The 115343-nt window shown below is 44.8% G+C and carries 111 protein-coding genes, 1 pseudogene, 1 riboswitch and 1 other annotated feature (2 of these 114 running past the window's edge); of the genes and pseudogenes, 79 read left to right on the top strand and 33 right to left on the bottom strand.

What is annotated here, in order from left to right:
- Together MHI53_RS18175 and MHI53_RS18170 are read left to right on the top strand one after the other, a co-directional pair.
- Positions 1 to 64: the end of a polysaccharide biosynthesis protein gene (locus MHI53_RS18175; protein WP_061143364.1), read on the top strand. The gene continues 1538 nt to the left of window position 1, outside the view; the window shows 64 of its 1602 coding nt (coding positions 1539–1602); its start codon lies beyond the left edge, outside the window; its stop codon occupies positions 62 to 64.
- Positions 65 to 182: 118 nt separating this feature from the next.
- Positions 183 to 902 (top strand): pseudouridine synthase, encoded by a 720-nt coding sequence (locus tag MHI53_RS18170; protein WP_340371883.1) that lies wholly within the window; start codon positions 183 to 185, stop codon positions 900 to 902.
- Between the two features lie 86 nt (positions 903 to 988).
- Here the strand turns inward: MHI53_RS18170 and MHI53_RS18165 are convergent, their stop codons facing one another.
- Positions 989 to 1210 (bottom strand): DeoR family transcriptional regulator, encoded by a 222-nt coding sequence (locus MHI53_RS18165; protein ID WP_034309346.1) that lies wholly within the window; start codon positions 1208 to 1210, stop codon positions 989 to 991.
- Positions 1211 to 1738: 528 nt separating this feature from the next.
- Here MHI53_RS18165 and MHI53_RS18160 point away from each other — a divergent pair.
- The 5 genes from MHI53_RS18160 (at position 1739) to MHI53_RS18140 (ending at position 5488) form a co-directional block, all read left to right on the top strand.
- Positions 1739 to 2089 carry a hypothetical protein gene (locus tag MHI53_RS18160; RefSeq protein ID WP_061143362.1) on the top strand — a complete coding sequence of 117 codons (351 nt, stop codon included), beginning with the start codon at positions 1739 to 1741 and terminating at the stop codon, positions 2087 to 2089.
- 494 nt (positions 2090 to 2583) lie between these two features.
- The gene (locus MHI53_RS18155; protein WP_340371882.1) at positions 2584 to 3153 is read left to right on the top strand and encodes an Ada metal-binding domain-containing protein; all 570 of its coding nucleotides are present in this window, start codon (positions 2584 to 2586) and stop codon (positions 3151 to 3153) included.
- Positions 3154 to 3206: 53 nt separating this feature from the next.
- Positions 3207 to 3692: a methylated-DNA--[protein]-cysteine S-methyltransferase gene (locus MHI53_RS18150; protein ID WP_340371881.1), complete on the top strand. Its 486-nt coding sequence runs from the start codon at positions 3207 to 3209 to the stop codon at positions 3690 to 3692.
- Between the two features lie 80 nt (positions 3693 to 3772).
- Complete coding sequence (locus tag MHI53_RS18145) at positions 3773 to 4186, top strand: hypothetical protein (protein WP_340371880.1); 414 nt, start codon at positions 3773 to 3775, stop codon at positions 4184 to 4186.
- Positions 4187 to 4423: 237 nt separating this feature from the next.
- Complete coding sequence (locus MHI53_RS18140; RefSeq protein WP_061143354.1) at positions 4424 to 5488, top strand: NAD(P)/FAD-dependent oxidoreductase; 1065 nt, start codon at positions 4424 to 4426, stop codon at positions 5486 to 5488.
- A gap of 566 nt (positions 5489 to 6054) precedes the next feature.
- On the opposite strand, the gene MHI53_RS18135 is transcribed toward MHI53_RS18140, so the two are convergent.
- The 4 genes from MHI53_RS18135 to MHI53_RS18120 all read right to left on the bottom strand — a co-directional run bounded on the left by MHI53_RS18135 (position 6055) and on the right by MHI53_RS18120 (position 10542).
- Positions 6055 to 8001 carry an ABC transporter permease gene (locus tag MHI53_RS18135; RefSeq protein ID WP_340371879.1) on the bottom strand — a complete coding sequence of 649 codons (1947 nt, stop codon included), beginning with the start codon at positions 7999 to 8001 and terminating at the stop codon, positions 6055 to 6057.
- Positions 7991 to 8752 (bottom strand): ABC transporter ATP-binding protein, encoded by a 762-nt coding sequence (locus tag MHI53_RS18130; protein ID WP_061143352.1) that lies wholly within the window; start codon positions 8750 to 8752, stop codon positions 7991 to 7993. Before MHI53_RS18130 ends, MHI53_RS18135 begins: the two co-directional genes overlap by 11 nt.
- A 99-nt stretch (positions 8753 to 8851) precedes the next feature.
- Positions 8852 to 9856, bottom strand: a complete 1005-nt coding sequence (locus MHI53_RS18125) for a sensor histidine kinase (protein WP_061143351.1) — start codon at positions 9854 to 9856, stop codon at positions 8852 to 8854.
- On the bottom strand, positions 9853 to 10542 hold the full coding sequence (locus MHI53_RS18120; RefSeq protein WP_061143376.1) for a response regulator transcription factor: 690 nt from the start codon (positions 10540 to 10542) through the stop codon (positions 9853 to 9855). Before MHI53_RS18120 ends, MHI53_RS18125 begins: the two co-directional genes overlap by 4 nt.
- 197 nt (positions 10543 to 10739) lie before the next feature.
- On the opposite strand from MHI53_RS18120, the pseudogene MHI53_RS18115 reads away from it, so the two are divergent.
- Positions 10740 to 11079: pseudogene (locus tag MHI53_RS18115) on the top strand (zinc ribbon domain-containing protein YjdM).
- A 54-nt stretch (positions 11080 to 11133) separates the two neighbouring features.
- Here MHI53_RS18115 and guaC read toward each other — a convergent pair.
- The gene (guaC, locus tag MHI53_RS18110) at positions 11134 to 12117 is read right to left on the bottom strand and encodes a GMP reductase (protein WP_061142316.1); all 984 of its coding nucleotides are present in this window, start codon (positions 12115 to 12117) and stop codon (positions 11134 to 11136) included.
- 216 nt (positions 12118 to 12333) lie between these two features.
- Complete coding sequence (locus MHI53_RS18105) at positions 12334 to 12837, bottom strand: DinB family protein (RefSeq protein ID WP_340371878.1); 504 nt, start codon at positions 12835 to 12837, stop codon at positions 12334 to 12336.
- Between the two features lie 559 nt (positions 12838 to 13396).
- Here MHI53_RS18105 and MHI53_RS18100 point away from each other — a divergent pair.
- Entirely contained in the window at positions 13397 to 14407 is a 1011-nt protein-coding gene (locus MHI53_RS18100) for a permease (protein ID WP_061142314.1), read from the top strand.
- Positions 14407 to 15171 (top strand): TIGR03943 family protein, encoded by a 765-nt coding sequence (locus MHI53_RS18095; protein WP_061142313.1) that lies wholly within the window; start codon positions 14407 to 14409, stop codon positions 15169 to 15171. The genes MHI53_RS18100 and MHI53_RS18095 overlap by 1 nt, the downstream gene beginning before the upstream one ends.
- Before the next feature lie 52 nt (positions 15172 to 15223).
- Here MHI53_RS18095 and MHI53_RS18090 read toward each other — a convergent pair whose 3' ends face one another.
- The gene (locus MHI53_RS18090; protein WP_340371877.1) at positions 15224 to 16558 is read right to left on the bottom strand and encodes an aldehyde dehydrogenase family protein; all 1335 of its coding nucleotides are present in this window, start codon (positions 16556 to 16558) and stop codon (positions 15224 to 15226) included.
- A 162-nt stretch (positions 16559 to 16720) separates the two neighbouring features.
- Here MHI53_RS18090 and MHI53_RS18085 point away from each other — a divergent pair, with 162 nt between their 5' ends.
- Positions 16721 to 17902, top strand: a complete 1182-nt coding sequence (locus tag MHI53_RS18085; protein WP_260320186.1) for a TetR/AcrR family transcriptional regulator — start codon at positions 16721 to 16723, stop codon at positions 17900 to 17902.
- On the opposite strand, the gene MHI53_RS18080 is transcribed toward MHI53_RS18085, so the two are convergent.
- Positions 17889 to 18797, bottom strand: coding sequence for an EamA family transporter (locus tag MHI53_RS18080; RefSeq protein ID WP_061142310.1), 909 nt, complete (start codon positions 18795 to 18797; stop codon positions 17889 to 17891). The two genes, MHI53_RS18085 and MHI53_RS18080, sit on opposite strands and share 14 nt — an antisense overlap.
- Positions 18798 to 18933: 136 nt before the next feature.
- Between MHI53_RS18080 and MHI53_RS18075 the strand changes: the two genes are divergently transcribed.
- Both MHI53_RS18075 and MHI53_RS18070 read left to right on the top strand, forming a co-directional pair.
- Complete coding sequence (locus MHI53_RS18075) at positions 18934 to 19389, top strand: Rrf2 family transcriptional regulator (protein ID WP_061142309.1); 456 nt, start codon at positions 18934 to 18936, stop codon at positions 19387 to 19389.
- Between the two features lie 73 nt (positions 19390 to 19462).
- Entirely contained in the window at positions 19463 to 20173 is a 711-nt protein-coding gene (locus tag MHI53_RS18070) for a DsbA family oxidoreductase (protein WP_340371876.1), read from the top strand.
- A 103-nt stretch (positions 20174 to 20276) separates the two neighbouring features.
- On the opposite strand, the gene MHI53_RS18065 is transcribed toward MHI53_RS18070, so the two are convergent.
- Positions 20277 to 21848 carry an L-lactate permease gene (locus MHI53_RS18065; RefSeq protein WP_340371875.1) on the bottom strand — a complete coding sequence of 524 codons (1572 nt, stop codon included), beginning with the start codon at positions 21846 to 21848 and terminating at the stop codon, positions 20277 to 20279.
- Between the two features lie 43 nt (positions 21849 to 21891).
- Entirely contained in the window at positions 21892 to 22824 is a 933-nt protein-coding gene (locus MHI53_RS18060) for an L-lactate dehydrogenase (protein ID WP_061142306.1), read from the bottom strand.
- A gap of 456 nt (positions 22825 to 23280) precedes the next feature.
- Here MHI53_RS18060 and MHI53_RS18055 point away from each other — a divergent pair, with 456 nt between their 5' ends.
- From MHI53_RS18055 to MHI53_RS18015, 9 genes are all read left to right on the top strand, one after another.
- The gene (locus tag MHI53_RS18055; protein WP_061142305.1) at positions 23281 to 23565 is read left to right on the top strand and encodes a hypothetical protein; all 285 of its coding nucleotides are present in this window, start codon (positions 23281 to 23283) and stop codon (positions 23563 to 23565) included.
- 58 nt (positions 23566 to 23623) lie between these two features.
- Positions 23624 to 24163: a hypothetical protein gene (locus MHI53_RS18050; RefSeq protein WP_061142304.1), complete on the top strand. Its 540-nt coding sequence runs from the start codon at positions 23624 to 23626 to the stop codon at positions 24161 to 24163.
- A 142-nt stretch (positions 24164 to 24305) separates the two neighbouring features.
- A complete protein-coding gene (locus tag MHI53_RS18045; protein ID WP_340371874.1) occupies positions 24306 to 25121 on the top strand; it encodes a uroporphyrinogen-III synthase in 816 nt (271 codons plus the stop codon).
- 13 nt (positions 25122 to 25134) lie between these two features.
- A complete protein-coding gene (gene cobA / locus MHI53_RS18040) occupies positions 25135 to 26586 on the top strand; it encodes a uroporphyrinogen-III C-methyltransferase (protein ID WP_340371873.1) in 1452 nt (483 codons plus the stop codon).
- A 180-nt stretch (positions 26587 to 26766) separates the two neighbouring features.
- Entirely contained in the window at positions 26767 to 27177 is a 411-nt protein-coding gene (locus tag MHI53_RS18035; protein ID WP_340371872.1) for a DUF4064 domain-containing protein, read from the top strand.
- A 188-nt stretch (positions 27178 to 27365) separates the two neighbouring features.
- The gene (locus MHI53_RS18030) at positions 27366 to 29249 is read left to right on the top strand and encodes an immunoglobulin-like domain-containing protein (protein WP_340371871.1); all 1884 of its coding nucleotides are present in this window, start codon (positions 27366 to 27368) and stop codon (positions 29247 to 29249) included.
- Between the two features lie 131 nt (positions 29250 to 29380).
- Positions 29381 to 29764 carry a DnaJ family domain-containing protein gene (locus tag MHI53_RS18025; protein WP_340371870.1) on the top strand — a complete coding sequence of 128 codons (384 nt, stop codon included), beginning with the start codon at positions 29381 to 29383 and terminating at the stop codon, positions 29762 to 29764.
- Positions 29765 to 29859: 95 nt separating this feature from the next.
- Entirely contained in the window at positions 29860 to 30411 is a 552-nt protein-coding gene (lepB, locus tag MHI53_RS18020) for a signal peptidase I (RefSeq protein WP_232732430.1), read from the top strand.
- A gap of 214 nt (positions 30412 to 30625) precedes the next feature.
- Entirely contained in the window at positions 30626 to 31111 is a 486-nt protein-coding gene (locus MHI53_RS18015) for a DedA family protein (protein WP_061142298.1), read from the top strand.
- Between the two features lie 78 nt (positions 31112 to 31189).
- Here MHI53_RS18015 and MHI53_RS18010 read toward each other — a convergent pair whose 3' ends face one another.
- A complete protein-coding gene (locus tag MHI53_RS18010) occupies positions 31190 to 31924 on the bottom strand; it encodes an SDR family oxidoreductase (RefSeq protein ID WP_340371869.1) in 735 nt (244 codons plus the stop codon).
- A gap of 593 nt (positions 31925 to 32517) precedes the next feature.
- Here MHI53_RS18010 and pepV point away from each other — a divergent pair.
- The 7 genes from pepV to MHI53_RS17975 all read left to right on the top strand — a co-directional run bounded on the left by pepV (position 32518) and on the right by MHI53_RS17975 (position 40110).
- A complete protein-coding gene (gene pepV, locus MHI53_RS18005) occupies positions 32518 to 33930 on the top strand; it encodes a dipeptidase PepV (protein ID WP_340371868.1) in 1413 nt (470 codons plus the stop codon).
- Between the two features lie 21 nt (positions 33931 to 33951).
- Positions 33952 to 34806 (top strand): D-amino-acid transaminase, encoded by an 855-nt coding sequence (gene dat, locus MHI53_RS18000; protein ID WP_340371867.1) that lies wholly within the window; start codon positions 33952 to 33954, stop codon positions 34804 to 34806.
- 211 nt (positions 34807 to 35017) lie between these two features.
- Entirely contained in the window at positions 35018 to 36256 is a 1239-nt protein-coding gene (locus MHI53_RS17995; protein ID WP_061142295.1) for an Nramp family divalent metal transporter, read from the top strand.
- Positions 36257 to 36461: 205 nt separating this feature from the next.
- Entirely contained in the window at positions 36462 to 37067 is a 606-nt protein-coding gene (gene thpR, locus MHI53_RS17990; protein ID WP_340371866.1) for an RNA 2',3'-cyclic phosphodiesterase, read from the top strand.
- Between the two features lie 19 nt (positions 37068 to 37086).
- Positions 37087 to 38094, top strand: a complete 1008-nt coding sequence (locus MHI53_RS17985; RefSeq protein ID WP_100533179.1) for an NERD domain-containing protein — start codon at positions 37087 to 37089, stop codon at positions 38092 to 38094.
- Positions 38081 to 39013, top strand: a complete 933-nt coding sequence (locus tag MHI53_RS17980; protein ID WP_340371865.1) for a diacylglycerol kinase family protein — start codon at positions 38081 to 38083, stop codon at positions 39011 to 39013. Before MHI53_RS17985 ends, MHI53_RS17980 begins: the two co-directional genes overlap by 14 nt.
- Before the next feature lie 314 nt (positions 39014 to 39327).
- The gene (locus tag MHI53_RS17975; protein ID WP_061142330.1) at positions 39328 to 40110 is read left to right on the top strand and encodes a phosphotransferase family protein; all 783 of its coding nucleotides are present in this window, start codon (positions 39328 to 39330) and stop codon (positions 40108 to 40110) included.
- On the opposite strand, the gene MHI53_RS17970 is transcribed toward MHI53_RS17975, so the two are convergent.
- A complete protein-coding gene (locus MHI53_RS17970; RefSeq protein WP_061142291.1) occupies positions 40111 to 40386 on the bottom strand; it encodes a YtzH-like family protein in 276 nt (91 codons plus the stop codon).
- Positions 40387 to 40639: 253 nt separating this feature from the next.
- Here MHI53_RS17970 and trmB point away from each other — a divergent pair, with 253 nt between their 5' ends.
- Together trmB and MHI53_RS17960 are read left to right on the top strand one after the other, a co-directional pair.
- Complete coding sequence (trmB, locus tag MHI53_RS17965; protein WP_061142329.1) at positions 40640 to 41278, top strand: tRNA (guanosine(46)-N7)-methyltransferase TrmB; 639 nt, start codon at positions 40640 to 40642, stop codon at positions 41276 to 41278.
- Between the two features lie 201 nt (positions 41279 to 41479).
- On the top strand, positions 41480 to 42325 hold the full coding sequence (locus MHI53_RS17960; RefSeq protein ID WP_340371864.1) for an MBL fold metallo-hydrolase: 846 nt from the start codon (positions 41480 to 41482) through the stop codon (positions 42323 to 42325).
- Positions 42326 to 42374: 49 nt separating this feature from the next.
- On the opposite strand, the gene MHI53_RS17955 is transcribed toward MHI53_RS17960, so the two are convergent.
- Positions 42375 to 42692 (bottom strand): hypothetical protein, encoded by a 318-nt coding sequence (locus tag MHI53_RS17955; protein ID WP_061142289.1) that lies wholly within the window; start codon positions 42690 to 42692, stop codon positions 42375 to 42377.
- A 175-nt stretch (positions 42693 to 42867) separates the two neighbouring features.
- On the opposite strand from MHI53_RS17955, the gene MHI53_RS17950 reads away from it, so the two are divergent.
- The 3 genes from MHI53_RS17950 to MHI53_RS17940 all read left to right on the top strand — a co-directional run bounded on the left by MHI53_RS17950 (position 42868) and on the right by MHI53_RS17940 (position 45528).
- On the top strand, positions 42868 to 43941 hold the full coding sequence (locus MHI53_RS17950) for a M42 family metallopeptidase (RefSeq protein ID WP_061142288.1): 1074 nt from the start codon (positions 42868 to 42870) through the stop codon (positions 43939 to 43941).
- Between the two features lie 83 nt (positions 43942 to 44024).
- A complete protein-coding gene (locus tag MHI53_RS17945; protein ID WP_340371863.1) occupies positions 44025 to 44531 on the top strand; it encodes a DUF84 family protein in 507 nt (168 codons plus the stop codon).
- Positions 44532 to 44658: 127 nt separating this feature from the next.
- The gene (locus MHI53_RS17940; RefSeq protein WP_340371862.1) at positions 44659 to 45528 is read left to right on the top strand and encodes an AraC family transcriptional regulator; all 870 of its coding nucleotides are present in this window, start codon (positions 44659 to 44661) and stop codon (positions 45526 to 45528) included.
- A 94-nt stretch (positions 45529 to 45622) separates the two neighbouring features.
- On the opposite strand, the gene MHI53_RS17935 is transcribed toward MHI53_RS17940, so the two are convergent.
- Positions 45623 to 46072, bottom strand: a complete 450-nt coding sequence (locus tag MHI53_RS17935; RefSeq protein WP_061142286.1) for a YtoQ family protein — start codon at positions 46070 to 46072, stop codon at positions 45623 to 45625.
- Between the two features lie 121 nt (positions 46073 to 46193).
- Between MHI53_RS17935 and MHI53_RS17930 the strand changes: the two genes are divergently transcribed.
- The 6 genes from MHI53_RS17930 to murC all read left to right on the top strand — a co-directional run bounded on the left by MHI53_RS17930 (position 46194) and on the right by murC (position 54253).
- Positions 46194 to 46700 (top strand): hypothetical protein, encoded by a 507-nt coding sequence (locus tag MHI53_RS17930; protein WP_061142285.1) that lies wholly within the window; start codon positions 46194 to 46196, stop codon positions 46698 to 46700.
- A gap of 101 nt (positions 46701 to 46801) precedes the next feature.
- A complete protein-coding gene (locus MHI53_RS17925) occupies positions 46802 to 47113 on the top strand; it encodes a thioredoxin family protein (RefSeq protein ID WP_100533173.1) in 312 nt (103 codons plus the stop codon).
- Positions 47114 to 47164: 51 nt separating this feature from the next.
- The gene (locus MHI53_RS17920; protein ID WP_081092402.1) at positions 47165 to 47971 is read left to right on the top strand and encodes a DUF1444 domain-containing protein; all 807 of its coding nucleotides are present in this window, start codon (positions 47165 to 47167) and stop codon (positions 47969 to 47971) included.
- A 352-nt stretch (positions 47972 to 48323) separates the two neighbouring features.
- On the top strand, positions 48324 to 49520 hold the full coding sequence (locus MHI53_RS17915) for an amidohydrolase (protein ID WP_061142283.1): 1197 nt from the start codon (positions 48324 to 48326) through the stop codon (positions 49518 to 49520).
- A 472-nt stretch (positions 49521 to 49992) separates the two neighbouring features.
- Positions 49993 to 52686, top strand: a complete 2694-nt coding sequence (locus tag MHI53_RS17910; protein ID WP_340373702.1) for a DNA translocase FtsK — start codon at positions 49993 to 49995, stop codon at positions 52684 to 52686.
- A 262-nt stretch (positions 52687 to 52948) separates the two neighbouring features.
- Positions 52949 to 54253: a UDP-N-acetylmuramate--L-alanine ligase gene (murC, locus tag MHI53_RS17905; protein WP_061142282.1), complete on the top strand. Its 1305-nt coding sequence runs from the start codon at positions 52949 to 52951 to the stop codon at positions 54251 to 54253.
- Positions 54254 to 54314: 61 nt separating this feature from the next.
- On the opposite strand, the gene MHI53_RS17900 is transcribed toward murC, so the two are convergent.
- A complete protein-coding gene (locus tag MHI53_RS17900) occupies positions 54315 to 55427 on the bottom strand; it encodes an aminopeptidase (protein ID WP_061142281.1) in 1113 nt (370 codons plus the stop codon).
- Positions 55428 to 55651: 224 nt separating this feature from the next.
- Between MHI53_RS17900 and MHI53_RS17895 the strand changes: the two genes are divergently transcribed.
- From MHI53_RS17895 to ytxJ, 3 genes are all read left to right on the top strand, one after another.
- A complete protein-coding gene (locus MHI53_RS17895; protein ID WP_061142280.1) occupies positions 55652 to 56161 on the top strand; it encodes a DUF948 domain-containing protein in 510 nt (169 codons plus the stop codon).
- Positions 56162 to 56208: 47 nt separating this feature from the next.
- The gene (locus MHI53_RS17890; protein ID WP_340371861.1) at positions 56209 to 56781 is read left to right on the top strand and encodes a YtxH domain-containing protein; all 573 of its coding nucleotides are present in this window, start codon (positions 56209 to 56211) and stop codon (positions 56779 to 56781) included.
- Positions 56782 to 56908: 127 nt separating this feature from the next.
- A complete protein-coding gene (ytxJ, locus tag MHI53_RS17885) occupies positions 56909 to 57235 on the top strand; it encodes a bacillithiol system redox-active protein YtxJ (RefSeq protein ID WP_340371860.1) in 327 nt (108 codons plus the stop codon).
- Between the two features lie 323 nt (positions 57236 to 57558).
- Here the strand turns inward: ytxJ and MHI53_RS17880 are convergent, their stop codons facing one another.
- Positions 57559 to 59700, bottom strand: coding sequence for a cell division FtsA domain-containing protein (locus tag MHI53_RS17880; RefSeq protein WP_340371859.1), 2142 nt, complete (start codon positions 59698 to 59700; stop codon positions 57559 to 57561).
- Between the two features lie 237 nt (positions 59701 to 59937).
- Between MHI53_RS17880 and MHI53_RS17875 the strand changes: the two genes are divergently transcribed.
- Both MHI53_RS17875 and ccpA read left to right on the top strand, forming a co-directional pair.
- Positions 59938 to 61014: a bifunctional 3-deoxy-7-phosphoheptulonate synthase/chorismate mutase gene (locus tag MHI53_RS17875; RefSeq protein ID WP_061142276.1), complete on the top strand. Its 1077-nt coding sequence runs from the start codon at positions 59938 to 59940 to the stop codon at positions 61012 to 61014.
- 382 nt (positions 61015 to 61396) lie between these two features.
- Positions 61397 to 62401, top strand: a complete 1005-nt coding sequence (gene ccpA / locus MHI53_RS17870; RefSeq protein WP_061142275.1) for a catabolite control protein A — start codon at positions 61397 to 61399, stop codon at positions 62399 to 62401.
- Positions 62402 to 62652: 251 nt separating this feature from the next.
- Here the strand turns inward: ccpA and MHI53_RS17865 are convergent, their stop codons facing one another.
- From MHI53_RS17865 to MHI53_RS17855, 3 genes are read right to left on the bottom strand one after another with little or no spacing between them, the layout of a single operon-like run.
- On the bottom strand, positions 62653 to 63834 hold the full coding sequence (locus MHI53_RS17865; protein ID WP_061142274.1) for an acetoin utilization protein AcuC: 1182 nt from the start codon (positions 63832 to 63834) through the stop codon (positions 62653 to 62655).
- Positions 63827 to 64477 (bottom strand): acetoin utilization AcuB family protein, encoded by a 651-nt coding sequence (locus MHI53_RS17860; protein ID WP_340371858.1) that lies wholly within the window; start codon positions 64475 to 64477, stop codon positions 63827 to 63829. The genes MHI53_RS17865 and MHI53_RS17860 overlap by 8 nt, the downstream gene beginning before the upstream one ends.
- A gap of 26 nt (positions 64478 to 64503) precedes the next feature.
- Positions 64504 to 65136: a GNAT family N-acetyltransferase gene (locus MHI53_RS17855; protein ID WP_061142272.1), complete on the bottom strand. Its 633-nt coding sequence runs from the start codon at positions 65134 to 65136 to the stop codon at positions 64504 to 64506.
- A 336-nt stretch (positions 65137 to 65472) separates the two neighbouring features.
- On the opposite strand from MHI53_RS17855, the gene acsA reads away from it, so the two are divergent.
- A complete protein-coding gene (gene acsA / locus MHI53_RS17850) occupies positions 65473 to 67191 on the top strand; it encodes an acetate--CoA ligase (RefSeq protein WP_340371857.1) in 1719 nt (572 codons plus the stop codon).
- A gap of 115 nt (positions 67192 to 67306) precedes the next feature.
- On the opposite strand, the gene MHI53_RS17845 is transcribed toward acsA, so the two are convergent.
- Entirely contained in the window at positions 67307 to 70309 is a 3003-nt protein-coding gene (locus MHI53_RS17845; RefSeq protein WP_340371856.1) for a transglycosylase domain-containing protein, read from the bottom strand.
- 149 nt (positions 70310 to 70458) lie between these two features.
- Positions 70459 to 70675 (top strand) — a binding site (T-box leader).
- 67 nt (positions 70676 to 70742) lie between these two features.
- Here MHI53_RS17845 and tyrS point away from each other — a divergent pair.
- Complete coding sequence (gene tyrS, locus MHI53_RS17840; protein WP_061142270.1) at positions 70743 to 71999, top strand: tyrosine--tRNA ligase; 1257 nt, start codon at positions 70743 to 70745, stop codon at positions 71997 to 71999.
- 231 nt (positions 72000 to 72230) lie between these two features.
- Here tyrS and rpsD read toward each other — a convergent pair whose 3' ends face one another.
- A complete protein-coding gene (gene rpsD, locus MHI53_RS17835) occupies positions 72231 to 72833 on the bottom strand; it encodes a 30S ribosomal protein S4 (protein WP_061142268.1) in 603 nt (200 codons plus the stop codon).
- 507 nt (positions 72834 to 73340) lie between these two features.
- Here rpsD and MHI53_RS17830 point away from each other — a divergent pair.
- Positions 73341 to 75218 (top strand): diguanylate cyclase, encoded by a 1878-nt coding sequence (locus tag MHI53_RS17830; RefSeq protein WP_340371855.1) that lies wholly within the window; start codon positions 73341 to 73343, stop codon positions 75216 to 75218.
- A gap of 37 nt (positions 75219 to 75255) precedes the next feature.
- Here MHI53_RS17830 and MHI53_RS17825 read toward each other — a convergent pair whose 3' ends face one another.
- Entirely contained in the window at positions 75256 to 75735 is a 480-nt protein-coding gene (locus tag MHI53_RS17825; protein WP_340371854.1) for a GAF domain-containing protein, read from the bottom strand.
- Positions 75736 to 75890: 155 nt separating this feature from the next.
- On the opposite strand from MHI53_RS17825, the gene refZ reads away from it, so the two are divergent.
- A complete protein-coding gene (gene refZ / locus MHI53_RS17820) occupies positions 75891 to 76535 on the top strand; it encodes a forespore capture DNA-binding protein RefZ (RefSeq protein WP_061142265.1) in 645 nt (214 codons plus the stop codon).
- Between the two features lie 2 nt (positions 76536 to 76537).
- Here refZ and hisJ read toward each other — a convergent pair whose 3' ends face one another.
- Positions 76538 to 77341 carry a histidinol-phosphatase HisJ gene (hisJ, locus tag MHI53_RS17815; RefSeq protein WP_340371853.1) on the bottom strand — a complete coding sequence of 268 codons (804 nt, stop codon included), beginning with the start codon at positions 77339 to 77341 and terminating at the stop codon, positions 76538 to 76540.
- A 168-nt stretch (positions 77342 to 77509) separates the two neighbouring features.
- Here hisJ and ezrA point away from each other — a divergent pair, with 168 nt between their 5' ends.
- The 7 genes from ezrA (at position 77510) to rarD (ending at position 86867) form a co-directional block, all read left to right on the top strand.
- Positions 77510 to 79204: a septation ring formation regulator EzrA gene (ezrA, locus tag MHI53_RS17810; protein ID WP_340371852.1), complete on the top strand. Its 1695-nt coding sequence runs from the start codon at positions 77510 to 77512 to the stop codon at positions 79202 to 79204.
- 210 nt (positions 79205 to 79414) lie between these two features.
- A complete protein-coding gene (locus MHI53_RS17805) occupies positions 79415 to 80563 on the top strand; it encodes a cysteine desulfurase family protein (RefSeq protein WP_340371851.1) in 1149 nt (382 codons plus the stop codon).
- A complete protein-coding gene (thiI, locus tag MHI53_RS17800) occupies positions 80560 to 81771 on the top strand; it encodes a tRNA uracil 4-sulfurtransferase ThiI (protein WP_061142261.1) in 1212 nt (403 codons plus the stop codon). Before MHI53_RS17805 ends, thiI begins: the two co-directional genes overlap by 4 nt.
- 82 nt (positions 81772 to 81853) lie before the next feature.
- Positions 81854 to 82060, top strand: a complete 207-nt coding sequence (locus MHI53_RS17795; RefSeq protein WP_057911412.1) for an alpha/beta-type small acid-soluble spore protein — start codon at positions 81854 to 81856, stop codon at positions 82058 to 82060.
- Positions 82061 to 82530: 470 nt separating this feature from the next.
- Positions 82531 to 84114, top strand: coding sequence for an acyl--CoA ligase (locus MHI53_RS17790; protein ID WP_340371850.1), 1584 nt, complete (start codon positions 82531 to 82533; stop codon positions 84112 to 84114).
- A 144-nt stretch (positions 84115 to 84258) separates the two neighbouring features.
- Positions 84259 to 85890, top strand: coding sequence for an amidohydrolase (locus MHI53_RS17785; RefSeq protein WP_340371849.1), 1632 nt, complete (start codon positions 84259 to 84261; stop codon positions 85888 to 85890).
- 47 nt (positions 85891 to 85937) lie between these two features.
- Positions 85938 to 86867 carry an EamA family transporter RarD gene (rarD, locus tag MHI53_RS17780; protein WP_061142258.1) on the top strand — a complete coding sequence of 310 codons (930 nt, stop codon included), beginning with the start codon at positions 85938 to 85940 and terminating at the stop codon, positions 86865 to 86867.
- A 59-nt stretch (positions 86868 to 86926) separates the two neighbouring features.
- Here the strand turns inward: rarD and MHI53_RS17775 are convergent, their stop codons facing one another.
- Positions 86927 to 87757, bottom strand: coding sequence for a protein-glutamine gamma-glutamyltransferase (locus MHI53_RS17775; RefSeq protein WP_340371848.1), 831 nt, complete (start codon positions 87755 to 87757; stop codon positions 86927 to 86929).
- Positions 87758 to 87984: 227 nt separating this feature from the next.
- A riboswitch (TPP riboswitch) is annotated at positions 87985 to 88094 on the top strand.
- 127 nt (positions 88095 to 88221) lie between these two features.
- Between MHI53_RS17775 and MHI53_RS17770 the strand changes: the two genes are divergently transcribed.
- The 5 genes from MHI53_RS17770 to MHI53_RS17750 are packed head-to-tail and all read left to right on the top strand — an operon-like array spanning position 88222 to position 91818.
- Positions 88222 to 89226 carry an ABC transporter substrate-binding protein gene (locus tag MHI53_RS17770; protein WP_340371847.1) on the top strand — a complete coding sequence of 335 codons (1005 nt, stop codon included), beginning with the start codon at positions 88222 to 88224 and terminating at the stop codon, positions 89224 to 89226.
- 11 nt (positions 89227 to 89237) lie between these two features.
- Positions 89238 to 89522, top strand: coding sequence for a thiamine-binding protein (locus MHI53_RS17765; protein WP_061142255.1), 285 nt, complete (start codon positions 89238 to 89240; stop codon positions 89520 to 89522).
- Complete coding sequence (locus tag MHI53_RS17760; RefSeq protein ID WP_061142254.1) at positions 89519 to 90301, top strand: ABC transporter permease; 783 nt, start codon at positions 89519 to 89521, stop codon at positions 90299 to 90301. The genes MHI53_RS17765 and MHI53_RS17760 overlap by 4 nt, the downstream gene beginning before the upstream one ends.
- Complete coding sequence (locus MHI53_RS17755; protein WP_340371846.1) at positions 90276 to 91028, top strand: ABC transporter ATP-binding protein; 753 nt, start codon at positions 90276 to 90278, stop codon at positions 91026 to 91028. Before MHI53_RS17760 ends, MHI53_RS17755 begins: the two co-directional genes overlap by 26 nt.
- A gap of 19 nt (positions 91029 to 91047) precedes the next feature.
- Positions 91048 to 91818, top strand: a complete 771-nt coding sequence (locus tag MHI53_RS17750) for a TatD family hydrolase (protein ID WP_340371845.1) — start codon at positions 91048 to 91050, stop codon at positions 91816 to 91818.
- A gap of 42 nt (positions 91819 to 91860) precedes the next feature.
- On the opposite strand, the gene MHI53_RS17745 is transcribed toward MHI53_RS17750, so the two are convergent.
- On the bottom strand, positions 91861 to 92664 hold the full coding sequence (locus MHI53_RS17745; protein WP_232732428.1) for an NAD kinase: 804 nt from the start codon (positions 92662 to 92664) through the stop codon (positions 91861 to 91863).
- A 468-nt stretch (positions 92665 to 93132) separates the two neighbouring features.
- Here MHI53_RS17745 and sppA point away from each other — a divergent pair, with 468 nt between their 5' ends.
- From sppA to tpx, 5 genes are all read left to right on the top strand, one after another.
- Positions 93133 to 94134, top strand: coding sequence for a signal peptide peptidase SppA (gene sppA, locus MHI53_RS17740; protein ID WP_340371844.1), 1002 nt, complete (start codon positions 93133 to 93135; stop codon positions 94132 to 94134).
- Between the two features lie 12 nt (positions 94135 to 94146).
- Complete coding sequence (locus tag MHI53_RS17735; protein WP_340371843.1) at positions 94147 to 94683, top strand: RDD family protein; 537 nt, start codon at positions 94147 to 94149, stop codon at positions 94681 to 94683.
- A gap of 95 nt (positions 94684 to 94778) precedes the next feature.
- On the top strand, positions 94779 to 95471 hold the full coding sequence (locus MHI53_RS17730) for a DUF2953 domain-containing protein (RefSeq protein ID WP_340371842.1): 693 nt from the start codon (positions 94779 to 94781) through the stop codon (positions 95469 to 95471).
- A gap of 14 nt (positions 95472 to 95485) precedes the next feature.
- The gene (gene ytfJ, locus MHI53_RS17725; protein ID WP_061142248.1) at positions 95486 to 95950 is read left to right on the top strand and encodes a GerW family sporulation protein; all 465 of its coding nucleotides are present in this window, start codon (positions 95486 to 95488) and stop codon (positions 95948 to 95950) included.
- A gap of 172 nt (positions 95951 to 96122) precedes the next feature.
- Positions 96123 to 96623: a thiol peroxidase gene (gene tpx, locus MHI53_RS17720; RefSeq protein WP_061142247.1), complete on the top strand. Its 501-nt coding sequence runs from the start codon at positions 96123 to 96125 to the stop codon at positions 96621 to 96623.
- A 195-nt stretch (positions 96624 to 96818) separates the two neighbouring features.
- Here tpx and MHI53_RS17715 read toward each other — a convergent pair whose 3' ends face one another.
- Positions 96819 to 97124 (bottom strand): hypothetical protein, encoded by a 306-nt coding sequence (locus tag MHI53_RS17715; protein WP_061142246.1) that lies wholly within the window; start codon positions 97122 to 97124, stop codon positions 96819 to 96821.
- Between the two features lie 80 nt (positions 97125 to 97204).
- On the opposite strand from MHI53_RS17715, the gene MHI53_RS17710 reads away from it, so the two are divergent.
- From MHI53_RS17710 to MHI53_RS17690, 5 genes are all read left to right on the top strand, one after another.
- Positions 97205 to 97399: a hypothetical protein gene (locus tag MHI53_RS17710; RefSeq protein WP_340371841.1), complete on the top strand. Its 195-nt coding sequence runs from the start codon at positions 97205 to 97207 to the stop codon at positions 97397 to 97399.
- Between the two features lie 77 nt (positions 97400 to 97476).
- A complete protein-coding gene (locus tag MHI53_RS17705) occupies positions 97477 to 98463 on the top strand; it encodes a class I SAM-dependent methyltransferase (protein ID WP_061142244.1) in 987 nt (328 codons plus the stop codon).
- Between the two features lie 189 nt (positions 98464 to 98652).
- Complete coding sequence (locus MHI53_RS17700) at positions 98653 to 99870, top strand: acetate kinase (RefSeq protein WP_061142243.1); 1218 nt, start codon at positions 98653 to 98655, stop codon at positions 99868 to 99870.
- Positions 99871 to 100088: 218 nt separating this feature from the next.
- Positions 100089 to 100928 carry an EcsC family protein gene (locus tag MHI53_RS17695; RefSeq protein ID WP_340371840.1) on the top strand — a complete coding sequence of 280 codons (840 nt, stop codon included), beginning with the start codon at positions 100089 to 100091 and terminating at the stop codon, positions 100926 to 100928.
- Positions 100928 to 101440 (top strand): MogA/MoaB family molybdenum cofactor biosynthesis protein, encoded by a 513-nt coding sequence (locus MHI53_RS17690; protein ID WP_340373701.1) that lies wholly within the window; start codon positions 100928 to 100930, stop codon positions 101438 to 101440. The genes MHI53_RS17695 and MHI53_RS17690 overlap by 1 nt, the downstream gene beginning before the upstream one ends.
- Before the next feature lie 374 nt (positions 101441 to 101814).
- Here the strand turns inward: MHI53_RS17690 and MHI53_RS17685 are convergent, their stop codons facing one another.
- Complete coding sequence (locus MHI53_RS17685) at positions 101815 to 102129, bottom strand: hypothetical protein (protein WP_340371839.1); 315 nt, start codon at positions 102127 to 102129, stop codon at positions 101815 to 101817.
- 214 nt (positions 102130 to 102343) lie between these two features.
- Between MHI53_RS17685 and MHI53_RS17680 the strand changes: the two genes are divergently transcribed.
- Positions 102344 to 103549: an argininosuccinate synthase gene (locus tag MHI53_RS17680; RefSeq protein WP_100533137.1), complete on the top strand. Its 1206-nt coding sequence runs from the start codon at positions 102344 to 102346 to the stop codon at positions 103547 to 103549.
- Complete coding sequence (gene argH / locus MHI53_RS17675) at positions 103546 to 104925, top strand: argininosuccinate lyase (RefSeq protein WP_340371838.1); 1380 nt, start codon at positions 103546 to 103548, stop codon at positions 104923 to 104925. Before MHI53_RS17680 ends, argH begins: the two co-directional genes overlap by 4 nt.
- A 50-nt stretch (positions 104926 to 104975) precedes the next feature.
- On the opposite strand, the gene MHI53_RS17670 is transcribed toward argH, so the two are convergent.
- The gene (locus MHI53_RS17670; RefSeq protein WP_061142238.1) at positions 104976 to 105428 is read right to left on the bottom strand and encodes a universal stress protein; all 453 of its coding nucleotides are present in this window, start codon (positions 105426 to 105428) and stop codon (positions 104976 to 104978) included.
- A 211-nt stretch (positions 105429 to 105639) separates the two neighbouring features.
- On the opposite strand from MHI53_RS17670, the gene MHI53_RS17665 reads away from it, so the two are divergent.
- Positions 105640 to 106209 (top strand): hypothetical protein, encoded by a 570-nt coding sequence (locus MHI53_RS17665; RefSeq protein ID WP_340371837.1) that lies wholly within the window; start codon positions 105640 to 105642, stop codon positions 106207 to 106209.
- A 78-nt stretch (positions 106210 to 106287) separates the two neighbouring features.
- On the opposite strand, the gene MHI53_RS17660 is transcribed toward MHI53_RS17665, so the two are convergent.
- Positions 106288 to 107385 (bottom strand): Xaa-Pro peptidase family protein, encoded by a 1098-nt coding sequence (locus MHI53_RS17660; RefSeq protein ID WP_061142236.1) that lies wholly within the window; start codon positions 107383 to 107385, stop codon positions 106288 to 106290.
- A gap of 119 nt (positions 107386 to 107504) precedes the next feature.
- On the opposite strand from MHI53_RS17660, the gene MHI53_RS17655 reads away from it, so the two are divergent.
- The 3 genes from MHI53_RS17655 (at position 107505) to MHI53_RS17645 (ending at position 110260) form a co-directional block, all read left to right on the top strand.
- Entirely contained in the window at positions 107505 to 108185 is a 681-nt protein-coding gene (locus tag MHI53_RS17655; protein WP_061142235.1) for a metal-dependent hydrolase, read from the top strand.
- A 459-nt stretch (positions 108186 to 108644) separates the two neighbouring features.
- Positions 108645 to 108869: a hypothetical protein gene (locus MHI53_RS17650; RefSeq protein ID WP_061142234.1), complete on the top strand. Its 225-nt coding sequence runs from the start codon at positions 108645 to 108647 to the stop codon at positions 108867 to 108869.
- A 71-nt stretch (positions 108870 to 108940) separates the two neighbouring features.
- On the top strand, positions 108941 to 110260 hold the full coding sequence (locus MHI53_RS17645; RefSeq protein ID WP_061142323.1) for a DRTGG domain-containing protein: 1320 nt from the start codon (positions 108941 to 108943) through the stop codon (positions 110258 to 110260).
- A 32-nt stretch (positions 110261 to 110292) separates the two neighbouring features.
- Here the strand turns inward: MHI53_RS17645 and MHI53_RS17640 are convergent, their stop codons facing one another.
- Positions 110293 to 110595, bottom strand: a complete 303-nt coding sequence (locus tag MHI53_RS17640) for a YtpI family protein (RefSeq protein WP_061142233.1) — start codon at positions 110593 to 110595, stop codon at positions 110293 to 110295.
- Between the two features lie 163 nt (positions 110596 to 110758).
- On the opposite strand from MHI53_RS17640, the gene MHI53_RS17635 reads away from it, so the two are divergent.
- On the top strand, positions 110759 to 111697 hold the full coding sequence (locus MHI53_RS17635) for a bifunctional oligoribonuclease/PAP phosphatase NrnA (RefSeq protein WP_340371836.1): 939 nt from the start codon (positions 110759 to 110761) through the stop codon (positions 111695 to 111697).
- A 61-nt stretch (positions 111698 to 111758) separates the two neighbouring features.
- Here the strand turns inward: MHI53_RS17635 and ytrI are convergent, their stop codons facing one another.
- Both ytrI and MHI53_RS17625 read right to left on the bottom strand, forming a co-directional pair.
- Positions 111759 to 112265: a sporulation membrane protein YtrI gene (gene ytrI, locus MHI53_RS17630; RefSeq protein WP_061142231.1), complete on the bottom strand. Its 507-nt coding sequence runs from the start codon at positions 112263 to 112265 to the stop codon at positions 111759 to 111761.
- Positions 112262 to 112597 carry a YtrH family sporulation protein gene (locus MHI53_RS17625; protein WP_061142230.1) on the bottom strand — a complete coding sequence of 112 codons (336 nt, stop codon included), beginning with the start codon at positions 112595 to 112597 and terminating at the stop codon, positions 112262 to 112264. Before MHI53_RS17625 ends, ytrI begins: the two co-directional genes overlap by 4 nt.
- 181 nt (positions 112598 to 112778) lie before the next feature.
- Here MHI53_RS17625 and dnaE point away from each other — a divergent pair, with 181 nt between their 5' ends.
- Positions 112779 to 115343, top strand: the 5' portion of a protein-coding gene (dnaE, locus tag MHI53_RS17620; RefSeq protein WP_311316476.1) for a DNA polymerase III subunit alpha. Its footprint extends 795 nt past the window's final position; 2565 of the gene's 3360 nt are visible here — the first part of the coding sequence; the start codon lies at positions 112779 to 112781; the stop codon falls past the right edge of the window.

Genomic DNA, 115343 nt, shown 5'->3' with positions numbered 1-115343 from the left:
CAAACTGGCCCATCGCTTGTTCGGAAGCCGAATCGATCGATTGAAGACTAAGTTAGGCTTATGAACGTTTGATGTGTAAAAAAAAGGGTATTGGTAAGTGAATCCCCAAAATATCATATATTGGCCTTGCCTGTCATGAAAATGGGCAAGGCTTTTTACTGAAAAGGCTTTAGGAGGAAACGATGAGAATTGATAAGATATTATCCAATATTGGTTATGGCAGCAGGAAAGAAGTGAAGAAACTCCTGAAATCAGGTGCCGTGAAGGTCAATGAACGGGTGCTGAAGGACCCGAAGGAACAAGTCGATCCTTATGCAGAAATCGTGACGGTCCATGGTGACCGGGTAGAATACAGGGAATTCATCTATCTAATGATGAATAAACCGCCTGGCGTCTTGTCGGCTACCGAAGACAATCACCAAGAGACGGTCATCGACATCTTGGTGCCTGAGGACTCGGTATTCGAGCCATTTCCTGTGGGCCGTTTGGATAAAGATACAGAAGGGTTATTGCTGATCACGAATGACGGTAAGCTGGCTCATCAACTGCTTTCCCCGAAGAAGCACGTCCCGAAAACGTATTTTGCGGTCATTGAAGGCGAAGTAACGGAACGGGATATTGAGGCATTCCGCAACGGCGTCACCTTGGATGACGGGTACGAAACCAAACCGGGTGAATTGAATATCCTTAAATCAGGTTTGACCTCGGATATCGAGCTGACGATCATGGAAGGGAAGTTCCATCAGGTCAAGCGGATGTTCGAGGCTGTGGGCAAACGTGTCGTTTACCTAAAGCGGCTCTCCATGGGAAGCCTGCAGCTCGATGAGGAGCTTGAGCTTGGTGAATACCGTGAATTGACCGCCGAAGAGCTTGAACAACTGAAAGCCGGTCAGCCTGATTGAAAAATAAGCAAGAAAAAATGAGGCGGACATATATTGTCCGCCTCAAAGTATTTTACATATCGATTTCGTTCGGGTGGTCGTTCTCTTTACGATGACATCTTCACCTTTTTACTTGTTGTCGTCCAAAGGCCTCGGCTTGGGCTTTGAACAAGGTCATTGTATGCTAAGACATTTAAATCGCGCTGCACAGTTCGAGGAGTGATGCCAAATTCTTCTACAAGCTCTTGAGTAGAAACCGTACCGTTATTGCTAATGAACATATAAACGGATTTAATACGGGTTAACATGCGATTTGTTGAAGGTTTCAAAAAATCACTCCTTATTCTTTTCATTGTTAGTGTAAAACAAATGAAAACAACCGATATGTCGGACAGCGTTTCAGCTGTCGCTATGTACTTGCTATACCCACCCTATAACTCCTCGGAAACATTTAGAGAAAAAACAAGATGTCATTAGCTTCATTCTACTCCTTTGCAAATGCAAATTCTAGAACAAAATGATAATTGACTAAATATTACATTTATTATATCAAATTTTAACAAATTTATTCCGTTTACATATATAAAAATTAACAAACATGGAGGTGACTTCTTTTGCTTATTTGCATTTTGCCAATAAATTGTGTGAAATATGCATGGTCCCGAAGATATTGACTAGGACGCCGATACATGTTATTTTACTAAAAACGATTGCTAATCGTAATTATTACGGTTTATGCCTTGCAAATATACTTGATGGCTTGCTGCTGCGATGTCATAATGAAGTGTTGAGCAGTATAGCGTTTTCATAGATGAGCTAAAGGAATGTAACTATAAATAAATCCGAGGTATAACGATATGAATGAAAGATTAATGGAGTTTTTATTGCGTCATGAAGTGACCAGGCTCTCTGGCGTGAAAAAACAAGTGTATGAATTCATCGTGAATGAAGAGGATTTTCTTGCTTCCAAGGCAGACACGGTCGATCAATTCATGCGCTTGCTGGTGAAGCATTCCCCGCCTAGGCTTGCAGCCCGTCATTTCAATATGCCGTATGGGGAAATCATTCGCTTCATGAATGAAATAGAAGCTGAGCTGAATGAGAGGCTGGAGGAAAGGTGCAAGAAAGTGAAGTGGCTGGACTGTACGGAAAAGGATCAGCAGGCATTCGTGGAATATCATAGAAAGTTATTTTTGTTCGTTAACTGAATGGGAAATCATGAAAATGCCCTGGTGTGAACGGGCATTTTTTATTTATTCGGAACCGTTAAATCTTGTTTGAATGGACCATAAGAGCAAGAATGAGGACGATTTGGAGATGGTTTGTTTGTTAAAATGAGGACAAATAAATGATCCTACAGTAATCAGGGTTCACGCGATTGGAACGACAAGCTGGGAAATTGCCAACTCCCTTGGTCATCCGGATGGCGAATGGATTGATTTTGACAGACATTTATGTATCATTAAACTTATTGCGGATACTGTGAAAATGTCCGACACGGTGCCCCCCCTCATGTATTTTCGCTGCCTGGATTAACAAATGGTAAGGAGCTTCGAGATTTTGGGGTGAAACGCCTCAGTTTTGGGAATGCCCTATCAGATAAAGTCATTGCATTGCTGGAAAGAGATACAGCGCGGATCATGGAGTTCAATGATACCTCACAATGATATGGGAACTAAAACCTGAAAGGATGCGGAGTATAATGGATGTTGCTATAAAGCTTTCTTTTGAAGAAATGTGGGAGAAAATCATTGCCTGCGACCCTACATATGACGGCTTATTCTTTACGGCAGTAAAGACAACCAACATATACTGCCGCCCTTCATGCAGGTCAAGGAAGCCGAAAAAAATAAATGTGAAATTCTATCATGACATCGATGAAGTCGAAAGGGCGGGTTTCCGTGCTTGCAAAAGGTGCCAACCGGAAGTCGAGGATTCCCCGCAGATGCGCCTTGTCAGGGATGTCATCGCTTTCTTGATGAATCAGTATAACCAAAAGGTGGAGTTAAAAGATATTGCCAGCCATGTCGGTGTAAGTTCCTATTATCTGGAGCGGCTTTTTAAAAAAGAAACGTTGCAAACTCCCCGTTCCTATCTGGAAAAAATAAGAGTCGATAAAGCGGCATTTCTTCTAACAAGCACCAGTCTAACGAATCTTGAGATTTCCCTTGAAGTGGGGTTCCAAAGCCCTTCGAACTTTTATAAGGTATTTCGCCGTTTGAAGAACTGTTCTCCCCATGAATATCGAAACATGCAGGAAAATGGGAATTGAAAAAAATGAGGGGGGCAGGCCGTCTGCTACCTTATAATCTGGGAGGTTTAGATATGAGTGAATTATATAAATTAGATTATGAATCGCCAATAGGAATGATCGAGATATCAGGAACCAATGAGGCGATCTGTTCGATAATGTTTGCTGAACGGGATATAAAGGTAAATGGTAGGCAAGACCGAACGCCCAAGGTTTTGGTGGAGTGCTATCATCAGCTTGATGAGTATTTCAAAGGTGAACGCATGGAATTTACGTTTCCCTTTTTACTTGAAGGGACGATCTTCCAGAAAAACGTATGGAATGCACTAACGGGAATCGTGTACGCCAATACGGGTACCTATAAAGACATCGCCGTTACAATCGGTAACGAAAAAGCCATTCGGGCAGTAGGGAGTGCTAATGGCAGGAATAAGTTAAGCATCGTGATTCCTTGTCATCGGATCATAGGATCAAATGGGAAATTAACCGGTTATGCAGGTGGCTTATGGAGAAAGGAATGGCTCCTTCAGCATGAAAGGAATGTTAAGCAGGAAACGTGATGGAAGGAATGCGAAAAAAACGTGAACCATACTGCTGTATGATTCACAATTTTTCTAGCTTTTAAGAAAGAAGCAAAGGTGTGCCGGTATCTTTAAACGAAGCGATGAAATCTCCATGCAAAGTAACCCCTGATGCAACCAATTCGGTTGGAAGACCTTATCCATACATGATTTATCGCAACATCGAAGAATTGAGGATATCCGCGTCATGGAAGACATTGAAAGTAGGAGATACCGCTTCGGATATGAAGGAGGGAGTCCATGCTGGGGTCTGGTCCGTCGGAGTCATTGTCGGAAGCTCTGAGATGGGATTGAGTTTGGAGGAGTATACCAGTCTATCAGAATGGGATAAAGAAAATGTAATCTCCGAAACGGCCCATTCCTTTATGCAAAATGGGGCTGATTTTACGATTAAAACGATGAAGGAATTGCCTGAGCTCATAGATCGTATCAATGATCTTATAGCTGATGGGAAGAGACCGAGTTCACGCTAACCATCTTTCAAAAAGTGCAGCCCGCAATCAAGGGGAATGACTGCACTTTTTTTTGCGTTTCATTCACCCTGCGCAGTCGATACACCAGCCTCACGGAATCGGTAAATATGTTGGAGGTTCATTTTTGAAATTTTGCTCACTTATTTCATAAATTCATATTGAAAAAGTGACGAAAAGGGTGTACGATTAAATGAGAATGATAATCAATAACATTTGATTACCGAGGAGTGAACGGAAATGGAACAGCAAGATTTATTTGATGTTACAGTTATTGGAGGGGGGCCCGCAGGCCTGTACTCCACTTTTTATAGCGGGTTAAGGGAAATGAAGACGAAAATCATTGAATACCAGCCGCAGCTAGGCGGGAAGATTCATGTATATCCGGAGAAAATGATTTGGGATGTAGGCGGACTGACACCGACTACAGGTGAGAAGTTAATCGAACAGCTGGTGGAGCAGGGCTTAACGTTCAATCCAACCGTCGTGTTGAATGAGAAAGTGGAATCGATCACACGTAATGAGGAAGGGATATTCGTTTTACTTACAGCATCCGGTCAAAAGCATTATTCTAAGACGATCATTGTCGCGGTTGGCGGCGGAATCTTGAATCCTCAAAAGCTGGAGATAGAAGGGGCGGAAAGGTTTGAGGTGTCCAATCTGAACTATACCGTTAAATCATTCAACCGATTCAAGGATAAAACGGTGATCATCTCAGGTGGCGGCAATTCGGCAATCGATTGGGCTAATGAATTGGAGCCAGTCGCCAAAAAAGTTTATCTGACATACAGGAAAGATAGCTTAGCTGGTCATGAATCACAGGCAAGGCAGTTGATGGAAAGCTCAGCCGTTTGCTTCTTGAATACAACGATCACTAAGCTGATCGCGTGTGCCAATCATGAATCGATCGAACATGTCGAATTGACCAACCATACGACGGGTGAGGTTTCTTACCTGCCGGTCGACGAGGTCATCATCAATCATGGATATGAGCGCGATACATCGCTGCTGCAAAATAGTAAAGTGGATATTGCAATGGTCGATAATTATTATATTGAAGGTAATGCTTCCAGTGAATCCTCGATGGATGGAATTTATGCTGCGGGTGATATCCTGCACCATGACGGCAAATTGCACTTAATAGCAGGAACCTTCCAAGATGCGGCAAATGCCGTAAACAAGGCAAAGCAATATATTCAGCCCGATGCACTTGGTATGGGAATGGTCTCCTCCCATAACGAAATCTTTAAAAAGCGCAACAAGGAACTGATCAAGCAAATGATGAAACCGGCTGCGGTTCTGTAAAAGGAATAGAAGGAAAACCTTGGTGGTACATTAACGGTTACTCTATCGGATAGACATTTTCAAAAGTCTATCTGGTAGGGTGCTTTTTTTTATCTAAACTCTGCATAAAGCGAAGGTAGATTTCTGATTCCCGTTTTGGAGAAACTGTACATCGACGGTTTCATTACATGTTGAGTGAGCACGAAGATGGATTCTTGATTGGCCGTCGTTTAGGAGGATTCGACCTTTAGCCGTTTCATTTCACTGCAGGCGCTTCCTTTCCGCGAGCGGGTGGGAGCCCTCTCGGCGCATGCGCCTGCAAAAGCCTAAACTTGCGAGTAAAAGCACGAAACTGGTGAGTAACGCTCCGAAAAGGTGAAAGATAGCTGTGATTATACGACGAATCCGGACCGAATTGGAGAGTTAAGCAGGAAATTGACGAGAAACGGCTCCAATGTCATGTGAAACGCGCAATTTTTATGAGAACCCGTCTCGCATTCGCTGCAAAGGCAAAATTCGCGGATAAACGAACGAAACTCGCGAGTAAAGTGGCTAAACTCGCGAGTAACTGTACCTTAATATGATTGTTAAAGCGAATCTTTGATGACCTTTTTGTAATGCAGGACGGACAGGATCCCGAAGATCGAATACAAGGCCGTGTATAATACCATGACGATGATCATCGGTGTCCAAACCTCGGTTCCGAATAAGAACCAGCCTGACTGGACGGCGAAATAACTATGAAGCAGCCCGACGACTAAAGGAATGCCAAAATTGAATATTTGCTTTGTTTGGATACCTTTTAGTAGATCACCTTGGGTGAATCCGAGTTTTCGTAAAATCGTATAATTCGATTTTTCATTTTCGCTTTCATCCATTTGCTTGAAATAGAGAATACAGCCGGATGTGATCAGGAAGGTCAGTCCCAAAAAGCCGACGATGAACATCAAGAGGCCCATATTCTTCTTCTGATGATTGAACGTTTCAAACTGCGATTCTTGGATATGTTTTTCGTTAAAGTTCATTTTTTTGAACGTTTCATTCGCGGTGGGAATATTTGCGTCATCCTTGATATCAATCCCGATGTTAATGGATGAGATTTTCTGGATTTCCGGGTCGATATCCTTTTTCAAACGCTTGAATATTGCATCATCGACAATCCCGACGGGCATTCCGCCATTGGTGAAATAGTAGGGAAGGATGCTCTCATCGTTCAGGCCCATGTAGGTTTGCGGTATCACCTCATGTTTGCCCTTCCATTCAACCTTTCCGGAATCCTTCAAGGGCATGACTTTCTCAAGCATGCTGCTGTATCCGCTAAACAGCGTCTCTTCCTCGGCTAGATGGATCCCTTTAACGGATTTTTCACTGATGACGGAAAGAACCATGTTGTTCGGATCGAAATTCACCGCTCCCAGGTTTTTCTCCAATATATTCCTTGCATTGACTTTGATTTGGAGGACTTCAATCTTTTCTTCGGCATAAGCAATGTTACTTGCGGACAAAGCTTGTTTGAATGCCTCGGCATCTTTCTTATCGGTCAACGAAAAATCGTTAGGGATGGATGACGCCGCCATTTTTTCAGCTGAGTAGTAGGCGATATAGCTTAAAGATAATAATCCGATCGCCAGGGCGGAAACGGTCGTGATGATTGTCAGCAAAATTGCATTCGATTTCATCCGGAACATGATCGATGAAAGGGACAAAACTTCATTGATATTCAAGTAGCCGTTTTTATTTTTACGAACGATATTAAAAATGAAGCTTACGGATCCTTTATAAAATAGATAGGTCCCGATGATGACGGATGCCAAAATGAAGATCATCGCCATAAAAAGCTCGGTCATTTCCATGAACGCTCCATCGAATAATTTGGAGGAAACGACATAGCCGCTAATGATCAGGAGGATCCCGAATACGCCGATGATCATTTCAAACATTGATACCTTTTTCACTTTTCCTTCAGTCAAGGAAGTCACCCTGAATAGGGATAAAATGGTCTGCCTTTTTATGAAGATATAATTCATCAACATGATGAACAGATAGATGATGCTAAAAACGATCAACGTTTGTATAAGCGGCAAGATCGAAAATTGCAGAGTTGCAGTCGCATGGACACCGGTAATCTTAAATAAGATCATCATGATCAATTTGGAACCGGCAAACCCTATGAAGATCCCCATGAACACGGAACAGAAATATAAGATGAAGTTTTCCGCGCTCAGGATACGGAAGATCCTGTTTTTTGTCATGCCTATCAATTGGAATAAGCCAATTTCCTTACTGCGCCGTTTTATGAAAATGCTATTGGCATAAAAGAGGAATATGGAAACGATCGCAACAAGCAGGATCGATGCAGTCTTGATGGCAGCGCCGCCTTTTATGGAACCTTCCGCTTTATCCATCGCTGGGTCATATTGCAAGGTGACAAATGCGAAATAAAGCGAGGCGCTGAAGACCAAAGCAAATACATAAAGGTAATAGTTTTTCAGGTTCTTCTTCAGGTTCCGAAAGATGAGTTGATTAATGCTCATTTTGCACACCGCCCAATACACCTTGTGTTTTCATGATGTCCTTGAAGAAGGTTTGCCTCGTTTCTTCCCCTTTATTCAATTGGGTATAGATTTGTCCATCTTTAATGAAAATGACTCTGCTGCAATAACTTGCTGCCACGGGATCATGGGTGACCATGATGATCGTCGCTTTGTGTTTTTTGTTCATATCACTCAGTTTGTTCAATAAATCGGAAGCGGATTTGGAATCAAGCGCCCCGGTCGGCTCATCGGCAAAAATGATGCTCGGCTCATGGATGAAAGCCCGCGCCGCAGAAGTACGCTGTTTTTGCCCTCCGGAAATTTCATTTGGATATTTATCCTTCACTTCATAAATGCCAAGCTCCTTTGCCACGGCATCGAACTTTTGAAACGCTTCGCGATTGGGTGTTTTTGTAATCGATAAAGGCAAGAGGATATTTTCTTTGACGGTCAGTGTGTCCAATAAATTATATTCTTGGAAGATGAAGCCGAGATGGTTCTTCCTGAATTCGGCGAGCATTTTTTCTTTCATCCCCGAAATTTCTTGTCCATCGATTGTAATGGTGCCGTTGCTGATTTTGTCGATGGAGGAAAGGACATTCAGCAACGTCGTTTTTCCTGAACCGGATGCCCCCATGATACTGACGAATTCACCTTCCGCGATGCTTATATCGAGACCCTTCAGTACCTCCTGTTTATTAAACTTATTCCCATAGCTTTTATGGATTTTTTTCGCTTCTAATATATTCATATCGATACACTCCTTTTTTCTATATCTTTATTATAGAAGGCCAGGTATGCTTTTTCCTGCGATTGGCCGAACAAAGAATAAAAGCATGTGACACTTTTGTCACATGCTTGTTATATTCACGAAGTCATTCCGCTTTGGGAAGCGTAAGGTCATGGTCGTTCCCACTCCAGGCTTTGATAGCACATCAATCGAGAGGAATAGGGATTTTGCCGCCTTCTTGGTTAAATATAACCCCATCCCTGTTGCCGCACTGTCGCGATGATTTGTCGTGGACGTAAAACCTTTATCAAAAATGCGTGATAAGTCCTTCGACTCGATGCCTCGGCCGCAATCCTTCACTTGGAGGATCGTTTGTTCATCGTGGATATAGCTTTTTATCAAAATATCGGTGTTTTCACTGTATTTAATCGAGTTCGTCAATAACTGCCTGATGATGAAAGCGAGCCATTTGGCATCACTAAGCACTTCGGTCACCTCCAATTGCATGTCAAAGCCGATGCCTTTTTGGATGCACCATGATTGCAATGTTTTGATCTCATCAAAAATGATGGTTTCCAAGTTCATATTCTCCATATACAAGTCATTTTCGATGAAAGGCATGCGCCTTTGATGGAGCTGCTGATCGAGAAGCAGATGGATCCTTAACCACTCATAAGTCAAATGAGATTTCAGCATGCCATCATCCAAGCGGTCGATCATTAAATGCATCGCCGTTAAGGGGGTCTTCACTTCATGAATCCAAGATAATAATTCATCCTTCTCCTGCTCCAATGTCATTTGGCTCTTTTCGGCGGTCTGCTTCAATAATTCAGTCTGGTTCATGATACTGCATTCGATGATTCTTTCGAAAGGGCTGTCGGCTTCTGCTAGATTGGATAAGTCCAGGTTGTCTTCCCGGGCTTCCAGCAGTTTAAAATAATGGGTTTCTTTTTTATAACGGAAAATCAAAAAGATACAAAACATGATCAAGGATAAAAAGACTATGTACATGATGGGCTTTACGGGAATGGCTGAATCAAGATAGGCGACTAAGATGATGAATAGATGAAGGAATGTGAAGAAGGTGATCCAGCTGAGCCTTTCTGCCAAATATTTTCTGATCATGCATGTACCTCTTCAACGGCGATATAGCCTTGTCCGACCTTCGTTTCGATATAAGCCCCCAACCCTAATTCATCCAACCTTTTACGTAAACGGTTCACATTGACGGTAAGGGTGTTATCGCTTATGAAGCGTTTGTCATCCCATAAGCTGTTGATTAATTCTTCACGGCTGACGATCTTGTTTTTTTGTTCAATGAGCTTTTTCAAAATGAAAATTTCATTTTTCGTCAATTCAATCGTTCCAGACTCAGCGGAGACGGTATTCTTTTCATAATCGACTGTTGCGCCGCACCAGGTTTTCAACTCGATTTTTTCGGTATTGTAATTATAAACACGGCGAAGGGTGGCCTGTATCTTGGCGATAAGTACATCGAAATGAAAGGGCTTCTGGATGAAGTCATCTGCCCCAAGCTGCATCGACATCACCATATCGGTAGGATGATCGCGGGACGATAAAAAGATGATGGGAACATTGGAGTGCGCCCGGATCAGCCTGCACCAATGGAACCCATCAAACTTCGGCAGCTGGATATCAATGATGACCAAATCAGGATTGATGTCCGAGAATTCGAGAAAGACTTTACTGAAATCAATGATTCCATGAATATCATAGGACCATTGCGTCAATCTATCTTTCATTTCATTGAATAATGTCGTATCATCTTCTATTAATAACAATTTGAACAAGGGGTTCACCACACTTTTCAGCTTTTCCTTAAAATTATATAGGAAAACCCTTTTAGGTTCTAGAGGAGGGAGGAAATGGAATTTACATGTAGGGGGGGAATCGCAGAAGAAACCGAATTAGAAGGAACGCCCCTACCGGTTGTAGGTAAACGATTTATAGATTAAAATGGACATTATCGAATGGAGGAAGTGAATGGATGGCTGATTTTCCTAATTGCCCTACATGCAATTTTAGAATATACATATGAAGATGGAAGTCTTTTTGTTTGTCCGGAGTGCGCCCATGAGTGGACGGCAGAAGCGGAAACCGATAATGGTGACCAAAGGACGATCAAGGATGCGAATGGAAATGCCTTGAATGATGGGGATACCGTTACCGTCATTAAAGACCTTAAAGTGAAGGGAAGCTCATCCGTCTTAAAAATGGGTACAAAAGTCAAGAGCATCCGTTTAGTTGATGGAGATCATGATATTGATTGCAAAATCGATGGTTTTGGGGCAATGAAATTGAAATCCCAATTTGTTAAAAAGATATAATGATAAAAAAACGGCCTAATCCATTGATTGGGCCGTTCTTTTTTACGTTTCTTCTTAATAAACTTTGTCACCGTTAAAGATCGAATTCTTAACGACTACATAATCAACATTGCGTATGGCTTCCAGCTTGTTTCCGCCAGCATAAGAAATCGAAGACTGAAGATCTTGTTCCATTTCTTTCAGTGTATCTTCCAAAGATCCTTTGTGCTCGACAAACATTTTTTTGCCTTCTACGTTTTTCTTTTCACCTTTTTGGAATTCGGAAGCCGAACCAAAATATTCTTTAAAGGCCTTGCCATCTTTCTCGATCGTTTCCCCTGGAGATTCTTCATGTCCAGCGAATAATGAGCCGATCATGACCATGGAAGCTCCGAATCTAACTGATTTGGCTATATCCCCGTTCGTGCGGATGCCGCCGTCGGCGATGATCGGTTTGCTTGCCGCTTTTGCACACCAGCGAAGCGCAGCCAATTGCCAGCCTCCAGTTCCGAATCCAGTTTTGATTTTCGTGATGCATACCTTCCCTGGACCGATGCCCACCTTTGTCGCGTCGGCACCGGCATGTTCCAACTCCCTTACTGCTTCCGGCGTTCCCACATTCCCTGCAATGACAAAGCTTTCAGGTAAGTGTTTTTTAATATGTTGAATCATTTTGATCACGGCATTGGAGTGTCCGTGTGCAATATCGATCGTAATGAATTCGGGTACGATGTTGTCTGCCGCCAATTGCTCGATGAATCCATATTCTTCATCTTTAACGCCGACACTGATGGATGCGATCAATTCGCGTGCATGCATATCTTGAATGAATGTTACACGTTTTTCAGGTTCGAAGCGATGCATGACATAAAAGTAACCGTTTTCAGCCAGGTACGTGGCAATCTTTTCATCAATGATCGTTTGCATATTGGCTGGTACGACAGGTAACTTGAATGTATGCTTGCCCAAGGTAACGGATGTATCACACTCAGAACGGCTGTTTACTACACATTTTGCAGGAATTAATTGAATATCTTCATAATCAAATACGTTTTCCATGGTATGCACCTCTATATACGAATATTTTTATTGTTTAATATTAAAATTGTTCGCCCAATAGGTAATGTACATCATTTTTGGCAGTAAGTCAAAATTTTTAATGGTTTCCCTTTGATTTAATTTTCCAATGGAGGGGATGATCCGTGTTGCCGAACATGAAAAAACCAGGCCACCATTAGAGCTGGGGGCCTGGCTTCATAGTGATTGAATCTTTTTTTAAAGGAGGGAGTGCTTAATCTCTTGTATCTGTTTCGTATGCCTTTGTTCATGAAGGGACAATAATTCGATCCATTGATCGAGAGAGAGGTCCCCGAATAGGGGATGCTTGGCTTTCTTTTTACTTAAACTCGTATCTTCATCCATTTCATAAAGAACTTGAAATAACCGATCCCTGGATTCAGCCAGTAAATCCATGATGTTCGTTAACTGAAACGGATTGGAAGAAGGTGAAAGGCTGGCAGGGGAAGCGAATTTTTTTGTTCGATCGGATACCAAGTATATGTTTTTTTGAATGATATTGGTGAAGTCCCTTTCCCGGATGCCATTGGCGATCACATCTGTAAATACTTGCTCCGTCAGATACAGATGATGGCATATCTGGGCGATGCTCCATACGCCGGGTGCCGGACGATGGTGCAGCGCTTTTTCATCCAAGTCCGAAATTTCCCCGATTAATTGGTTTCTTGATTCGAATAATAAATCATACTCGATAAAATTCATGAGAACCCCCTTTTGTGACACCCCTGGATAAGCGTCACCGGCTTTTTGTTATAGTTGATTCGAGGCTATAGAAAAAAGGTTGGGTGGATCATTCACGATGAAAAAATCGATACTTATACGTCCGCGAACCGATAATGAAATGCGGTAAACCAATCTTGTAATGGATTCATGATCATCGAGAAATTTCTATGGGTGTTACCATTTGAGTAAGGATGCAGTTTCAGGATTTGAAAAACGTCTATCATGCTTGAGGAAGGCATACAGTTGTGAAGCCAGATTTACTTCGGGTTACGTTGAATACCCTTTCATTCCTATGCAGAAATCTTAGCCTTATGATTGTAATGAGAGCATTTGAGGGAAAAAATAAGGAACGGTATATTATTTGTAGTTTATCATAAAAATAGTGTTTTGTTTCACTTCATTCAACAGATTGTGTGATTCCTAAAATGGCCCACAACGACTGCTCGTTTCATTTCTTGTCATGTCAAACGAAGCGAGGGCATATAATAGACCGAAATAAAGGTTAAATCGTAACAATTATGATTTGTGAGGTGTGAATATGCTTTTGAAACGATACACAGGCAACTTCCTGTTAGTGATTCTCTTGTTTTTGATGCTAGCATTCTTTTTTCTAGGCGATGTGTTTATTCCAAAAGCAATCGATTTTTCCGGATATCCGCTGCTGCATTCCGTGCTTGTCGTATTTTTGGGGTTGTTTTTAGAATCGATTCCATTCCTTTTCCTCGGTGCCATTGCCTCTTCTTTCATCCAGTTGTTCATCAGTGAAGAAATCATCCAGCGAATGATCCCAAAAAGCGCATTGTTAGCCATTTTTGCTGCGATAGCGGCGGCTCTGGTCATTCCGGTGTGCGAATGTGCGATCATCCCGGTCGTAAGGAGATTGATTCAAAAGGGCGTTCCGGTCCATGCTGGCGTTGTCCTGCTTGTAACCGCCCCGATATTGAATGTCATCGTTTTCGGCTCGACCTATTATGCGTTCCAAAATGATCCTTCCATTTTATACGGGAGAATCATACTCTGTGTCCTGACGGCCTTTATCGTCGGATCATTCATTTATATCTTCAGCAGGAAAGATGTGGTGAAGGAGGAGAAGCCGCAAGCAGCCCACGAGCATGTACACGATTTTCCGCCGAGTAAATGGACAAGCTTCATCGAACATACTTCACAGGAATTTTTCATGGTAGGAAGATACTTCATCATGGGAGCCTTGTTTGCCAGTGTATTCCAAGTGCTCATGGATCGGACCATCTTGGCAGGTATCGGACAGGCCCCGATTAAAGGCACGGCGCTGATGATGGGGATTGCCTTCGTTCTCTCACTCTGCTCATCCGCAGATGCCTTCGTTGCCGCATCCTTTTCCCATAGTTTCCTGCCTGGCTCCATCCTCGGTTTCCTTGTCTTCGGTCCGATGCTTGATTTGAAAAATGTCCTGATCATGATGTCGTGTTTTAAACGGAGCTTCGTCTTCACATATGTTTTGCTTGTTTTCGCCGTCGTCTTCAGCCTTTGCCTCATCGCAGGTGCATGGATCAGTAAGGGAGGGCTTTGATGAAAGCTTTTTTCATCCAAAAACTTGAAGGGTTGCTGCTGCTGGGATTGGGTTTGATGATTTTTAAATTGTATGTGTCGGGTCATTTGACGAAATTGATTGCACCGAAGATGGTTCCCTATGCATTGGCGGCGCTTCTTGCTTTTTTTGTGGTCAGCCTTCTTCGGCTGAAAAAACAAAAACAGGTCCGAAATCATTGTGATTGCCATTCGCACGGAGAATCCTCTTCGTCCGTTTTGGTCTTGAAATATAGCTTGTTTTTCATCCCGATTCTTCTCGGCTTTATCTTGACGGATTTCACATTAAGCGGGGAAGTGCTGGCAAAAAGGGGGATGGCCCAGCAGCAAACGCAGAAGAAAAGCTCGAATGATGCAGGAAAGCATGTGAATCAGGAGAAAATTACGGTCACGGATGAAAATTATTTTGAAGTGCTTGATGATCTTCTCAACAACCTCGATACGATTGAAGGGAAAGAAATTGAGCTTTCGGGGTTTGTATATCGCGAAAATAGTTTTACTAAAAAACAAGTGGCGATATCCCGCCTCGCCATGTCCTGCTGTGTGGTCGATGCGACGTTGTATGGATATATGGTCAACGGACATGTGAGCGGAATGAAGACGAATGATTGGTACACCATTACAGGTACATTAAAAAAAGGAAGCTACAAAGGGGAATCCGTGCCAGTGATCAATTTAAAGGATGCGGAGAAAATAAAGGCCCCGAAAGAAGTCTATTTATATGAGAATGTGCAAATCATTCAATAGCTAAAAAACCCGGCAAAAAGTTACTTGTACCGGGTTTTCCTTATGCCAATGGTTATTTTGCTTGAACGAAGACTCCTTTTTCATGTGAGAAGGCCTTGAAGCCGTATATGCCATGATATGATCCGATCCCGCTCGTATTCACACCGCCGAATGGGAGATTGTAATCGGTGAAATGAACGACTACGTCATTGACGGAAGCGTTACCGGAAGTCGTGTGAGTCAGGACTTCATCGATGACCTCCTGATTAGAGCTGAAAACATATAAAGCCAAAGGCTTGTCGCTTTCATTAATGGAATCGATGACTTCATCCAGCTCTTCATAGGTCAGCAACGGGAGGATCGGGGCGAAGATTTCCTCTTGCATGATCTTCATATCATGAGTGACATTCTTCAACACCGTCGGTGCTATCGTGCGGTCGCTTAGGTCGAACTGGCCGCCAAAGACGACTTCGGCGCCTTGTTCGATCGCATCATCAAATAGGGCTTTGACCCGGTTGAAATTCCGCTCATTGACGATTTGCGTGAATTTATTCCTGTCGGCCGTTCCATCCTCCATAAGGAATCCAGCTTGTACGATAGCTTGCAAATGGTTAGTGAATTCCGCTTGGCTGTCTTCCTTGATGTATAGATAATCAGGCGCCACACAAGTTTGGCCTGCATTGACGAATTTACCGACGGCAATTTTTTTCGCGGCATCCAGCAAATCATACCCTTCATCAATAATGGTCGGGCTTTTTCCGCCAAGCTCAAGTGTTACCGATGATAAATGCTTCGCGGCTGCAGTCATGACGATTTTGCCGACATTCGTGCTGCCTGTAAAGAAGATATGGTCAAATGGCTGCTCAAGAAGCTCCGTCGCTACATCCACATCGCCCTCGAAGATTGCCACTTCCGATTCATCGAAGGCCTCGCGGATGATTTTCGCGGCGATATTGCTCGTTTTCATCGTGAAATCGGAAAGCTTGATGATGGCACAGTTACCGGCGGCGATCGCTGCAGCAAGCGGGGCCATCGTAAGCATGAAGGGGTAATTCCAAGGTCCAAGCACTAAACATGTCCCTTTTGATTCATACATTAAATACCCTTTCGCATCAGGATTCAAGGAAGAGCCCACCTCTTTAGGTGCCATCCATTCATCAAGATTATTTATATTATCTTGGATCGATTTGATCGTTCCGAGAATTTCGGCTCTCTTAACCTCATGGTGGGGCTTGCGCACATCTTGGCGCACGGCCTCGATGATCTCTTCCTCATGGGCGACAACCACCTCCAAAAACCGGTTCAATTTCGCTTTTCTTTGTTCAGCGGTCGTTGAACGCATCACTTTTTGGTGTTTCTTTTGCAATTGGAATACTCGATTTATCTCATTTTTCGTTTCAATATCCATGTCGTTTTGTGTCCCCCTTAAAGTGAAATTTGCTTTATTCATCTCTCGAAATTATTATAGGTTTTAAGATGACCTAAATAAAGACAGAGACAAGGGAAGTGTACGTTATCGTATAAATGCCTAGAAACTGTACAATTTTTCAACATGCCAGGAGGTCCTTGTGTGTCAGATGATCATGAAATTATTGCAAATGAACCAATACCTTCAAAAATAAAGGAGGCATTGCTGAGCCTTCTTATGGAAAAGGACATCCGCCGTATCACCAGCAAGGAAATAGCCGCTCTGGCAAACGTCAGCAGGGGTGCCTTGTACTTCTACTATGAAGATAAGTACGATATTTTCGAGGAAATAGTTGAAGAGCAAAAGGACGGGTTACAGATGGCCATTTTCAATTCCCTGAAGGACTTGGACCATATCAACCTGCGAGAAATGAATTTGAAGGTCCTTCCTGCATTATCATATGTGGCGATGCATACTCCATTCTTTTTAACCATGATGGACCGGAATAAAATGCCTTATGTCAATTTCCATGCGTTTTTCTTCGAAGTATTCAATAGGGAAGTCTTGCTGACCCCGATGAAGGAAAACGTTTCGGAGACCTTAAAGGACATGTATGTGCATTATCGGGCCCTCTATACCTATGCCATCATCCTTTTCTGGTTTAAAGAAGGGATGAAACCTTCTCCAGAGAAGATCAGCCGGCAATATTGGGATCTGGTCAGCCAAAAAAGATATTACTGGATTTTCGGTGTTCCCGTTTTGCCGGATGTGGAGGAAGACCGCATCGATCGGCGTGTAATCAGGACGAGACAAGCGCTGCAGGAAGCGATGATCCAATTGATCATCGAAAAAAAAGACTATTCAGCCGTGACGATATCCGATATCACACGCAGAAGCGATATGCGCCGTGCAACTTTCTATGACCATTATTCCGGCAAAGAGGACCTGCTAAAAGCGATCACCCATCATTTCTGTACGGATATCATCGCGATCTTGACGCTTGAAGGGAGTAGGGAGAAAGTGACGATAAAACAATCGGAAGCCATTCTCGTTCGATTGTTCGCTTACCTGTCGGAACATACTTCCATCGTCCATTTCATGAGTGGAAATTACGGGATTCCCGATCCCATCCCTGAAATTCTCAATACCTTAAGCCAGTTTTATTTGAAGCAGAGTTTAGACATCCTTGCAGGTAAGCACATGTATGCGTACTATGTATCCGGGCTATTGGTGGGCCTTATCTTATACAGGCTTCAAGAAGGAAAAGAATACACCCCGCAGTTCCTGGCCCAGGAGTTCATCCAGTTCCTTGATCTGAAGAAATATAAAATCAATCTGCTTTGATGGAAAGCCCGTGCTTCACCGATGAAGGACGTTTTCGTTCCCCGGGAAAAATCGTCAATATGATGATTCCGCATAGAAGCAATGCGATCCCGATCCATGATAGGGAAGCCATGCTTTCACCGACAAGGAATACGCCTAGAAGGGCGGCTGTCAGCGGTTCAGCGAGTGACAGGGAAACGGCTGTCGAAGAAGGGACGGAGATGAGTCCTTTGTTGAAAAATAAATAAGCCACCGCTGTAGCAAGAAGGCCAAGGTGAAGGCTGACGGCCAGCCCGTTTGGCGTGGCGATCCAGCTGATATCCAATATGAATAAAGCGGGTGCCAATAAAAGGGCGCTAAAGCCGAAGATCACAGCGGCAGTCGCTTCCGGAGGTTGTTGCTTCAAGATCCTTTTACTGACCAGTGTGTATACCGTAAAGGAAGCTCCAGCCCCCATTGCAAGCAATGCGCCGACTGGGTCGATTGTAACCGACCCATGATTGGAAAAGAGCAGGAAGCATCCTGCAATCGATAAACCGGTGGCGGCCCACCAGCTTGCGGCTGGCCGTTTTTTACTAAACGACCACTCAAGGAGTCCGGCGATGATGGGCGCGCTGCTTAGTGTCATGATGGTACCGATGGCGATTCCGGTCAGGCTGACGGCCATGAAGAAGAGCGGCTGGTAGCAGGCCATACCCAAAGTCGCCAGGAAAGTTTCTTTGATAGGCCAATTACTACGTGTCCACTTTTTTTGCCAACTTGCCATCAGGCATAAAGCTGCACCTCCGACTGCCAAACGGACGGCCCCGATTGCAATGGGGTTGGCAGCGGCTGGGGCGAATGATTGGGCAGTGCCGGTCGTCCCCCACAGCATGGCACCGAGTATGACGAGTAACATGGGGTATTTATCCTTCATGGAAGCGCTCCTTCTTAAAGATTTACTATTCAGACTATAGGAATGCGCCGGTTAAGTCAAAGGGTTCATTTGTTCTAAGGGAACGATACATAGTATAATGGACTGAATATAGATTGGATTGTAAGGGGGATTGAGAATGTCTTCAGGTAATCGGAATAATCAAATTGGACCGCCGCGCTTCGCCATCGCCGTCCACTCCCTGGTTTGGCTCGCACAAAGCGAAAAGCTCCTGACAAGTTCGGCAATTGCCTCAAAGGTTAAATCACATGCCACGTTTTTAAGGAGGGTGATGGCACAGCTTGCAGCTGAGGGCATCGTCGAAACGAAGGAAGGCCGTGATGGGGGATATAGCTTGAAGGTGCCAGCATCACAGCTAACTTTGGCGGATGTGTATCAAGCGGTCCGGCCGGAATGCTTGGTTTGTATGGAAACGAGCGAATGCGGTGAAATCGGGAAGCAGCTGGATGATGCCTTGGAGGAAATCATGAATGAAGCGGAAAAGGAAACCCTGCGTCTATTGAAGGGTTATACTTTAGAAGATTTCATGAAAAAAGTCGACTTCGAACATTTTGAAAAAGAGTGTCTAGGGTAATATCCTTGCAAGAGGATACCCTTGATTATATAATGTGCTTAATATGATTGCATTTAATAGAGGAGGTATTTACATGAAGGTGGAAATTTGGTCGGATTATCAATGTCCGTTCTGTTATATAGGGAAACGTCGATTCGAAGAGGCTTTGAAGCAATTTGAAAATAAAGAGCAGGTGGAGGTGGAATTTCGCAGCTTTGAGCTGAATCCTGACGCAGAACGGGACATCAATATGACCCAACAGGAAATGCTTATGAAAAAATATGGCATGTCGCAAGCGGACGTGGCAGCAAGCAGCCAAAACCTGACGCAACAGGCAAAGGAATTGGGGCTCGATTATCATTTGGACAACATCGTCTTGACGAATTCGTTCGATGCTCACCGCCTGATGTACCTTGCCCAATCAAAAGGTAAAGAGAATGAAATGAACGAGCGCCTGTTTAAAGCATACTTTACGGAAGGTAAGCATATTGGCGATCATGCTGAACTGGTCAAGCTGGCACAAGAAGCCGGCCTTGATAAGTCTGAAGCTGAAGCCGTTCTCGCCGGGCCGGCATTCACGGCTGAAGTAAGGGGCGATGAGCAGGAAGGAAGCCAGCTTGGAATAACCGGTGTTCCCTTCTTTGTGATCAACCGCAAATATGGCATATCCGGAGCTCAGCCAATCGAAGCTTTCCTTGATACACTGAAAAAAGTGTGGGCGGAGGAAAACCCGCTTCAAATGGTCAATGATCCCGCAACTGGTGAAGCATGTGCGGATGGCTCCTGTAGCGTGCCGGAAAAATAATCCGGCCAGGAAGGACGTACATGTATAAAAGGCTGCATCCAAGATGAATGAATCATCTTGGATGCAGCCTTTTTTCAAAGCCGTGAGTTTTTACTCGTTTGTTTTAAAAGATTAGCGACAATATGAATGTCCAAATGCATACGAAGGCTAATAACCCAAAGCTGTATTTCAATGTCATTTTCGTTAAGGCGGATTCTTGTCCGGTTTCTCCGACGGCTGCCGTAGCGATTGCGATTGATTGTGGGGAAACGAGCTTTGCCATGACGCCCCCGGCCGTGTTTGCGGAAACCAATAATGATGGGTTTGTCCCGATGATATGACCTGCAGTGGACTGTATCGGAGCAAATAACGTATTGTTATTCACTACAGACCCAGTCATGAACACGCCAATCCAGCCTAATAGCGGTGATAAGAGCGGGAAGATATGCCCTGTTGTCGCAACCGCTTCGCCTAAAACGATGGTTAATCCACCATATGACATCAATTTGGCTATCCCGATGATTGCACAGATCATGATGATTGGAATCCGAAACTCTGAAACCGTTTTTTTCAGGAGGGAAAGACCTTCCCTGACATTAATGGCTTTTGTCGTTGCGATGGTCGTCAGCGCAGCCAATAAGATTGCCGTTCCCGTAGCACCGATTAAATCAATGCCGATCGCAATCGATGACCCCGGAATCGTAAATTTCAGAACAGCCGATTCAAAGACGCCTCCTTGAGAAAACAATCCTTTAAATGCAGGTAAGCTCCAAATCAAGACAAATGCCGTTAATAAATAGAATGGAGACCATGCCTTGATAACATCACTCTTAGTATGCTTTTCAACCTGATACTCTTTGCCGTTGAGTAAAAATATGTGTGTAGGCTGCCACTTATTTAGGAATAGCGCCAACACACCCATTGTTAATAGTGATGGAATAATGTCAGCTAACTCTGGGCCTATAAAAACGGTCATGATTGCCTGGGATACAGTATAAGTAATCGATGTCACTAATATGGCCGGCAATACTTGTTTGATCCCTTTCATTCCATCCATCAACCATATTAATAAAAACGGAATGGTAAAGTTAATGAGTGGCAGTGTTAACGCGGTCATCACGGACACATTCATCGAAGTCACATTTTCCAGGCCGAATGTATCAATGATGCCAACGGGTATCCCGATTGCCCCAAATGCTCCTGAAGCACCATTTGCTATCAGACAGAGCATCGCTGCCTGTAAAGGCTTGAATCCCAATGACACTAATAGGACGGCACAGATGGCGATCGGTACACCAAAACCTGCTGCCCCTTCAAGAAAGGCGTTGAAGCAAAAACCAATCAGTAAAAGCTGAAGGCGCTGGTCTTGTGAAATCCCTGCAATGCTGCCGCGTAACACCTCGAACTTGCCGGATTTAACGGAGATTTTATATAACCAGACCGCCATCACGATGATATAACCAATCGGCCATATTCCTTGGAACGTACCTTGAACCACACTTCCGATGGCTTCTCCCAAAGGTAGCTTAAAGAGGAAGAGGACAATAAGAAAGGTAACGAATAGGTTTAAAAGGGCTGCATGTATTCCCTTCATTTTAAAGATGGTCAAGCATAATAGAAATAAAAGGATCGGTATAGCTGCAACCAATGCTGAAAGGGCAAGATTATTAAAGGGGTTGTATGTTTCTGCTAACATATTGACAGCTCCCTGTGTAAGAAATTCTGGTTAGAGAAAGTAACTACTCCCAAAATTGGGCTTGAATATCTTGAAGCGTATGAACTGAACGGGCAAACTGTTCCGTTTCGCTCTCGTTAAGGGTAAGCTCGACAATGCTTTTTGCACCTGTGCGATTAATGACAGTAGGGGTGCCGATATAAACATTGCTATGGCCATATTCGCCTTCCAACAATGACCCCACTGGCAAGACGACATTTTCATTCTTTAAAATCGCTTTTGTGATTCTGGCCAATCCCATTGCGATTCCGTAATACGTAGCACCTTTAGACTCAATGATCTGGTAGGCAGCATCACGGACACTGACGGCAATCTCTTTTTTTCTTGCCTCCGTTAATTTTGGTGCGATCGGCAAACCGGAGAAATTGGCAGAGCTCCAAACCGGGAGTTGTGAATCACCATGTTCACCAATGATATAGGCATGGATACTTGTAGGTGCGGTATTGAATTCTTGCCCTAATAAAGAGCGGAATCTTGCAGAATCCAATATAGTCCCTGACCCAATCACTTTTTCTTTCGGTAAACCGGAAAATTTCCAAGTCGCATATGCCAAAATGTCCACTGGATTCGTTGCGACCAAGAAAATGCCATTAAATCCAGCTTTCATGATGCTGCCGACGATCGCTTCAAAAATGTTCATATTTTTCTTTACAAGATCTAACCTGGTTTCTCCGGGCTTTTGTGCTGCCCCAGCACATATTACGACGATTGCTGCATCCGAACAGTCCTTGTATGATCCGGATTTTATATTCATGGCACTAGGCGCATACACAAGACCATGATCTAAGTCCATAACATCGCCTTTCGCTTTTTCTTGATTCAAATCGACAAGCACCAACTCATCGCATATTCCTTGATTCATCAATGCGTAGGCATAACTTGATCCAACTGCGCCAGTACCAACCAAAACGACTTTCGTTCCTTTTGTAGAATTCATAATGAATACCTCCAATTTCTCCGAATGTAAATTACTTTTGATATAAATAATTCCCTACTCGAATTTCATTGCAGTATTATTCTGTCCCCCGTTTCCCAGGGGAATTCTTTAGAAAGGTTGCCTGATCATCCCCCCATTAAATTTGTGAACAAATTCACATATTGTTGCAAAAAAATGGCAAGCTTGCCTGTTTTCACGTTTGGGTTCTTGTTGTAAGTAATTACTTTGTGAATCATTTCACAATGTTATTGTACTACATAGCACGACAACATTGCAACAAACAAAAGAAATAGTTAATTTGTTTTTTATATGAATGTAGCAGCATTTGCAATGGTTGCCGGATCGGCACTGACCAAAGAGAAGGCCGTTTAAAAAGGAGATGATGGATGGCACAAAGAATATAGTGTAAAGAAGGGATATTCCAAACGTTTGAAACTGGTAAAGGAGCTGGGAAGTATGAAGTATATCATCATTGGAACGCTGATTTTGGTCGTAGCATGTGTGGTAATGGCCAAACTGATTACCTATAAATATTGGACTTGTATTTATACCGCATTCGGCCATGATAATTATTTTAAGGTAATCGCAAAATTGGAAAGGGAAGGGGTGGGCTTCAAAACGAAAACGCCTCTCCAGCTAGGTTCCACGGACTTTCAAAATCGCAACAAAATGACTCAATACGATGTTTTTGTGAAAAAAGGAGATGAGCAGGCTGCCCAGAGGGCCATTCACAGCGCGTGATCTGCGTGACAGGCTATTTGCTTTGGCAAAACGGTGAATTCCAGTTGGAAGGAAATCAATGATGAAAAAACAATTGCTTAATATGATGGAAAGAAAAGAACTGGTGGAACTATACTCGGATCCTAATGACTTAAGAAAATTCGATGTGGTCAGAATCTTAAAAGTGTCGGATGCATTTTTAGTGGCAGCCAATATGGCATCCAACGGAATGTATGATGGCTATCGCCTGCTTTATGTCGATAACATCCACCAAATGAATATCCAGACGAAATATATTAAGAAAATCAAGAAACTATATCAGGCCAAAAAACAAAGTCATCTCGATTTCGTTGATGAAAATGATGATTTGCTTTTGAGTTTTCTCGACTTTGCCCATAAACATAACTTCATGGTTTCGGTTGACCTCCTTAATGTTCCCGGGGAGGTGCAAGGCTTCATAAAACACCTGGAAGCTGATATATTTGTCATTTCAATGGTGGACGATATGGGGGAACTGGATGGGGAAGCATTCATTAGGTTTGGTGCCATACACGGCATGTCATGTGATGGTCAAGATGTATCAGACTTAATGCGGATATATTCGGGAATTGGAAAATGAATGAAATCTGGCGCCGCCCTGGAAGAGGTCAAGGATTTTCAGGTGTCATTCGTTTTCTATGGTGCAAAAGACTGAAAATTTGTATAATGGGTGAGGTGGACCAGCACAATCAAAAATGGATTGACATATAGGAGGAACAAACATGAGTAAGCTTGATGGCAGGACCATTGCTTTATTGGGGGCAAGGAAAACGGAAGAGCTCAGCAAGATCGTGCATAATCTTGGCGGAGTCCCGCTTGTTCGTCCGGCACAAGGGACGGTATTCCTTGATGATTCCCATTTGGAAGAAGATGTCACCCGTTTGATGGCAGGAGAGTTCGATTGGATCATCCTCACGACGGGAGTGGGTACGGAGCTTTTATATAAAACGGCATTGAAGCTGGAAGCGGGGGAGCGTTTCATAGCAGCTTTACGGTCAACGAAAATCGCGGCCAGGGGCTATAAAACGGTGAATATGCTGAAGAAGCTTGGCCTCAACCCGTTGATCCGTGATGATGATGGAAGTACGGCAGGACTCGTCCGCAACCTGGAGGGACATCTGTCCGGCGCTGTAAAGGTTGCCCTGCAGCTTCATGGCGATCCTGCTCCGCTCTTGATGAACTGGCTGGATGAACAAAGCGTGGAACATAAAGAAATCCTTCCCTATGAACATATAGCGCCTGAAATAGAAACGATGCAGCAGTTAGCAGGAGAAATCCTTGATGGCACCATCGATTCCGTCGTGTTCACGAGTGCACCGCAGCCTCGCAATTTAATGAAATTTGTCCGTGAACAAGGTCTGGAGGATCAAATAATTGAACAATTCAAATCGAAGGTCGTTGCACTTGCAGTCGGAAAGGTAACGGCGCAAGTGGTAATCGATGAAGGAATCGAGCGGGTCATTTATCCTGAGGATCAACGGATGGGCAGTGCAATGGTGGAACTGGTGAAATTTTATCACGGGATTGCAAGCAGATAGGGGTGAGGGCGCAATGACCATTGGCAAGGTTTATTTTGTGGGCGCAGGCCCGGGGGATGCGGGATTGATTACCGTAAAAGGCCAAAGGGCAATTGAAAAAGCAGATGTCATTATATATGATAGACTGCTGAATCCTAAAATATTGGAAGCCGCCTCGCTCGATTGCGAATTGATTTATTGCGGGAAGACACCTTATTCGAATGGCATCGATCAATCGGACATCAATGCCCTGCTTGTGTCGAAGGCCCTTGATGGATTGGTGGTCATTCGTCTGAAAGGCGGGGACCCTGCCGTTTTTGGAAGAGTGGGTGAGGAAGCGGAGTCGTTGCAAGCTAACGGGATCTCCTTTGAAATCATTCCGGGCGTTACGTCTGGGATCGCCTCCTCCATCTATGCGGGCGTCCCCGTGACACACCGAAATCATGGGCGCTCCTTTGCCATGGTGACGGGCCATGGAGAAGGATTGCAAGATATAGGTTGGAAGGGGCTCGTCGATGGGATAGATACGATTGCCTTTTATATGGGGGTGGCCAACCTTACGGATATTTGCAAAAACTTGATCGGCCATGGAAAGCCCGGAAACACGCCGGTACTTGTGATTCAATGGGGTACATATGGACGACAGGTAACCGCCGAGGGGACATTGGACGATATAGTGGAAAGGGTAAGGGAAAAGTCGCTTCTCAATCCAGCGATCACCTTGGTCGGCGATGTCATTACACTTAGGGGAAACCTGCAATGGTTCGAGAACAAACCACTATACGGCCAACAATTTTTAGTGGCCAGGACTGGCACGGTAAAGAGTCATTTGGCGGAAGAGTTGCAGGAACTTGGCGGCGATGTCATCGAGTTCCCGAAATGGATGGCGAATGGTGTGAAAATGGAAGAAAGCCAGTTGCTCTCTTTTCTTTCGTATGAACGAATTCTCTTCACTTCGCCAGAAAGCATCCACGGATTCTTGGATTCTCTCACAGAACATGCCATTGATTTTCGGCGGATATCATCTGAACTTTATGTTGTATCGAGGAAATCGAAGCAGGTTCTGCAACAGCGCGGATTGGTGGCAAAGCTCCAAACCGAGATGGAGGATACGGGAAGGCTGTTGGTTATTGGAGATAGCGATAAGAACCGAATCGATTCGGATTATGGGGAAGCGGATTATGTCCAATCGATCGAGAAATTTGTCGATGAGAGATTCTTTGAAATACTGCCGAGAATGCTAGCCGAAAAAGCTGTCGATACGGTGCTTTTTTCGAACCGGCATTCCGTTGATATGCTGATGGAATACACTAGCAAGGCAAATGTGGATATTGAAGCGCTGTTAAGGCGTGCTTCGATTGGCGTCATCGGCAAAAGCACCGGCAAAAGAATCCAAGACTATGGATTTTCCGTACATATGATGCCAGAAGAACCTTCTGTGGAAGGATTGGTGGCTCTGATTAAAACCTTTCCCTGCTTATATTGAACATCAACATTTCCAGGGTACTTCTCATTCGATGTTACATTCCCCTTTCCCCATCGCCCCTGGCGGCTGAGGATATCAAGCAAACCGCTGGCAGTTTATGTGGTTGTTTGAATAAAAGTCTTTTAATCCGCGACAAAATGGGTATTATATATGAGTAACTTTCTTGGGGAGGCGAACGAATTGAAACGTACATGGGAATACGCGTTAAGTATCATTGGCGTCAGCATCGCTGCGATCTTTTTGATTGTAACGATTATTGCAGCCGTTTATATCAACAGTGTTGATTTGAAAGGACTGGTGGACTATTCATTAATGACCGATTCGGAGTTTTCGGCATCCGAGATCGATATGTCCATCAAGTTATTCATGGGTCTGCTGTGGGCGGGGATCATCTCATTGATCATTGCATTGGCAGGCGGCTTGAGTTCTATCTTTCTATTAAAAGGCGGCAAAGCGAGGCCAGCCGGAATTATATGGATCATTACGGGGATAGTGACCGTTTTTCAAATATGGCCGGTTATTTTCTTCATCGTGCCGGGAATCATGTGTCTCGTCAGGAAGCCAATTGATACGGTGGAAGTGATCGTCTGATCGAACATGATACATAGCTTTGTGATGTGGAGAAGGAGCTGACCCGGAGATGGGTCAGCTTCTTTTTTTATTCAAGGCATTGGGATTGGGAATTACAGATTAATTTTCCTTGAATATCCGTTTTTCCCTCAAATTACTAATCTGTCATGTTACTATTATAGTAATTCTAATAGATTGGAGTTCGATCAATGAAGATCCCATTAATGAAGGTTGGAATTTTGTCCTGTTTAACATTCAGCTTGTTCCATGGACAAGCTTTCGCAGAGTCTGAATGGACCGATGTTTGTTCACCGCTAGGTCAAATCCAACCGAATAAAAATCCTTCTTACGGACAAATCAACTGCTTGCTGACGAATGCAGCAATTAAGGCTGAGATCCCCCCAGAAGTGGTGAAAGCGGTGGCCACGCAGGAAAATGGCGATTGGAGGCAATTCAATGACGCTGGCAAGCCGATCAAATCCAGTGATGGGGGCATTGGCTTGATGCAGCTTACCAATAAAAGCGGGTATGACCAGAAAAAGCTGGAAAATGATATCGTCTACAACATCGAGGCCGGTGTCGAGGTATTGAGCGGCATGTATGCAAGAAAAGATTTGCCGAAAATCAAAGGGGCAGGACGCCGTGTCATTGAAAACTGGTATTTCCCAGTCATGGCCTACAATGGGACAAAGCCAGTGAATAGCCCCCTTTACCAGGAAAACGGGAAAAGGAATACGGGTGCCTATCAAGAGGAAGTATTTGCCGAGCTGGAAAAACAAAGCTACTTGTCCGGTACAAAATTGGCAAGCTATCCATTCAGCACAACAGACTTTGAGTATGATCGAGGGAGTACGGCCAATATCATCTTTAAGAAGCTGGAATACACGCTGACCGGGCAAACGCATGACTCCGTCTATTGGTTCAAGGCAGGGGACAAAGCGGTCACCACTTCGAGTGTGAAAATAAGGGGAAAGGCCAGCACCTCTTCTGGGTATACGACGGTGCCGAAGGATACATGGCTGATCATGACAGGCGATCTTGTCTATGAGGAGTCGGCGGCGAATAAGTTTGTCTGGTTCCCCGTACAAACGGAAGATAAAAAAATCAAGGGATACCTTTCCTCGGCTTATATTTCCAATAAGCCATCGAGTCCTGTCATGGATGCAAACGCACCCGTAATTTCAGGGGCAAAGAACTTAGCGGTTCCATACAACTCAAAGTTCGATGCCAAGTCCAATGTAAAAGCCAAGGATGATAAAGATGGAGATCTGACGAGCGCCATCCGGGTTGAGGGCAAGGTGGATACAAAGAAGGTGGGTACTTATAATTTGACCTATACGGTTACTGACAAGGCGGGGAATGTTGCCAAGGTCATAAGGAAGATAACCGTTTATGATCAAGTTAAGCCAGTCATCTCAGGTGCAGGAAGTAAAACGATCGGTTTGAATGCTTCATTTGATCCGAAATCAAACGTGAGTGCCAAGGATAATGCGGATGGCAGCTTGACAAGTAAAATAAAAGTGACCGGTACGGTGAACACGAAGAAAAAGGGAAGCTATACATTGAAGTATACGGTCACCGATTCTTCGAAAAACACGGCGACGATCACCAGAAAGATCACGATAGATAGCACGAAGCCTGTCATCTCGGGAGCGACCAATAAAACGATTGCCTATAACTCGGCATTCAATCCTAAGTCAGGAGTAACCGCAAAAGATAATCTCGATGGCGACCTGACTGGGAAAATCAAGGTAACGGGTACGGTGAATACGAAGAAAAAAGGAACGTATACATTAACGTATACCATTACAGACAAATCGGCTAATACGGCGACAGTAACCAGAAAGGTCACAATAGACAGCACGAAGCCTGTCATCTCGGGAGCGGCCAATAAAACGATTGCCTATAAGTCCACATTCAATTCTAAATCAGGCGTATCGGCTAAAGATAACTTGGATGGAAACGTGACGAATAAGATCAAAATAACGGGGTCCGTGAATACGAACAAAAAGGGTAGCTATACCTTGACGTATACAGTGACGGATAAATCGCAGAACAAGGCAGTGACAAAAAGGAAAATCACAGTTAAATGAGGCTAAAAAAGGATTCCGTGAAACGGGAATCCTTTTTTATAATGTTATTTGCCGATTTGTTCGGGATGGAGTGAACGTAGAGAAAAATGCTATAATTGTAAAAAGATGTATAAATGACTGGAGGAACGTTTATGGGTGATGAGCAGGGTCATGTGAATTGGATGGATCAAATTTTTCGGGATTATGAAAAAGACGGCGGTCTGAAGAATAACCCTGGTTTTGGGAAGCCGCTTCCGGAGTCGGCGCTTTCGGGAAATATGTATGACAACTTCCTGTCAAAGGCGAAAGATGCCGGTTTCCTTCCGCTGTGGATAAAATGGCAAAAGGAAATTCGCGAAGAGCTATCCGAAATCGTCCGGTTGCGAAAAACGAATGTCGAGAACAGGCAATTAACCAGTCAAATTGAACGAATCAATGAGAAAGTCCGTACCTACAATGCGATATGCCCGCCCAAAATGCAACGGCGGGAAATAGAATGGGAAACCATCGAAAGCCAGTTTGAAAAATGGAAATGATGGATTATGGAAAAAAAAGCGGGTATTTGTATGACGTGATCATGAAAGGATTATGATATAATGGCATGAATAAAAAACAGAGAGAGGGACTTCGATTGGAAAATAGAAAAGAAGTTTTTTCATGGATAAAAGCGATCGGGATTGCAGTCATTCTAGCTTTTTTAATTCGGACGTATATATTTGCACCGATTGTCGTAGACGGCGAGTCGATGATGCCGACCCTTCAAGATCATGAGCGAATCGTTCTTACCAAGTTTGGAACGAACATCGATAGCATCGATCGATTTGATATTGTCGTTTTTCATGCTACGGTAGATAAAGATTATATTAAAAGGGTTATTGGTCTTCCAGGTGACCACATTGAATATAAAGATGATACGCTTTATATTAATGGAAAAGCTTATGAAGAACCCTATTTGGACGAATATAAGGAACAAATGGCAGGAGGAATGCCGCTGACTGAATCCTTTAAGCTTGAGGATATTACAGGCGGGATGACGGTACCTGATAATCAGTTGTTCCTGATGGGGGACAATCGCCAAAACAGTTTGGATAGCCGGGAAATCGGTACGATATCCGTCGATGAAATTGTCGGTAAAGCCAATCTGGTGTACTGGCCGATCAAGGAAATAAAAATCGTGAACTAAAACGGGCGGGCTCGGTCATCGAGTCCGCTTTAGCTTTGGCGCAATCATTCCTTTAGCCAGGTCTTTCAACAAAAATCGTGCTTAATCTTCTTTTTTTTTCTTTTTTTAGGAAAAACAACTCATATGGGGGAATTTAGGTTATCCTATTATATAGAAGCAATTACGTAACAAGAACGGATCGGACAATGGATTATATTTTAAAGGGGTACTATAGATGGAAATGGTAAAAGAACTGATATCAAACTATGGATATTTTGCGATATATGGACTGCTGGCACTTGGCATCATTGGTTTGCCGGTACCTGATGAGTTCATGATGACTTTTGTCGGCTATTTATCATCCATTTCCGTTTTGAATGTTCAAGGGGCATTCCTCGTAAGTTTCCTTGGCTCGATCTCCGGGATGCTTGTGAGTTATTTCATTGGGAAAAAGGTGGGCAAACCTTTTCTGAGAAAGCATGGTAAATGGATCAAAATGACTCCGCCAAGGTTGGAAAAGCTGGAGGCATGGTTCAATAGATATGGTCCATGGACCATTATCATTGCTTATTTCATCCCGGGTGTCCGCCACTTCGCAAGTTACCTTTCCGGAATGAATGGAATGGGGAAACGAAAATACTTCTTATTTGCCGGTGCAGGGGCATTTAGCTGGTGTTTGGTATTTACGGCTTTTGGCTATTTCATTGGTGTGTTAACCTGACTCTCCCATCCGTTAGATTGTCCAATCGAATATATGGAAAAACCCGCTTCCGGATTTCGGAAACGGGATTTTTTTTCTTTATTGAGCCGAATATCCGCCATCGATAACAAGCTCCGCACCTGTTACGTATGAAGCTTCATCGGATGCCAGGTAAAGCACGGCATTTGCAATATCGGCAGGTTGACCGAGACGTTGGAGCGGAGTCGCTTGGATCATCTGGTTCACAAGCTCTTTGGACTCTTCCAACTTGTGCGTCATAGGTGTTTCGATGATGCCGGGGAATACGGCGTTAACACGGACACCCATGCGGCCATATTGGGTAGCGGCAGCTTTGGATATGGCACGGACCGCGCCTTTGGAAGCTGAGTATGAGTTTAAGCCCATTCCGATTTGTGCCGTGAAGGAAGAAATATTCACAACCGCCCCTTTACCTTCTTTAACCATGTAAGGAATGACATGCTTCATTCCAAGGAATGGACCAAACCCATTGATGCCCATCATTAGCTGCCAATCGGCCAAAGTCGTATCGTTAATTCCTTTTTCGGAGGAGATACCGGCATTATTAATCAAAATGTCGACCTTCCCAAATTCAGCAATGACATCTTCCATCATGGTTTTCCAGCTATCGTCTGAAGATACATCAAGCACCATTCCATGGACGTTTTCCAATTCATTCACCACTGCCACAGCTTTTTCATTAATATCGGCAGCGATGACTTGTGCTCCCTCTTTTGTGAATAAATCGACCATTTCTCTCCCCATACCAGATGCTCCGCCAGTAATAATGGCTACTTTATTCGTTAATCTTCCCATCATGATCACTCCCAATCGTTTTGTATGATGAATATAGGTTAATGGCTAGTTTGATAGATAATCAGCGAGCAGTACTATATAAATGTACTTGGAAAGGGGACCTATCCAAAGAGTCTCCCCTTCCAGCTTTTTAAAAAAGAATGGCTCACATCATATTGAAAGCGTTCATGTACCAATTGTGTGTTTCCATTCACTAGAATAGCTTGACCGGTCTATTAGGTGTTAGCGCCCATGAGCTTGCAGAGATCATCTTCCTGGTACATTCAGCAAAGCCTCGCTTCATGTTTAATTCTAGTGGTTAAAATTCAATTCTGCAATCATTTTGTACTTGGGATACAAAAAAATATAACGATGTTCCATTTTTGAAGGCGCATCCTTGCCGGACGACGCTGCCGCTTTAACGATTGATGCCTCGCTTTTAATATCGATTTCCATTCCTTGTTTTAATGATCCGATTAGCTGATTGGGCATCATGCCGGGTTGTTTGACCGGAGTGTTGGACAGGGAATACGAAGAAAAGGGTCCAACACTTGGCGGAACAGGTAGGAAAAGTGATAAAATGAATAATATATATAAAAGAGGAGTTGTCGAATGTGACTGAAATGAATTGGCGAGAAGAAGTTGAAAAAAGGAAAATGGATCTATTGCTGGACACTCAAAATTTGCTGAAAATAAAAAGTGTTCTGGATGAAGAAAACAAGACAGAGGATGCACCATTTGGTCAAGGGGTGAAGGAAGCGCTTGACTTCATGCTTCAATTGGGTGAAAAAGACGGTTTTACCGTGAAGAATGTCGATAATGTCGCCGGACATATTGAAATGGGTGAAGGCGAAGAGTTAATCGGGATTTTGTGTCATGTTGACGTTGTACCGGAAGGCGATGGGTGGAGTTCGGATCCGTTTGGCGCGGAGCTCCGCAATGGCCGCATTTATGCTCGCGGTGCAATCGATGATAAAGGGCCGACGATGGCTGCCTATCATGCAATGAAGCTGGTGAGGGAGCTTGGACAGCCATTGAACAAACGTGTGAGGATGATCATCGGGACAGATGAGGAATCGAACTGGCGCTGCGTGGATCGTTATTTTGAAGTGGAGGAGATGCCATCGATGGGCTTTGCGCCAGATGCGGACTTCCCGATCATCAGTGCCGAAAAAGGTATTTGGGACTTATCCGTCATCCATCCTGTTGATGCAGGAAATGGCACGAGCTCTGAAGTGAATGTCATCGAATTCTCTTCAGGACGAAGGACGAACATGGTACCTGATTTTGCAACGGCGATTGTCGAGGCTGCCAATCCTGCTGAAGTGGTGGCAAACTATCAGGCTTATATGCAAAAATACTCGTTGAAGGGTCAAGCAGTTCCGCAAAAAAATCAAGTGCTCCTTGAATTGAACGGCGTGTCTGCACACGCGATGGAGCCGAACAATGGAATCAATGCAGGTTTGCATTTAGCTGCCTTTTTAGCGGACCTTTCGCTTGATCCGCATGCGAAATCCTACTTCACATTCATCAAGGATCGTTTGTTTGAAGATTCCCGCGGAAATAATCTTGGGTTGGCCTATGCGGATGAGGAAACGGGTGATTTGACGATCAATGCCGGCGTTTTCAATTATTCAAAGCAAGCCGACAGCTCGATTGGCTTCAGCGTGCGCTACCCGGTGACATTCGAATGGGAACAGCAAAAGGCGGCATTGGAGGAAAGGCTGGCTGCATATAATTTAAATGTGAAGACCAATTCGCATTCAACGCCACATTATGTCAATAGCGACAGTTTTTTGATCAAGACGCTGCAGCAGGTTTATGAAGCGGAGACCGGTGATAAAGCTGAACTGCTTTCGATAGGCGGCGGTACATACGCCCGCTCGCTTAAGGAAGGCGTTGCATTTGGACCGCTATTCCCCGGCAGCGAGGATATTGCGCATCAGAAAGATGAATATATTGACATTGAAGATATGCTTAAGGCTACGTCCATTTATGCACGTGCCATTCATGAATTGGCAAAATAAGAGGTCAAAGAGGGAGAAAACATGGGAAAAATCATTTTTAACGGCGAAATAAAAAACAGGGCCGATGTTTCGGTTGATATCGAGGACAGGGGATATCAATTCGGTGATGGCGTCTACGAAGTCATCCGGGTTTATAATGGTGAGTTATTCGCGGGAGACATGCATCTGAATCGTTTGATGGACAGCGCAAGATTGATTCAGATGAAAGTTCCCTTCACGGTAGCGGAAATTAAAACCCGCGTGAAAGAGCTTATCTCTGAAGATCAATTGCAGGACGGAATCATCTATATGCAGCTCACAAGGGGTGTAAGTCCGCGGACACATGCTTTTCCAAGTTCGGACGTCGAACCGGTATTTGTTGCCTATACGAAGGAAATGCCTTATACAGGAAAGATGAAACCAGGGGTAAAGGGCATCACGACGGACGATATTCGTTGGCTGCGCTGTAATATCAAAAGCTTAAATCTGCTTGGTAATATAATGGCTAAGCAAATGGCGGCGGAAGCTGGCTGTGACGAAGCGATCCAGCATCGTGACGGTCTGGTCACGGAGGGAAGCTCGTCCAATGTTTCAATCGTCGTCAACGGCACGCTGAGAACGCATCCCGCTTCCAACTTGATCTTGAACGGGATTACCCGCCAGGTGATGCTCAAGCTGTGCGCCGATCATGGCATTCCCTACGTGGAAGAAGCTTTCACGATCGAGGATATGATGGCAGCGGAGGAAGTCCTCTATACGAGCACAAGCGTCGAAGTGACACCGATCATTAACATCGATGGCCAGACGATCGCAACCGGTGCGCCCGGTCCGGTAACCAAAAGATTGCAACAGCTTTTCTCCGCGGAAATCGAAAGGCAATGCGGTTCAATTAACTGATTGTGGATCCCCCCTTTGCCGCACTGGCAAAGGGGTTTTTAGTCTTTCGCCCCCTCTCGGCCCCCCTTCTATAAGCCGCTTGAATCCATTAAAAAAATTTTCAGTTTGTCCCTTTTGACATTTTCAAGATTCAGGAATATACTTGCTAATAACCTAAAAAGTTTACTTGTCGCAACATTTTGAGTTGCATATAAAAAGGAGTTGAATAGACATGTCTGGTGCATTACATCAGTCTTCTTCCCGCGGATTCAAAAATCTGCTTCCATATTTGGGCCCAGCGTTCATTGCAGCTGTCGCCTATATCGATCCAGGGAATTATGCAACCAATATTACAGCTGGTTCAAAATATGGCTATACCTTATTGTGGGTTATCTTCGCATCGAACTTGATGGCTGTGCTCATTCAAACGCTGTCAGCCAAACTGGGGATAGCCACCGGTAAAAACCTTCCTGAGTTATGCAGGGAGAAATTTTCGAAAAAAACATCAATTTTACTATGGATACAGGCCGAAGCCGTCATCATGGCCACGGACTTAGCTGAGTTCATAGGTGCTGCACTTGGAATCTATTTGCTCTTCGACCTCCCGCTCATCACCTCGGCCCTCCTTGCAGCCATTGGTTCCTTCGCCATCTTGGAATTTCAGCGCAGAGGTTATCGGACATTCGAAGCGTTGATCACGGTCATGATCTTTGTTGTAGTGCTAGCTTTCGGAGCTCAGGTTTTTTATGCACATCCTGATACATCGGCCATCGCTCTAGGGCTATTCACTCCAAAATTCGAAGGAGTGGACAGCATTTTACTATCGGCAGGAATGCTCGGAGCGACCGTCATGCCGCATGCGATTTACCTTCATTCCTCTTTAACACAAAAAAGGATAGTCGGTAAAAATGACTTGGAGAGAAAAAGGATATTTCGTTTTGAACAAATTGATATAGTCATCGCCATGTTGATTGCAGGCGGAATCAATGCCGCCATGGTCATCGTTTCAGCCGCCCTATTTCATAAGAGTGGGATATTAGTAGAGGATTTGGATGTAGCCTATCAACAATTCGGGGCGATGCTTGGACCATCCGTCGCGATGTTTTTTGGAATCGGCTTACTGTTCGCCGGATTATCCAGCTCTTCCGTCGGTGTCATGACAGGTGATGTCGTCATGCAGGGATTCATAAAAAGACATATACCAATCTATTTGCGGAGGGTCATCACGACCTTACCGCCCCTAGTCATCATCATATGGGGAGTGAACCCATCCAAAGCACTGGTCATGAGTCAGGTCGTACTCTCATTTGGTATCGCCTTCGCATTGGTGCCATTGATCATGTTTACAAGCAATAAAAAAATCATGGGTAATCTGGTCAACCACAAAATCACCTCCAGTATTGCCTGGCTTATTGCAGTCCTCATTATTGGGCTGAACCTGTTCCTGCTTTATGAAACGTTGTTTACCTAACAAAGAATGTGACGGAAAAGGACCTCTTGGGGTCCTTTTTTTGATTTCTCAATTATATCTTCGATAATCCGCCCGAAAGCGCCAAGAATCCATCCGGAATCCAGAATAATCCGTCTCCTCTAAAAGCACGTTTTCGGACTGAGTTTTCCTTCTTTTTCTTGCTGGCCGGAATATGATGAAAGCAAGTGCAAGGAGAGTATATGACATGGGAATTATGGTAAAATTAGAGGAAGATCAGGAAGGAATGTCAGTGACCATGAATACTCATTTTTTCTTTGCTTTAGTTTTACCTGACGATATTAAGGCTTATTTACATGCTGTGACGGAACGACTGAATTCAGGGTTTCCATTTAAGAAATGGCTGCATCCTGCCGATTATCATATTACGATGGCGTTTTTGGGCAGTGCTGACGATTCAATGAAAAAGGATGCTATAAGGCGAGTGGAGGGCGTGCTTGCGAAAGAGGCCTCATTCGGGCTTACGCTAGCTGAAATAGGCGCTTTCGGCAAGGAAGACAGTCCCAGGATCCTTTGGACGGGTGTGGAGCAGCAGGAAAGGCTTTTTTCAATGCAGGAGAAAATTTATCATTCATGTGTGGAGGCTGGTATTCAGCTTGATAAAAAGCCATTTAAGCCCCATATAACGCTAGCAAGAAAATTCGAGGGGGAAAATCCCTTTTCTTTGGAAAGCGTCCGGCAGGTGGCGAATGTAAATGATGAGCATTTCCAGGCAGTCCAGGTTGCGCTCTATCAAACACATATCGGGGAATCGCCTTCATATGAAAAGGTTTTTACGATAAATCTTCAATAATAGAGAGAGAGGTGGCCGAATGGCACAGCTCATAAAGATGCAAGATTATATTTCCCGGTATGAGCAGGATATTTACCGATATCCAACACAATATGCACGATTGAAAAAACAGCAATGGGAAAAATTGAAGGCTGCTTATCAAGCAGGTGAACTGGATCAATTGTATGGCGATCATAACGTAGAGGAGGAACAGGCGATACTGGACCTAGCCCAGGACGAATCCAAGAGCTTAATGAAAAAAGTGAAGGGCTTGTTCCACCGGACGGAGAAGCAGGATACAGAGGCAGAAGAGCCGGTGCTGCCGAATCAGATCGACGACCCCAATATTTTTTCATTAAGGTTTCCCTTCCGTCCAGCCAGTTTGGATGAATTAAAGCAGAATTATTTAAATCAGTTGCTTCGTTTTCAAATGAAATGGGGAAGTTCGACGCTGCGTGAAAAATCATTTGTGGACCGATCATTCTTTTTGGATGAAAGGCTCCGCTTTTTCCTGCAGCGTTTTCCCGATACGTTTCTTGTTTTATACAAGCCTATCTTTCTATTAAAAAACGCGCCTGTTGAAGTCGATGTCATCTTATTGACCCCAGTCGACGCGTGGTGCATCACTTTTGTCGAGGCGGAAGAGGATGCAGCATTCATCGGCTCGAGCGACCGGTTCTGGATTCGCAGGCATCATAAGCACCCTGACAAAAAAGTGTTGAACCCATTATTGAGTGCCAATCGGATGGGAAACATCGTCTCCCAGTTATTTTCACTTTATGAGGTGAACGTCCCGATCAAAAAGGTGATCCTATCGCGGAATGGTTATATTGATTTTCCCGAAGCCCCATATGATATGACGGTATTGGATAAACGGACCTTCCAGGAATGGTTTGAACGGATGCGGACCACTTCATCGCCCATTAAGGCACAGCAATTGAAAGCTGCGCAGGCATTGCTGGAATATTGTCAAACGACATCGAGCATGCGACCGGAATGGGAAGCCGACCATCACCAACAAGAGGCGAATGAGCATGCCGAACCTTAATGAAACCCTTTATTTCATCGTCAACCCGAGGGCTGGAAATGAAACAAGCATGAAGGTTTGGAAGAAAGTGGAGAAGGTGCTGAAATCCAATGCCGTTCACCATGAAGTGTTTTTTACGGAAGAAAAAGGGCATGCATCCCGATTGACGGCGGAAATTTTATCAGGTACGGACCGGGATACCAGGATCATTGCGGTAGGGGGGGATGGCACGATAAATGAAATGCTCAAAGGCGCCCTTCCATTTCCACATGCCATCCTTGGATCCCTTGCCGCGGGCTCCGGCAATGATTATGTACGGGGCATCCAAAAAACGAAGGGTGTCGCTCAAGCCCTTCGGTTATTCCAGGATAACGCACACAAAGCCATTGATATCGGTCAGTACGAGACGGATGGCATGGACGGATATTTTATGAACAGCCTGGGAATGGGGATTGATGCTGAAATTTCCGCTGAAGCTGACCGTTCTCGCCTGAAAAAATGGTTTAATCTCGTCAAGGCGGGTAAATTGATTTATCTCATCCTTTTTCTGAAACAATTATTCACCTATAAGCCTGGCAGTATGGAACTGGTCGTTGATGGGGAAATCCATATGTTGAAAAAGGTGTGGTTCATTGTCATTGCGAACCAGCCATACTTCGGCGGGGGGATGAAAATTTCACCGCAATCAAAGCTTCATGATGGCAGGTTGAATATTATCGCCGTTCATGATATTGCCCTGCTGAAATTATTGGCCGTTTTCATCACCGTTTTATGGGGCGGGCATCTAAAGATAAAAAACGTCGATTCTTTTTCTGGTAAAATGATAAAAATGAAAAATCATGGGTCAGCAAAAATCCAGTCGGATGGAGAAATAGTTGGAAAGGATCAAGTGGCTGCTGCGGTTTTGACAGATAAAATCCGCGTCATGATCAAGGATTGACTCCCATGCAAAATATGAAATGATTTATTTGTTTTTGTTTTATGAGTATAATCGTTTTATAGTACTTGACGAAGAAACCTTTTTTCAACTAAAATTTAATTTATGGCTATTGTTAAATTGCTCAATAGCTATTTTTTTATTTCTCTAGAATGAGGATGTTTTTAATTGCGGGTATCATCCCGATGCACGTATATATGCAGCTTCGCCAGCAGGCGGGTTTTTTATTAAACATGGACTCAAAGTAGTGGTAATACATACACTAGGTAACGTACCCACATTTGTATGATTAAGCGAGGAAATCGAAGGTGAACCAGTTGGAACATTTATTAGGTCAGGAGTGGGATATATCCCCTGCTGGAGGAGCTACAGGAGAAGCCTTTATAGCCGAGAAAGATGGGCAGAAGCTCTTCCTCAAACGTAATTCATCGCCATTTTTAGCTGTTCTTTCAGCTGAGGGCATTGTTCCGAAATTAATGTGGACAAAACGCCTGGAGAATGGGGATGTCATTACTGCCCAGCATTGGATGGAAGGCAGGGAGCTATCTCAGCAGGAAATGGACAATATAAGAGTCGCAAAGCTGCTTCAAAAAATTCATCAATCCGATCCTTTGTTAAGCATGCTCAAAAGGCTTGGGAAATCCCCTTTACGACCTGAAAGTATACTTACAGACATAGAAATCGGATTATCTTCCGATGTTACGGATATTCCGATCATCAAGCAGGCCATTCATTTTTTACAGGATAATCTTCTGTTGATCGAATGTGACGAAGAAGTCGTTTGTCATTGTGATGTGAACCATAATAATTGGCTCATGACCGAAACGGACGGTTTGTTCCTCATTGATTGGGATGGTGCTGTCATTGGCGATCCGGCCATTGACCTTGGCATCCTCCTGTATTCCTATATCCCTAGGGAGGAATGGAATCAATGGCTTGCCCGTTACGGCAAAAAGCTTGATGCAGGACTGGAGATGAGGATGAAATGGCACACGGTTTCACAACTTGTGCTTTCCATCCAATGGCATCATCGTAGAAATCGGTACGAGGAAAGAAATGATTTACTGCAAAAGCTAGAAGCCTTATTATTGGTTGGCTAATCAGAACTGATCGATATCATCCACCCACTGGGACAGGTCGTTCTGGTGGGTCGTAATATGTGCATCTAAATCGGCGGCACCGATGCCCCCCTGGCTGTAGTCGTAAATCTCCGTCAGTATCGTTTTCACATTGCTATCGATATCCATGTTGACCATCAAGGATTTGACGAGCCTTTCCACCTGCTCGCATTCAGAAACGGACCCGCAGCAGTCTGATTGATGGTTGGTCAATATATCCTTTAATAGTGACATTTGGTGTTCATGGGAAAGCGGCATATAATACCTCTCCTTTCTTGAATATGGATCTAAGGGGTTTCCAGGCGGATTTTGCGCCTGCCCTTCACTTATTTATGGTGTGTTTTGCGGAAAGTTTTATACATGAAAACTACAGAGACTGCCGGCTGATGGCCGGCAGTTTTTTGATTTGTTCAATGGGTGGATGCAGGGCATTCCTGAAAAAATCAACTTGCAGGAATCCATCCACTCGTGTTATGGTTTGAACGATTATATTATAAATAGGGGTGTCATCATGCGTTTAAGAAATAAACCTTGGGCTGAAGACCGTTTGAATGATTTTCCACAATATGTAATTCAGCAGCCAGTGAGCCATAAAGGTAAATGGCATGAAGTTTTCGGAAATGATAATCCGTTATATATTGAAGTGGGTACGGGGAAAGGCCGTTTCATCACCGAAATGGCAAAGGCCCATCCTGAAGTGAATTTCATTGGAATAGAAGTATATAGAAGCGTCATTGTTGCTGCACTGGACCTGCTGATTGAAGCGGAAGTGCCGAATTTAAAGCTGTTGAATGTTGATGCAGCAAACTTAGGGGATTATTTTGCAAAAGGTGACGTGGATCGCGTTTACCTGAACTTCTCCGATCCATGGCCGAAATCACGTCATGCGAAACGACGGTTAACGTATAAAACCTTCCTTGAGGTGTATGAAGGCATCCTGCCTGACAACGGCGAGATCCACTTCAAGACCGATAACCAAGGGTTATTCGAATCCTCCTTGAAGAGTATTTCCGAATACGGCATGCTGTTGAAATATGTAAGCCTGGACCTGCATAATAGCAGCTTTGAAGGGAATATCATGACGGAATACGAAGAAAAGTTCTCAAGTAAAGGAAATCGGATCTACCGCTTGGAAGCTATGTTCCAATAAGAGCCATCAACAGGTAACCAGATGCACAGCATCTGGTTTTTTGTTCTGGTCATGTGATTGCCTTGGCAAGTGCAAGCAGGCTGTCAGGGTCTTGCTGACTGGTAGGAGGGGATGGTGCAGTTCATTTACTCATCCGGGATGATCGTTATCCATTTCCAGATAATGAAGCGGGTGTTAAACTAACAGAAGAGGAGGGGTAAAATGGAAACTTTGCAAATAGGGGAAATAAAACTTACATGGTTGAATGGCGGCGTGACTCATTTGGATGGCGGAGCGATGTTCGGTGTCGTACCAAAGCCGCTCTGGTCCAAGAAGTACCCGGTTAACGATAATAATCAAATCGAATTACGTACAGATCCGATCTTAGTACAGGCCAATGGCTTGAACATGCTTATCGATTCCGGGATTGGCAATGGAAAGATGAATGACAAGCTAAAGCGGAATTTTGGGGTGACGGAGGAATCCGCTCTCATAGCGGATCTTGGAAGACTGGGCATTGGTACAAATGATATCGATTACATTTTGATGACCCACTTACATTTCGATCATGCCTGCGGTTTGACGAAACGTGAAGGTGACGCCTGGGTGCCTGTTTTCGGGCGTGCAGAAATCATTACGACCCAAACGGAATGGAATGAAATGCAAAACCCGAATATTCGGTCTAAAAGTACATATTGGGCTGAAAATTGGGAGGCGATCTCGTCTCTTGTACGCCCATTTGAAGGAGAGAAAGATATAACCGGCGGCATTAAAATGATTCACACTGGCGGTCATAGTGATGGACATGCAATCATCATCATCAAAGATGGAGCGGACAGTCTGATTCATATGGCCGATATCATGCCGACGCATGCACATGCCAATGTCCTCTGGGTGCTCGCTTATGACGATTATCCAATGACATCCATCGAGGCAAAGGAGAAGTGGATGAAAGGCGGACTGGAAAATGGGGCTTGGTACAGCTTTTACCATGATGCCTATTATCGGGCGCTCAAATGGGATAAATCGGGTAAAGAGATAATAGCGCAAGTGAAACGGAACCGCTAAGCACGCACGGCAAAAGGGGGACGTCATTTTGACAGCCCCCCTTTTGCCGTTAATCATGTTGTGCATTGAGCTCCAGAATCGTTCCTGTCGCTGCATCTGCGACAAATTCGAATTGCTCCCGCAAGCCCTCTGTATTTCTGGTGATCCCGCCTTTATATACTAAATAGTCCAACTCATTCTTCGTGTAGGTTTCCGGTTTCATCAAAATCCAGGAACCATATATATTTCCATCCTTTTTGACGGTTTCCTTCACGTGGGCCAGCACTTTATCCGGAGAAGTCCTGGTTGATTGTTCCAATATTTGCTTTGTCGCATAACCAGCCGCAAATCCGGCCGCAGTACCTAGTAAAAACGTTTTCCAGTTCATGATTTCTCCTCCATTGCTTTATTTCCATCACTCTATCCAGTATACAGAAGAACGCTTTATTTGACTAATAATTTGAAATTTTACCCATTAACTGATAAATTAGAACTTTGAAGTGAAACATGAAACTAAGTTCTGTAAAATAGTAAGAAATAATACATACGTTAGGGGTAGGAAAATGAATCATGAGACTTTAGAACTTTTTAAAACATTGACGGAATTACCAGGTGCCTCGGGAAATGAACATGCAGTTCGGAGTTTCATGAAGACTGAACTGGAAAAGTATTCCGATGAAATCGTACAAGATCGCCTAGGCGGAATCTTTGGTGTGAAAAAAGGGAATGAAGAAGGACCGACTGTACTTGTTGCCGGCCATATGGATGAAGTGGGCTTCATGGTCACTTCCGTAACGGAAAATGGCATGATCAGGTTCCAGCCACTAGGAGGCTGGTGGAGCCAGGTGCTATTGGCCCAACGGGTCGAAATCATTACCGATAACGGTCCGGTCATAGGGGTCATCGGTTCGATCCCGCCTCATTTGTTGGAAGAATCGCAACGCTCAAAACCGATGGATATTAAAAATATGCTGATTGATATCGGTGCGGACGATAAGGAAGATGTGAAGAGAATCGGCATTAAACCTGGACAGCAGATTGTGCCCATTTGTCCATTCACACCGATGGCCAATGAGAAAAAAATCCTAGCAAAAGCATGGGATAATCGTTATGGCTGCGGACTGGCAATCGAGCTATTAAAAGATTTACAGGGTGAAACATTGCCGAATGTTTTATATTCAGGTGCGACGGTCCAGGAGGAAGTAGGATTACGGGGGGCACAAACAGCCGCCTTCATGATCAAGCCAGATCTGTTCTTCGCCTTGGATGCAAGCCCTGCAAACGATATGTCAGGCAGTAAAAGTGAATTTGGGCAGCTGGGGAAAGGGGCATTGCTCCGCATTTTAGACCGAACGATGGTTACGCATCGCGGCATGAGGGAATTCATCCTGGATACGGCCGAGTCGAATGATATTCCTTATCAATATTTCGTTTCCCCAGGCGGCACGGACGCCGGCAAGGTCCATATTGCCAATGAGGGGATTCCAAGCGGCGTGATTGGCATTTGTTCCCGCTATATTCACACACATGCATCGATCATCCATATTGATGATTATGCGGCTGCACGTGAATTGATTGGGAAGCTGGTTCGTTCTTGTGATAAAACGACTTTCGAGACATTGAAAAATAACGGTTGATAGAGAAAGCTGATATGGAAAAGGATGGCTGTCATCGCCCCTTTTCCGGCAGCTTTTTTTTACATGGAAGGGAATTAGCAATCATGAAAATAGCAGTGGGCAGTAAAAATCCAGCGAAAATACAAGCGGTGCTTGACGTGTATGAATCGGCTGAAATCATCTCGCTTCAAGTGGAAACCGGGGTTTCGGAACAGCCGTTTTCAGATGAAGAAACGTTGGAAGGAGCCAGGACGCGGGCCCGGAATTGCTTGATTCACAGTGATGCCGATATCGGAATCGGCCTGGAAGGCGGTGTCGTGAAAATGAAGCAAGGACTGTTTCTTTGCAATTGGGGTGCGATGGCCACGAGAGACGGCTCCGTTTTTGTTGCAGGCGGGGCAAGGGTTCCGCTGCCTGATATCGTCGCCGGGAAGCTGATGCGCGGCGAAGAATTGGGACCGGTCATGGACACTTTCACAAAGCAAACGAATATTAGCAAGAAGGAAGGCGCAATCGGCGTATTTACCAATGAGCGAATCACAAGAAGCGATATGTTCCTCCATATCATGAGGATGTTAGCCGGTCAACATGAATATAAGCTGAAAAACTAAAGCGAAGCTTATGTTTTCTTGTCCCGACGGAATGGAGCGGAAAAAAAGGATACTGCCGCAACAGAGCAGGATTTGACAGGATTATGTTGAGCGGGCCTGATAGTATGGATGATAAGGAGTGAGTGTAATGGGATGGGTTGAATCGATCCAGAGGGCAATCGATTATATCGAGGAGCACTTATTGGATGACCTGACGATCGAGAGCATAGCCAGACAAGCGAATGCCTCCGCTTTTCATTTTCAACGGACGTTCACCATTTTAACGGATAGCACTGTCGGTGATTATGTCAGGCGTCGCAGGCTGACCTTGGCGGCCCAGGAAATTTCCTGTTCAAATGAAAAGGTCATAGATTTAGCCTGTAAATATGGGTATGACACTCCCGAGGCATTCTCGAAAGCTTTTCGAAGGCAGCACGGTGTATCACCGAGTGAAGCGCGAAAGTATATGGGAAAGCTGAAATTCTTCGAACGCCTGGTGATCCAGGTTACTTTGAAAGGAGCAAAACCGATGAAATACAAAATCCTTGAAAGAGATTCCTTTGAATTGATTGGAATCAAGCAAGAATTTTCCTTGGTGAATGAAGGAAATTTAATCGGGATTCCGAAGCTGTGGGAGCAAGTGAATGCTGACGGAACAAGTGACAGGTTAGCGAAGTTGAACAATGGGGAAATCGTTGGGTTGCTAGGGGTATGTGTCGATAAAAGGGCAGAGGAAAAAAACGAAACGATGGATTACTGGATAGCTGCCGAATATGCCGGCAAAGTGCCTGAACCGTTTTTGCCCCTTACGATACCTGCTTCCAAGTGGGTTGCTTTTGAAGTTCACGGACCGATGCCTGATGCAATCCAAACGGCGTGGAAGCAAATATTTTCCGAATGGTTCCCTACCAGTGGTTATGAACATGCGGGATTGCCGGAATTGGAAGTATACTCGAATGATGACGCTTCAAGCCCGGATTATTACTCCGAGATTTGGATACCGATTAAAAAAAGGTAAGCTTAACAAGAGAATTTTTCATTTTTCGCTTGCAGGGGGCCTTCCCTGCAAGCATTTTTTTGGGGGTAACCAGGGCTACCGTCCGTATCTCGATTCACTTCCCTTCTTCAAAAACATAAGAAAGCACCTTCATGGCTTGGTTCACGGATTCGACTGTGACACTAGCCTTTTCTGATAATTCCTTTAAGGCATGATGATGGGATTCCGGGCGGATCAAAATAAGCGGCTTACCGAGGGAAACGGCAGTGCTTGCATCCATGGCAGTATTCCACTGTTTATATTTCTCGCCAAACAAGGCGACGACAAGATCGGCTTTCTTCAGTAAAAGGCCTGTCCGTAAATTATTGATCTGCGAAGCGGCTGCATCCTTGAGGATCGGGTTTGGTTGTTCTCCCAGAATATCTTCACCAATATTATCGGAACGATCATGATTTTCCATCGGGCCGACAAACTCTATCGGAAGCTTCAAGGCCTCAGCTTTATCCTTCACTTCATTTCTCCAATTTGAATGGATTTCCCCTGCAAGATATACGGTTAATTTCATATTTTTTCCTCCTCGATGCATAGAATGCCTTCATTGTATCATGATTTTTGCAAATGGATGAATTTCGGATATTAGGATAATAGTATCTATAAGAGCAAAGAGACGGCTGGAGGGAATGGCGATGTCTTTATCGAAAAAATATGTAGTGATGTTCGTGTTGATGAGCGGCTTCATTGTTGCGTGCTCCGGTATCGAGAGGCAAACCGAAAAGGCTGTGAGAGCAGCGGAAATCGCTTTTCGTGACGATGACAAACAGCCCAATGCGGAAGCGGGTCTTATCCAGGTCCATCTGCCAAAGGGCTTCAAGGTGGAAGAGGCGCATGATAACAATTTGATTGTGAAGCAGGCCGGCAAGGCTTATCTATTATTTGTCAATCCTAATGAAAAAGAGGACAGCTCCGTATTATTTTTGGCGATAAAAAAACAAGCGGGTCAATATTTGGTCCTCCACTCCTTTCAAAATGAAGATAAATTCGGCTTTGTCTCGATTAAAGAGTCAGCGAAAGAAAAGTATGAGCTTGCGGTTGGGATCGGCGGAGTCAAGCTGACGACCGAAACGGATAAGGACCGGCTAAAAACCGATGCCAAGCAAATGATGGAGATCGTATCATCCGTGCCGCAGCGATAGAAAACGTGTACTCGTTGAACCGATCCGTATTAATGGTTGATTACTGGAGATTCTGGTATGATGAATGTAGTGAAGTGTCATTATGAAGGAGGCTCATTCAAATGGAAAATTTACAAACTATAGAGCAATATGATGCATTGAAGAATGAAGGGAAACATATATTCCTGTTTTCAGCAGCATGGTGCGTAGATTGCCGTGTAATCGAACCGATCATGCCGGAGATTGAAAAGAAATTTCCTGATTTCACTTTCATTCATGTGGACCGTGATGAATTCATCGATGTCTGTGCAGCGAATGACGTATTCGGGATACCGAGTTTCATCGCTTATGATAATGGTGAAGAGCTTGGCAGGTACGTGAGCAAGGATCGCAAAACTCAAGAACAAATCGAGGAGTTCATTCAAACATTATAAGCAAATTTCCCTTCTCGCAGGGGATTTTTTCAATGAAGAGGAGGGTCAAACATGAAAATGGACAGCACGAAGCTGAAAAATATTTTGCAGGAACGTTTGAAAGGTGATAACCGAACATTCAAATTCGATAGCAAGCAAGATACGTTAAGGGTTGAAAATGTGAAGACAGGGAAGGGCATCGCCATACAATTGGCCCCGGTTGTTGCCAATTTTGAAAACGTGCAGGAAAAGGCCATAGATGAAGTCACTTATTACGTCGAAGAGGCCTTGAATGTAATGGGAGAAGTACATAGCATGCAAGGCAAGGAGAAATCCATTTTTCCGGTCATCCGTTCGACCTCCTTTCCCATGGAATCGGAAGAAGGAAATCCTTTTCTATTCGATGAGCATACAGCCGAAACCCGGGTTTTTTATGCACTCGATTTAGGGAAAACATACCGTCTCATCGATGAAAAGATGATTCAACGGGAAAATTGGCAGGGTGATAGAATCCGGGAAATCGCTTCTTTCAATGTTCGTTCGCTTTCCGTTGATTTGAAGTCTGATATCGTCGCGGGCAATACCTTCTACTTTTTGAACACGAATGATGGATATGATGCAAGCAGGATCCTGAATGAATCTTGGCTTAGGGAAATGAAGGAAAAGATCGAGGGAACGATGGCTGTGGCCATTCCGCACCAGGATGTCATCATCATCGCCGACGTGAAGAATGATACGGGATACGATATTCTAGCACAAATGGCGATGAGCTTCTTTGCCAGCGGCCATGTACCGATAACGGCCTTATCATTTCTTTACGAGGAAAATGAATTGGAACCCATTTTCATTTTGGGTAAAAACAAAAAGCGTGAACAGTAAAGCGCTGCAAAAAACAGGATCGTGCCAGCTGGCAGCGGTCCTGTTTTTTATTTGGGAGCTTAGTTTACTAGAGTCGGAAGCGACAAACGGGTAGCGTTACTCGTTATTTTTTCCGTGTATAGTGATATAATTGGATTATTCAGAAAAATACCTCGTGTGCATCCAAGTGCACGGAATCAAACCGCTAAAGGCAGCGAAAAGCAGGGCGCGCACTTTCGGATGAGCTGCTGCATGAATGTACGAGTAACCGCGCGCAAATTTGACTTAGCATAAGGGCAACGGGCGAAGGAGTGAGAGTCTTTTAATGCTTTCCTTTTCGCCAAAATTTCATGAAATGAAGGGGGAAACAATCATGAAAAACCAATTAATGGACATGCTGGAAGCACGCAAAGAGGAAATGGTTCAGATTCGCCGCCATTTACACGAGAATCCGGAGCTATCCTTTAAAGAAGAGAAAACGGCGCAATATATCATCGATTATTATAATGGGAAGGATGTGGAGGTTCAAACGAATGCAGGAAATGGATTCGGGGTCATCGTAACGATCGAAGGAGCTAACCCGGGAAAAACGATAGGACTCCGTGCCGATTTCGATGCATTGCCTATTACAGAAGAAACGGAAGTTCCGTTCCGTTCAAAAAATGAAGGGGTCATGCATGCCTGCGGGCACGATGGACATACGGCCTATTTATTGGTTCTGGCAGACTGTCTTATCCAGCTGAAGGATTCGTTGAGCGGTACCATCAAAATCATCCATCAGCATGCAGAAGAGACTCCTCCTGGTGGAGCAAAGAGCATCATGGAATCTGGAATCCTCGATAATCTGGACGCCGTGTTTGGAATCCATTTATTCCCCTCGCATCCTGCAGGGGTCGTTGGTTATCACGGGGGCTATGCGATGGCAGGCAGGACATATTTCAAACTGGCGGTAAAGGGTATGGGCGGACATGGCTCATCCCCGCATCTGGCCAATGATGCCATCGTTGCAGGTGCCCATTTCGTCACGGCTGTTCAAACTGTGATCAGCCGGCGCTTGGATCCTTTTGAAATGGGAGTGGTCACAATCGGATCTTTCGATGGAAAAGGAAGCTTCAATGTCATCAAGGATCGGATAGAGATCGAAGGCGATGTCCGATATATGACAGAGGAGGTCCGGCAGCTGATCGATAAAGAAGTCCACAGAATCGTTAAAGGAATAGAAATGGAGTTCGATGTACAGTGCGAGCTTTCATATATTCCTGATTATCCTCCGTTATATAATGATCCTGAACTGACTTTGTTCGTGAAAAATAGCCTCGAAAGCATGGATGATACAGAAATCAGGAGCGTCCTGGAATTTCCGATGTTTTCAGGTTCCGAAGATTTTTCCTATTATGCAGAAAAGATCCCGGGTTGCTTCTTTTACATTGGCTGTAAACCGAAAGGAGTGGAGAAGGCATACTTCAATCACCATCCTAAATTCGATATCGATGAGGATGCACTTTTGATTGCTGCCAAATCGATGGCACAGGTTATATGTCATTATTATGAATGGGAATGGCCAAAATAACTGCTCTAACCCACACAACACGGTTCGGTTTAAACGAACGGTGTTGTGTGGGTTTTTAGTATATATATGGATGGCATGGCCGGTTTGCCAGGCTGCATCAAAACTTAATCTCTTTGTAAACGCGATTTAACAGCGGTGTTTTATTTAAATAGTAGACTAGGGGCTTAAGTTAACTTAAGGAAGTTAGGTTTAAACTCCGCTTGTAATGGGTTTAATAGGATAGGAGCTAGGTGAAATATGCAGCGGCCGTTACGAATCGGATAGAAAAAGCAGAAACTAAAACCGATTTAGCTTAAATTTTCTCGATATTTTTAAAATAACTGGTAGAATTAGTTACATAACTACAGACGTAGAAAGAGTGATAGGTTTGAAATGGCTAAATAAAATGAAAAAATGGTTCCAAGCAGAGGAAATTATCGAAATCGAAGAAATTATTATAGATGAACCACTTGATGAAGAAACATTAAGGAATATGGATTTTTCGAAGCTTCCTAAGGCAAAGAAGGAAGAAATAAAAGTGTACAACCAAACAGTGGAAAAGATGTCGGAAAAAATATCCCAGACGGTAGATCCGGATACGAAAATCCTGTTTCAATATCCAAAAGGGCAATTCAAGTTTCCGCTCATTCCTGACCAGGAGCAAAACAAAAGGAATTTCCGGGAAAGAATAAAGGATAAACGCGAACCGAAGCAGGCGGAAAGGACGAAAGAACCGAGAAAGCAAGCCAGGGATCCCGAACCAAAGAGAAGAAGCTTCGATCGCGAGCCGAAGCCAAAAATGAGAAACCTGGATCGGGAGCAACATACAAAAATCGTCCCGTCGAATACACCATTCCGCCCAACGGAAATACCTTCACCCATTTATGGCTTCCGTCGCCCGGAAAAAAAGATGGTGGCTTCAGAGGAAATCGTTGAATATGAATTGGAAACCAAGCTGCCTGTTCTTGAAAAAAAAGAACTTGTTAAAGAAATTCCAGTGTTCACGCCTGATCCTTCCAAGGAGGTTGCCGCTGAGGAAAGGACGGAAGAACCTGCCGTACTTATCCCAGAACAGACCCATGAAAAAGTGGAAGCATCGGAGGTACCGGCTTTCTTTCGGAAGCATGCTGTCGAGACACAGCCTGCAGAAACGGAGAGTGAGCCTGTGCTGGAAAAAATCGCGGCTGTAGAGGATGAGGTGGATTTTGGACGGGAAGTTGCCGCATCCATCATGGAGCAGTCTGAGGAGGCAAAGCCCGAAGCCTTGGCAAATCCTCGTGAAAGCGATCCAGCGGAAATGATTTCGGAAGGGCAGCCTAAACGACCGAAAAAGCATATTCCGTTTAATGTTATGATGCTCAAGCAAGATCGAAAAAAAAACGAATTCATCCATAAATTGAAACCGGAAAAAAAAAGCCTTGATTCCGAAAGGGGAGTCCTCCCATACAAGCAGGAACCTCTTCGTGGTGAGGAGGAAGATCAAGTAGCACCAGATATACCTGAAATGAAGCCGGAGGATGGCCAAGCTGCATCCAGTGCGTCCGAATCGTTCATCACTGAAGCTTCAAAAATGGATTCTTCCGGAACGTTTGCCGCCCCGGAAGAATCCGTTGAGGACGATATCGATTCGAGTCCAGTCCATGATGGGGCCGTCGGACAGGTTCCCGTTTCAGAAAATGACAAGGAAGAAGCTGTGTTATCAAAGGCCGGAACAGAAGCCGGGCAAAGCGATACCGGGGATTTTTTTGGTGCAGTGGAAGTCGATGATAACCCATACTATGTGTTTCCAAGCATAGGGCTGCTGACACCCCCGACTTATGCCGTGCATGATGATGAGTGGCTCGATGAACAGACTTCATTACTGGATGAGACGCTGAAAAACTTCAATGTCCGTGCCAAGGTAGTCAATGTCACCCAAGGGCCGGCAGTAACGCGTTTCGAGGTGCATCCTGAACCGGGGGTCAAGGTGAATAAGGTGACGAACTTGATGGATGACATCAAGTTAAGCCTTGCCGCCCAGGATATGAGGATGGAAGCGCCGATTCCAGGCAAACATACAATTGGGATCGAGATTCCGAACAGGAAAAGCAAGCCTGTATTTTTACGTGAGGTGTTGGAGAGCGCTGAATTCCAGGAGCATGAATCACCGCTTGCTGTGGCCCTGGGTCTCGATATATCGGGTCAGCCGATCATCACAGATCTTAGAAAGATGCCGCACGGATTGATCGCCGGCCAAACGGGATCGGGGAAAAGTGTCTGCATCAACACGATGCTGGTCAGCCTGCTGTATAAAGCGACGCCACAGGAGCTGAAATTGCTGTTGATCGACCCGAAAATGGTCGAGCTGGCACCTTATAATCGAATCCCTCATTTGGTCAGTCCGGTCATTACCGATGTGAAGGCAGCCACGGCCGCACTTAAATGGGCGGTTGAGGAGATGGAACGACGTTATGAATTGTTTGTGCATGCAGGCGTCCGTGACATCAGCCGCTTCAATGACCAAGCGGAGAAAGCCGGACAATATGCAAATAAGCTGCCTTATATCCTGGTGATCATCGATGAGCTTGCAGATCTGATGATGATGTCCCCGGCCGATGTGGAGGAAGCGATTTGCCGGATCGCCCAAAAGGCCCGCGCCTGTGGGATACACTTGATTGTAGCTACACAGCGGCCTTCAGTCGATGTCATTACCGGATTGATCAAGGCAAATATCCCGACAAGGATCGCTTTTTCCGTTTCTTCACAAGTCGATTCCCGCACGATCATCGATAGCGGCGGAGCGGAAAAATTGCTTGGAAGAGGAGATATGCTATTTGCTGAAAATGGCTCTTCAAAAACGGTTAGACTGCAAGGGACCTTTGTCAGCGATGAGGAAATCGATGAGGTAGTCAATCACGTTAAACTCGAGCAACAACCGAAATACCTATTCGAGCAGGAAGATTTGCTGAAAGTGGCAGAGGTCACGGAGGAAGCGGATGAACTGTTTTTCGAGGCATGTGAATTTGTCGTGAATCAACAGGCTGCATCGGCATCGAGTGTGCAGAGGCGCTTCCGTGTAGGGTACAACCGAGCTGCGCGTTTAATAGAAATGATGGAGCAGCAAGGGGTCGTGTCTGAATCCAGGGGCTCCAGACCGAGGGATGTATTGATCACGGAGGAAGAACTGGAATTTTTACATGTTAATTAAGAGAACCGATTAAAAGGAAATTGTATATAATGTGAAGGGATGAAAACCCTTGAATGACGAAAAAACCAATGATTTGATAAATTGGCATCTGCCTGACATGGATGAATGGGCAAATAAGTGATATAATAGTTTTTTGTTGAGTAATGATTGATGAAAACCTATGTGGAAATTGCGTTTCTAACAAGTCTCGTAATGAAAAAAACAAATAAAAGATGACGTCATATACTGTCGTACAGGTAGACGATTGGTGGAGGTTCGCTTTATGACTGCTTACCATTTTGTGGGAATTAAAGGGTCGGGTATGAGTGCTCTTGCACAAATACTGCATGATATGCATATTGAAGTGCAAGGTTCCGACTATGAAAAAGAATTTTTTACACAATTGGCATTAGAAAAAGCTGGGATTAAAATCCTTCCTTTCAATGAGGAAAATATACAACCTGGAATGACCATCATTGCAGGCAATGCATTCCCGGATACTCATCCGGAAATCGTGAAGGCAAAGGAACTTGATTTGCCGATCATCCGTTATCACCGCTTCCTTGGTGATTTCATGAAAAATTATATTAGCGTGGCTGTAACGGGAGCGCACGGTAAAACATCGACGACCGGCTTGCTGGCCCATGTCATGGGCGGGGTTAAACCGACCTCCTTCCTGATTGGGGATGGGACGGGGAAAGGGATCGTGAATTCTGACTACTTCGTATTCGAAGCATGTGAATATCGCCGTCATTTCCTTTCCTATTATCCTGATTATGCAATCATGACCAATATTGATTTTGATCATCCTGATTATTACGCCAATGTCGAAGACGTGTTTGAGGCTTTCCAAACGATGGCCCTTCAAGTCAACAAAGGCATTATTGCGTGCGGCGATGATGAGCATTTACCACATATTCAGGCGAAAGTACCGGTTATTTTTTACGGATTTGCAGAAGGGAACGATTTTCAAGCGAAAAATGTTTCCGTCACTCCGGATGGCACGACCTTCGATGTGCATGTAAGAAACAATTACTATGATACATTCACGATTCCTACCTTTGGAAAGCATAATGTATTGAATGCACTTGGTGTCATTGCACTTTGTAAATATGAAAACTTGGATACGGAAGCCGTGAAAGCCCAATTGCGGACTTTTGGCGGAGTTAAACGCCGGTTCTCCGAAAAGGAAATCGGAAGTCAGATCATCATTGATGATTATGCGCATCATCCGACTGAAATCTCGGCAACTGTTGACTCAGCACGTCAAAAATATCCAGAGCGTGAAGTTGTAGCTGTTTTTCAGCCGCATACTTTCTCAAGAACGCAGGCATTCCTGGATGAATTTGCCGACAGCTTGAATTTGGCCGACAAAGTATACTTATGTGAAATTTTTGGATCTGCTCGCGAACATCAAGGGAAATTATCGATTGAAGACCTTCAAGGTAAAATTCCCGGTGCCGAGCTAATCACGGAGAACACCACTTCCATTTTGCAAAATCATGATAACAGTGTCGTGTTATTCATGGGCGCTGGGGACATCCAAAAGTTCCAGGCAGCCTACGAGCACTCACTGCAGGTAAAATAAAAAAACGATCGATCCCAGAGCTGGGGTCGATCGTTTTTTTTTTTGATTGCAATCATGCCGTTTATTTTAAATTTTCTGGATTCAAATCTTCCAGTTCAGGCAAGACGAAGCGGCCGTCCTTACGTATCAAGACATCATCGAAGTGGATTTCCCCCCCGCCGTATTCCGGGCGTTGAATATTGACCAAGTCCCAGTGGATGTCCGAGTGGTTGCCATTAAAGGCATCATCATAGCATTGCCCAGGAGTGAAATGAAAACTTCCATCAATTTTTTCATCAAAGAGGATATCTTGCATCGGGTGTAGAATATAAGGATTTACACCAATTGCAAATTCACCGACATATCTAGCACCCTCATCTGTGTCAAAAATTTTGTTGATGCGGTTTGTATCATTCGCCATCGCTTCAACGATTTTTCCATCTTTGAAGGTCAATTTCACGTTTTCAAAGGTAAAACCCTGATACGGTGATGGAGTATTATACGAAATCACTCCATTGATGGAATCCTTCACGGGAGCGGTATATACTTCACCGTCAGGAATGTTCAGCTCACCTGCACATTTGATGGCCTTGATGTCTTTGATGGAGAAGGTTAGGTCCGTTCCGGGCCCGGTTATGCGGACCTTATCCGTCTTATCCATCAATTCGACAAGGCTGTCCATGGCTGCGCTCATCTTGCCATAGTCGAGGTTACAGACTTCGAAATAAAAATCTTCGAAAGCTTCTGTACTCATCTTGGCTAATTGGGCCATGGAGTTTGTCGGGTAGCGAAGCACGACCCATTTTGTTTGTGGCACGCGGATATTCCTATGTACTTTGCCGACGGTTTGTCCATGGATCGCCATCTTCTCTGGAGGGACGTCGGATTGTTCATTGATATTATCCCCGGCGCGAAGCCCGATATAAGCATCCATCTGGCTCATTACGTTCGCTTCAAACTCACCCATCATCTTGTACTGTTCTTCTTTGGCACCCATCAGCAAGGCACGATCCACTTGATGATCCTTCAACAGGACGAATGGGTAACCACCTGCTTCATAGGCTTCATTCACAAGGGCATTAACAAGTTCACGCTGCAATCCAAAGTTTTCGATCAAGATCTTTTCACCTTTTTGAAGCTTCACGGAATAATTGATCAAGTTTTTGGCCAATGTTTCAATTCTGGGATCTTTCATAAAAATACCTCCATTGTTTAAATTCGACTTATCTTACTATCATACCCGATTTCCGGCCAGAAGTGCGACACATTGATTTCGAAGAAGGAACTGGATCTGGACAACAATATTTCCAGATTAGGGTACGATAGGGTATATTGAAAAAATAAATACGTTTATAATGAGCGGGAAGGGGTAATTAATAACTAACAGTTAAATAAGTCGATTTTTTCGGAGGTGTTCCAATGGAGATTATTTTATACGTAAGTGCTGCTGTTGCAGCGATCGCTTTCTTGGTCCTAGTTATTTTCCTAACGAAGGTACTGACATCACTTCAAACCACCCTGGACAGTGTGGCCCGGACGCTGACAGGGCTCGAGAGCCAAATGCAGGGCATAACGCTCGAAACTACTCAGCTATTACATAAAACGAATACGTTGGCTGAAGATCTGCAACATAAGTCAGAAAATCTGAACTCAGTGGTTGATGCCGTGAAGGATGTAGGTACATCCATCTCCAGCTTCAATTCTTCAGTCCAAAAGGTTTCCAATAAAGTTCAGGCTGAGATTGATAATAATCAGGAAAGAATTTCACAAATTGTCCAGTGGAGTAACGTAGCTTTAGAGATTCGGGACAAATGGAAGGCTAGAAGCAAGCAGGCCGCCCCGACTCCAGCCGAGAGAGCGGAGTTGGAACGGATAGCACTGGAAACAGATGACCTGCCTAAAAAAAGGTTTTTACGTTCTAGATCATAAAATCTAGTTAATGAAAAATAAACTGAAAATTGAGAGGGGAATGTATTATGACTCAAAAAGAATATCCGACAAAGGACTATCAAAAAACATATGAGGACGAACGCGACTCGATCAATTCAAAGGACTTTATGATTGGCGCCTTGATCGGCGGGATGATCGGTGCGGCTACAGCATTGTTCATGGCTCCGAAAACAGGTAAGGAATTAAGGAATGATTTCAACGAACAAGCTAAAAACATTTCTGAGAAGACCGAAAAATTAAGGCAAACGGCAATGGAAAAAGGTACGGTTATTGCAGATACTGCAAAAGAAAAAACAAGTTCCGTAACGGAAATCGTTTCAAATAAATCATCCGACATCGTCAATAAGGTGAAAAGCTTAAAACCTGTCAAAGAAAACGGTGACGCAGCTGATGATACGACAAATTCAAGCAATAAGGATATTGATGTAACGGGAGCAACAGATTCCAAGATCGTATCCGTCGAAACCAATTTTGCGGACAAAAAGGATGCTGAAAACCAACCTGCCGATCCTACAAGCGGCAACAAAAACACGGCCAAATTAAAACTTGATGAAGCGAAAAAGGCGTTTGATGAAACGGAAAATAAATTAAAGAAATAATCGCCAAGTCGCTTAAGCTTGGATGAAGAAGCAATGCGGTACGAAGAATAAGGCGATGAAGCGCTGAAATGGCTTCATCGCCTTTTTGATGGTAACATTCAAATCGTAAATGAAAGGAGACTGTATGATGACAACATCCAAAATCGAAACGGAAGAACAATTCAATGAGCTTTTAAAGGAGGATACGTTCCTGCTGTTCAAGCATAGCCTAACATGTCCTGTGAGTGCCGAGGCGCATGAACAATACGGGAAGTTCATTGCCGGGAATGAACAGCTTAAAACGGCCTATTTAGCCGTTCAGGAAGCTCGCCCGCTCTCCAATTATGTGGCGGAAACTTTCGATATCAAACATCAATCCCCCCAGGCCATCCTTTTTAAAAATGGAAAGCCGGTCTGGAATGAATCTCATTGGCGGATTACATATGATTCATTGAGCAAGGCCGTAGCCGAATGATGGATAATGACCGGAGCCTTTTTTTCGAAATCCTTTGAAAGGGCATTGAAAAAGGCTAGGTATCTAGAAGGAGATGTTGTCTGTATTTTGTACAGGCGGCATCTTTTTTTTGGCTCCGCTATCCTTTAAAAGGTTCCATTAGCATCCTTTTTGGACTTCCCGGGCCGCTCGCTGGATAAGCGAGTGTCTGTAGTGGAACGGAATGATCATGATTAGGTCACTTCCTCCGTCGTGTCTTTTGTTATAAACAAAGTCCCCTACAGGATAGACTTTTTTCAAAGGGTCTATTCTAAAGGGGACATTCGATTTTGTAATGCAGTCGATCATACGGTGGCCGGCCAATGGATTTTCAAACGGTCTCCAGGGTAAATCGTTTCATGAAAGGTCGTTTCTTGTTCGTTTTTGATAAGAGTGAAGCGATTATTGCCCTGGGCCGGGATATGGATATCGATATGGCGGAATATATCCTGAAAAATGAATGGCTCCGGCTTTTGTTGAATCAAGGTCAGTGAGTCTCCAGCAAAAATCTTATCATCGTCCTCCATTATGACTCCGTCTCGCCGGAACTCGGCCAGTTTCCGGGATAGGACGATTTTTTCATCCTCGAAGAAAACCGGTATGGAGCAGGACGGCTGGATCTTCAATTCGTTACATATTTCCCCTAATGCAGGGGGATCGATCGGTTTGATGACGATTTCATCGCCTTCATCGAAAGAGTAGGCTGGCTTCGTTTCGAGACCATTTTTTGTGATCCTGCCGGTCAATGTGCGAATTTGAGTGTCTTGTCCATTCAGCTGAATCGAAAATGGTTCAAGATAGGTCAGCAGTTCCGGAAGTTGGATCTCTTTAAGCAATCCTTGAATCGTTTCCTCCATGCGGCAGACGATTTGGTCATGGTCCTCGACAAGTTCATCTCCTGATACGGCTGCGCCATTCCTGAGGATGACAGCTGGAATGGTATGCTTGACTCCATTCACCGTAACCGTTTTGCTCATTTGGCCATCAAGCAAATCACGTATTACCGTATGGGGAGGGGCGCCGTCAGTTCCTTTGGTCGTCGTGATGATATCCTCATTCCTCACTTCCGTGTCCAAGGAGGCTTCCTTGCCATTTAGTGTGATTCGTGATTTCTCCCCTTGCTGTCCCGGAAGCGTGATCTGGTGTCCGTTGATATGGACGATTTTGGCCATTCCTGGCTTTCCATATAGGGAACTCACCCGGATTCCGGCTGTAAGCAGGCAATCCCCGACGTTTGTCCGTTCCATATCGAATAGACGGATGGGGCGGCCATCAACGGTAACGCTTATATATTGAATCGGGTTTTGATCTGCCGCTATGGCAATGCCGATGGGAGTCACCAATTCGGGTCCCATCTGGATCAAATCCGAAATGTCTAGATTCTGGATGGCATCGATGCCCCGGATGGCCACCCTGTTCTCGGGCAGGTTCAGTTTTTGGGCCAAAAGGCGAGGCAACTCGGGTGTTTGGCTGCCTCCACCGACAAGCATCACTGCCTTAGGTGCTTTTGAGTTATTCAAGGAAAGGATTTCCGAGCTGATGCTCTCGGCCAGACGATCGAGTGCAGGATGGATCTGATCAATGATTTCCGTTGTGGATAACTCATTGGCAAAGCCGAGAATATCGGTAACCTTTATTTGTTCATGATTCGTCAAATCCCGCTTTGCCTGTTCGGCCTGAGGGAAATCAAGGAGGAGGTGGTCGCTGATCGCTTCGGTTATTTCATCACCGGCGATCGGCACCATCCCATAGGCAATGACGGTCCCTGAATCCGTCAGGGCTATATCGGATGTTCCTGCGCCAATATCGACCAAAGCGACGTTCAAGCGCCGCATCGATGCCGGAATGAGCACATTGATGGCTGCAATCGGCTCGAGAGTAAGGGCCTGCATTTCCAGATCCGCTCTTTTTAAGGCTGCCAGCAACGATTCCACAACAACCTTTGGCAGGAAGGTTGCGATGATTTCAACGGATGCCTCATCACCGCTCTGATCAAGCAGGCTGCCTAATTCCTGCCCATCAAGATGGTAGTATAAAACGGAATATCCTACACAATAATAGGTTGATTGGGAATGTTTTTGCTTGGCTACGATGGTCTGCGCTTCCTGAACGGCACTGAATTCAAGGTGGAGGACATCCTCCCGCGTCATCAGGGGCTTCCCGCCGATCTTGATCGTCATCTTCGCCCGTTCGGTTTTTAATGCCCTTCCTGCGGCAGCTACGGATACCTTTTTTAACGGACCATGCTTTTCTTCCAATTGTCCCTTTATTTGGGAAATGACTTTGGAGACGGCCAGAACATCGTGAATCTGGCCATCAAGCATCGCTCTCTCGGAATGCTCCCAAGATAAAATGTCGACTATTTTATAGCATTCCTGTTCTTTTTCCAATATAATTCCTACAACTGATCGTGTTCCAATATCTAACGCAAACAGTTTTTCCTGCATGGGTAACACCTACTTTTATATATTTATAACTTTAATGCTTAAAAGCGTTTAACTAATAAAGAAAAAGTTAGTGACATTTGGAGATGCATGCTTTATAATTGAGTTAATTATACATGAAATATTCTAAAATTTTCATTGATAAAATAATCGGGTCGCTCTATCGGAGATTCAGAAGGGATTTTCGGGTATGGCCGCTGAGCCGATTTTCATTTTAAAAAACGAAGGGATGGATTTGTAATGAGCAACAAAGAGCTTGATGGTCTTCGTAATCAACTGGATGATGTGAACCTTCAGTTATTACATCTTATTAATCAACGTGCTGAACTTGTACAGGAAATTGGTCGCGTCAAAGAAAAACAAGGTGTAAACCGTTACGATCCGGTCCGCGAAAGAACAATGCTTGACCTTATCGAAGCGAACCACCAAGGACCGCTTGATCTTGGTTCGATTAAACATATTTTCAAGGAAATCTTCAAATTGGGCTTGGAGCTGCAAAAAGACGATCAGAAGAAGACGCTTCTTGTATCTAGAAAGCAAAAGCCTGAAGACACGATCATCGACATCAAGGGCGAATTGGTCGGTAATGGGATTCCTAGCTTCGTCTTCGGACCTTGTGCCGTTGAATCTTATGAACAAACGGCAGCAGTGGCTGAAGTCATTAAAGCTAAAGGGTTGAAATTAATGCGCGGCGGTGCATTTAAGCCACGTACATCTCCATATGATTTCCAAGGACTTGGCTTGGAGGGCTTGCAAATACTTAAACGTGTTGCAGATGAATACGGCTTGGCCGTCATCAGTGAAATCGTAAGTGCCAATGATATTGAAGCGGCGATCGATCATATTGACGTCATCCAAATCGGAGCACGTAACATGCAAAACTTCGACTTGTTAAAAGCGGCTGGTGCCGTTAATAAACCAGTGCTGTTAAAACGTGGACTGGCTGCAACGATCGAGGAGTTCATTCATGCGGCGGAATACATCATGTCACAGGGCAACGGCAACATCATCCTTTGTGAGCGCGGTATCCGTACTTACGAGAAAGCAACAAGAAATACACTGGATATCTCTGCGGTGCCGATCTTAAAACAAGAAACGCACTTACCGGTCATGGTTGATGTGACGCATTCAACTGGACGGCGCGATCTATTGCTTCCAACGGCTAAAGCGGCACTTGCCATCGGTGCTGACGGTGTAATGGCGGAAGTGCATCCGGATCCGTCCGTTGCATTATCTGACTCTGCACAGCAAATGGACTTCAAGCAATTTGATGAATTTTACGAAGAAATTAAACGTTTGAACTGGGTAACTGTATAAGCTAAAATAGTCATTAAATGATTTACTTACGGCCCTTACCACCTTGGCAAGGGCTTTTTTTAATGGTAAAATACTTGTTTTTGCAGAAAAAACACGGAAATAAGCACTATTGGATTGCAGGAAAGATTCGTCTATCGTATGATAAATAACAAGAATGAGAACTGTTCGGAAGATTGGTCATACATAAAGTGATATCTATGTGAACTTTTATACTTGCAAAGAGTATTGAATCTTTGGCTGAGAAGAGAGTGGGATTGCATTTTTCTTAGGCAGATCGTTCCTAATATAATCTTCCTTATAGAGGAAAAACGTATAAAAGATTTTTTTTCGAAATAATTCGGGTCTTTTATGGGAAAAATGAAAGAAATGGAGGAATGGATGAATGAATAATATAACCATTTATGATGTGGCGCGTGAAGCGAATGTTTCCATGGCCACCGTTTCCCGCGTAGTTAACGGGAATCCAAATGTAAAGCCGGCTACAAGGAAGAAAGTATCGGATGTGATTGAGAGGCTAGGGTACCGTCCCAATGCAGTGGCAAGGGGTCTTGCCAGCAAGAAGACGACGACCGTGGGTGTCATCATACCGGACATCTCCAGCATCTTTTTTGCCGAATTGGCAAGAGGGATAGAAGACATAGCGACAATGTATAAATACAATATCATTTTAAGCAGTTCCGATGAGAATATAGATAAGGAATTCCATTTGTTGAATACGATGCTTGGAAAACAAGTGGACGGCATCGTATTCATGGGCGGTAACATAACCGATGAACATGTCAAGGAGTTTACGAATTCCCCGGTTCCTATCGTTCTGGCTGGATCAGTCGATGAAAGCGGGCAAGTGCCATCCGTTAATATTGATTATGAGGCGGCAGCATTCGACGCAGTGACATTTTTTGCCCAAAAAGGCCATAAGAATATCGCTTTTGTAAGCGGAAACCTTTCAGCGTTGATTGATGAAAAGAAATTGGCGGGTTATAAGCGAGGGCTGAAGGAAGCAGGGCTTACCTTTGATGAACGTTATGTTGTCGAAGGCGATTATACATATGATTCGGGCATCGAGTCTTTTGAAAAGTTCCTGGAGTCCGGGGAGAAACCGACGGCGTTCATCGTTGGTGCTGATGAAATGGCGCTTGGGATCGTACATGCCGCCCAGGATAAAGGGTACAATGTGCCGGAAGACTTCGAAGTGATCAGCTTTGACAATACTAGATTGACCTTGATGGTTCGTCCGCAAATCACGACCATCGTTCAACCCCTATATGATATCGGTGCGGTTGCGATGAGGCTATTGACAAAGTTGATGAATAAGGAGCAAGTGGAGGAAGGTCATGAAAAAGTGATCCTGCCCCATCGGATCGAGGCACGTCAATCAACGAAATAAGCTTAAGAGAGTGCCCTAGAGGGCGCTCTTTTTTTATTCGACCAAACATTGCCCACAGTTTGGGAAGGGGTACTTTATTTTTTCATTCCACTGCAGTCGCTCCCGTGAGTGGAATTCATGTATGCAACTTTGTTCATTTTTTCACAGCGTATAGTAAGCAAGGGGCAGGAAAAGGTCGTTAATGGTCTCATTTTTTATTTTGCGCAAAGCTCAAAAAGGGGTTCGGGATGTTACCTGCCGAACCCCTTTCGTTAGCTATGTTCATTGCTTGTCGATGTTTGTCTGGATGACCGGATAGGGTAGAGCGCCTTTTCAAGCGTAAGTGCATTCTTTTCGGTGATTTCAGGCTTCCTCGGGATGGGCTCGTACATATCCTCCATGTCATCCCATTCCCGAGGGAGTGGAACGGGGGACTCTGGCTGCCAGCTGTCAAGCCATTCTTTTGAAAGAGGACCGGATAGGTCGTTATCGGTCATTTCAAGCCATACTCTCGACCAAGCCCTCGGGACGACACGCCATATATCATAGCCGCCGCCCCCGACTGCAATCCAGCGCCCGTTGCAATATTCATGGGCCAGTTCATGGGCAAGCTTTGGTATCTCCCGGTAAATCTTCATTGTTGCGGATAAATGGGTGAGCGGATCGTAATAATGGGAGTCGGCTCCGTTCTGGGTTAAAATGATATCCGGTTTGAAAAATTCAATGACCTCTCGAAAGGCGGCTCGATAGCACTCCAGCCAGGAGTCATCCTCCGTGAAGGCATCGACAGGGATGTTGAAAGAGAAGCCGTAGCCTTTACCTTGGCCCCTTTCGTTTATCGTCCCCGTGCCGGGAAATAAGTAGCGTCCCGTTTCATGGATGGAAAGCGTGCATACATCCGGATCATCGTAAAAGGACCATTGGACCCCATCGCCGTGATGGGCATCCGTATCGACATACAGGACACGTGCCCCATATTTCTTTTGTAAGTATTTGATTGCGACCGAACTATCATTATAAATGCAAAACCCCGAGGCTTTGCCACGAAAGCCGTGGTGCAAGCCCCCGCCAAGATTGAGTGCGTGCAGCGACTTACCGGTCATGACGGCATCCACGGCCGTCAAAGTGCCGCCTACAAGCAAGGCGCTCGCTTCATGCATGTTGGGGAAGATGGGGGTGTCCTCCGTCCCCAGACCGTAATTCAAGGCCTTTTCGCTGGGCAGCTTTCCCTCCCCGGCCAATTTGACGGCGTTTACATAATGCCGGTCATGAACTAGCTCCAACTCTTCATCCGTGGCCATTCTTGGCTTGATAATTTGATCATCACGAATGGCATGGTGTTTTTTCAGCAAATCAAGCGTAAGGGTAAGCCGCTTTTGATTGAATGGGTGCTCATCATTGAATTTGTAGGCAAGAAGTTCCTCCGAGTAGACGAAAAGGGATGTATCATTCATGGGAAGTCCCCGGTAAACTCGGCCACAAGACGGTATAGCCTTCTTGTTTCAAATCCTCCACCACCATAAATGGATTCATCGTCTGGACACGGATGACCAAAATCTTATAATCGGTGCCGTCTTTTTCCGGATAAACAAGGGTACTCAGGATATTGGAGTTGCGCCGTTTGAAAATGTGGGCAATATCGTGAAGGGTTCCTGCCTTGTCCGGGATCTTGATTTCGATTTGTGAGCCCGGCTGATTGACACCCGTCAATTCAACGAATGACTGAAGCAAGTCAGAACCGGTTATGATGCCCACCAATTTCCTCTCTTTGACGATCGGGAGGCAGCTGATGTTGCTTTCACAAAATACAGCCCCGATTTCTTCCACGAAATCGAGCGGGTGCCCTGTGATTAGATCCGTTTTCATGATGCTTGATAATGGCTTTTGTAAATCATTTTTGTATTCTGCGGTGTTGAATATCGAAGGCGCAGCATCTCGTATATCACGGTCACTGACTAATCCGACAAGTTGAAAGCTTTCATCGACAATGGGAATGTGGCGAATTCGTTTTTCCTTCATGATCACGACAGCGCTTTGGATTGTATCCGCTGGAGTGAGGGTGATTATGTCCTCATTCATTATTTTTTCAACAATCATGTTCCTTCCTCCTCCATTTCACCTCTTTAATACATGAACCGATTCATAAAACGCAGCTGGTCGAATTTCTCGATGGATTCCGGCGGCACCCTCTTGCCAATGCGGGCCATCAAGCAGTTCGCTGGGTGGGAACTGATTTCCGGATCATCCGTTGCAAAGTAAACCAGGCCCCCGGCGCTCATCATTTTTTCCATGATCTTGCGGTACTCCCAAATATTAAGGCCAGTGCCTTTTAAGTCCCAGTGCCAATAGTATTCAGTCGTGATGATGATGAAGTCTTCCACCGAATCGTCTTCCATCGAAAGGCGGATCAAGTTCTTTCCGACGGAGGCACCCCGGTATTCAGGGATGACCTCGATTGCCCCTAGCTCAATCAGGTCCTTCATCTCGATTTCCGACCATCGTTCCAACGGATCCGGATATAAATAGGTTACATAACCAACGATGGTTTCTTGTTTACGTGCGATGAAGATCCTGCCTTCAGGCAAGTCTGCAATCTCTATTAACGCTTTATGCTGCAAAGCAGGCGGACGAAAGGCGACCAAGTCTTCATGAAACTCATAAGCCGACATCCGTTCCCCATCCAATGGCCCCTCGATGATGAGGGTTCCATTTAATGTCTGCAGTTCCTTGGCATAAAAGGTCTTGTTATATTCCATTCTTTCACCATCCTTGTAAAATAGTACTCTTATACTCTTCGTTTGCGAAGGATAAGGCGTGCTGCTTGAAAACCGAGCAAATGGAAGTATACCTTAAATTATACATAGCTTAATTCAGAAAGTTCAAGGCGAATATCAAACTTTTGTCACAGCACATTTTCCTGTTAGCATCATTATACCTGTCTTCCCGATAACAATATAGTGCAGGCGAATTCGATGCTTTATCAACCATTCATTTTCCCTATTATGGAAACGGTTAGTATTTTAAAAATTGAGATAATTATTCCTTTATACTATAATGAGCATATAGAGCCGAAAAAAGGGGGAGTTTGTCGTATGAATGTGAAAGCGTTGCCAGTAGTGGAAGGTAAGTTCAATCTAAAGAATTACGATGAAACATACAAGGGGTTTGACTGGTCCGAGGCGGAAAAGGAATTCTCCTGGTCCGAAACCGGTAAGGTGAATCTGGCATATGAAGCCATTGACCGCCATGCCGAAACATACAGAAAAAACAAAATAGCCCTTTATTATAAAGACGATAAAAGAAAGGAAAAATATACATTCAAGGAAATGAAGGATTATACGAACCAAGCGGCCAATGTGTTCAAGGACATTGCCCATGTCGAAAAAGGAGATCGTGTCTTCATCTTCATGCCACGCTCCCCGGAGCTTTACTTTGCCTTGCTGGGTGCGATCAAAACGGGAGCGGTGGTCGGACCGTTGTTCGAGGCCTTCATGGAAGGCGCGGTAAGGGACCGTCTCGAAGATAGTGAAGCAAGTGTCCTCGTTACGACCCCGGAACTTCTGCTGCGCGTCCCGGTCGATGAATTGCCCCATTTGAAACATATTTTCCTAGTGGGCGAAAATATAAAAGAAGAGGGAAAGTATCATCACTTCAATAAAAAGCTAAAAGAAGCCGACACCAAATTCGACATTGAATGGGTGGATCGGAATGACGGATTGATCTTGCACTATACATCCGGTTCCACAGGGAAGCCTAAAGGCGTGCTTCACGTTCATAATGCGATGGTCCAGCATTACCAAACGGCAAGATGGGTCCTGGATCTGCAGGAGGAGGATGTGTATTGGTGCACAGCCGATCCTGGATGGGTGACAGGGACGTCTTACGGCATTTTCGGACCATGGCTTACAGGAACCTCGAATGTCATTGTAGGCGGGCGATTCAAGCCTGAATCCTGGTACAAAACCTTGCAGGATTTTGGTGTCACGGTTTGGTACAGTGCACCGACTGCCTTCAGGATGCTGATGGGGGCAGGTGACGAAATCGTTAAACGTTTCGATTTGAGTTCCCTCCGCCATATCCTGAGTGTAGGCGAGCCATTGAATCCTGAGGTGGTCCGCTGGGGAATGAAGGTTTTCAATCATCGCATCCATGATACTTGGTGGATGACGGAGACGGGAGCACAGGTCATCTGCAATTATCCTTGCCTGGAAATCAAGCCGGGCTCGATGGGAAAACCGATACCTGGCGTGAAAGCGGCGATAGTGGATGATCAAGGCAATGAACTTCCGCCGCACCGCATGGGGAACCTGGCCATTAAGAAAGGCTGGCCTTCCATGATGAAGACTGTCTGGAATAATCAAGCAAAATATGAATCTTACTTCATGCCTGGCGATTGGTATGTTTCCGGGGATTCCGCTTATATGGATGAAGAGGGGTATTTCTGGTTCCAAGGCCGGGTCGATGATGTCATCATGACGGCAGGGGAACGAGTGGGGCCGTTCGAGGTGGAAAGCAAGCTGGTCGAGCATCCGGCAGTAGCTGAAGCGGGGGTCATCGGGAAGCCCGATCCAGTCCGCGGGGAAATCATCAAAGCGTTTATCGCCCTTCGTGACGGATACGATGCAAACGATGCCTTGATTGAGGAAATCCGCCAATTTGTAAAAAACGGTCTTGCAGCGCATGCCGCGCCGCGTGAGATTGAATTCAGGGACAAGCTTCCAAAAACGAGAAGCGGTAAAATCATGCGCCGCGTCTTAAAAGCCTGGGAACTGGATTTGCCAACTGGCGATCTATCATCGATGGAGGATTGATTGCAAATAACATGTAAAAAGGCATCCATGTTCAGCGCATGGATGCCTTTTATGTCGTCTGATAGGAAAAAACAGGCTGGCGGTTTGATCCCGCCAGCCTGTTTTACGAAAAGAATCATTCTTCCTCTTCTTCCGCGTTGTTGGTTTCTTTGTCTTTATCATTGACCGTGTCTTTATTCTTGTCGGTCTTTGTATCCTCTTTATCTGCATCATCTTCGTCTTGATCCTGATCTTTGTTTTTATCTTGTTCTTGCTGTGTATCAGAATCTTTGGCCTTATCTTGACCTGATGTGCGAGTTTCTTCTTTTGCTTCCGTTTTTTTATCTTCGTTTGCGATGTTATCTTTTTTGCGATCGTCTTTATTTTTGGTCGAATCTTCTTTGCTTGCCTTTTTAGCGCCGCTTTCGACATGTTGCGATGGAGACGATTCTTTCCCGACTATGTCAACGGCCGTTACGTAATAGGAGCCGCCTGAGCCGACTTTATAAACAAGCTCTGCACCAGCATTGATGCTCGCCACTTTTTTCCCGTCCTTATAGACACGATAGCCGACGACATCCCCTTCAGGATGCAGCCCCCAAGTGATCTTATCGCTGCTCATGGAGATGGAAAGGGGGGCGGGCGCTTTGCCATTATCATTCAATTTCGCTTTCGTAGCGACGACTTCCCCCTTTTCCTCGCCGCCAGGAATGATGGCGCCCGGATCGATCACATACTGCAAACCGATATCTGCAAACGAATCTGGGTTGAGCATGAACCCGCCGCTCGTGAATTCGCCAGGTGTTTGCGGAAGGGCGGCGTAGCGCTTGCTTCCGACTGAAACATATTGTCCGTCTATGAAACTATTATCCGCCTTGGATGGTGCGTACTTGGCGATGAATAAATCCGACTTGACCAGTCCGGCCTTTTGGCACGAACTTGAAGGCAGCAGTCCGGAAACGCCGCAGAAGGAACGGCTGACGATTCCGCCAGGCATTTGGAACCGTTTATCGGGATCGATGAGTTTCGGTTCGGCTTTGTAGGCCGCGTTGATCAGATCGGCCCAATAATATATATTCCGTTTATTGTATTCAAGTCCGTTATAGTTGCCTTGCAAGGATTTTGGCTTGTCATAACCGAGCCATGTCCCAAACGATACATTCGGATTGGTGGCTACGAACCAAGCGTCCCAATAATTTTGTGAAGTACCGGTTTTACCGGCCCAATCGCTTGAGAAGGCCAGGCGGTTCCTGACCGACGCCGCCGTCCCGCTGTTTACGACATCACGCATCATGTCAAGCGTCAGGTAAGCGGCTTGTGGGGAGAAAACATCCACTGGTTTCACTTTATGCTGATAGATGACCTTGCCATCCTTCGAAACGATTTTATCGATCATATAAGCATCGATGAATTCCCCTGAATTGGCAAAGGTGCCAAACGCATTGACGTTTTCTTCGACGGTTACACCCCTGTCCATGGCACCCAATGACATGGACAGGTTGGAGTAATCGCCTTTCGTCACGGTGGAGAAGCCCATTTTCTCCAAATACGAAGCAGGTCTCAGGTTGATTATCTTTTTGTAAAAGAGCGCTGCCGGGATATTGTAGGACTTCTTCAGGGCCTCGCGGGCAGTCGATACGCCCGTATAGCTGCCGCCGCCATAGTTCCCTGGACTCCAAGCTCCAATGGAAATCGGCACGTTGGCCGATACGCTTCCAGGTGAGATCTTGCCTAGCTCGATCCCTGGGCCATATACAAGCAATGGCTTCATCGTTGAACCGTTTGAGCGCAATGATGCGGTCGCATGGTTCGTCTGTTCCCGCTTGAAATCACGGCCGCCAACGAAACTGATGATTTTCCCTGTTTTATTCTCGATCAGGATCGCTCCGGCCTCCACGGGCTGGCTCACGGTTTTCGTTTCCTTCGTATCCGGGTCGACGACCTGCGTCGGTTTATCGTATCCGAAGTTCGGATAGTTTTTCGTTACTTCCTGCATTTTGTCATAAATCTTTTTGTTGACGGTGGTATAAATTTTATAGCCATTTTGTCGAAGCTTACGATCGGCAAGGGCTACATATTGCGCTTTTAGATCATCATCCTCTAAATCCTTTTCTTCATATCCATCTTCTTTTGCTAGATTGACAGAGAGGATTTCAATGGAGCGTTTTTCAATTTCATAGGTGAGCCATGGATACTTCTCCGATGGCATCTCCGATTTTCCGATAAAGTCTTTGGTTATGTCGTAGGCTTTTGCTTTATCATACTCGTCCTTTGTTATGTATCCGTTACTGTACATCCGTTTTAAAACGGTTTTCATCCTGTTGATGCCAGGCTGTTGATTATCTTTCAATTTCCCTTGCTGCGTATATGGTGTGTAACCGAATGGACTTTGCGGCAATCCGGCGATAAACGCGGATTGGGGCAGTGTCAGGTCTTTGGCCTCCACGCCAAAAATACCTTCAGCAGCCGACTCGACACCAGCAATGTTCCGACCGGAAGAGTTTCTTCCCAAAGTGGAGACGTTTAGGTACGTTTCCAAAATCTCTTTTTTTTCAAAGAATTTCTCTACCCGGAGTGCAAGCAGGATTTCCTTTGCCTTCCGATCAAACGACACTTCGTTTGTCAGCACCTGGTTTTTGATGAGCTGCTGCGTTAATGTGCTTCCTCCCGATTGGACGGATGCATTGGAGAATTCCTGGTAAATGGCACGCAGGATCGCCTTCGGGACAACTCCGTCATGCTCGTAAAAATATTCATCTTCTGTCGCGATGACCGCATTTTGAAGATACTTGGAAACTTTATCGATTGACACTTCTTCACGCTCGAGATCGCTCTTAAGCTTGCCCAAATACACCTCATTGGCAAAGTATACTTCAGAGGTCTCTTCATAATTGTAGATGTCTTTTTTAAGATCTGCTTTTGAGCGTACCGGCTCATCTTTGACGAGGGCAGCGAAATAGCCGGCTCCAACGCCGCCGGCGAATGAGAATCCTAGAATCCCGACAATAATGAGGATCAGCGTTAAATTCCAAAAGACCTGGTAGGTGACCCGTGCATTTTTTTGTGTCTTTTCATTTCGGAAAAAGCGGGTCAGCTGCTTCCATGCCGTCCGTAATCTATCTTTTTGATTATTATTCATCGTATCATACCCCCTGAAATCACATATATTATAGCATATAACAAGTAGGCGAAAGGTCATCTTTCTTATTTTTCTAGAATCTGTAAGGGTAATGTTGACAAGCAATCTTATGTATGATAAAAGTTTATTAACAACAATAAAAGAATGAATTGATCGCGATGATAGGACCCAGTAGTCAGACTATCCCTGTTTTAGAGAGCCGGTGGTTAGTGGAAATCGGTACAAATGGTTTGATGAATTACTTCCTGGAGCATTTGCTGTGAAATGATAGTAGCAGGGAACGGTTGACGACCGTTATTCGTTTTAGAGCGGAGGGCATAGTATGTCCTCAAGTTGGGTGGTACCGCGAATTTATTCGTCCCTTCATATTTATGAAGGGGCGTTTTTGTGTGCTTTTTGCGGAGGCTTTCTATAGATGGAGGAGGAATATTACATGGAATTGCTTAAAGACCTCGAATGGAGAGGGATTATTTATCAACAAACGGACGAAAAGGGCTTTAAAGACCTATTAGAAAAAGAGAAAATTTCTTTATACTGCGGTGTAGATCCGACTGCCGATAGTATGCACATCGGACATCTGCTGCCATTCTTGACATTGCGCCGTTTCCAGCAGCACGGCCATCGTCCTCTTGTGCTAGTTGGCGGGGCGACTGGACTTATCGGTGATCCGAGTGGTAAAAAGGAGGAACGCCAGCTGCAAACGCTGGAAAAAGTTCTTTATAATGCCGACTGCATAAAAGGGCAGCTATCGCATATCTTTGAATTCGACGGCGAAAATGGTGCCGTCATGGTCAATAACTATGACTGGTTGGGTAAAATCGATCTCGTCACCTTCTTGCGTGATTATGGGAAATACATTGGCATTAACTACATTTTGGCAAAGGATACAGTTGCTTCGCGCCTGGACACGGGGATTTCCTTTACTGAATTCACGTATACGCTTTTACAAGGAATTGATTTCGGGCATTTATACAGCAATTACAACTGTAAATTACAAATTGGCGGAAGTGACCAATGGGGCAATATTACGACAGGACTTGAAGTGATTCGGAAATCGAATGATGAGGAAGCAAAAGCATACGGTATGACGATTCCGCTCGTAACGAAAGCGGATGGTACGAAATTCGGTAAAACGGAAGGCGGAGCGATCTGGCTTGATCCGGAAAAGACAACCCCGTACGAGTTTTACCAGTTCTGGATCAATACAGCTGATGCCGATGTCGTGAAATACTTGAAATTCTTCACATTCCTATCTCGTGAAACGATCGAAGAGCTAGAGCAATCCGTACAGTCTGAACCGCATCTTCGCAAAGCGCAAAAAACGTTGGGCGAAGAGATGACCCGTTTGATTCATGGTCAGGAAGCCCTTGATCAAGCAATCAAAATTTCTGCTGCGCTATTCAGCGGTGAGGTGAAGAATTTGACTGCAGCGGAAATCAAGCTGGGCTTTAAAGATGTCCCTAGCTTTGAACGTGAAACCAAGGAAGATATCGGTCTGGTCGAGTTGATCGTCGAAGCGAAAATCTCCCCATCGAAGCGCCAAGCCCGTGAAGATATCCAAAACGGTGCCATCTCCATCAATGGAGAAAAAGTGACCGATCTGCAGTATGTCGTGACGGAAGCTGCCAAGATCGAGGGAGAGTTCATTCTCGTTCGCCGCGGCAAGAAGAAATATACATTAGTCAAATAAGTGTAGGGAAGCCCGGCTGAGTGACAGCCGGGCTTTACTGCGCATGTACAGAACGGTTGATTGGAGCGAAAATCAACCACGCCGCATAACTTATAGCAACAAACTATGCGAAAAAACAGCCTATCTAAAAAACGTCCTCCATATCAAGAGAACGAAAATTCAGGAGAACAAGAAAAAAAACCTAGAAACATTGAAATCAATGTTTCTAGGTTTTTTAAAGTTAACAAAGTATTAACGAGAGTAGAACTCAACGATAAGCGCTTCGTTAATTTCAGCAGGCAATTCAGAACGTTCTGGTAAACGAGTGAAAGTACCTTCCAATTTCTCAGCATCGAAAGTAAGGAAATCAGGTACGAAGTTAGTTGCTTCAACTGATTCTTTGATGATTGAGAAGTTGCGTGATTTTTCACGAACTGCGATTGTTTGTCCAAGGGACACTTTGTAAGATGGGATGTCTACGCGACGTCCGTCTACAATGATGTGACCGTGGTTAACAAGTTGACGTGCTTGACGACGTGTACGAGCTAAACCAAGACGGTAAACTAGGTTGTCAAGACGTGATTCAAGAAGAACCATGAAGTTTTCACCATGAACACCTTTGATTTTGCCAGCACGGTCGAACATTGAACGGAATTGACGTTCAGTGATTCCGTACATGTGACGAAGTTTTTGTTTCTCTTGTAGTTGCATTCCGTATTCAGAAATTTTTCTACGTTGGTTAGGACCATGTTGTCCTGGAGCATAAGGGCGTTTTTCTAATTCTTTACCAGTACCTGTTAGGGAAATTCCTAAACGACGGGATAGTTTCCAGCTTGGGCCAGTATAACGAGCCATAGGATGACTCCTCCTTTAAATGTTTTTATTTTGGTAAAATAAAAACCGTGTGAATGGACGATCATGACCATTTTGTTTTCATGTACCTTCGCCCTAGCAGCAGAGAGTTACGAGATACACCTCTGTAAAGGAGGAACAAAATGAGAACATAAAAGCTGTCACATAGGCTGCAATATTTTACACAAGGAGTATTGTATAATATTCTGCTCGATGAGTCAAGGGTATAGGCGATTAATTAAAGAAGCGGGAAAGTGAACCGAAGAAGATGGAAAGACAAAATATTTAAAAAATACTATTATTAGGGAGGAATTTTTCATAGTGAGCGTTATAATGAAGTAATGAGTATAAAACATAATTACATGGGTGGTTTTCCCTTTTCATTGGGACCCCTAATTATATGTTATTTGCATGGTCTGATCCCGGTTTCTTTGCATCGATTCAACTTTCGGATATGATGAAATCTCAGGTTCTCTTAAAAAAATAGGCTGTAATATAGGGATGATAAAGATGAAGAATAAAACAGCTCAGATATTAAATCAATTAAGGATGCTCTTCTTTCAACATATGCAAAATAGAAAGGGTGAACTTCATGACGCGACGTTTTTGGAGACCTTTTTATTGGATACAAAAGAATTGCTGGAGATGGAAGAGGTCACGTTCTTTAAATTCGATGAGTGGAAGCAGCAATTCTATAAAGAAGCCTCGACTGGAAGCCTTCACGACTATATCATGGAAGCCCCTGTTCAGGAGTATATTCAATTATTATGGAGAGAACAAGTTGGTGATGGGGATGGAATGGTCCGCATGCAAGCGGGAGCCCTGGATATTCATGTCGTCATCCCCCTTTGGGATAACGGGAAGGTGATCGGCGTGACGGCATTTAAAGAACGGGAAGCCAGCGCCCTTTCCAGCCTGACGTTGGAGGAAGGCTCCATCTTTGCTAATGAATTCACGATCATCTTGAAAACCGCTTTATCCATTTCAAAGATATCGGACGATGAAAGGCGGTATAAACAACTTTTCAAGGTTACTGAAAAGTTCCATTCTTCCATGAGCAGGGATGCGGTACTGGGGGAGATCATCGCTACTTTACATACCGTGTATCCGACATTCGAGTATTTCCTGTTACTTTCGCATGATCATGACGGCCATGAAAACTTGCCGATCAAGGAACTCGAATATGATAGTGATAATGTGGCTGCTTTGCAAGCCTATGTATCGGGCAATATGGAATTCGAAGATCAGCCTTCCGAAAATCAATCCATTCTATATGCGCCATTAAAGGGGAAACAGGGAGTCTATGGAGTGCTTCAGGTCATTGCTCCTAAAACCCTCACTTTCCCGAAGCAGGAAATCGAGTTTATCTCATTGCTTGCCAATACGGCCGGGAGCGCCTTGGAGAACGCCCAGCTGTATCAACAATCCAAACGGCTTGTTGCGGACCTGCAGCTAATAAATGAGATATCCCGCCATTTGAATTCCAATCTGCGCCTGGATGAAACGATGGAATATATGAAGCGGCAGATCATCACATCCTTTCATGCGGAACAAGTTGGCTTTTTGACGCTTGATCTGGATGACGCGGGGGCAATCCTCTCTGGCAGCTCGGATTTCTTTGATTCAGAGGGAGCGGGCCTTTATGTCTCATTCCTGATCGATAGGCTCGGGAGTGAGAAGGAATCGCTTTTCATCGGTGATCTAAGGGTACATCGCCCGGAAGCAGAGATACGGTATCGTTCCCTGATGGCCGTACCGATGATGAAAGGGGATGAAGTCAAGGGCTTCGCCGTCATCCTCCATACGGAGGCCTATTTCTTTTCGTTCGAAATGTTCAAGTTGCTGCAATCCCTCATCCATCACTCCAGCATGGCGATGGCCAATTCGATTCTGCGGGAAGAACTTGAAAAAATGGTCATTACCGATCATCTGACACAGCTGTATTCCAGGGGATTCCTTGATGAAAAAATGTCTAGATCGCTTGAAAAGGATGAAGGGGGAGCATTCATCATGATCGATATCGATAACTTCAAAAGGATAAATGATACATACGGTCATCAGGTTGGCGATGAAATTCTGATCCAAGTGGCGCACCTTCTCCAGCATAATATTCGTGATCATGATATAGGGGCAAGGTGGGGCGGGGAAGAGCTTGCTATCTACTTGCCATGTGAATCTTTGGAAACGGGCATTCGAATTGCCGAACGGCTGAAGGATAAAGTGAGGGATATTTCCAATCCGGGTGTAACGATCTCGGCAGGCGTGTCCCATTGGGGGAAAGGGCGTCCTGATAGTGTGAAGGAAATCGTCAAAAGGGCCGATGAAGCGTTATATAGCGCGAAGAATTCTGGCAAGGACCGGGTGCATGTGCATGGAGTCCTGCTATGAAAAAGGGAGCAGCTTGCATGAGCCGCTCCCTTTCATGTTATAAATGCTTGGAAAGGATCTCAGCGAACTTCTCGAGTCCCTGCTGATCGATTTCGTCAAATCTGTTCGTGATCGGGCTGTCGATATCGAGCACACCGATCAAATTGCCTTCCTGCATGAGAGGTATGACAATTTCAGATCGCGATGCTGCATCACAGGCAATATGTCCAGGGAATTGATGGACGTCCTCGATGCGCAAGGTTTTTGCAGTGGCCGCGGATGTCCCGCATACGCCCCTGCCCATTGGGATGCGGACACATGCCGGAAGCCCTTGGAATGGTCCTAAGATCAATTGGTCTTCTTCGTATAGATAGAAGCCGACCCAATTGACTTCATCTAGAAACTGATTCAGTAAAGCCGCCGCATTGCTTAAATTGGCAATCCGGTTCGTTTCATCTTCAACTAAGGCGGAAAGTTGTTTTTGGACCAGTTCATAGTTTTTTTCTTTTTTTCCTTGATACATTTCGACATTAAACAAAAGCGTTCACCTGTCTTCCGCATATTTTTACAGCACATTCTAGCCATGTTGCTTGATTGTTGGGAAATTGTCGAGAACTAACTAAAGGATTCAGCCTCATTCGTGCAGAAATTAGTCCACAAGACTTGTCTCAAAGAAAGCGAGGGATTGCCTGAATGAATCGCCAAACGCCAACGAAACAAGCCATTGTCGAAGCTGCCCTGCATTTATTTCATTTGAAAGGTTACCATGCGACTTCAATCCGGGATATTGCCAATAAAGCGAAAGTGAACGCTGCAAATATTGCCTACTATTTCAAAAATAAGCAGGGGCTGCTGGAATTCTGTTTCACTTCCTATTTAGAAGACTATATCCTGGTCCTTGAGACGAACATGACCCTTCTCGACCTTAAAGGACCGCAGCAGTGCTTGCTGAATCTCGTGAAGGGCATACTCGCCTTCCAGAGGGAAAACTTCCTGGCTGCACGGTTCATCTATGGGGAATCCTCACTCGATTCCAATTTAAACCGGGAAATTCATTCGACTTATTTTACAAAAGAAAAGTCTTATTTTCAATATATTTTGGAACAGGGAATCAAGAACCGGAGCTTCCACTCGGTCTCGATCCCGATGTATTTGCTGCAGCTGAAGGGCCTGCTTACGGCCCCTGTCCTGCATACCCATTATGCGATGGATGTGCTTCATGTGTTTCCGCAGGAAGCCTATTACACGAATATTTATGCGAATGAAGTGGGACGGTTCCTTCAGGATACCCTTTTCATTGCAAAGGACCTCGAGCCACAGTTGGCGGGGCGGGCCTGAAGTTACCCATTGAACTCGGGAATCAATGCCTGGTAGCCCTGCCCCAAATCTTGGGCCTGATGGGCATCGGAACCATAAACGAGCGGAATGCCGAGAGCCATGGCGCGTCTGGCAAACCGTTCCGGCGGATACGGTTCGCCGCATAGCGGTTTAACAAGCCCGGCGCCATTATAATCCAATTGGTAGTTTTCTTTCTTGATCAAATCCAGCACCCTGTATACATGCTCGTCAAAATTCAATGCGGATGGATAGCGCTGCTGGAATTTATGGACCAGGGTGATATGTCCGATCCGTTTCGGCTTATATATGCCTAAATCAGCTTCGATCGATTTTTCTAATGTATCATAGTATTTGGCATATAGCGCTTCGACGGATCCTAGTGTTTTAGCGATCTGACCAAACTCATCTGCACTGAAATCGATGCAGTGCCAATTCTCGTGATTCTTGATGAAGTGGACGGAAAGTATGCTATCGTCCAGGAACTCCCCGGTTTCATCGAGGAATTCCTTTGTTGCTTTCTCATGGCCTTCGATAAAGTCGACTTCCAGTCCGATTTTGATCAAGATTTTGTCTTTATGGCGTTCCTTCAACACGCGGAGCTCCTGAAGGTAATCGAGGAGCAGGGCGGCGTCCATGCCACTGTCTTTTTCAGGTGTCGGGTCATGGAAATCCCTAGGTAAGGGTGCGTGCTCCGTAAATGTGATTTCCTTTAATCCCAGCTCGATTCCCCGCGTAATATATTCATTGAAAGTATCCGTAGAGCCGTGAGGGCAAAACGGAGTATGCACGTGACTATCAGCTTTCAAGGCCATTCCCTCCCAAAAAACAGGTATTTGTAGCAATTTTCTACAAAAAAATCATTTTTCTCATCAAAAATTATTGCTAACATGGTATCATAAAAGCATTAAATTTAACATTTTAAAAATTGATATATAATAGAGCAAGACTGTAAGGACTAGAACAGGGGGCCTAGCATGGAGTACATACTTGGGGTAATTGTATTAATTTTGATTTTCATCATTTGGGGTTATTTTTTCAAAAAGAGATATTTTAAAGAAATCGATCGACTGGAAACCTGGAAAATAAGCATCATGCACCGCCCCGTGCTGGAAGAGCTTTCTAAAGTCAAACAATTGAACATGACTGGTGAAACGGAGGAGATGTTCGAAAACTGGCGTATCGAATGGGACGCGATCATTACGGACCATATGCCGAAAGTCGAAGAGCTTTTATTCGATGCAGAGGAGTTTGTCGATAAGTACCGGTTCAGCCGTTCGAAAGAGGTACAGCACAAAATTACCGTCATGCTGAATGAAATTGAAGAAATGATCAAAAAGATCTTATATGAATTGAATGAACTCGTAGGCAGTGAAGAGAAGAATCGCTTGGAAATCGAGGATATTAAAGAATCCTACCGCCAACTGAAGAAATCATTGCTAGCACATAGACACAATTATGGGAAAGCGGCGGATAAGCTGGAAGGCTCCCTTGATGAAGTATTGCAGGTCCTGCAAAAGTATGAAGAAGAAACGGAAAACGGGAACTACTTGAATGCGAGGGAACTTGTTCTTTCGATAAAGGATAAACTTTCGATCCTGGCCGTCAAAATGGAGATGCTTCCAAAGTTATTGGTTGACAGCCAATCCGAGCTGCACGCCCAAATCAATGAATTAAAGGATGGGTATGAGGAGATGTCGGGACAGGGTTACCTGTTGAGCCATATCCATTTTCAGCAGGAAATATCAAGGCTTGAGGAGGAACTGGCGCTTTATAAAACGCAATTGGAAAATGCCGAAACGGAAACGGTCGAAAAAGGCATCAAAGATATGCATGAAAGCATCGATGTACTGTATGACCTTCTGGAAAAAGAGGTGCTCTCCAAACAGTATATCCTGAAAAATGATGAAGTCCTCAGGAAAACGATAAGTGACCTTGAATATGAAAATGATAAACTTAAAGTCGAAACGATACATGTCCAGCACACCTATCATCTGACTGAAAATGAGCTCGATGCACAGCGGAAAATGGAAAAGCAGATTGCCCAAATTTCGAAACGCCATCAATTGCTTGTTTTGAAGATGGAGGATAATGTGATGGCAAGCTCTTTAATCAGTGAAGAGATGCAGGGGCTTTTAGCACAGCTGAAAGAACTACAGGAGAACCAGAAAGACTTTACCGTTAAATTACAGGCGTTGCGGAAAGATGAAATGGACGCGAGGGATTCATTGGCTGAACTGAAGCGCAAACTGGTCGATACGGGCCGTTTAATTTCCAAAAGCAATATCCCTGGGCTGCCTGAAGAATATAAAGCGGTGCTCCAGGATGCCAAGGAAAGCATCGAGGACGTTCAAAATAAACTGGAAGAAAAGCCTCTTGATATGGCCGCTGTGTATATTTATTTAGAAAAAGCGGTTCAACAGGTGCATAAGGTCTACGAAAAGGCACATGAATTGATCGAGCATATGTATTTGGCCGAAAAGGTAATTCAATTCGGAAACCGTTATCGTAGCAGTCATGATACGGTTGCCGACAGCCTTAGGGAAGCAGAGGCGAAATTCCGCAGCTATGAATATCAAGCTGCATTGGAAACGGCAGCCACGGCGATTGAAAAGGTCGACCCCGGCAGCTTACGGAAAATTGGGGCGAATATCGAAGAAGTCCTATCTTAAAACCCGCCATGGCGGGTTTTTTTATTTGGGACACGATTGGCTATGGCTATGGCAGATTATCCACTTATTGCGTGTTCTTTCAAACCAGGACCATTGATTTACATTCTCTTTCAAATTCAATTATGTTAATATTAGTAGTTGCAACAGCAACGAATAAAATTATATGTAAAAGAATGACCATCATAGATACAAAACATGGAAGGTGAACCCATGATTTATTTTGACAATAGTGCAACAACCAAACCATATCCGGAAGTGATCGAATCATTCATGAAGATATCTTCTGATTATTTCGGCAATCCATCCTCGCTGCACGGGCTTGGGGTCCAAGCCGAAAAACTTCTGGCGGCAGCACGAAAGCAGGTTGCTGATTTATTGAAGGTAAAAGGCTCGGAAATATATTTCACTTCCGGGGGGACCGAAGGGAATAATCTCGCCATTAAAGGTGCAGCCCAATCTCAGATGAAACGGGGCAAACACATCATCACGACGGCGATTGAGCATCCATCTGTCGAAGATGCGTGTCAATCATTGACGAAATTGGGCTTTGAAATCACGATTCTACCTGTTAACGAATACGGGCAGATTGAAATGACTGACCTTAAAGGTGCATTGAGGGACGATACCATATTGGTTTCCGTCATGCATGTCAATAATGAGGTGGGCTCGATACAGCCGATTGCTGAAATAGGGAATTGGCTTAGGCAGTACCCTCAGGTGCTTTTTCATGTCGATAATGTACAGGGAGCAGGCAAGGTTCCTTTATCATTACGCGAAGCCCATGTTGATTTATGCACCTTTTCCGGTCACAAAATCCACGGCTTGAAGGGGACCGGCTTCCTTTACGTTCGTGACGGCGTTCGGATAGACCCGCTGTTTCACGGGGGCAACCAAGAAACGCAAATCAGGAGCGGCACCGAAAATGTCGCGGGGATTGTCGCCCTTTCCAAAGCTTTTCGTATTAGTATGAACAATCAATTGCTGTATCATGATAAGCTTGAAAAAATTAAAAACTACTTATACAAAGGGTTATCGGACATGGAAGGGGTGCTGGTCAACAGCCCTTCGGAGGGCGCGCCCCATATATTGAATTTTTCCGTACCGCTGCTTAAATCAGAGGTATTGCTGCACGCTCTCGAATCGGATGGAATCTTTGTTTCGACGACGAGTGCCTGTTCTTCGAAAAAAAGGACGGTTAGCAAAACGGTGGATGCGATGTTCCATGACCCAGCTCGTTCCGAGAGCGTCCTCCGTATCAGCACTACTTATGGAAATGAGCTGGATGAAGCCAAGCAAGTTCTGGCGGCGATACAGAAAATTGTCGCTAATTTAGAAAAAATAATGAGGGTTGCGAAATGAAATTTGATCATATAATTATCCGCTATGGAGAAATCTCCACGAAAAAAAGAAACCGTAAAGGCTTTGTAGATAAAATGAAGGCACATATCCGCTGGAGTTTAAAGGATATCGAAGGTGTTGTGCTTACGGCAAACCGAGAGCGGATGTACGTCCTTCTGAACGGCGTGGACCATAAGCCTGTCATTGAACGGTTAAAAGGCATTTTTGGCATCCAGTCTTTAAGTCCAGCGATAAAAATCGAGCGTGACCTGGAAGTGATGAAAACGGCAGCGCTGTATTACCTTAATCAAACTTCTGAAGAGGTCAGCACATTCAAAATCACGACGAAACGTGCCGACAAGGATTTCCCCTATAACACCGATGAGATTAACAGGGCGCTTGGCGGGCATTTGCTTCGAAATACGGAAGATGTCAAAGTGGATGTGAAGAATCCAGATTTGAACTTGCTGGTTGAAGTGAGACGTGAGGCTGTATATATGACGGGTGAAATCATCCAAGGGGCCGGAGGGCTTCCCTTCGGTTCAAGCGGGAAGGCGATGCTGATGCTTTCAGGCGGCATCGATAGCCCTGTTGCCGGATTCCTTTCAATGAAACGCGGGTTGGATGTTGAAGCGATCCATTTTTACAGTCCCCCTTTCACAAGTGAACGGTCCAAGCAAAAGGTGATTGACCTGGCTGGGAAGCTTGCTGAAATAAATGGAAGCATGAAAGTGCATATCGTGCCATTCACGGAAATTCAATTACTGATTCAAAAACAGATTCCGGAAAACTACTCGATGACGACAACTCGCCGCTTGATGATGCGGGTCGCCGATAAAATCCGTGAAAAAGAGGAAGCCATGGCACTTATCACCGGCGAAAGCCTTGGCCAGGTAGCGAGCCAGACGATGAGCAGCATGTTCGCCATCAATGAAGTGACGAATACACCGATTTTGCGTCCGCTTATCACGATGGATAAAACCGAGATCATCAAAATTGCCAGGGAGCTCGATACGTTTGAAATATCCAATCTCCCCTATGAAGATTGCTGTACAGTATTCACGCCGGCAAGTCCAAAAACGAAACCGAAACGTGAAAAGGTCAATTACTATGAAAGCTTCGTTGACTTCGATTCCTTGATTGAAAAAGCGGTCTCCGAAACCGAAATCTTGACCATCAAACCGGGGCAGACATTCGATAATAAAGAAGCCATGGAAGACTTATTTTAATATCCTGTAATTACCAATAAAATAGTGCGAATGAAGCCATGTGTTTTAACACACTCTATAATCACAAGGAGGTGAAAAACACATGGCAAACAACAACAGCTCAAACGAATTATTGGTACCTGGAGTGGAACAAGCTCTAGAACAAATGAAATATGAAATCGCTTCTGAATTCGGCGTACAACTTGGTGCAGACACAACTGCTCGCGCTAACGGATCAGTAGGTGGAGAAATTACAAAACGCCTTGTTCAAATGGCTGAACAACAATTAGGCGGAGGGTACAAAAGATAATTTCATAAAAATGGCTACAGAGAGCGGGTTCTGAACCCGCTCTCTTCTGTTTGTCTCCAATTCGTGTGCTGCCGAAAAAAGCGAGAGGTAGGCCGAAAAAATGGTGGTAGGCCGAAAAAAGTGAGTGTTAGGCAGAATAAAAGTGGTGAACGGCCGAAAAAAGCGAGAGGTAGGCCGAAATAAAGTGGTGAACGGCCGAAAAAAGCGAGTGTTAAGCCGAAAAAATGCGGTGAACGGCCGAAAAAAGCGAGTGTTAAACCGAAATTAAGTGGTGAACGGCCGAAAAAAGCGGGTGATAGGCCGAATTAACGGCGTGAATGGACGAAAAAGCGGGAGGTAAGCCGATTCAGGATAAAGAGAACGGGTATCGAACCTGATCTCTTTTTTATTTGTAAAAATACATGGATATGTAGGAGCAGTATCTTGTATAATGAGTAGGTACTAAGAGTTCATAATTGGAGGGGAAGAAAATGAAACGTGAAGATTTATTAGCTCCGGAACAGTACAACTTAGTGAGTGAGATGGAACGTTTTGCAAAAAAACCAGAAAAAGTTGCTGTTCTTTGGGAGAACGAAGCCGGAGAGAAAAAACAACTTACATATGAAAAATTAATTAAACGTGCAAATAGAATCGGAAATGCGTTCAAGAAGGAAGGTCTGGGAAAAGGAGATACGGTCCTGATCATCATTCCTCGCTTGGTGGAGGCTTACCAGGTGTATTTAGCCGCATTGAAAATAGGCATGATCGTCATCCCTTGCTCGGAGATGCTGCGTGCAAAGGACTTGGAGTATCGGATTGGCCACGGTGATGTCAAAGGGATAATCAGTTATCATGAATATACTTCTGAACTGAATGAGGTCGATGGGGCGGCTGGCCTTCTGAAATTCTCAATCGGAAAGCCGGTGGGAAGTTGGCTGGATTTGGATGAGCTTGCCGCTGCCGGATCGGATCAGCTGGAAATGGTTGCGACGAGGAGTGAGGATATGGCCTTCTTATCTTACACTTCCGGAACGACAGGAAATCCTAAAGGGGTCGTCCATACACATGGCTGGGCTTATGCCCATCTGAAAACATCAGCTGCAAACTGGCTCGGAATCAGTGAAGGGGATGTCGTTTGGGCCACGGCCGGTCCAGGTTGGCAAAAGTGGATTTGGAGTCCTTTCCTGGCGGTTCTGGGTACGGGAGCGACCGGTCTGGCCTATCATGGGAAATTCGAGGCGAAGAAATACCTTCAGCTGCTACAGGACTACAAGGTGAATGCGTTATGCTGCACACCGACCGAGTACCGTCTGATGGCCAAGGTGGATAATCTTGATTATTATGATCTTTCACACCTTCATAGCGCAGTATCGGCTGGTGAGCCCCTCAACCAAAAAGTATTCGAGGTCTTCAAAAATCATTTTCATATTGAAGTCCGTGATGGATATGGACAAACCGAAAATACCTTGTTGGTGGGTGTTACAAAAGGGATGGAGATCAAGCTGGGCTCGATGGGCAAACCGACTCCGGGAAATCATGTGGAAATCATTGATGATTCCGGCAACCCTTGTTCTCCGGGCGTAGTCGGGGACATTGCCGTGCATGTCGATACACCTGCACTCTTTAAAGAGTATTTTAAAGATCCCGAGCGTACCTCGAAGCAATTTCGTGGTGACTATTATATTACCGGCGATCAGGCGAAAAAGGATGAAGAAGGTTATTTCTGGTTTGAAGGGCGTGCCGATGATATCATCATCAGCTCTGGATATACCATCGGACCATTTGAAGTGGAAGATGCACTTGTCAAGCATCCGTATGTGAAAGAGTGTGCCGTTGTAGCCAGTCCAGATGAAATAAGGGGTAATGTGGTCAAGGCGTATGTCGTCTTGATGGATGATATCGACCCGCTTGGCGAGGACCTGGTCAAAACACTCCAAACACATGTAAAAGAATCGACGGCCCCATATAAATATCCAAGGAAAATCGAGTTTCTTGATGAGCTTCCGAAAACGACCTCCGGTAAAATTAAACGGGTTGATTTACGGAAAAGGGAAGAAGGAATCCTGCATAACTAATCGTCAGCATCGGTCAGCCACCCGGCTGACTTTTTTTCTATGGACGGGGATGGCATGGAATCTTACCTCTGGGAATCTGTGGAATGAGATGGTACACTTACTGCATATCCGTAAGAAACATTTAATAAGGAGTGTAAAGCCGGTATGGGAACGTTATGGTTCAATGGGTCCATTTATACGATGTTGAAAGAAGGAGATCGGGTGGAAGCCCTTTTCAGTGAAAAGGGCGTGATAGTCGACACGGGCAGTCTTGCTTATATAAGACAGGCGTATGCCGGCAATATTTCCAGGGAAATCGACTTAAAAGGACAAACGATGCTTCCGGGGTTGGTGGACAGCCACCTACATTTGGTCGGGCATGGCGAGCGTCTGCTTCGTCTAGACCTTTCCTTGATGGAAGCTCGGGAAGCCATCCTGAGCGCCCTGAAGGAAAAGTGCGCCGTCACACCCGCAGGAAAGTGGATTGTCGCTGAAGGATGGAATGAAAATGAATGGACTGATCCTGAATTGATTTTACGGGATGAGCTTGATGAGATATCGACGGAGCATCCCATCGTCTTGAAAAGGATCTGCCGCCATGCCTTGGTGGTCAATTCCAGTGCCCTCTTGGCAGCGGAAATCAAGGAGGAGGCAGAAGAACCGGCAGGCGGTGTGATCTGCCGCTATCCCGATGGGCGATTAAATGGTCTATTCAAGGAAAGCCAGGCACAGAACCTGATTTTGGACAGCCTTCCCGGCATTGACCAGGACTATATCGAAGCTGCGCTTTCAGAGGCGATACAAGATGCGCATAAGCTTGGACTGACGGGAGGCCATACGGAGGACCTCCATTATTACAATGGCTTCGTGCCGACTTACGAGGCGTTTAAATCGGTCATCGAGGATAAGGGGATGGCCTTTCGAGCCAATTTGCTCGTACATCATGAGGCCCTTGAAGATATGCTGGCAGCAGGAGGCCGTTATCAAGAGGGAACGCAATATATCAAGTTCGATAGCATGAAAATATTCACCGATGGCTCCTTAGGGGGGCATACAGCCTTGCTGAGCGAGCCGTATGCAGATCAAAGCGGTACGAATGGCGTAGCGATATTCACGGAAGCAGAGCTTCGCCATTGGGTGCAAAAAGCAAGGCAGGCAGACATGCCGATCGCGGCCCATGCCATTGGCGATCTCGCGTTTGAATATGTATTGAATGCCATTGAAGCTCTGCCTCCGAAAGACGGACTGCATGATCGGCTCATCCATGCCCAGATCGTCCGGCCGGAGCTGCTGGAGCGGGCAGTCAAACTGCCGGTGATCTTTGATATCCAGCCCGGTTTCGTACCGTCCGATTTTCCTTGGGTGGAAGAAAAGGTTCCGGCAAAGCTATTGGCATCCTCATACGCCTGGAAAACCTATTTGAATATGGGAATCACTTGTGCGGGCGGTTCAGATGCACCGATCGAGCCACTGAATCCAATTTTGGGGATCCATGCTGCTGTCACGAGAGCGAAAATCGATGGTGATGATGCGGGGTATGGCTTGGCTGAAAGGCTTACCGTTTTTGAGGCATTTTCTCTATATACGAAAGGGAGTGCCGCGGCTATAGGCCAGGGAAAGCGGCGCGGTATGATCTTCAAAGGGTATGATGCCGACTTTACCGTATTTGATTTGGATGTCTTTGCAGTGAAGCCTGATGATCTCCTAACAGCTCAAGCGGTCATGACGGTCATTGATGGCAGGATCATGTATGATGAAAATAACAGTTGCAAAACGAGTCATCGGAATGCAGAATAGGTAGATGGTTTTAAAAGATCAAGGAATGAATGGAAAGAAGGCAGGTTATGAAAGTGAATGAACAAAAAGAAGGAGCGATCTATGCCGCTCTTTCTTATATGATGTGGGGAATTGTTCCGGTGTACTGGAAATTCCTCCAGGGGGTCGGTGCAACAGAGATACTGGCGCAAAGGGTATTATGGTCTTTCGTCTTCATGCTGGTATTATTGATGTTCATGAAAAAATGGCAAGCGTTTCTTGACTATGTCAAGAATATAGTTCGTAACCCTAAACTCTTTATAGCTTTACTTACAGCGTCACTGCTCGTTACAGCTAACTGGGGAGTATTCATCTGGGCCGTTAACTCCGGCCGGATTCTCGACACCAGCCTTGGCTATTATATCAATCCGCTAGTCAGCGTCCTCTTGGGCGTGATCGTCTTAAAGGAAAAATTGAGCGGAGCGCAAATCATGTCGTTCGCGCTTGCCGGAATCGGTGTTTTGATCCTTGGGATTCATTTTGGCACCATTCCCTGGGTCTCCCTTGTCTTGGCGATGACCTTTGGATTGTATGGATTGGCGAAAAAAATGATCAAGGCCGAATCGGCGATCGGGCTGACGCTAGAAACGATGATGGTGACGCCCCTCGCCCTTGGTTACCTGATATACTTATCGGCCCAGGCAGACATGAAATTCTTTACAGCGGGGAGCACAGGCTTGCTGTTGGTTGGCGGCGGGATCGTCACGGCGCTACCTCTTTTATATTTTGCAAAAGGAGCAGAAAAGATCCCGCTTTCGATGCTTGGCATTTTTCAATATATCGCTCCGACCTTATCTTTACTGATCGGTGTATTCGTCTATCATGAAAGTTTTACGAAAGCACATCTTTTAGCCTTTTTGTTCATATGGTCAGCTTTGGCCGTTTATACGCTCTCCATCACGAAATGGGGGCAGGCAAGCGCCCGCAGGTTCAAAGGCAAGAGGAATATGGGTGCATGAATGAAAAAGATGCTTGGCGGAGCTTTTCCTCCAAGCATTTTTTTATGCAGGGCCATGCATCAGGATAGGTGAAACGTCGAACCTATTTCAGAAACGATCAAATCAGGGAGGCTCTCGAGTCGGGGGACCTGTTCTTTGCGGATGGGATAGGGTTGGACCGTGTCAAAATAATAGGAACTGTCAAGGCTAACGATATGGTCTGTCAGGTAGGCCGATATGGTTGCATTCGATTTTCTATTATCGTTTAACTCATCAATGATTCCTTTAGAATTGGTAATGCCGATCCCGTGGCCAAAAAAGAGATTTTTCCCTAATAATATCGCATTTTCCCCTTGCCATTCAGGCGTTTTTTCATCATGTTCCGGGTTTTTGAAATACACGCAGTCCCCTGGTAAATAATCGGTGCCGCGGTGAACGAGCAGGATCATATTCGTTGGGGGATGCCAGTCATATAGCACGAGGTCTGAAAAAAGATAGTCAAACTTCCGCGGGCCGATTACATCCATGATCCCCATTAAGAACGTGACGACTATTGCTGTCCCGCATTCGAAAGCATATAGCGTTCCACTTTGGAAAATATCTGCAATGGCAACATGGGGGGGAATTCCTGGCTGGAGGGTGAAGGTGCCATCCTTTGCGAGGTGCCAATATCGTTGATTTGTTTCCGATTCATCGAGTGTAGCAAATTCTGCACCGCTTTTATCTAATGAAATGGCTGCCTCCATGACTCGAAGCCTCAATTGAATGTCGAAATTAAGTTCCTCCAAGTTCCGGTATTCAAAAACGGTCGCATATCCCGCCAGCAATTGTAGCAGTTCCAGCGCCTTGGCAGATGGTATACCTGGCTGGAGTTGACTGATATCTAACCATTTGTGATTAATCTTGATCATGATCATATCCACCTTTTGCTTATGAGTTATGAATCTGGTACATGGAAATGTCTGCAGGTCATGGTCATTATATGATTATCCGCATGGAAGTGATTATGTGAAGGAGGAAAAGTGCCGGTAATGAAGCGTGTTTCGGATGGCAGGTGTAGGGGATTTTTTAACGGAAGCAAATTAGTTTTCCCTTTTCGCGATGAATTGATATAATGATAGAGAAAAGTCCATATGTGCGAGAAATGTAGGGGAGCCAGTAATGCTGGCTGAGATTGCGTCCTTTAGATGCTGACTCTTTGAACCTGATCTGGATGGTGCCAGCGGAGGGAACATATTATGACAGATTTTCCGTTTTGTATGTTAACGTCCGAATTCATCTTCGGGCGTTTTTTGTTTTATGATTGGCAAAATGCACCTGGCGCCCTTAATATTCCTGCATGTGGATCTTATACGATGAGTAGGAGGATACCCGCTTGAATAAATTTTTGCCATTGCTGACTTCGTTGTTCCTTTTAGCTGGATGTGGCGCCGGCGGAACGAACGAAAAAGATGAAGCAACAAAAAAGGAAGATAATGAAGGAATGAAAAAAGTATCGGTCGTTCTCGATTGGACACCGAATACAAACCATACAGGATTGTATGTAGCCAAGGAAAAGGGGTATTTTAAAGAACAAGGATTGGATGTCGATATCATCATGCCAGGTGAAGCCGGTGCGGATAAGCTGGTGGCCTCCGGGAAATCAGAATTTGGCGTAAGCTACCAGGAAGGCATTACCCAGGCCCGCGTCCAAGGTGTGCCGATCGTTTCACTGGCTGCAGTCATCCAGCATAATACCTCTGGATTCGCATCTCCAGCGGATAAAAACATTAAATCCCCTAAGGATTTTGAAGGGAAAACATATGGTGGCTGGGGGTCACCGGTAGAAAAGGCCATCATGGATTCGCTCATGAAAAAAGTAAATGCGGATGTAAATAAAGTCGATATCGTCAATACAGGGGATGCTGATTTTTTCACCTCAGTTAAAAGGGATGTAGACTTCGCCTGGATTTATTATGGGTGGACAGGTGTCGAGGCCGAGCTGAGAAATGAAAAGCTGAATATGATTTACTTGACCGATTACTCGGATAAGCTCGATTACTATACGCCTGTTCTGACAACGAACGAAAAGCTGATCAAAGAAGATCCAGAAACGGTTAAGGCATTCGTTCATGCAGCTTCTGAAGGGTATCAGTTTGCGATTGATGATCCCGATGCGGCAGCGGACATTTTAATGAAGGCCGCTCCGGACCTGGATGCCAAACTAGTGAGGAAGAGCCAGGCGTGGCTTGCGGATAAATATCAGGATGATGCTCCGCGCTGGGGTGAACAAAAGCTTGATATATGGAAGAATTACAGTGATTGGATGAGAGAAAATAAGCTTCTTGAAGGTGATTTTAAACCTGAAGAGGCGTTTACCAACGAATTTTTACCTAATTAGGAGGAAAAAAAATGGCCAGTTCTTTAATCAGTATACAAATTATTCCTAAAGGTGAAAATGTCATTCCTTTAGTCGATGAAGCAATCAAGATCATAGATGAATCAGGTGTCAAATACGAGGTTCACCCCCTGGAAACAACCATGGAGGGCGAGCTTTCCCAGCTATTTGCGGTGATAGAAAAAATGAATCAAAGAATGATTGAACTAGGTTCGCCGAATGTCATTTCCCAAGTCAAAATATTATATCAGCCGAGCGGGATCACGATGGATACGTTGACGGAGAAGTATCGGGCATGATCGGAAGAAGGATTTGGAAGAAGGGGGCTCCCTTCTTTCTTTTAGTATTGCTGCTGATCGCATGGGAGTCAGCGACAGCGATATTGAAAATCGAAAAATGGCTGCTTCCTGCTCCATCTGCCATTTTCATTGAAGGAATCGAGTCTTTTCATAATCTATTGGGACACCTATTATCAACGACCGAGCTTGCGATATCCGGTTTTTTAATTGGAAGCTGTATCGGCTTATTGATTGCTGCGGCCTTACATCTGTTTTCAGGTGTGAAAGATGCCGTCTATCCCTTGCTCATTTTGTCACAGAATATTCCCATCATCGTGCTGGCACCGCTTTTAGTGATCTGGTTTGGCTTTGGGATGCTGCCTAAGCTCATCGTCATTTCGCTTGTATGCTTTTTTCCGGTTGCCGTTGCCTCATTGGATGGCCTGCGCCAGACACCGTATGAACTCAAGCATTATTTTAAGATGATGGGAGCGGGAAACAGACAGTTGTTTTGGAAGCTCGAACTTCCCCACTCGATTCCGTCCATTTTCTCCGGCCTCAAAATCTCGGCGACCTATAGTGTAATGGGTGCAGTCATTTCGGAGTGGCTCGGGGCGAAATCCGGGATTGGCGTATATATGACACTCGCCTCCTCGGCGTTCAGGACCGATCGGGTGTTTGTAGCCATTTTCATCATTATGGGAATGAGCCTGCTCTTTTTTGGAATCATCACCCTACTGGAGAGGTACCTTGTTTCATGGAAGCGGAAGGAGGATGAAAAGCATGCATCTGGAAATTAAAGACGTTTCCTATTCCTTTGATGGTAAACAGAATATTTTAGAGAAGCTGAATGTTCATGTGGGGGAAGGGGAATTCGTCACGATCCTTGGACCATCCGGCAGTGGAAAAAGTACATTGTTTCACTTGACCGGCGGCATTTTGAAGCCGGACCATGGCGACATTTTACTCGACGGAAAGAAAATAAATGGCTTAAAAGGCCATATAAGCTATATGCCCCAACAGCCCTCGCTATTACCTTGGAGAACGGTTATGGAAAATGTCCTGCTAGGAAGTGAACTTGCCGGGGTTAAAGACAAAAAAAGAGCCAAGGCCTTGTTGATCAAAGCAGGGTTGGGAGAGTATGAACAAGCATATCCGCACGAATTATCCGGCGGCATGAAGCAAAGGGCCGCATTTATCCGAAGCATCTTGAGCCCTCAGGATTTAATGTGCCTTGACGAACCCTTTTCCGCTTTGGATGAACTGACTAGGGTGCAGATGCAAAAATGGCTGATGTCATTTTGGGAGGAATATCGGCGGTCGGTGCTTTTCGTTACACATAGCATCGATGAAGCGGTGTTCCTTTCCGATAGGATATACGTGTTATCATCCAAACCGGCATCTGTCATCAAGGAGGTTGTCGTTCCATTTTCAAGGCCAAGGAGGGAAGAACAGCTTCTCAGTGATGAATTCTTTCAGTTGAAACGGGAATTATATGCCGCACTGAAGCCAACCTTCACTACATAAGCCAAGGAGGGTATGAAGCATGAAAATCATCGACAGCCATATCCATTTTGATCAATATGATGGAAGGGGGCAGGAGCAAATACTCGCGGATATGGAAAAGGTGCAGGTGGAGTCACTGCTGACGGTTTCCATGGATTTGGAATCTTCCATCATAAATGACCAGCTATCACGCAAAGATTCACGAATTAAGCCAGCCTTCGGGTTTCATCCCGAACAGCCCCTTCCTAGTGAACAGGAAATGATGGAATTATTGAATTGGATGCAGGCACACCAGCACAATATGGTGGCTGTAGGGGAGATTGGGCTTCCCTTTTACTTAAGGCAGGAAAATCACGCTATCGAGTTGGCAGGATACATAAAGATATTGGATAGACTTCTTGCTTTTGCAAAAGAAATCGATAAACCGGTAATCCTTCATGCCGTATATGAGGATGCTCCCATCGTATGCGACCTATTGGAGAAGCACGATATCAGAAAGGCACATTTTCATTGGTTTAAAGGCGATGGCCAAACGATTGCTAGGATGATCCGAAATGGATACCGCATTTCCATCACCCCGGATGTTTGCTATGAAAGAGAAATAAAGGATTTAGTGTCTCTATATCCGCTTGAGCTGATGATGGTTGAAACGGATGGACCATGGGAGTTCGAAGGAGAATTCAAGGGGAAATCGACACATCCTGGCATGATCCATGAGGGTGTGCGTCACATCGCTTCGATCAAAGGCTTGCCGGTCGACCAAGTGTATGAAACCCTTTATCGAAACACCAAGGATTTTTATGAAATATAAAAAGGTGCCAGAGCTAATATCTGGCACCTTTTTATAGGTTTTTTAGAGAAAGGTCCTTTTTACCTTTTCCCAAAAAGAGTTATCCTTTAGTTTGACGGTTTTGATCACTTTGCCGCTTAAGCGGACCTTTACCCTTCCGACATGGCTGATGCTCAAGGCTTCATTATCAAGTCCGACGATCGGATAGCTTGGACCATTTTGTTCAAGTTGAACAGTCAAGGTTCTATCGCTGCTTAGTATAAATGAAGACCCGAGGGTCCGATAGGTATTATTATTGATGGAAGCGAGCTCGCTCACCTGAAAACAAGGGAGGAGCGGATCCACGACGGCGCCATTCACCGACTTATTGTAGGCGGTGCTTCCGGTAGGGGTCGCAATGATGATTCCATCCCCGCGGAAGGTTTCGAAATGAATTTGATCGATAAAAATATCCATGATGAACGTCTTCGTAATCGAAGTCCGGATACTCAGTTCATTGAGGGCATAAAAAGGAGGCTGTTCGTCCAATTGAATCTCGATCGTTGGATATTTACGAACCTCGATTTGCTCTCTTGTCATCGCATCAATCATTTTGTCTGTATCTTCTAGATGGAAATCGCAGTACATATTCAAATTTCCGGTAGTGGAAATGCCGGCATATAAACAATCGTCCCTGAAGCCGGTTTTACGTACCGCCTGTAAAAAGGTACCGTCATCACCAATGCTCACGATAATGTTAGCTTTTGTGAAATCTTGGACGACCTCATAGTCGTTCTGGTTGGCCAACTCTGCAAGATGTTCGACCTTGTTTTGCATTTCTGAACTTGATGCATGGAAAAAATAAATATTTCTTCGAGTGTTCATCATGATCCCCCTAATAATAATAGTAATGAAAGGGCTTTCTATATTCTCTATATTAGGAAGCGATGAAGCCAATATGGGCCTTCGTCCGTCCATTTTAGAGAATGGTGTGCTGCACTTATACATAGTAGTTTATCATGGAATGAAACATTTTAGTATGTTGGTGCACTTTTCATTAAAGATCATGAATTCGAGCACTTTACTCGTGAAGCCCTTTTTCAACTGTCGCCATCTCTGTCTGAAAAGCAAAAAGAATTTTTACGGAAGTGTCCAACAAGTTTTCATTGGCATGAGTGGGGATGATAGGAATTTTATATAGAGGGGGAAGAAAAAAGGCGTGCAAAGGGCGGCTCCCATTTCCAATTAGAGGATTATTTGCTACAATTTTAACTATCTTAGATTATCATGGAATGAAACATTTTTGGATGCAATTCGTATGGTAAGAAGGATACATATCGTTAAGGGGGAACACAGATGAATGGAAAGCGTTGGGCCGCATTAGGAATTGCAGCCGTTTTATTTTTTGTCTCTATTCTGGTAGGGACGGCTACGACTTTTTTTACAGCTGATACGGAAAGTGTCATTAATGAATTATTCGCTTCCGAAAGCGAATTTTACGAAGAAATCATCGAAGGCGAAGACTACGCGAATGTTATTGCCGTATTCGATGTAGAGGGGACGATTCAGGATACAGGAGAAGCATCCTTACTAAGTTCGGCAACATATAATCACCGAGCCTTCATGGATAAGCTGAAGATGGCAGAAGAAAATGATGATATCAAGGGAATTATCCTCCGGGTGAATTCACCTGGAGGCGGTGTCGTCGAAAGTGCAGAGATCTACGACAAGATCCTGGATATTAAAAAAGTGAAAAAACCTGTCTATGTTTCAATGGGGTCAATGGCCGCTTCGGGTGGATATTATATTTCAGCCCCGGCCGATAAGATTTATGCTAGTCCGGAAACGATGACGGGCTCCCTCGGCGTCATCATGCATGGATATAATTATGAGAAGCTGGCCAAGAAATATGGCGTGGAGTTCGAAACGATCAAAAGCGGACCGCACAAGGACATTATGAGTCCGACCAGGGAAATGACGGACGAGGAACGAGATATACTGCAAAACATGATCAATAACTCGTATGATCAATTCGTGAAGGTCATTGCAGACGGACGGGGTATGTCCGAGCAGGAAGTAAGGAAGATTGCCGATGGCCGCATATATGATGGGCGTCAGGCGAAGGAAAACCATTTAATAGATGATTTCGGCCATTTGGATGATGTCATTGCCGCCATGAAAAAGGATATAGGTGAAAAAGATGCTCAAGTCATCCGTTACACGGATGAGGCAGGATTCGGCTGGTTATTCAGTATGGAAGCGCAAAAAATGTTGGGAAATGATGTGGAAACGGCAGTCTTGACAAAAATCCTTTCCTCTTCAAATTCTCCACGCTTAATGTATTTGTATGCGGAATAGGGGGGCTGAAGGATGACGGAACGAAATGAAAACAATGAACAAATGGCTTCACCCGATTTATTGGAGAATCAGCATGGACCCGTTCAGTCGGATTCATCACCAGCGGAGGTTCCCGTAGATAGGGAATTCAAAGCTGTCTGCTTTGCTGGTTTTTGGATGAGATTTTGGGCGTATTTAGCGGACCTACTGGTTATAGGAAGCTTGAATCGGATCTTGATTCATCCGATCTTCAAGTTTTATGAAGGGACAGATGATCTGTGGTTTTCCGCAGAGGGCTTCTTGACGGGAATCGTATTCTTCCTGTACTTTGTTTTGATGACCAAGTTCTTGAACCAAACCTTGGGCAAAATGATTTTTGGCCTGAAGGTCGTGGCATTGAAGGAAGAGGCAAAGGTCATTTCCTGGGGAACGGTATTATTCAGGGAACTGATCGGACGCTATATTTCAAAGGTGACCTGGATTGGCTATCTCTTGGCAGGACTGCTGCCGAAGAAACAGGCCTTGCATGATGTCTTTGCAGACACAAGTGTGGTCTTGGTAAGAAGATAAGTATTTCATGAACCTGCAAGAGCGTTATATTCGCTTTTGCAGGTTTATTTTTTTGGGGATATGCCGATACTGAAAGGCAAAAAGGGTGTGGATGCATGAAGTGGCTTTTGTTGATTGCAGGTTGCCTCATTTTACTGCTGCTTCTTCTTATGTTCACTAAAATAAAGGTGTACATTGACTTAAAGCATGTTCACAAAAATGACCAAATACAAATTAAATTATCAGCTTGGTTTGGACTTTTTCATTATACGTTCAAAGTGCCTGTCATTAAAAAGGATGAGGGGTCTGCAGCGATAACAGTAAAGAAAGAACAAGGAAGGAAGGAAGAAAGCAAAAAGGAAGAAACGAAAAAAATCACACCAGAAAATTTACGAGACGGATTTGCTGACCTCCGGACGATGATTGTGCATATAGTCGGCTTTCATCGAATCGTCCGGCAGTTCACACGAAAGGTCAAGGTTAAAAAATTCGTGTGGCACAGCAGGGTCGGAACTAAAAATGCCGCACATACCGGTATGCTGACGGGGGCATGCTGGGCGCTTAAGGGGTCCATCATCGGCTTATTGACCTCCTATTTGAATTTTCAAATCATGCCTTCCTATTCAGTTACGCCTGACTTTCAGCGATGGCAGGCCAATACGTTAATTTCCTGCATATTACAATTTAGAATCGGGCAGGCTATGTGGACTGGAATAAAACTGCTTCGTTATTGGAAAGGCAGGAAGGCGAATTTCAAGTCCAGGAATTTAGCGAGGCTATCAGGTGATTCCAATAAACAATCGTTCTAGAGGGAGGAATTTAGATGTCAGATCATCCGATCCAAGGATTAATGAAAGAAGCGATGGAAAATCTGAAAGAAATGGTCGATGTGAACACGATCATCGGCGATCCGGTTGAAACTCCGGATGGAAGTGTCATTTTAACCGTGTCAAAAGTGGGCTTCGGTTTTGCGGCAGGCGGCAGCGAATTCGTGATTGACGGCAATCATCAAGGACAGCAAGGTGAATCCAAACAGCCATTTGGCGGCGGTAGCGGTGGTGGTGTCTCAATAACGCCGATTGCTTTTTTGATCGTCGGTTCCCATGGCGTGAAGATGATTCATCTGGATGAAGGGACGCATCTTCTTGAAAAAATGATGGATTTGGCACCTCAGGTCGTCGATAAAATCCAGTCCATGCTGGCCAAGAAGGACAGTAATCAAAAGCAAGGGGCAAGTCAACCGCCAGCAACGAGATACCAGGAACCTAAACAAGACTTAGATTTCTAAAAGCGACTCGGCATCCGCCGAGTTTTCTTTTTGCAAGAATCGCCTTAGAACGATGGCATGCTTGAGTGAATGCCATGGACACTTCCACATTCCCAAATCAATTAATTGCAAAATTTCGGTAAAACAAATATGATTAGGCTTGTACATATAGCAGAAAAAGGAGGAATTTTTAATGGCTTCAGTTACATTTAAAAACAACCCGGTCACTTTGGTGGGACAGGAACTAAAAGTTGGGGACAAGGCTCCTGATTTTACTGTATTGGCCAATGATTTATCACCCGTTACATTAAGCGACTCCAAAGGTACTGTCCGCATTATCAGTGTGGTTCCTTCAGTGGATACAGGTGTATGTGATGCACAAACACGAAAATTCAATGAAGAAGCGGCAAAATTGGACAATGTGAAAGTATTGACGATCAGCAACGATCTTCCTTTCGCACAAAAACGCTGGTGCGCTGCGAGCGGATTGGATAATGTTCAAGTTCTTTCCGATCACCGTGACCTTTCCTTCGGTGAAGCGTATGGTGTGGTCATGCAAGAACTACGTCTTCTGGCACGCTCTGTATTCGTCGTGAACAGTTCTGATGAAATCACTTATGTGGAATATGTGAGCGAGGGTACGAACCATCCAAATTACGAAGGTGCAATCGAAGCGGCCAAAGCATCAAAATAAGCTGTGAATTCTAAAAGAACCGGGCGCAATGGGCCCGGTTCTTTTTTTATGTTGATTTTCTCTTGTTGATAAACAGCTTGTCGTTGAAGTGGACAACAGCCTTTCTAGGCCCTGATTTTCAATGTGGATGCAGTTAGCATAATCATCTTTGCGTGTTCTGTTATACGGTTTTTTAGGTTCAATATGCCGATTTAGTTAGTCTGAATTCTCACCATTCAGTGGTAAAACAATCTTACCATACCACTCTTGACCATTAGGTGTACCGATTTTTATATCAACTTCATTAGGCCAAGCCGGCATTTGCCTTGGGTAATGCCCACCTGCTTGTTGCCCTGCCCGATATCCATCTCTATACCCTTGTCGATACCCTTGGCGATATCCTTGCCGAAACCCTTGTTGAAACCCTTGTTGTTGCCTGTTGAATTCTTCTGCTGATTGTATATCATGTTGCTGATTTATCGGATTAACCGGCCCATGATAGTATTGATTTTGATTATCCATATAATCACCACCTCATGTATAGTACGCTGTTTGGGCATTCATGGAGCCTTTCCCAGTAATAAAAAATATGGGGCAATTTTTTGGAGCTGTTAGTAAATGGAAATATAAAGCTTGTTTTCACTCAGGGCGGAATGAAACGGGTCCGTGAGCCGCCTCTGGATAAGCGAGCGCCTGCAGTGCAATGGAACGATCAAAGCCCCATTCAGGACAATCAAAATTCCTTCTTCGTGTTCATTCGGGGCGGAAAGCAACGTAAGAATTACAACCAAGGATGATTGCTAGGGTCTCCGGCTTGTATCTCTTTGTTCTTACCTTTAAAATAGGGACAGAAGCAAACAGGAGGAATTAACAAGTGAAGTCTACCCCAGTCGAACAATTATTTAATGAATTCAATGAAACAGCCCAGATATTGCAAGGTGAATTATCATGTACGTATCTTGATGCCCTAGGTGAAACGGGCGAGAATTTCTTCCAAGGGAAAGTCCTGCAGGAGGAATTGAGTGAAGTATCGAAGAAAAGGTTAATGAAGCATTATGCCGACTTTTCACCTGAACAATATGAAAAGGAAGCCATTCGTAAAGCGTATCAGCTTGCTATATTAAAGGGCATGCAACAGAGCGTGCAACCGAATCATCAAATGACCCCTGATGCAGTCGGCATGTTCGTCAGTTATTTAGTCGGTAAATTCACCAAGGATCAAAAAGAGCTGATCATGCTTGACCCCGCCGTTGGAACAGGGAATTTGTTATTTGCGATCTTGAATCAATTGCCTGATAAAAACATCGCTTCATATGGCGTCGAGATTGACGAAACGTTGATCAAGCTAGCGTACGCAGGTGCCAACCTGCAAGAACACCCGCTTGAATTCTTCAATCAGGACAGCTTGGAACCGCTTTTCATCGATCCTTCCGATGTCGTCGTCAGCGATTTGCCGATTGGTTACTACCCGAATGATATACGGGCGTCCGATTATGAATTGAAGGCGGGAGAGGGACATTCATATGCCCACCATTTGTTTATCGAGCAGAGCGTTAAACATGTGAAGGATGGGGGACATCTTTTCTTCATCGTCCCGAATAACTTGTTCGTGTCGGAAGAAGCGCCGAAACTCAATGACTTCCTGAAAAAACATACCCATATCCAAGGAATGGTGCAACTGCCTCTTTCCATGTTTAAAAATGAAGCGGCAGCGAAAAGCATCCTGATCCTTCAAAAGAAAAAAGAAGGTATCGAAGCGCCGAAGAAGGCATTGCTCGTACAACTTCCGAAGCTTTCGGATTTCGAAGCGACAAGTTCTGTCATGCAGCAGATGGATGATTGGTTCAAATCGGAAAAATAATAAATGAAAGCTGATGCATTTCGCATTGGCTTTCATTTTTTTTGTATATCCTACGTTGGTTATTTTTTACCTCCCCTTTTTATTTGGTAGTATGCACCTGCCATGATAAGATTGTACTATATACTGCATTTTTCTTTTTAGGGAACCATAAGAAAATGTAGACTAGCTTAGAGTAAAGGAGCAGGAAGGATGTCAAAAATCATTGCAATAAATGCAGGCAGCTCTTCATTGAAATTTCAGCTTTTTGAGATGCCTGATGAACAAGTCATTACAAAAGGTCTCGTGGAAAGGATTGGCTTGAAAAACTCCACTTTTACTTTGAGTGTCGATGGCGAAAATGTTTCCGAAACGATCGATATACCCAATCATGAAGTGGCGGTAGGGATATTGCTGGAAAAGCTGATCCACCACCGCATCATTGACTCCTTTGAAGAAATAGATGGCGTTGGACATCGTGTGGTGCATGGCGGTGAGGTGTTCAGTGATTCGGTCCTGATCACCGAGGAAGTAATCAAGGAAATCGATCGGCTATCAGAGTTGGCACCACTCCATAACCCTGCCAATAGCACGGGAATCAAAGCCTTCAGGCAAATATTAGGCGATGTTCCTGCTGTTGCGGTATTCGATACGGCCTTCCATCAGACGATGCCTGCAAGTTCATATATGTATAGCTTACCCTTTGAATATTATGAAGACTATGGAATAAGGAAGTACGGGTTCCATGGGACTTCCCATAAATATGTTTCCCAACGGGCCGCAAAAATGATCGGCCGCCCGCTCGAACAGCTTCGCTTGATATCCTGCCATCTAGGGAACGGTGCCAGCATTACGGCCATAAAAGGCGGCAAGTCGATGGATACATCGATGGGCTTCACACCATTGGCAGGTGTGACAATGGGGACACGTTCAGGTAATATCGACCCTGCGCTGATTCCGTATATTATGGAAAAAACAGGTAAGACAGCTGATGAAGTGCTGGATGTCTTGAATCAGCAAAGCGGCATGCTGGCCCTTTCCGGTTTTTCCAGCGACCTGCGCGATATCCAAGTCGAAGCGGACAAAGGCAATGAAAGAGCCAAACTGGCCCTTGAAGTGTTTGCAGGCAGGATTCACAAATATATCGGTTCCTATTCAGCAAAAATGGGTGGAGTGGATGGCATCATTTTCACAGCCGGCATCGGTGAAAACAGTCAGGCCATTAGAGCACGGATTTTGGAGGGGCTTGAATTCATGGGTGTTTACTGGGATAGAGACCTTAATCGTACCTCTTCAGGTAAGGAAGCGTTCATCAATTCACCGTATTCACCAGTGAAAGTGATGGTCATCCCGACCAATGAAGAAATCATGATCGTCAGGGATACGATGAAGGTTGCTTTAAACGGCAAAGCCGAAAACATGCCTTCCTGATTTCTGATAAGAGGTTCCCTTGCCATTCTTTCCGGTAAGGGAATCTTTATTTTCTTTCTGATGAACCATAAATATATTCATATATTCACCCCCTTGTTTTCCCCCTGCACCACCCCCGTAAAAGGCGGGACGAACCATCCTCCCATTCTTGAAAAACCGTCGTATATGGTATACTTAAGGGAGAATCCACCAATTTTAGTACATAGGAGGCTTGATGCATGGAATTCACCAATCGGGAAATGAAAGTTTGGAATGAAATTAATGAATGGCAAGAAAATCTTTATCAATATGAGCCGACGGATCTTGCTGCATTGTATGATAAATGGCTGGAGCAGGGGTTTTCACTGCTGCCTGAAACCGTTCAGCAACAGTTTTTTGATAAGCTTGATACATGGCTTTTTCATTTGCATGCCATGGTACAGAGCTCACAAATTCAAATAGATGCAAGGGAGCGGATTCTGGCATCGGCACGCGTTTTCAATGAGGAAATCGATACGCTTGGTGACATGAATCTCTTATCGATTGACCAGTTGAATTACATAGCGAACCAGCATATTGCCAAGCATCGTTTATACTCCTTTGCACAAGGGGGGATAAGTGGATCAGGAGGCATGCTTTTACTAGGGAGTGATCTGCCGGCGATGACGGTCATCAATATCCGGACTGTGCAGCTGATCGCCATGTCCTATGGCTTCGAGGTGAATACTCCCTTCGAAATGATGGTCGCACTTAAGGTATTCAATGCAGGGGCGATGCCAAAGAGACTCCAGGGAATAGCATGGGAAGAATTGATCCATGAAATCCAAACTGCAGAAGATGATTATTTTTACTTGGGAATTGAAGAGCTGACAAATCCCACTTGGATGGAACAGCCATTAAAGCAGCTGTTGAAGGCGTTATCGATCACGGTTTTCCGTCAAAAACTGGTTCGGGGCATTCCGTTCATCAGCATCGCCATCGGGGCAGGAGCGAATTACCAAATGACCCGGAGTGTCAGTGAATTTGCTCAGAAGTTTTATCAATATCGTTATTTACTGGAGAAGAAGGCTGATGGATGATGAGCGTCAATACTCATAAAAAAGCGATTAAAGAGGCCATTCGCTGCATGGTGATAACCGTTAGCGATACGCGGAATAAAGAAACGGATAAAAGCGGCGCACTGATGATGGAATTATTGAAAGCGAATGGGCATGAAGTGACAAAATACGAAATTGTAAAAGATGAAAAAGATGTGATACAAGAAGCGGTTACAGCCGCATGTCGAAGCGGCAAGGTCGACGTCATCTTGACGAACGGCGGCACGGGAATCGCCAAAAGGGATGTAACGATCGAGGCGGTCAAAGAATTGATGTCCAAGGAAATTCCCGGTTTCGGCGAGCTTTTCCGTATGCTCAGCTATCAGGAGGACATCGGGTCGGCAGCGCTATTATCGAGGGCCGTTGCCGGAATCGTGCACGATAAAGCGGTTTTTTCGACACCTGGCTCATCAGGTGCGGTGCGGCTTGCGATGAATAAATTGATTCTTCCGGAATTGGGGCATGTCGTCGGGGAACTCAGGAAAGATTTATAAAAGTTTCCTATGAAATCTATCCCCTTTGTATAGGGAGCTTTAACAAAAACTAGGAAACTTGAAGGAGATGCGGTCTGTACTTTGCAGGCGGCATCTTTTTTAGATTTCACTTCCCTTTCCTAGCTTTTCACATCGCGCCTGAAGTGGAGTGGAACGTTCTAAGTGCAAAATCCTCCATATCTGTGGGCAAACGGAATTCTATCTTCGTATGGATGCATGTCGGAAGTGAGTTGTCTGTACTATTTTATAAGTTCGATCCAAAGAGTGTTTTCTTATTATAAAAACAAAAGTACCCTACAGGATGGACTTTTTTTAAAGTGTCTATCCTGTAGGGTACTTCATTATCCTGTGACCTTTTTTGCATAGATAAGCCCCTAATTATGCATCTTCTCACTAACGCCTTGATTGGCACGGTACCAAAGCCATAAGTCATTGATGATGGATGCCAGGTCGGCAATTTCGGAATTGAGTTGGCAGGATGAGGCGAAATCACTCTCATCGGAGAGCTGGTTCTGCTTCCGGTTAATGGTTGTTTCCAGTTCCTTGATCCGGTCAGGGATGCTCCCCCGGATATTTTCCCAATGCACGAGTATTTGCTGCTGCTCGCCTTTCGTATATTCATCCCATTCCAGGTTCAAATCAGGAATGTCGATGCCGAGCCGTTCATCATAAGTAAATAACTCTTTCATATTCCCTCCACTTTTAAGTTTTTCATACTCTTAGTTTACTATATTCCACCGGATGCATCCAATGTATGAGGGGCTTGATAATTGGAACGGAATTTTTAGCTAAATCTTCAAAATACCCCTTGTATTCCTTTTATAAAAATGATAAAGTACTAATCATAGAATGAATAAAAATAACAATGTATGAATTTTTATTCACACGAAAGGGACGATGAAAATGGCAAATCAAAAAGTTGTTTTAGCATATTCCGGAGGTTTGGATACTTCCGTTGCAATTAAATGGTTACAAGATCAAGGATATGAAGTGGTGGCATGCTGCTTGGATGTCGGTGAAGGCAAAGACCTCGACTTCATTAAGGAAAAAGCGATTACGGTTGGTGCCGTCAGTTCATATGTGATTGATGCAAAAGATGAATTTGCGGATGAATTCGCTTTAACGGCCCTTCAGGCACACACTTTGTATGAAGGGAAATATCCATTGGTGTCAGCTCTATCACGTCCGCTTATCGCGAAGAAATTAGTGGAAGTGGCCGAAGCGGAAAATGCAGTGGCTGTTGCGCACGGTTGTACGGGAAAAGGAAATGACCAAGTGCGTTTCGAAGTCTCCATTTCAGCTTTGAATCCTAATTTAGAAGTTCTTGCACCTGTCCGTGACTGGAAATGGTCTCGTGAAGAAGAAATCGAATATGCAGCGAAAAATGGAATTCCGGTACCGATCGGCTTGGCAAGCCCATTTTCGATCGATCAAAACCTTTGGGGAAGAAGCAACGAATGCGGAATCCTGGAGGATCCATGGGCAGCTCCTCCGGAAGAGGCTTATGATCTGACTGCAAGCCTTGAAAACACGCCGGATACGGCTGACATCATTGAAATTGGATTTGAACAAGGTGTGCCGGTCACGATGAATAACAAACATTATAAATTGGCAGACTTGATCGTTGAGCTGAATGAAATCGCCGGCAAACATGGAGTCGGTCGTATCGACCATGTGGAAAATAGATTAGTAGGAATCAAGTCCCGTGAAGTCTATGAAGCGCCTGGTGCGATGACATTGATTGCTGCCCATAAAGAGCTTGAGGACATTACGCTTGTAAAAGAGCTGGCTCACTTCAAACCTGTGATCGAAAAGAAAATGACGGAATTGATTTATGAAGGACTTTGGTTCTCGCCCCTTCAAAAAGCATTGGCCGCTTTCTTGAAAGAAACACAAGTGAACGTAACCGGAACGGTTCGTGTGAAACTATTCAAAGGACACGCGATCGTTGAAGGCAGAAAATCGGAATACTCCCTCTATGATGAGAAATTGGCCACTTATACAAAGGCGGATGAATTCGATCATGATGCAGCAGTTGGATTCATTAAGCTATGGGGACTTCCAACGAAAGTGAACAGCATGGTCAATAAAAAGAAGGTGACGGTGTGAGCAGCAAGCTTTGGGGAGGAAGATTCACGAAATCTGCAGAGGAATGGGTAGACGAATTCGGAGCTTCCATTTCCTTTGATCAGGAACTTGTCCTCGAAGACATTCAAGGAAGCCTAGCTCATGTCACGATGCTAAAGCAATGCGGCATCCTGCCTGAAGAAGATGCAGATCAGATTATTGCCGGGCTGAAAACCTTACAGGAAAAAGCGGCAAAGGGAGAATTGACTTTTAAGGTTGAGATGGAGGATATCCATCTTAACCTGGAAAGCATGCTGATAAGTGAAATCGGTCCAGTGGGCGGTAAGCTCCATACTGGCAGAAGCCGTAATGACCAGGTTGCCACAGATCTTCATTTATATATGCGGAATCAAACGGATGTGATTCTTCAACTCATCAATGATCTCCAGGTAGCGATTTTGGGACAGGCAAAGGAAAATGTCGAAACACTCATTCCAGGGTATACTCATTTGCAACGGGCACAGCCCATTTCATTTGCCCACCATTTAATGGCCTATTTTTGGATGCTTGAGCGTGATAAAGAGCGTTTTTCCGAAAGCTACAAAAGAATCAACATGTCACCATTGGGAGCTGGCGCATTGGCCGGGACGACATTCCCGATTGACCGTGCCCTCAGTGCAGAGCTCTTGGGGTTCGATGGAATATATGAAAATAGCCTTGATGCGGTAAGCGATCGTGACTTTGCCATTGAGTTCATGAGCAACAGTGCGACGATGATGATGCATTTATCGCGTTTCAGTGAAGAAATCATCCTTTGGTCAAGCCAGGAATTTCAATTCGTTGAATTGGACGATGCTTTTTCAACGGGAAGCAGCATCATGCCGCAGAAGAAGAACCCGGATATGGCTGAATTGATCCGTGGGAAAACCGGACGTGTTTATGGGAATTTAACAGGGTTATTGACCGTTTTGAAAGGACTCCCGCTTGCGTATAACAAGGATATGCAAGAAGATAAAGAAGGCGTTTTCGATACGGTTAAAACCATTGTAGGTTCACTCAAGATTTTTGCCGGCATGATTTCAACCATGAACGTGAAAAAGGACATCATGGAGAAAGCGACAAGGAATGATTTCTCGAATGCGACGGAATTGGCTGACTATCTAGCTGCAAAGGGAATGCCCTTCCGCAAGGCGCATGAGGTTGTCGGGAAACTGGTATTGCAGTGTGTGCAGAAGGGCTGTTATCTGGTCGACCTAAGCATCGGGCAATTCCAGGAAGCATCCGAGCTGTTCGACCATGATATATACGAGGCCTTAAATCCTTATGAAGCTGTCAAACGCCGTAATAGTGCGGGCGGTACTGGTTTTGCCCAAGTGCAGCTTGCCATTGAAAAAGCAGAGAAGCTGGTAAGGAAATAACAGCAAAAAAAAGCTCATTCACTGGAAATGTGAACGAGCTTTTTTGCTGATTATTTATCAGTATTCGTACGCACGACGATTACATCGCAGCTGGAATGGCGAACGATGCCCTCCGATACGCTGCCGATCAGGAAGCGTTCGACGGCATTAAGGCCAGTTGCACCGCAAACGATTAAATCAATTGAATGTTTTTTCGCTAAATCTTTCGGGATTTGTACCTTTGGTGACCCATATGCCACTTCAGTTTGGACGTGTACGATTCCGGATGCCACTGCTTCCATTTTGTACTTTTCCAATAGCTCATTGGCAAAGGCATCAGAACGTTCACGGAGGGTCATATCATAAGCTTCGATTGTAGGGAAATTCCTTGTATCAACGATGTGTGTCAGCACAAGCGTGGCGTCACTGAGTTTCGCCAAATAGATGGCCTTTTTTAATGCCCACTCCGCTTCTTCCGAACCATCCACCGCTACGAGAATATTTTTATAATCTATACTATTCATAGTGAATCTCCTCCTTCTATTTCATTCCTATTATACTATGGTTTTCCTGTTGGATATTATTTCAATTATAACAAATTAGCGAATGTTTTAGCCAATGAGCGAAGAAACCGTAATCAGACACAATAAAAGAGATTGATTCCTTATATCTTTTATGTCTTTACGCTATTTGTTTATTTATGGTAATCTGATGAGCGGGAGGGGTGTTTTTTCCTTGAGACTTTCAAGAATGGTGAATCTGGCCTTTTATTTATATGTACTCGTGTTTATGCTAATCTATTTCATTGCGATCCTATACATTAATATCGCAAGGGTTTCTATCAGTGCCGCAAGCGTGGCTGCCTTGCTTCTTCCATTTGCAGTTTTGCTAGTGGTTCAGGGGATATCCTCGAAATATACCGATAGACATGAAAACAAAGAGAGGAAAACGATATTCAGAATCATAACAAGTGTCGGCTTTCTTCTTTTGCTTGCTTGTCTGGTCCTTTTGGGAGTGAACGAATCTAAATCCCGTTTCAGCACTGAAAGGTGGCTGAAGGATCATGAAGAAAGAACCGATATGGTCGATGATTTATTGAAGGAACGTCGGCTCATCGGAAAGACGGAAAAAGAAGTGATCGCTCTTTTAGGTCCGCCGACAGATACCGAATATTTTTCAGCGGAAGATGCGATCGTTTATTATCTTGGAGCCGAAAGGGGCTTCATAAGTATAGATAGTGAGTGGCTGCTCCTTTGGTATGACGACAGTGATAAGGTCGTTAAGCATGAAGTATGGACCGATTAGTCATGAAATTGGATCGTGAATGAAAAGCAAAACCCCCATCTCGACTGAGATTGGGGGTTCCTGGGGTTGGTCACCCCATCACTTGATGATTTGCAAGCTCTTCGGATATTTGGTCAGGACTTCACAGCCTGTTTCGGTTATCAAAAGATCATCCTCGATCCTGACGCCAGCAACATTTGGAACATAGATACCCGGTTCGATCGTATAAACCATACCGGATTGAAGCTCGAGTGAATTCGTTTCGGTCAAGGACGGGTATTCATGGACGCTGATCCCAAGTCCGTGGCCAAGTCTGTGCGGGAAGAAATCGCCATATCCTTTTTCGCGGATGATGTTTCTGGCTATCAAGTCAACCGCCGAGCAGGCAACGCCTGGCTTACTGGCTGCTACGGCAGCTTCCTGAGCCATGCGGACCGTTTCATATATCTCTGCCTGTTTATCATTGACGTCACCGTAAGCGACGGTCCTGGTGATGTCGGAGCAGTATCCCTCATGAACGACACCTAAGTCGAAGAGAACAAGGTCCCCGCGCTGAACCTTCGTATTTCCAGGTGTACCATGAGGCGAGGCACCATTTTTACCCGTCAGTACCATCGTGGAGAATGACATTTGGCTGACCCCGGCCTTTTTCAATTCGTATTCGATCGCTGCAAGGATTTCCATTTCCGTTTTACCTTCATGGATTTCGCTGACACCCACTTCAATCGCGAAGTCGGCCAGTCGGCAGGCTTCCCGGATTTTGACCATTTCATCATCCGACTTGATCATTCGCATCTTTTGCAGTTTTTCTTCTGCCGGAACGAGCTTTGGTGCTTTGAAGTGATGCTGGATGTGCTCGTAGCGTTCCACATTCATATGTTCTTTTTCAATCGCCATTTTATGGATGGTCAGTCCGCGGTCCGTCACGGCTTGCTTCACTTTTTCCCATGGGTTTTCAATATCGGTATATCCGATGATATCCCCAGCCCATCCAGCTTGTTTCGCATCGGGCACCTCCATTTGCGGACAGACGAGGAATGGGTCGGCATCTGCAAAAATGGCAAGTGCAAGCAGTCTCTCATGGGGATCACTAAAAAATCCGCTTAAATAGAAGATGCTCTCGGTGGATGTAAGAAAAGCGGCTTCCACCTCATTGGTCTGAAGCCAATTTTGTAATTCTGTCAAACGTTCATTCATGACGATACCTCCATTAATAAGATATAATTACCTTAGCAATATTTAAAAGCATAGTAAATGGGAAAGTCCCAAGAAATCTATTGAAACAAAATTATTGGGTATGGAAGGGAGCATCATAAATGAAAGTATCTTTTCATGGACATGCAGTTGTAAAAGTCGAAACGAATGGTAAAACGATATTATTCGACCCGTTCATCAACGGAAATGCACTAACCGATTTGAAGGTTGACGATGTCAAACCGGATGTGATCATCCTGACGCATGGACATAATGACCACGTAGGGGATACGGTTGAATTGGCGAAGAAACATGATGCACTCGTCATTGGCATTGCAGAGCTTGCCGGTTACTTTGGTGCACAAGGTGTCAGGACTCATGGAATGAGCATTGGCGGAGCTTTTGAGTTCGAATTTGGAAAAGTGAAGCTGACACCAGCCTTTCATGGTACGGGCTTCAATGCAGAAGATGGACAGATCATCTATTTAGGCATGCCAGCAGGTGTGTTACTGACGATAGAAGGAAAAACGATCTATCATGCCGGAGATACATCGGTATATTCCGATATGAAATTGATCGGGGAACGTCATCCGATTGACCTGGCCTTTTTGCCGATCGGCGACAATTACACCATGGGTCCGGAAGATGCGGCGCTGGCAGCGAAATTCCTTCAAGCCAAGCAAGTCGTGCCGATCCATTACAATACGTTCCCTGTCATCAAGCAGGATCCCAACCGATTCCTTGACCTGCTTGAAGAGGGAAATGGATTCATCATGGAACCCGGAGATGAAATAGAATTATAAAGAATGGAACGGTACATAATGCAGACAAACTTGAGCATGATTTGAGTTTGTCTGCATTTTTTTAGTTATGCCAGGGTTTGGGGAATCAGTATTCAGAATGTACCATTCCACTGCAGGCGCTTAGCTTTCCGCGGGCGGTCCGGGAAGCCTAAACTCGCGAGTAAAGTCAATGAATTTGCGAGTAACGCAAGAATTTCACGAGAAACGGCATCAATTGGGTGCAATAAGCATGATTTTCATGAGAAACGTCCTCACATTCGAGGCAAAGGCCAAACTCGCGTGTAACGGTACCTTAGATCGTTCCAGTCCACTCTGTTAGATCAACTATTTATTGCTCTCTTCAATTTAAAGGAAGATCGCCATATGGACATATAGACAAGTAAATCTCGTTCATGCAGGTCAGTCTTTTTTTCCTTCGCAGGCATAAAATGAATAGATGGCAAAAAAGGGGGGGATTGGATGAAGCAGAGGTTATTGTTGTGTTTGCTTTTATGCGGAGTGATGCTCTATTATGCGGTGCCGCGGTTGTCGTTGGAAAGCGGCGGGCTGGAGGGCTTGTTTGCCGGATCTTGGCTGTTGTTCGCATTGCTGGCTGTGGCCGGGAACTTGACGGGCATTCTATATTCGCCTAAAAAGCACAAGCGGAAACGGGAGGTGGAATACAAAAGGCTGCGCCAATATTAGTAGTTGTTTGATAAACTGGGCTCTTTGACCTTATAATGGGGAATAGGAATACCGTGAAAAGGGTGAAGCGCTTGGCTACAAAGCATGAACAAATATTAAAGCATATCGATGGGCTTCCAGTTGGCGAGAAGATTTCCGTCCGCCAAATTGCGAAAGCATTGAATGTTAGTGAAGGAACGGCGTATCGGGCCATTAAAGAGGCGGAGAATCAGGGCTTTGTGAGCTCGATTGAGCGGGTAGGCACGATTCGTATCGAGAAAAAGAAAAAAGAGAATATTGAAAAGCTCACTTTTGCCGAAGTGGTTAATATTGTGGACGGACAAGTTCTGGGCGGCAAAACGGGACTTCATAAAACCTTGAATAAATTCGTCATTGGGGCAATGAAGCTGGATGCGATGATGAGATATACAGGCGCAGGAAATCTGTTGATCGTCGGAAACCGTACACAGGCCCATGAGCATGCGCTAAAAGCGGGAGCGGCGGTGCTCATTACCGGAGGCTTCGATACGGAAGAGCCGGTTAAAAGGTTAGCTGATGAATTGGAAATGCCCGTCATTTCCACGAGCTATGATACCTTCACTGTCGCCACGATGATCAACCGGGCGATTTATGACCAGTTGATCAAAAAGGAAATCTTGCTTGTGGAGGATATCTTGACACCGGTTCAGGAGACGACTTTTTTGACGATCGGTGACAGGGTTCAGACATGGCACGAACTCAATCAGGAGTCAGGTCATAGCCGTTTCCCTGTTGTTGATGACAATATGAAGGTCCAAGGAATGGTCACTTCAAAAGATATCATCGGTCAGGAGGAGTTGACACTCATCGAAAAGGTGATGACGAAAAATCCGTTGACCGTCGGTGATAAAACGAGTGTGGCCTCTTCTGCGCATATGATGGTTTGGGAAGGGATCGAATTGATTCCGGTCGTGAATGACAGTCATATCCTCAAAGGAATCGTGAGCAGGCAGGATGTGCTGAAGGCGCTGCAAATGAGCCAAAGGCAGCCGCAGGTTGGCGAGACGATCGATGATACGATTACGAGTCAGCTTGTGATGACTTCGAACCGGGGGAAAGGTGAGGAAGTGTATAACTATGGCGTCACTCCGCAAATGACCAATTACCTTGGGACGATTTCGAGCGGGGTGTTCACGACATTGGTTACGGATTCAGCGAACCGGGCACTGAGAAGCTACAAGCGAGGTGACTTGGTTGTGGAGAATATGACGATTTATTTCATCAAGCCAGTCCAAATCGACAGTACGCTTGAAATTCGCCCACGTGTTCTTGACGTAGGGCGTAAATTCGGAAAAGTGGATGTCGAGGTGTTTAACCAAGGTAAACTTGTCGGGAAGGCCATGTTAACGTGCCAATTGCTGGACAGATCTTGAAAAATGAATCAAAAAGGATAATCGAAGGTCGATTATCCTTTTTGATTTGCGGCTTCTTCAATCGCATATGGCAGGTAATATTTATACATTTTATAGCCTCCAAAAATGCTGAACAGGCCGACTGAGATGAAAACGGCGGCAATGATATAAGTGGTGGTCGTGTGGAACAGAAAAAGCTGGTTGATCCCAAAAAGGGCGACAAACGCCCCTAGGGCAATGGAAGACTTTCCGGAGATCCACTTTTTCTCCATCGGCATTTTGGTGCGTACCGATTTGATTTTATAAAACAGATAGATTCCCAGTGAAAGCACGATCAAGGTGACAAGGATAGGCATCGTTTGAAATTCCCCCAATTTAACATATGTACCTTTTTATTGTAGCGGGAAATTCGTTGGAATGCCACAGGAAACAAGATGAGTCTTCCTATTTCTCCAAATATTTGATTAAATGAAATATATCAACTTAAACTACTAATACATATGTTGGAGGGAGATTTATATGAAAGCTGAGATTTTGGCAGAAATAAAGCGTTATGATACGATCATTCTCCATCGTCATGTCCGTCCGGACCCGGATGCCTATGGTTCACAAGGGGGACTGGCGGAAATCCTGAAAGCATCTTTCCCTGAAAAACGGATATTCACTGTCGGTAAGGAAGAACCGTCATTGAATTATTTAAGAAGGCTTGATGTGATTTCGGATGAAACGTATCAAGGGGCTTTGGTGATCGTATGCGATACAGCAAATACGGACCGGATTTGTGATGCACGGTATAAAACGGGGGATAAGCTGATCAAGATCGATCATCATCCTAATGAAGATCCATATGGAGATATGCTGTGGGTTGATACAACAGCAAGTTCCACATGTGAAATGATTTATGATTTTTACCTGTTCGGCAAAGATCAAGGGTTGAAGATGGTTGACGAAGCGGCACGCCTTCTTTATGCAGGCATCGTTGGCGATACAGGACGCTTCCTGTTCCAGAGCACGACAGAAAAGACATTTGACCATGCCGGTGAATTGATCACCTATTCGTTTTCCCGCCCGCAGTTATATCAGGAGATGTACGATGTCAAGGAAAGCATCGTCCGCTTGAATGGTTATGTGCTGCAGCATTTTGAAATCCTGCCATATGGGACGGGGAAAATGATCATCACGAAAGATATCCTTGAAAAATTCGATGCTTCGGCATCGGAGGCTTCACAGCTCGTATCCGCGCTCGGCTCGATCAAAAATGTGAAATCATGGGTGTTTTTCATTGAAGAAGATCAAGAGATCAGAGTCCGTTTCCGTTCCAAAGGACCGATCATCAATACGATCGCCCGGAAATACAACGGTGGCGGCCATCCGCTCGCTGCCGGGGCTTCGATCCATTCCTGGGATGAGGTCGATATGATCCTTGCCGATATGGAAGCATTGAATAAAGCGGAATGAAAAAAAGGCAAAGGCCAAATCGAATGGGATTTGGCCTTTGCCTTTATGTTTTAGACGCCAGTCAAGAAGTAGTCCTTTTGAGTTTGATCTCGATATTCATTTTCGTATAAAACATGATTTCGGAAACTTGAAGATGATACCGCTTTTTATTGATGGTCATGATTTTATTCTCGATGGATTTTTTCAATAACATCTTTCCGTTATATACACTCACGACATCCTTGGCAAGCAGCGAGGATAGATCGTCCTCTATTAAATCCTCCGCTTCCGCAACACTCAGATGATCGAGGCTATAATCCGTACCGTTCGTAATCTTCACTTCCACTTCCTGAATCGTTAAAATTTCTTCGTTTTGCTGATTCAATTTTTTATAATCTTGCTCCCAAATGGCGATTTTTCCGTTCAAATCCTTGATTTCTTCCCGCTGCTCGTGAAGGGTCCGGATCTGCTTCTCCTGCTGGACCCCGTGCATATAAAAGAACATCACCCAGCTGAGCAATCCGCCAAGGGCAGCCCCGGCAAAAAAACGCTGCCAGGTGGGTGCCCGATGATAAGGGGGGATCCTCATGGGGAGATATGCTCCTGCGTGAACCAGTTAATGATCAGTGCTCCTGTCTGTGCACCGCCAAGCGCAGACAGAATCAATAGAACCTGTTTGACGATATCCTTCGTTTCCCCGTGAAAAATGCCGCGCTCAAAATTATAGACCATATCAAAAGTACCTCCGATCGCCGCGACGATGGCCCAAATCCGCAGGCTGTCCGATAATCGGAAAACAGCTGTCATCGGGGCCTGTCCCGTAAAAAAAGCGGCGAGGCCTCCGATTATCGAGCCGCCAAGCAGAACGCCAAGCGATATGAAAAAGCTGTTAAGAAAGGCAGGAACAAAGGCTTCATTCATGTATCATCATCCTTTTTGGCTTGATATTCTTCTATTCCAATTATATGGGGAGTGCAGGGGGAATATGATAGCCTGTGGAAATACGGTGCGAAATGGGATTGGAAATGAGAACATATTTTCTTTTTTTGAAATAAACACTATAATGAAAGAAACATGCCTTACAAAGGTGGGAGAAAAAAACGTGTATACTCATCTCCATATTCAGAGCGGATACAGCCTGCTGACAAGCACGGTGAAGATTACGGAACTTGTGGCCAAAGCGAAAGCGGATGGCTGTACAAGTCTTGCCTTGACCGATCGAAATGTCATGTACGGTTCAGTCTATTTTTATAAAGAATGCAAGAGACAGGGAATAAAGCCGATCATCGGGATTCTAGCGGATGTCCTGGATGAATGGGAAGCGGCGCATGGACTTCTGTTATTAGCAAAAAATCTACAAGGATACCAGAACCTGCTTAAGATAAGCAGTGCCATAAAAACGAAATCACCTTCGGGCATCCCGATGAATTGGCTTAAAGGCTACTCCAAGGGATTGATTGCGATCACGCCGGGGGCCGGAGGGGAAATAGAAACGCTGCTAAAGGAAGAAAGGCCGGAAGAAGCCCAACAGGCAGCCAGGAAGTTTCAGCAGATTTTTGGGGCGGATAACTTTTATGCATCGATACAGAGATTGTCGATTGCAAATGAAGAGGAAGGAAACGAAGCCATAAGTCTGCTTGCGAAAGAGTTAGGGATAAAGGTCGTAGCGACGAATCCAGTCTATTATTTGAACGAAAGCGATGCACTTGCCCAAGAAGTGTTGCTGGCGATCGGAAATGGGGACAAGCTCGCTGATGAAGCGCACACGGTGCTTGAATCCAAGCAATATTATTTGAAGAGCCGGAAACAGATGGCGGAGTTATTTCATGACAGGCCGGATGCACTCGAAAATACGCTCGTTATTGCCGGGCAATGCAACCTGGACATTCCGTTTCACCGGTCCCTGCTGCCTAAGTATCCTACCGAAGCCGGGATGACGGCAGAGGAAATGCTCGAAGCCGTTTGTTTCGATGGGTTGAAGAAGAGGCTGCCGGAGCCGCCCATTCAATATGAAGAGCGACTGCGATATGAATTGGATGTCATTACTAAGATGAAATTCAGCGATTACTTTTTAATCGTGTGGGACTTCATGAAATTTGCTAAGGATCAGCAAATCCTGACCGGACCTGGAAGGGGATCTGCCGCAGGTTCGATGGTCGCTTACGTGCTGTCGATAACGGATGTCGATCCAATCGAGCATTCCTTGCTGTTCGAGCGTTTCCTGAATCCGGAAAGGGTCTCGATGCCCGATATCGATATTGATTTCCCGGATAACCGCCGTGAAGAGGTGATTGCCTATGTCGCCAAGAAATACGGCGAATATCATGTAGCTCAAATCATTACGTTCGGTACATTGGCGGCCAAAGCCGCATTGAGGGACACGGGACGCGTTTTCGGATTGAATTCCAAGGAACAGGAAGCGGTCTCGAAAATGATTCCAAACCGCCTTGGCATAACGCTGCCTGAGGCTTTCAAGGAATCGAAGCGGCTGCGCGATTTCGTTAATGAGAGCAATCTGAATCAAAAGCTTTTTCAAACGGCGCTATTGCTTGAAGGATTGCCTCGCCACACTTCGACTCATGCTGCAGGTATCGTCATCAGCGACCAGGCTCTGACCGAGCATATCCCGATTTCCGGAGGGCATGAGGGCATCCATCTGACGCAGTATCCGATGGACCTTCTTGAAGAGCTTGGTCTCCTTAAAATGGACTTCCTGGGACTCCGCAACTTGACGCTCATCGATAATATTATAAAAAATATCCAAAAAGGAACCGGGAGAAAGCTCGACCTTTCCCAAATCCCCATGGATGATCCCGAAACCCTGGCGTTATTAGGGAGAGGCGAAACAACCGGAGTGTTTCAATTCGAATCGGATGGCATCAGGAAGGTTTTGGTCAAGCTGAAGCCGAACCGATTCGAGGATATCGTCGCGGTCAATGCCCTCTACCGTCCAGGTCCGATGGAAAACATTCCATTGTTCATCGAGCGAAAGCATGGTTTGGCGCCCATCGATTACTTGCACGAGGATTTGCGGGATATACTGGAGCCTACATATGGAGTCATTGTCTATCAAGAACAAATCATGCAAATTGCCTCACGCTTGGCCGGTTTTTCACTTGGGGAAGCAGACCTGCTCAGGAGGGCCGTTTCCAAGAAGAAAAAAGATGTGCTGGATGAGGAGCGTCAGCATTTTGTCAGCGGGGCCTTGCAGCAAGGATATTCCGAAAAAACCGCGGATGAGATATACTCCTTGATCGTGCGGTTCGCCAATTATGGATTCAACCGCAGCCATGCGGTCGCATACAGTGTCATTGCCTATCAGCTGGGATACTTGAAAACCCACTACCCTGAATATTTCATGGCAGCTCTCATGACATCGGTAATCGGGAATGATGAAAAGGTCGCCCAATATATCCGAGAGGCAAAAAAGAAAGGGATTGCCGTCCTTGCTCCTTCAATTAACCGGAGCGGCTATCCGTTCATACCGGAAAAGGAAGGAATCCGTTTTAGCCTAGGAGCCATTAAAGGGATAGGCGGTACCGTCTTGAAGGAAATCTTTGCGGCAAGACGGCAAAAGAAATTCGAGGATTTATTCGACTTCTGTTTGCGAGTATCGGGTAAGATCGTCAATAGAAAGGTGCTCGAGGCCCTTGTGAATTCAGGTGCA

The sequence above is a fragment of the Peribacillus sp. FSL E2-0218 genome, from assembly GCF_037992945.1.
Taxonomy (GTDB): Bacteria; Bacillota; Bacilli; order Bacillales; family DSM-1321; genus Peribacillus; species Peribacillus simplex_B.
This window is presented reverse-complemented; position numbering and strand designations above follow the sequence as displayed.

Bases quoted from the DNA above. Each gene is read 5' to 3' on its own strand.
- MHI53_RS18170 (WP_340371883.1), top strand. From the start codon at position 183: ATGAGAATTGATAAGATATTATCCAATATTGGTTATGGCAGCAGGAAA.
- MHI53_RS18160 (WP_061143362.1), top strand. From the start codon at position 1,739: ATGAATGAAAGATTAATGGAGTTTTTATTGCGTCATGAAGTGACCAGG.
- MHI53_RS18155 (WP_340371882.1), top strand. From the start codon at position 2,584: ATGGATGTTGCTATAAAGCTTTCTTTTGAAGAAATGTGGGAGAAAATC.
- MHI53_RS18150 (WP_340371881.1), top strand. From the start codon at position 3,207: ATGAGTGAATTATATAAATTAGATTATGAATCGCCAATAGGAATGATC.
- MHI53_RS18140 (WP_061143354.1), top strand. From the start codon at position 4,424: ATGGAACAGCAAGATTTATTTGATGTTACAGTTATTGGAGGGGGGCCC.
- MHI53_RS18135 (WP_340371879.1), bottom strand. From the start codon at position 8,001: ATGAGCATTAATCAACTCATCTTTCGGAACCTGAAGAAGAACCTGAAA.
- MHI53_RS18130 (WP_061143352.1), bottom strand. From the start codon at position 8,752: ATGAATATATTAGAAGCGAAAAAAATCCATAAAAGCTATGGGAATAAG.
- MHI53_RS18125 (WP_061143351.1), bottom strand. From the start codon at position 9,856: ATGATCAGAAAATATTTGGCAGAAAGGCTCAGCTGGATCACCTTCTTC.
- guaC (WP_061142316.1), bottom strand. From the start codon at position 12,117: ATGGAAAACGTATTTGATTATGAAGATATTCAATTAATTCCTGCAAAA.
- MHI53_RS18105 (WP_340371878.1), bottom strand. From the start codon at position 12,837: ATGAATTTTATCGAGTATGATTTATTATTCGAATCAAGAAACCAATTA.
- MHI53_RS18100 (WP_061142314.1), top strand. From the start codon at position 13,397: ATGCTTTTGAAACGATACACAGGCAACTTCCTGTTAGTGATTCTCTTG.
- MHI53_RS18095 (WP_061142313.1), top strand. From the start codon at position 14,407: ATGAAAGCTTTTTTCATCCAAAAACTTGAAGGGTTGCTGCTGCTGGGA.
- MHI53_RS18090 (WP_340371877.1), bottom strand. From the start codon at position 16,558: ATGGATATTGAAACGAAAAATGAGATAAATCGAGTATTCCAATTGCAA.
- MHI53_RS18080 (WP_061142310.1), bottom strand. From the start codon at position 18,797: ATGAAGGATAAATACCCCATGTTACTCGTCATACTCGGTGCCATGCTG.
- MHI53_RS18075 (WP_061142309.1), top strand. From the start codon at position 18,934: ATGTCTTCAGGTAATCGGAATAATCAAATTGGACCGCCGCGCTTCGCC.
- MHI53_RS18070 (WP_340371876.1), top strand. From the start codon at position 19,463: ATGAAGGTGGAAATTTGGTCGGATTATCAATGTCCGTTCTGTTATATA.
- MHI53_RS18065 (WP_340371875.1), bottom strand. From the start codon at position 21,848: ATGTTAGCAGAAACATACAACCCCTTTAATAATCTTGCCCTTTCAGCA.
- MHI53_RS18060 (WP_061142306.1), bottom strand. From the start codon at position 22,824: ATGAATTCTACAAAAGGAACGAAAGTCGTTTTGGTTGGTACTGGCGCA.
- MHI53_RS18055 (WP_061142305.1), top strand. From the start codon at position 23,281: ATGAAGTATATCATCATTGGAACGCTGATTTTGGTCGTAGCATGTGTG.
- MHI53_RS18050 (WP_061142304.1), top strand. From the start codon at position 23,624: ATGATGAAAAAACAATTGCTTAATATGATGGAAAGAAAAGAACTGGTG.
- MHI53_RS18045 (WP_340371874.1), top strand. From the start codon at position 24,306: ATGAGTAAGCTTGATGGCAGGACCATTGCTTTATTGGGGGCAAGGAAA.
- cobA (WP_340371873.1), top strand. From the start codon at position 25,135: ATGACCATTGGCAAGGTTTATTTTGTGGGCGCAGGCCCGGGGGATGCG.
- MHI53_RS18030 (WP_340371871.1), top strand. From the start codon at position 27,366: ATGAAGATCCCATTAATGAAGGTTGGAATTTTGTCCTGTTTAACATTC.
- MHI53_RS18025 (WP_340371870.1), top strand. From the start codon at position 29,381: ATGGGTGATGAGCAGGGTCATGTGAATTGGATGGATCAAATTTTTCGG.
- MHI53_RS18015 (WP_061142298.1), top strand. From the start codon at position 30,626: ATGGAAATGGTAAAAGAACTGATATCAAACTATGGATATTTTGCGATA.
- MHI53_RS18010 (WP_340371869.1), bottom strand. From the start codon at position 31,924: ATGGGAAGATTAACGAATAAAGTAGCCATTATTACTGGCGGAGCATCT.
- dat (WP_340371867.1), top strand. From the start codon at position 33,952: ATGGGAAAAATCATTTTTAACGGCGAAATAAAAAACAGGGCCGATGTT.
- MHI53_RS17995 (WP_061142295.1), top strand. From the start codon at position 35,018: ATGTCTGGTGCATTACATCAGTCTTCTTCCCGCGGATTCAAAAATCTG.
- thpR (WP_340371866.1), top strand. From the start codon at position 36,462: ATGGGAATTATGGTAAAATTAGAGGAAGATCAGGAAGGAATGTCAGTG.
- MHI53_RS17985 (WP_100533179.1), top strand. From the start codon at position 37,087: ATGGCACAGCTCATAAAGATGCAAGATTATATTTCCCGGTATGAGCAG.
- MHI53_RS17980 (WP_340371865.1), top strand. From the start codon at position 38,081: ATGCCGAACCTTAATGAAACCCTTTATTTCATCGTCAACCCGAGGGCT.
- MHI53_RS17970 (WP_061142291.1), bottom strand. From the start codon at position 40,386: ATGCCGCTTTCCCATGAACACCAAATGTCACTATTAAAGGATATATTG.
- trmB (WP_061142329.1), top strand. From the start codon at position 40,640: ATGCGTTTAAGAAATAAACCTTGGGCTGAAGACCGTTTGAATGATTTT.
- MHI53_RS17960 (WP_340371864.1), top strand. From the start codon at position 41,480: ATGGAAACTTTGCAAATAGGGGAAATAAAACTTACATGGTTGAATGGC.
- MHI53_RS17955 (WP_061142289.1), bottom strand. From the start codon at position 42,692: ATGAACTGGAAAACGTTTTTACTAGGTACTGCGGCCGGATTTGCGGCT.
- MHI53_RS17950 (WP_061142288.1), top strand. From the start codon at position 42,868: ATGAATCATGAGACTTTAGAACTTTTTAAAACATTGACGGAATTACCA.
- MHI53_RS17945 (WP_340371863.1), top strand. From the start codon at position 44,025: ATGAAAATAGCAGTGGGCAGTAAAAATCCAGCGAAAATACAAGCGGTG.
- MHI53_RS17940 (WP_340371862.1), top strand. From the start codon at position 44,659: ATGGGATGGGTTGAATCGATCCAGAGGGCAATCGATTATATCGAGGAG.
- MHI53_RS17935 (WP_061142286.1), bottom strand. From the start codon at position 46,072: ATGAAATTAACCGTATATCTTGCAGGGGAAATCCATTCAAATTGGAGA.
- MHI53_RS17930 (WP_061142285.1), top strand. From the start codon at position 46,194: ATGTCTTTATCGAAAAAATATGTAGTGATGTTCGTGTTGATGAGCGGC.
- MHI53_RS17925 (WP_100533173.1), top strand. From the start codon at position 46,802: ATGGAAAATTTACAAACTATAGAGCAATATGATGCATTGAAGAATGAA.
- MHI53_RS17920 (WP_081092402.1), top strand. From the start codon at position 47,165: ATGAAAATGGACAGCACGAAGCTGAAAAATATTTTGCAGGAACGTTTG.
- MHI53_RS17915 (WP_061142283.1), top strand. From the start codon at position 48,324: ATGAAAAACCAATTAATGGACATGCTGGAAGCACGCAAAGAGGAAATG.
- MHI53_RS17910 (WP_340373702.1), top strand. From the start codon at position 49,993: ATGGATTTTTCGAAGCTTCCTAAGGCAAAGAAGGAAGAAATAAAAGTG.
- murC (WP_061142282.1), top strand. From the start codon at position 52,949: ATGACTGCTTACCATTTTGTGGGAATTAAAGGGTCGGGTATGAGTGCT.
- MHI53_RS17900 (WP_061142281.1), bottom strand. From the start codon at position 55,427: ATGAAAGATCCCAGAATTGAAACATTGGCCAAAAACTTGATCAATTAT.
- MHI53_RS17895 (WP_061142280.1), top strand. From the start codon at position 55,652: ATGGAGATTATTTTATACGTAAGTGCTGCTGTTGCAGCGATCGCTTTC.
- MHI53_RS17890 (WP_340371861.1), top strand. From the start codon at position 56,209: ATGACTCAAAAAGAATATCCGACAAAGGACTATCAAAAAACATATGAG.
- ytxJ (WP_340371860.1), top strand. From the start codon at position 56,909: ATGACAACATCCAAAATCGAAACGGAAGAACAATTCAATGAGCTTTTA.
- MHI53_RS17880 (WP_340371859.1), bottom strand. From the start codon at position 59,700: ATGCAGGAAAAACTGTTTGCGTTAGATATTGGAACACGATCAGTTGTA.
- MHI53_RS17875 (WP_061142276.1), top strand. From the start codon at position 59,938: ATGAGCAACAAAGAGCTTGATGGTCTTCGTAATCAACTGGATGATGTG.
- ccpA (WP_061142275.1), top strand. From the start codon at position 61,397: ATGAATAATATAACCATTTATGATGTGGCGCGTGAAGCGAATGTTTCC.
- MHI53_RS17865 (WP_061142274.1), bottom strand. From the start codon at position 63,834: ATGAATGATACATCCCTTTTCGTCTACTCGGAGGAACTTCTTGCCTAC.
- MHI53_RS17860 (WP_340371858.1), bottom strand. From the start codon at position 64,477: ATGATTGTTGAAAAAATAATGAATGAGGACATAATCACCCTCACTCCA.
- MHI53_RS17855 (WP_061142272.1), bottom strand. From the start codon at position 65,136: ATGGAATATAACAAGACCTTTTATGCCAAGGAACTGCAGACATTAAAT.
- acsA (WP_340371857.1), top strand. From the start codon at position 65,473: ATGAATGTGAAAGCGTTGCCAGTAGTGGAAGGTAAGTTCAATCTAAAG.
- MHI53_RS17845 (WP_340371856.1), bottom strand. From the start codon at position 70,309: ATGAATAATAATCAAAAAGATAGATTACGGACGGCATGGAAGCAGCTG.
- tyrS (WP_061142270.1), top strand. From the start codon at position 70,743: ATGGAATTGCTTAAAGACCTCGAATGGAGAGGGATTATTTATCAACAA.
- rpsD (WP_061142268.1), bottom strand. From the start codon at position 72,833: ATGGCTCGTTATACTGGCCCAAGCTGGAAACTATCCCGTCGTTTAGGA.
- MHI53_RS17830 (WP_340371855.1), top strand. From the start codon at position 73,341: ATGAAGAATAAAACAGCTCAGATATTAAATCAATTAAGGATGCTCTTC.
- refZ (WP_061142265.1), top strand. From the start codon at position 75,891: ATGAATCGCCAAACGCCAACGAAACAAGCCATTGTCGAAGCTGCCCTG.
- ezrA (WP_340371852.1), top strand. From the start codon at position 77,510: ATGGAGTACATACTTGGGGTAATTGTATTAATTTTGATTTTCATCATT.
- MHI53_RS17805 (WP_340371851.1), top strand. From the start codon at position 79,415: ATGATTTATTTTGACAATAGTGCAACAACCAAACCATATCCGGAAGTG.
- thiI (WP_061142261.1), top strand. From the start codon at position 80,560: ATGAAATTTGATCATATAATTATCCGCTATGGAGAAATCTCCACGAAA.
- MHI53_RS17795 (WP_057911412.1), top strand. From the start codon at position 81,854: ATGGCAAACAACAACAGCTCAAACGAATTATTGGTACCTGGAGTGGAA.
- MHI53_RS17790 (WP_340371850.1), top strand. From the start codon at position 82,531: ATGAAACGTGAAGATTTATTAGCTCCGGAACAGTACAACTTAGTGAGT.
- MHI53_RS17785 (WP_340371849.1), top strand. From the start codon at position 84,259: ATGGGAACGTTATGGTTCAATGGGTCCATTTATACGATGTTGAAAGAA.
- rarD (WP_061142258.1), top strand. From the start codon at position 85,938: ATGAAAGTGAATGAACAAAAAGAAGGAGCGATCTATGCCGCTCTTTCT.
- MHI53_RS17775 (WP_340371848.1), bottom strand. From the start codon at position 87,757: ATGATCAAGATTAATCACAAATGGTTAGATATCAGTCAACTCCAGCCA.
- MHI53_RS17765 (WP_061142255.1), top strand. From the start codon at position 89,238: ATGGCCAGTTCTTTAATCAGTATACAAATTATTCCTAAAGGTGAAAAT.
- MHI53_RS17760 (WP_061142254.1), top strand. From the start codon at position 89,519: ATGATCGGAAGAAGGATTTGGAAGAAGGGGGCTCCCTTCTTTCTTTTA.
- MHI53_RS17755 (WP_340371846.1), top strand. From the start codon at position 90,276: ATGAAAAGCATGCATCTGGAAATTAAAGACGTTTCCTATTCCTTTGAT.
- MHI53_RS17750 (WP_340371845.1), top strand. From the start codon at position 91,048: ATGAAAATCATCGACAGCCATATCCATTTTGATCAATATGATGGAAGG.
- MHI53_RS17745 (WP_232732428.1), bottom strand. From the start codon at position 92,664: ATGATGAACACTCGAAGAAATATTTATTTTTTCCATGCATCAAGTTCA.
- sppA (WP_340371844.1), top strand. From the start codon at position 93,133: ATGAATGGAAAGCGTTGGGCCGCATTAGGAATTGCAGCCGTTTTATTT.
- MHI53_RS17735 (WP_340371843.1), top strand. From the start codon at position 94,147: ATGACGGAACGAAATGAAAACAATGAACAAATGGCTTCACCCGATTTA.
- MHI53_RS17730 (WP_340371842.1), top strand. From the start codon at position 94,779: ATGAAGTGGCTTTTGTTGATTGCAGGTTGCCTCATTTTACTGCTGCTT.
- ytfJ (WP_061142248.1), top strand. From the start codon at position 95,486: ATGTCAGATCATCCGATCCAAGGATTAATGAAAGAAGCGATGGAAAAT.
- tpx (WP_061142247.1), top strand. From the start codon at position 96,123: ATGGCTTCAGTTACATTTAAAAACAACCCGGTCACTTTGGTGGGACAG.
- MHI53_RS17715 (WP_061142246.1), bottom strand. From the start codon at position 97,124: ATGGATAATCAAAATCAATACTATCATGGGCCGGTTAATCCGATAAAT.
- MHI53_RS17700 (WP_061142243.1), top strand. From the start codon at position 98,653: ATGTCAAAAATCATTGCAATAAATGCAGGCAGCTCTTCATTGAAATTT.
- MHI53_RS17695 (WP_340371840.1), top strand. From the start codon at position 100,089: ATGGAATTCACCAATCGGGAAATGAAAGTTTGGAATGAAATTAATGAA.
- MHI53_RS17690 (WP_340373701.1), top strand. From the start codon at position 100,928: ATGAGCGTCAATACTCATAAAAAAGCGATTAAAGAGGCCATTCGCTGC.
- MHI53_RS17685 (WP_340371839.1), bottom strand. From the start codon at position 102,129: ATGAAAGAGTTATTTACTTATGATGAACGGCTCGGCATCGACATTCCT.
- MHI53_RS17680 (WP_100533137.1), top strand. From the start codon at position 102,344: ATGGCAAATCAAAAAGTTGTTTTAGCATATTCCGGAGGTTTGGATACT.
- MHI53_RS17670 (WP_061142238.1), bottom strand. From the start codon at position 105,428: ATGAATAGTATAGATTATAAAAATATTCTCGTAGCGGTGGATGGTTCG.
- MHI53_RS17660 (WP_061142236.1), bottom strand. From the start codon at position 107,385: ATGAATGAACGTTTGACAGAATTACAAAATTGGCTTCAGACCAATGAG.
- MHI53_RS17655 (WP_061142235.1), top strand. From the start codon at position 107,505: ATGAAAGTATCTTTTCATGGACATGCAGTTGTAAAAGTCGAAACGAAT.
- MHI53_RS17650 (WP_061142234.1), top strand. From the start codon at position 108,645: ATGAAGCAGAGGTTATTGTTGTGTTTGCTTTTATGCGGAGTGATGCTC.
- MHI53_RS17640 (WP_061142233.1), bottom strand. From the start codon at position 110,595: ATGCCTATCCTTGTCACCTTGATCGTGCTTTCACTGGGAATCTATCTG.
- MHI53_RS17635 (WP_340371836.1), top strand. From the start codon at position 110,759: ATGAAAGCTGAGATTTTGGCAGAAATAAAGCGTTATGATACGATCATT.
- ytrI (WP_061142231.1), bottom strand. From the start codon at position 112,265: ATGAGGATCCCCCCTTATCATCGGGCACCCACCTGGCAGCGTTTTTTT.
- MHI53_RS17625 (WP_061142230.1), bottom strand. From the start codon at position 112,597: ATGAATGAAGCCTTTGTTCCTGCCTTTCTTAACAGCTTTTTCATATCG.